Annotated in this window: 102 protein-coding genes and 1 tRNA gene (1 of these 103 only partly in view); 49 read left to right on the forward strand and 54 right to left on the reverse strand. The window is 47.3% G+C overall.

Going from position 1 to position 115343, the window contains the following annotated elements; all coding sequences use genetic code 11:
• Positions 1-34 precede the first annotated feature (34 nt).
• Both AAAA73_RS05450 and AAAA73_RS05455 read right to left on the reverse strand, forming a co-directional pair.
• Positions 35-472 carry a response regulator gene (locus tag AAAA73_RS05450; protein ID WP_340597173.1) on the reverse strand — a complete coding sequence of 146 codons (438 nt, stop codon included), beginning with the start codon at positions 470-472 and terminating at the stop codon, positions 35-37.
• Positions 473-643: 171 nt separating this feature from the next.
• Positions 644-2227 carry an Rnase Y domain-containing protein gene (locus AAAA73_RS05455; protein ID WP_340597174.1) on the reverse strand — a complete coding sequence of 528 codons (1584 nt, stop codon included), beginning with the start codon at positions 2225-2227 and terminating at the stop codon, positions 644-646.
• A 109-nt stretch (positions 2228-2336) separates the two neighbouring features.
• On the opposite strand from AAAA73_RS05455, the gene AAAA73_RS05460 reads away from it, so the two are divergent.
• From AAAA73_RS05460 to AAAA73_RS05485, 6 genes are all read left to right on the forward strand, one after another.
• On the forward strand, positions 2337-2810 hold the full coding sequence (locus AAAA73_RS05460) for an OsmC family protein (RefSeq protein WP_340597175.1): 474 nt from the start codon (positions 2337-2339) through the stop codon (positions 2808-2810).
• Positions 2810-3217 carry an alternative ribosome rescue aminoacyl-tRNA hydrolase ArfB gene (arfB, locus tag AAAA73_RS05465; RefSeq protein WP_340597176.1) on the forward strand — a complete coding sequence of 136 codons (408 nt, stop codon included), beginning with the start codon at positions 2810-2812 and terminating at the stop codon, positions 3215-3217. The genes AAAA73_RS05460 and arfB overlap by 1 nt, the downstream gene beginning before the upstream one ends.
• A gap of 67 nt (positions 3218-3284) precedes the next feature.
• Positions 3285-3674 (forward strand): hypothetical protein, encoded by a 390-nt coding sequence (locus AAAA73_RS05470; RefSeq protein ID WP_340597177.1) that lies wholly within the window; start codon positions 3285-3287, stop codon positions 3672-3674.
• A 15-nt stretch (positions 3675-3689) separates the two neighbouring features.
• Complete coding sequence (locus AAAA73_RS05475; protein WP_340597178.1) at positions 3690-4502, forward strand: sulfite exporter TauE/SafE family protein; 813 nt, start codon at positions 3690-3692, stop codon at positions 4500-4502.
• Positions 4502-4888 carry a DUF1634 domain-containing protein gene (locus tag AAAA73_RS05480; protein WP_340597532.1) on the forward strand — a complete coding sequence of 129 codons (387 nt, stop codon included), beginning with the start codon at positions 4502-4504 and terminating at the stop codon, positions 4886-4888. The genes AAAA73_RS05475 and AAAA73_RS05480 overlap by 1 nt, the downstream gene beginning before the upstream one ends.
• 237 nt (positions 4889-5125) lie before the next feature.
• The gene (locus tag AAAA73_RS05485) at positions 5126-5608 is read left to right on the forward strand and encodes a DUF4442 domain-containing protein (RefSeq protein ID WP_340597179.1); all 483 of its coding nucleotides are present in this window, start codon (positions 5126-5128) and stop codon (positions 5606-5608) included.
• 72 nt (positions 5609-5680) lie between these two features.
• Here AAAA73_RS05485 and AAAA73_RS05490 read toward each other — a convergent pair whose 3' ends face one another.
• The 4 genes from AAAA73_RS05490 to AAAA73_RS05505 form a co-directional block, all read right to left on the reverse strand.
• On the reverse strand, positions 5681-6655 hold the full coding sequence (locus AAAA73_RS05490) for an HNH endonuclease (RefSeq protein WP_340597180.1): 975 nt from the start codon (positions 6653-6655) through the stop codon (positions 5681-5683).
• Between the two features lie 298 nt (positions 6656-6953).
• Positions 6954-7952: an NAD(P)H-dependent flavin oxidoreductase gene (locus AAAA73_RS05495; RefSeq protein WP_340597181.1), complete on the reverse strand. Its 999-nt coding sequence runs from the start codon at positions 7950-7952 to the stop codon at positions 6954-6956.
• A complete protein-coding gene (locus AAAA73_RS05500) occupies positions 7945-9138 on the reverse strand; it encodes a voltage-gated chloride channel family protein (protein ID WP_340597182.1) in 1194 nt (397 codons plus the stop codon). Before AAAA73_RS05500 ends, AAAA73_RS05495 begins: the two co-directional genes overlap by 8 nt.
• Positions 9139-9207: 69 nt before the next feature.
• The gene (locus AAAA73_RS05505) at positions 9208-9834 is read right to left on the reverse strand and encodes a TetR/AcrR family transcriptional regulator (RefSeq protein WP_340597183.1); all 627 of its coding nucleotides are present in this window, start codon (positions 9832-9834) and stop codon (positions 9208-9210) included.
• Positions 9835-10328: 494 nt separating this feature from the next.
• On the opposite strand from AAAA73_RS05505, the gene AAAA73_RS05510 reads away from it, so the two are divergent.
• Positions 10329-10820 (forward strand): helix-turn-helix domain-containing protein, encoded by a 492-nt coding sequence (locus tag AAAA73_RS05510; protein WP_340597184.1) that lies wholly within the window; start codon positions 10329-10331, stop codon positions 10818-10820.
• Here the strand turns inward: AAAA73_RS05510 and AAAA73_RS05515 are convergent.
• From AAAA73_RS05515 to AAAA73_RS05525, 3 genes are all read right to left on the reverse strand, one after another.
• Positions 10817-11788, reverse strand: coding sequence for a universal stress protein (locus AAAA73_RS05515; RefSeq protein ID WP_340597185.1), 972 nt, complete (start codon positions 11786-11788; stop codon positions 10817-10819). The genes AAAA73_RS05510 and AAAA73_RS05515 overlap by 4 nt on opposite strands.
• 134 nt (positions 11789-11922) lie before the next feature.
• Positions 11923-13449, reverse strand: coding sequence for an MFS transporter (locus AAAA73_RS05520; RefSeq protein WP_340597186.1), 1527 nt, complete (start codon positions 13447-13449; stop codon positions 11923-11925).
• Positions 13450-13579: 130 nt separating this feature from the next.
• Positions 13580-13708 (reverse strand): hypothetical protein, encoded by a 129-nt coding sequence (locus tag AAAA73_RS05525; protein WP_340597187.1) that lies wholly within the window; start codon positions 13706-13708, stop codon positions 13580-13582.
• Between the two features lie 281 nt (positions 13709-13989).
• On the opposite strand from AAAA73_RS05525, the gene AAAA73_RS05530 reads away from it, so the two are divergent.
• Entirely contained in the window at positions 13990-15606 is a 1617-nt protein-coding gene (locus AAAA73_RS05530) for a fumarate hydratase (protein WP_340597188.1), read from the forward strand.
• A 71-nt stretch (positions 15607-15677) separates the two neighbouring features.
• On the opposite strand, the gene AAAA73_RS05535 is transcribed toward AAAA73_RS05530, so the two are convergent.
• The 3 genes from AAAA73_RS05535 to AAAA73_RS05545 form a co-directional block, all read right to left on the reverse strand.
• Positions 15678-16757: an AI-2E family transporter gene (locus AAAA73_RS05535; RefSeq protein WP_340597189.1), complete on the reverse strand. Its 1080-nt coding sequence runs from the start codon at positions 16755-16757 to the stop codon at positions 15678-15680.
• Positions 16758-16863: 106 nt separating this feature from the next.
• Positions 16864-17538: a PilZ domain-containing protein gene (locus tag AAAA73_RS05540; RefSeq protein WP_340597190.1), complete on the reverse strand. Its 675-nt coding sequence runs from the start codon at positions 17536-17538 to the stop codon at positions 16864-16866.
• A 177-nt stretch (positions 17539-17715) separates the two neighbouring features.
• On the reverse strand, positions 17716-19002 hold the full coding sequence (locus tag AAAA73_RS05545) for an Hsp70 family protein (protein ID WP_340597191.1): 1287 nt from the start codon (positions 19000-19002) through the stop codon (positions 17716-17718).
• A 60-nt stretch (positions 19003-19062) separates the two neighbouring features.
• On the opposite strand from AAAA73_RS05545, the gene AAAA73_RS05550 reads away from it, so the two are divergent.
• On the forward strand, positions 19063-19542 hold the full coding sequence (locus AAAA73_RS05550; RefSeq protein WP_340597192.1) for a hypothetical protein: 480 nt from the start codon (positions 19063-19065) through the stop codon (positions 19540-19542).
• Here the strand turns inward: AAAA73_RS05550 and AAAA73_RS05555 are convergent, their stop codons facing one another.
• Together AAAA73_RS05555 and mdtD are read right to left on the reverse strand one after the other, a co-directional pair.
• On the reverse strand, positions 19543-20427 hold the full coding sequence (locus AAAA73_RS05555) for a 3'-5' exonuclease (protein WP_340597193.1): 885 nt from the start codon (positions 20425-20427) through the stop codon (positions 19543-19545).
• A gap of 63 nt (positions 20428-20490) precedes the next feature.
• Positions 20491-21930: a multidrug transporter subunit MdtD gene (gene mdtD, locus AAAA73_RS05560; protein ID WP_340597194.1), complete on the reverse strand. Its 1440-nt coding sequence runs from the start codon at positions 21928-21930 to the stop codon at positions 20491-20493.
• A 95-nt stretch (positions 21931-22025) separates the two neighbouring features.
• Here mdtD and AAAA73_RS05565 point away from each other — a divergent pair, with 95 nt between their 5' ends.
• The 4 genes from AAAA73_RS05565 to AAAA73_RS05580 all read left to right on the forward strand — a co-directional run bounded on the left by AAAA73_RS05565 (position 22026) and on the right by AAAA73_RS05580 (position 24304).
• Positions 22026-22775 (forward strand): phosphatase PAP2 family protein, encoded by a 750-nt coding sequence (locus tag AAAA73_RS05565; RefSeq protein ID WP_340597195.1) that lies wholly within the window; start codon positions 22026-22028, stop codon positions 22773-22775.
• Positions 22750-23445: a DUF3943 domain-containing protein gene (locus AAAA73_RS05570; protein WP_340597196.1), complete on the forward strand. Its 696-nt coding sequence runs from the start codon at positions 22750-22752 to the stop codon at positions 23443-23445. Before AAAA73_RS05565 ends, AAAA73_RS05570 begins: the two co-directional genes overlap by 26 nt.
• Entirely contained in the window at positions 23442-24149 is a 708-nt protein-coding gene (locus AAAA73_RS05575) for a hypothetical protein (protein ID WP_340597197.1), read from the forward strand. The genes AAAA73_RS05570 and AAAA73_RS05575 overlap by 4 nt, the downstream gene beginning before the upstream one ends.
• 63 nt (positions 24150-24212) lie before the next feature.
• Positions 24213-24304: transfer RNA gene (locus tag AAAA73_RS05580), tRNA-Leu, on the forward strand.
• Positions 24305-24516: 212 nt separating this feature from the next.
• Here AAAA73_RS05580 and AAAA73_RS05585 read toward each other — a convergent pair.
• The 5 genes from AAAA73_RS05585 to AAAA73_RS05605 form a co-directional block, all read right to left on the reverse strand.
• On the reverse strand, positions 24517-26340 hold the full coding sequence (locus tag AAAA73_RS05585) for a hypothetical protein (protein WP_340597198.1): 1824 nt from the start codon (positions 26338-26340) through the stop codon (positions 24517-24519).
• A gap of 347 nt (positions 26341-26687) precedes the next feature.
• Positions 26688-27356, reverse strand: a complete 669-nt coding sequence (locus AAAA73_RS05590; RefSeq protein ID WP_340597199.1) for a MerR family transcriptional regulator — start codon at positions 27354-27356, stop codon at positions 26688-26690.
• Between the two features lie 248 nt (positions 27357-27604).
• A complete protein-coding gene (locus AAAA73_RS05595; protein ID WP_340597200.1) occupies positions 27605-31321 on the reverse strand; it encodes an RCC1 domain-containing protein in 3717 nt (1238 codons plus the stop codon).
• A 193-nt stretch (positions 31322-31514) separates the two neighbouring features.
• Complete coding sequence (locus tag AAAA73_RS05600) at positions 31515-32291, reverse strand: transglutaminase-like domain-containing protein (protein WP_340597201.1); 777 nt, start codon at positions 32289-32291, stop codon at positions 31515-31517.
• A complete protein-coding gene (locus AAAA73_RS05605; protein WP_340597202.1) occupies positions 32288-33205 on the reverse strand; it encodes a hypothetical protein in 918 nt (305 codons plus the stop codon). The genes AAAA73_RS05600 and AAAA73_RS05605 overlap by 4 nt, the downstream gene beginning before the upstream one ends.
• A 198-nt stretch (positions 33206-33403) precedes the next feature.
• On the opposite strand from AAAA73_RS05605, the gene AAAA73_RS05610 reads away from it, so the two are divergent.
• On the forward strand, positions 33404-33844 hold the full coding sequence (locus AAAA73_RS05610) for a hypothetical protein (RefSeq protein WP_340597203.1): 441 nt from the start codon (positions 33404-33406) through the stop codon (positions 33842-33844).
• Between the two features lie 41 nt (positions 33845-33885).
• Here AAAA73_RS05610 and AAAA73_RS05615 read toward each other — a convergent pair whose 3' ends face one another.
• The 3 genes from AAAA73_RS05615 to AAAA73_RS05625 are packed head-to-tail and all read right to left on the reverse strand — an operon-like array spanning position 33886 to position 36719.
• Positions 33886-35085 carry a serine hydrolase domain-containing protein gene (locus AAAA73_RS05615; RefSeq protein WP_340597204.1) on the reverse strand — a complete coding sequence of 400 codons (1200 nt, stop codon included), beginning with the start codon at positions 35083-35085 and terminating at the stop codon, positions 33886-33888.
• A 15-nt stretch (positions 35086-35100) separates the two neighbouring features.
• Complete coding sequence (locus AAAA73_RS05620) at positions 35101-35781, reverse strand: RluA family pseudouridine synthase (RefSeq protein ID WP_340597205.1); 681 nt, start codon at positions 35779-35781, stop codon at positions 35101-35103.
• On the reverse strand, positions 35781-36719 hold the full coding sequence (locus AAAA73_RS05625; RefSeq protein WP_340597206.1) for a DUF1524 domain-containing protein: 939 nt from the start codon (positions 36717-36719) through the stop codon (positions 35781-35783). The genes AAAA73_RS05620 and AAAA73_RS05625 overlap by 1 nt, the downstream gene beginning before the upstream one ends.
• Positions 36720-36981: 262 nt before the next feature.
• Here AAAA73_RS05625 and AAAA73_RS05630 point away from each other — a divergent pair, with 262 nt between their 5' ends.
• The 3 genes from AAAA73_RS05630 to AAAA73_RS05640 all read left to right on the forward strand — a co-directional run bounded on the left by AAAA73_RS05630 (position 36982) and on the right by AAAA73_RS05640 (position 41840).
• Positions 36982-37158 (forward strand): hypothetical protein, encoded by a 177-nt coding sequence (locus AAAA73_RS05630; RefSeq protein WP_340597207.1) that lies wholly within the window; start codon positions 36982-36984, stop codon positions 37156-37158.
• Positions 37159-37300: 142 nt separating this feature from the next.
• Complete coding sequence (locus tag AAAA73_RS05635; protein WP_340597208.1) at positions 37301-38731, forward strand: TolC family protein; 1431 nt, start codon at positions 37301-37303, stop codon at positions 38729-38731.
• A gap of 4 nt (positions 38732-38735) precedes the next feature.
• A complete protein-coding gene (locus tag AAAA73_RS05640) occupies positions 38736-41840 on the forward strand; it encodes an efflux RND transporter permease subunit (RefSeq protein ID WP_340597210.1) in 3105 nt (1034 codons plus the stop codon).
• On the opposite strand, the gene AAAA73_RS05645 is transcribed toward AAAA73_RS05640, so the two are convergent.
• Positions 41837-43246: a protein adenylyltransferase SelO family protein gene (locus AAAA73_RS05645; protein WP_340597211.1), complete on the reverse strand. Its 1410-nt coding sequence runs from the start codon at positions 43244-43246 to the stop codon at positions 41837-41839. The genes AAAA73_RS05640 and AAAA73_RS05645 overlap by 4 nt on opposite strands.
• 115 nt (positions 43247-43361) lie before the next feature.
• On the opposite strand from AAAA73_RS05645, the gene AAAA73_RS05650 reads away from it, so the two are divergent.
• Together AAAA73_RS05650 and AAAA73_RS05655 are read left to right on the forward strand one after the other, a co-directional pair.
• A complete protein-coding gene (locus tag AAAA73_RS05650; RefSeq protein ID WP_340597212.1) occupies positions 43362-43898 on the forward strand; it encodes a MerC domain-containing protein in 537 nt (178 codons plus the stop codon).
• 169 nt (positions 43899-44067) lie between these two features.
• Entirely contained in the window at positions 44068-44442 is a 375-nt protein-coding gene (locus AAAA73_RS05655) for a high-potential iron-sulfur protein (protein WP_340597213.1), read from the forward strand.
• A gap of 75 nt (positions 44443-44517) precedes the next feature.
• Here the strand turns inward: AAAA73_RS05655 and AAAA73_RS05660 are convergent, their stop codons facing one another.
• Positions 44518-46182: an AMP-binding protein gene (locus tag AAAA73_RS05660; protein ID WP_340597214.1), complete on the reverse strand. Its 1665-nt coding sequence runs from the start codon at positions 46180-46182 to the stop codon at positions 44518-44520.
• Positions 46183-46293: 111 nt separating this feature from the next.
• On the opposite strand from AAAA73_RS05660, the gene AAAA73_RS05665 reads away from it, so the two are divergent.
• The 3 genes from AAAA73_RS05665 to AAAA73_RS05675 are packed head-to-tail and all read left to right on the forward strand — an operon-like array spanning position 46294 to position 48344.
• Positions 46294-47448, forward strand: coding sequence for a hypothetical protein (locus AAAA73_RS05665; RefSeq protein ID WP_340597215.1), 1155 nt, complete (start codon positions 46294-46296; stop codon positions 47446-47448).
• The gene (locus AAAA73_RS05670; RefSeq protein ID WP_340597216.1) at positions 47438-47908 is read left to right on the forward strand and encodes a peroxiredoxin; all 471 of its coding nucleotides are present in this window, start codon (positions 47438-47440) and stop codon (positions 47906-47908) included. Before AAAA73_RS05665 ends, AAAA73_RS05670 begins: the two co-directional genes overlap by 11 nt.
• Positions 47909-47927: 19 nt before the next feature.
• Positions 47928-48344, forward strand: a complete 417-nt coding sequence (locus AAAA73_RS05675) for a DUF4288 domain-containing protein (protein ID WP_340597217.1) — start codon at positions 47928-47930, stop codon at positions 48342-48344.
• A 110-nt stretch (positions 48345-48454) separates the two neighbouring features.
• On the opposite strand, the gene htpG is transcribed toward AAAA73_RS05675, so the two are convergent.
• From htpG to AAAA73_RS05700, 5 genes are read right to left on the reverse strand one after another with little or no spacing between them, the layout of a single operon-like run.
• Complete coding sequence (gene htpG, locus AAAA73_RS05680) at positions 48455-50320, reverse strand: molecular chaperone HtpG (RefSeq protein WP_340597218.1); 1866 nt, start codon at positions 50318-50320, stop codon at positions 48455-48457.
• A 15-nt stretch (positions 50321-50335) separates the two neighbouring features.
• Positions 50336-51418 carry a tryptophan 2,3-dioxygenase family protein gene (locus tag AAAA73_RS05685; protein ID WP_340597219.1) on the reverse strand — a complete coding sequence of 361 codons (1083 nt, stop codon included), beginning with the start codon at positions 51416-51418 and terminating at the stop codon, positions 50336-50338.
• A complete protein-coding gene (locus tag AAAA73_RS05690) occupies positions 51415-52440 on the reverse strand; it encodes a threonine aldolase family protein (RefSeq protein WP_340597220.1) in 1026 nt (341 codons plus the stop codon). The genes AAAA73_RS05685 and AAAA73_RS05690 overlap by 4 nt, the downstream gene beginning before the upstream one ends.
• A gap of 4 nt (positions 52441-52444) precedes the next feature.
• The gene (locus AAAA73_RS05695) at positions 52445-53401 is read right to left on the reverse strand and encodes a formimidoylglutamase (RefSeq protein WP_340597221.1); all 957 of its coding nucleotides are present in this window, start codon (positions 53399-53401) and stop codon (positions 52445-52447) included.
• Positions 53401-53970 (reverse strand): hypothetical protein, encoded by a 570-nt coding sequence (locus AAAA73_RS05700; protein ID WP_340597223.1) that lies wholly within the window; start codon positions 53968-53970, stop codon positions 53401-53403. The genes AAAA73_RS05695 and AAAA73_RS05700 overlap by 1 nt, the downstream gene beginning before the upstream one ends.
• Before the next feature lie 129 nt (positions 53971-54099).
• Here AAAA73_RS05700 and AAAA73_RS05705 point away from each other — a divergent pair, with 129 nt between their 5' ends.
• Together AAAA73_RS05705 and AAAA73_RS05710 are read left to right on the forward strand one after the other, a co-directional pair.
• Entirely contained in the window at positions 54100-54939 is an 840-nt protein-coding gene (locus AAAA73_RS05705; protein WP_340597224.1) for a hypothetical protein, read from the forward strand.
• Positions 54940-55033: 94 nt separating this feature from the next.
• Entirely contained in the window at positions 55034-55315 is a 282-nt protein-coding gene (locus AAAA73_RS05710; protein ID WP_340597225.1) for a helix-turn-helix domain-containing protein, read from the forward strand.
• A gap of 74 nt (positions 55316-55389) precedes the next feature.
• On the opposite strand, the gene AAAA73_RS05715 is transcribed toward AAAA73_RS05710, so the two are convergent.
• The 3 genes from AAAA73_RS05715 to AAAA73_RS05725 form a co-directional block, all read right to left on the reverse strand.
• Positions 55390-55596 (reverse strand): SlyX family protein, encoded by a 207-nt coding sequence (locus tag AAAA73_RS05715; RefSeq protein ID WP_340597226.1) that lies wholly within the window; start codon positions 55594-55596, stop codon positions 55390-55392.
• A 15-nt stretch (positions 55597-55611) separates the two neighbouring features.
• On the reverse strand, positions 55612-56943 hold the full coding sequence (locus tag AAAA73_RS05720) for a chloride channel protein (protein ID WP_340597227.1): 1332 nt from the start codon (positions 56941-56943) through the stop codon (positions 55612-55614).
• Between the two features lie 75 nt (positions 56944-57018).
• On the reverse strand, positions 57019-57945 hold the full coding sequence (locus AAAA73_RS05725; RefSeq protein ID WP_340597228.1) for an HD-GYP domain-containing protein: 927 nt from the start codon (positions 57943-57945) through the stop codon (positions 57019-57021).
• A 35-nt stretch (positions 57946-57980) separates the two neighbouring features.
• Between AAAA73_RS05725 and AAAA73_RS05730 the strand changes: the two genes are divergently transcribed.
• A complete protein-coding gene (locus tag AAAA73_RS05730; RefSeq protein WP_340597229.1) occupies positions 57981-58511 on the forward strand; it encodes a hypothetical protein in 531 nt (176 codons plus the stop codon).
• On the opposite strand, the gene queG is transcribed toward AAAA73_RS05730, so the two are convergent.
• On the reverse strand, positions 58500-59549 hold the full coding sequence (gene queG, locus AAAA73_RS05735) for a tRNA epoxyqueuosine(34) reductase QueG (protein ID WP_340597230.1): 1050 nt from the start codon (positions 59547-59549) through the stop codon (positions 58500-58502). The genes AAAA73_RS05730 and queG overlap by 12 nt on opposite strands.
• Before the next feature lie 48 nt (positions 59550-59597).
• Here queG and AAAA73_RS05740 point away from each other — a divergent pair, with 48 nt between their 5' ends.
• Genes AAAA73_RS05740 through AAAA73_RS05750 form a run of 3 tightly spaced genes read left to right on the forward strand, consistent with a single transcriptional unit; the run spans position 59598 to position 61886 of the window.
• The gene (locus AAAA73_RS05740) at positions 59598-60791 is read left to right on the forward strand and encodes a CCA tRNA nucleotidyltransferase (protein WP_340597231.1); all 1194 of its coding nucleotides are present in this window, start codon (positions 59598-59600) and stop codon (positions 60789-60791) included.
• 11 nt (positions 60792-60802) lie between these two features.
• Positions 60803-61429, forward strand: coding sequence for an RDD family protein (locus AAAA73_RS05745; RefSeq protein ID WP_340597232.1), 627 nt, complete (start codon positions 60803-60805; stop codon positions 61427-61429).
• 1 nt (position 61430) lies between these two features.
• Positions 61431-61886 carry a hypothetical protein gene (locus tag AAAA73_RS05750; protein ID WP_340597233.1) on the forward strand — a complete coding sequence of 152 codons (456 nt, stop codon included), beginning with the start codon at positions 61431-61433 and terminating at the stop codon, positions 61884-61886.
• Positions 61887-61893: 7 nt separating this feature from the next.
• On the opposite strand, the gene AAAA73_RS05755 is transcribed toward AAAA73_RS05750, so the two are convergent.
• The 3 genes from AAAA73_RS05755 to AAAA73_RS05765 are packed head-to-tail and all read right to left on the reverse strand — an operon-like array spanning position 61894 to position 64216.
• Entirely contained in the window at positions 61894-63273 is a 1380-nt protein-coding gene (locus AAAA73_RS05755) for an HD-GYP domain-containing protein (RefSeq protein WP_340597234.1), read from the reverse strand.
• The gene (locus AAAA73_RS05760; protein WP_340597235.1) at positions 63273-63773 is read right to left on the reverse strand and encodes a chemotaxis protein CheX; all 501 of its coding nucleotides are present in this window, start codon (positions 63771-63773) and stop codon (positions 63273-63275) included. Before AAAA73_RS05760 ends, AAAA73_RS05755 begins: the two co-directional genes overlap by 1 nt.
• Before the next feature lie 26 nt (positions 63774-63799).
• A complete protein-coding gene (locus AAAA73_RS05765) occupies positions 63800-64216 on the reverse strand; it encodes a response regulator (RefSeq protein WP_340597236.1) in 417 nt (138 codons plus the stop codon).
• 203 nt (positions 64217-64419) lie between these two features.
• On the opposite strand from AAAA73_RS05765, the gene AAAA73_RS05770 reads away from it, so the two are divergent.
• Together AAAA73_RS05770 and AAAA73_RS05775 are read left to right on the forward strand one after the other, a co-directional pair.
• The gene (locus tag AAAA73_RS05770; RefSeq protein ID WP_340597237.1) at positions 64420-64812 is read left to right on the forward strand and encodes a helix-turn-helix domain-containing protein; all 393 of its coding nucleotides are present in this window, start codon (positions 64420-64422) and stop codon (positions 64810-64812) included.
• A 123-nt stretch (positions 64813-64935) separates the two neighbouring features.
• The gene (locus tag AAAA73_RS05775; protein WP_340597238.1) at positions 64936-65412 is read left to right on the forward strand and encodes an acyl-CoA thioesterase; all 477 of its coding nucleotides are present in this window, start codon (positions 64936-64938) and stop codon (positions 65410-65412) included.
• Here the strand turns inward: AAAA73_RS05775 and AAAA73_RS05780 are convergent.
• A complete protein-coding gene (locus AAAA73_RS05780) occupies positions 65409-65840 on the reverse strand; it encodes a hypothetical protein (protein ID WP_340597239.1) in 432 nt (143 codons plus the stop codon). The genes AAAA73_RS05775 and AAAA73_RS05780 overlap by 4 nt on opposite strands.
• A gap of 257 nt (positions 65841-66097) precedes the next feature.
• A complete protein-coding gene (hflX, locus tag AAAA73_RS05785; RefSeq protein WP_340597240.1) occupies positions 66098-67363 on the reverse strand; it encodes a GTPase HflX in 1266 nt (421 codons plus the stop codon).
• A gap of 198 nt (positions 67364-67561) precedes the next feature.
• Here hflX and AAAA73_RS05790 point away from each other — a divergent pair, with 198 nt between their 5' ends.
• Positions 67562-76246, forward strand: coding sequence for a GH36-type glycosyl hydrolase domain-containing protein (locus tag AAAA73_RS05790; protein WP_340597241.1), 8685 nt, complete (start codon positions 67562-67564; stop codon positions 76244-76246).
• Here the strand turns inward: AAAA73_RS05790 and AAAA73_RS05795 are convergent.
• Positions 76227-76412: a hypothetical protein gene (locus AAAA73_RS05795; protein WP_340597242.1), complete on the reverse strand. Its 186-nt coding sequence runs from the start codon at positions 76410-76412 to the stop codon at positions 76227-76229. The genes AAAA73_RS05790 and AAAA73_RS05795 overlap by 20 nt on opposite strands.
• A gap of 107 nt (positions 76413-76519) precedes the next feature.
• The gene (locus AAAA73_RS05800; protein WP_445292025.1) at positions 76520-78787 is read right to left on the reverse strand and encodes an NADP-dependent malic enzyme; all 2268 of its coding nucleotides are present in this window, start codon (positions 78785-78787) and stop codon (positions 76520-76522) included.
• 757 nt (positions 78788-79544) lie between these two features.
• Here AAAA73_RS05800 and AAAA73_RS05805 point away from each other — a divergent pair.
• From AAAA73_RS05805 to AAAA73_RS05825, 5 genes are all read left to right on the forward strand, one after another.
• Positions 79545-80462 carry an HNH endonuclease gene (locus AAAA73_RS05805; RefSeq protein ID WP_340597244.1) on the forward strand — a complete coding sequence of 306 codons (918 nt, stop codon included), beginning with the start codon at positions 79545-79547 and terminating at the stop codon, positions 80460-80462.
• A 293-nt stretch (positions 80463-80755) separates the two neighbouring features.
• Positions 80756-82099, forward strand: coding sequence for a thiolase family protein (locus AAAA73_RS05810; RefSeq protein ID WP_340597245.1), 1344 nt, complete (start codon positions 80756-80758; stop codon positions 82097-82099).
• Positions 82100-82130: 31 nt separating this feature from the next.
• Entirely contained in the window at positions 82131-84281 is a 2151-nt protein-coding gene (locus AAAA73_RS05815; protein WP_340597246.1) for a 3-hydroxyacyl-CoA dehydrogenase NAD-binding domain-containing protein, read from the forward strand.
• A gap of 169 nt (positions 84282-84450) precedes the next feature.
• The gene (locus tag AAAA73_RS05820; RefSeq protein ID WP_340597247.1) at positions 84451-84861 is read left to right on the forward strand and encodes a hypothetical protein; all 411 of its coding nucleotides are present in this window, start codon (positions 84451-84453) and stop codon (positions 84859-84861) included.
• 49 nt (positions 84862-84910) lie between these two features.
• Positions 84911-85567 carry an isochorismatase family protein gene (locus AAAA73_RS05825; protein WP_340597248.1) on the forward strand — a complete coding sequence of 219 codons (657 nt, stop codon included), beginning with the start codon at positions 84911-84913 and terminating at the stop codon, positions 85565-85567.
• Positions 85568-85579: 12 nt separating this feature from the next.
• On the opposite strand, the gene AAAA73_RS05830 is transcribed toward AAAA73_RS05825, so the two are convergent.
• Complete coding sequence (locus tag AAAA73_RS05830) at positions 85580-86347, reverse strand: 4-hydroxy-tetrahydrodipicolinate reductase (protein ID WP_340597249.1); 768 nt, start codon at positions 86345-86347, stop codon at positions 85580-85582.
• A 159-nt stretch (positions 86348-86506) separates the two neighbouring features.
• A complete protein-coding gene (locus AAAA73_RS05835; protein WP_340597250.1) occupies positions 86507-87925 on the reverse strand; it encodes a peptide MFS transporter in 1419 nt (472 codons plus the stop codon).
• 107 nt (positions 87926-88032) lie between these two features.
• Between AAAA73_RS05835 and AAAA73_RS05840 the strand changes: the two genes are divergently transcribed.
• The 4 genes from AAAA73_RS05840 to AAAA73_RS05855 all read left to right on the forward strand — a co-directional run bounded on the left by AAAA73_RS05840 (position 88033) and on the right by AAAA73_RS05855 (position 93457).
• The gene (locus AAAA73_RS05840; RefSeq protein ID WP_340597251.1) at positions 88033-90768 is read left to right on the forward strand and encodes a zinc-dependent metalloprotease; all 2736 of its coding nucleotides are present in this window, start codon (positions 88033-88035) and stop codon (positions 90766-90768) included.
• A 160-nt stretch (positions 90769-90928) separates the two neighbouring features.
• Complete coding sequence (locus AAAA73_RS05845; RefSeq protein WP_340597252.1) at positions 90929-91576, forward strand: hypothetical protein; 648 nt, start codon at positions 90929-90931, stop codon at positions 91574-91576.
• Between the two features lie 48 nt (positions 91577-91624).
• Positions 91625-92719, forward strand: coding sequence for a TIGR04552 family protein (locus AAAA73_RS05850; protein ID WP_340597253.1), 1095 nt, complete (start codon positions 91625-91627; stop codon positions 92717-92719).
• 3 nt (positions 92720-92722) lie between these two features.
• Positions 92723-93457: a lysophospholipid acyltransferase family protein gene (locus AAAA73_RS05855; RefSeq protein ID WP_340597254.1), complete on the forward strand. Its 735-nt coding sequence runs from the start codon at positions 92723-92725 to the stop codon at positions 93455-93457.
• A gap of 8 nt (positions 93458-93465) precedes the next feature.
• Here AAAA73_RS05855 and AAAA73_RS05860 read toward each other — a convergent pair whose 3' ends face one another.
• Both AAAA73_RS05860 and AAAA73_RS05865 read right to left on the reverse strand, forming a co-directional pair.
• On the reverse strand, positions 93466-93591 hold the full coding sequence (locus tag AAAA73_RS05860) for a hypothetical protein (RefSeq protein WP_340597255.1): 126 nt from the start codon (positions 93589-93591) through the stop codon (positions 93466-93468).
• Positions 93592-93614: 23 nt separating this feature from the next.
• Positions 93615-94013, reverse strand: a complete 399-nt coding sequence (locus AAAA73_RS05865) for a hypothetical protein (protein WP_340597256.1) — start codon at positions 94011-94013, stop codon at positions 93615-93617.
• Between the two features lie 98 nt (positions 94014-94111).
• Here AAAA73_RS05865 and AAAA73_RS05870 point away from each other — a divergent pair, with 98 nt between their 5' ends.
• The 3 genes from AAAA73_RS05870 (at position 94112) to AAAA73_RS05880 (ending at position 97396) form a co-directional block, all read left to right on the forward strand.
• Positions 94112-94567: a hypothetical protein gene (locus AAAA73_RS05870; protein ID WP_340597257.1), complete on the forward strand. Its 456-nt coding sequence runs from the start codon at positions 94112-94114 to the stop codon at positions 94565-94567.
• A gap of 10 nt (positions 94568-94577) precedes the next feature.
• Positions 94578-96746 (forward strand): TonB-dependent receptor plug domain-containing protein, encoded by a 2169-nt coding sequence (locus AAAA73_RS05875; RefSeq protein WP_340597258.1) that lies wholly within the window; start codon positions 94578-94580, stop codon positions 96744-96746.
• Between the two features lie 131 nt (positions 96747-96877).
• The gene (locus AAAA73_RS05880) at positions 96878-97396 is read left to right on the forward strand and encodes a LysR family substrate-binding domain-containing protein (RefSeq protein ID WP_340597533.1); all 519 of its coding nucleotides are present in this window, start codon (positions 96878-96880) and stop codon (positions 97394-97396) included.
• 57 nt (positions 97397-97453) lie between these two features.
• Here AAAA73_RS05880 and AAAA73_RS05885 read toward each other — a convergent pair whose 3' ends face one another.
• From AAAA73_RS05885 to AAAA73_RS05895, 3 genes are all read right to left on the reverse strand, one after another.
• Positions 97454-97834: a hypothetical protein gene (locus tag AAAA73_RS05885; protein ID WP_340597259.1), complete on the reverse strand. Its 381-nt coding sequence runs from the start codon at positions 97832-97834 to the stop codon at positions 97454-97456.
• Positions 97835-97913: 79 nt separating this feature from the next.
• On the reverse strand, positions 97914-98681 hold the full coding sequence (locus AAAA73_RS05890; protein ID WP_340597260.1) for a TfoX/Sxy family DNA transformation protein: 768 nt from the start codon (positions 98679-98681) through the stop codon (positions 97914-97916).
• Between the two features lie 69 nt (positions 98682-98750).
• Entirely contained in the window at positions 98751-99017 is a 267-nt protein-coding gene (locus AAAA73_RS05895; RefSeq protein WP_340597261.1) for a hypothetical protein, read from the reverse strand.
• 240 nt (positions 99018-99257) lie between these two features.
• On the opposite strand from AAAA73_RS05895, the gene AAAA73_RS05900 reads away from it, so the two are divergent.
• Together AAAA73_RS05900 and AAAA73_RS05905 are read left to right on the forward strand one after the other, a co-directional pair.
• Positions 99258-101282 (forward strand): response regulator, encoded by a 2025-nt coding sequence (locus AAAA73_RS05900; protein ID WP_340597263.1) that lies wholly within the window; start codon positions 99258-99260, stop codon positions 101280-101282.
• A 131-nt stretch (positions 101283-101413) separates the two neighbouring features.
• Positions 101414-101635 (forward strand): hypothetical protein, encoded by a 222-nt coding sequence (locus AAAA73_RS05905; protein WP_340597264.1) that lies wholly within the window; start codon positions 101414-101416, stop codon positions 101633-101635.
• Positions 101636-101695: 60 nt separating this feature from the next.
• Here the strand turns inward: AAAA73_RS05905 and AAAA73_RS05910 are convergent, their stop codons facing one another.
• The 4 genes from AAAA73_RS05910 to AAAA73_RS05925 form a co-directional block, all read right to left on the reverse strand.
• On the reverse strand, positions 101696-104845 hold the full coding sequence (locus AAAA73_RS05910; protein WP_340597265.1) for a S8 family serine peptidase: 3150 nt from the start codon (positions 104843-104845) through the stop codon (positions 101696-101698).
• A gap of 140 nt (positions 104846-104985) precedes the next feature.
• Positions 104986-105462, reverse strand: a complete 477-nt coding sequence (locus AAAA73_RS05915) for a hypothetical protein (RefSeq protein ID WP_340597266.1) — start codon at positions 105460-105462, stop codon at positions 104986-104988.
• A 98-nt stretch (positions 105463-105560) separates the two neighbouring features.
• Positions 105561-106316, reverse strand: coding sequence for a substrate-binding periplasmic protein (locus AAAA73_RS05920; RefSeq protein WP_340597267.1), 756 nt, complete (start codon positions 106314-106316; stop codon positions 105561-105563).
• 66 nt (positions 106317-106382) lie between these two features.
• Complete coding sequence (locus tag AAAA73_RS05925; RefSeq protein ID WP_340597268.1) at positions 106383-107750, reverse strand: hypothetical protein; 1368 nt, start codon at positions 107748-107750, stop codon at positions 106383-106385.
• A gap of 118 nt (positions 107751-107868) precedes the next feature.
• Between AAAA73_RS05925 and AAAA73_RS05930 the strand changes: the two genes are divergently transcribed.
• Genes AAAA73_RS05930 through AAAA73_RS05945 form a run of 4 tightly spaced genes read left to right on the forward strand, consistent with a single transcriptional unit; the run spans position 107869 to position 113064 of the window.
• Entirely contained in the window at positions 107869-108729 is an 861-nt protein-coding gene (locus AAAA73_RS05930) for a 3-hydroxybutyryl-CoA dehydrogenase (RefSeq protein WP_340597269.1), read from the forward strand.
• Between the two features lie 12 nt (positions 108730-108741).
• Positions 108742-109542, forward strand: a complete 801-nt coding sequence (locus AAAA73_RS05935) for an enoyl-CoA hydratase/isomerase family protein (RefSeq protein WP_340597270.1) — start codon at positions 108742-108744, stop codon at positions 109540-109542.
• A complete protein-coding gene (icmF, locus tag AAAA73_RS05940) occupies positions 109542-112811 on the forward strand; it encodes a fused isobutyryl-CoA mutase/GTPase IcmF (RefSeq protein WP_340597271.1) in 3270 nt (1089 codons plus the stop codon). Before AAAA73_RS05935 ends, icmF begins: the two co-directional genes overlap by 1 nt.
• A gap of 37 nt (positions 112812-112848) precedes the next feature.
• Positions 112849-113064: a hypothetical protein gene (locus AAAA73_RS05945; protein WP_340597272.1), complete on the forward strand. Its 216-nt coding sequence runs from the start codon at positions 112849-112851 to the stop codon at positions 113062-113064.
• Position 113065: 1 nt separating this feature from the next.
• Here AAAA73_RS05945 and AAAA73_RS05950 read toward each other — a convergent pair whose 3' ends face one another.
• From AAAA73_RS05950 to AAAA73_RS05960, 3 genes are all read right to left on the reverse strand, one after another.
• The gene (locus AAAA73_RS05950; protein ID WP_340597273.1) at positions 113066-113308 is read right to left on the reverse strand and encodes a GlsB/YeaQ/YmgE family stress response membrane protein; all 243 of its coding nucleotides are present in this window, start codon (positions 113306-113308) and stop codon (positions 113066-113068) included.
• Between the two features lie 82 nt (positions 113309-113390).
• Positions 113391-113906, reverse strand: a complete 516-nt coding sequence (locus AAAA73_RS05955; RefSeq protein ID WP_340597274.1) for a hypothetical protein — start codon at positions 113904-113906, stop codon at positions 113391-113393.
• A gap of 149 nt (positions 113907-114055) precedes the next feature.
• On the reverse strand, positions 114056-115343 hold the 3' portion of the coding sequence (locus AAAA73_RS05960) for an NAD(P)/FAD-dependent oxidoreductase (protein WP_340597275.1). It continues 257 nt past the right edge of the window; the window shows 1288 of its 1545 coding nt (coding positions 258-1545); its start codon lies beyond the right edge, outside the window — the gene reads right to left on this strand; it ends in the stop codon at positions 114056-114058.

The following is a 115343-nucleotide window of genomic DNA, read 5'->3' on the forward strand; positions in this document are numbered from 1 at the left end:
TTAAACCGGGTTTAGATTGTTGGATTTCTGTTAGTTAAATAGATCGGAGTATGAAGTTGAACGAGCGCATCATGGAACTGAACGCCTGACGCTTATTTATGAAGCCCAGATAAGAAAAGTTTCTAACTAATGGTAAGTCCAACTCTTCCTCGCTGTGCCCAGTGTAAATAACTACCGGGATCGTCTTTTTGATTTTGTTAACTTTCTTTTCAGTTAACAAGCGGTCCATCAATAAAAGAGTGTCGCGTCCACCCATTTGCGGCATTTGCCAATCCAAAACCACAAGGTCATAGGGTTTGCTTGCAAGCAGAGGGATGGCATCCTGTCCGTCAAACGCCATTGTGACGTCGCATTTGTAGTGATCCAAAATATGGGACATCAGCTTTACGGAATCCAGGCTGTCATCGATCACAAGCACGCGGGGAATGCGTTGTTTTTCTAAAGCTGTTGAAGAAGTGGTATCTAACACCATAAAAGATCTCCTGTATAAGTCTTACTTTCTCCATTTGAACCGAAGTAAAACTGAGAATCTTCTAAAAGAAGGTGTCTGACGGGATCTTAATAAAACGGCTGTCGAAATACAGAGAGAGCTCTGGTTTCGACAGCCTTAAGGCTTAAGAAGCGAGTTTGAAATGCTGAGTTATTACGCAAGTTCTTTGCGAGTTTGCTCGGAAACCACAGTTTCGCGAACCACCACCACTTTGATTTGTCCTGGGTAATTACACTCTTCCTCGATGCGAGCTGCAATTTTTTTAGACAAATCCAGTGCGTGCAAATCGTCAATTTTTTTACCGTTCACAAGGACGCGACATTCGCGTCCGCCACTGAGTACAAAACAATCTGTCACACCAGGGAAGCTGCGAGCAATATCCTGAAGCTCAGAAACTTTTTGGTTGTAAGACTCAATGGTTGAGCGACGTGCCCCTGGGCGTGCGCCAGAAACAGCATCGGCGGCGATAACCAGAAAGGCATGATCGGTGGATGGTTGTTCGTCAAAGTGATGGGCCTTAACCGCATGAACAATGTCCGGGGCTTCGCCACGGGCCGCGATAAAGTCAGCGCCGATCACGGCATGTCCACCTTCTTGAACGTGGTCCATGGATTTACCGATATCGTGAAGCATGCCCACGCGGCGCGCTTTTTTGATGTCAATACCAAGTTCCGCAGCCATAAGGCCGGCAAGCCAACCCACTTCTCCGCAGTGGAAGTATTGGTTTTGCGTGAAGGAATAGCGATAGCGCAAAGATCCCATCATCTGGCGGATTTCCGCATTCAGACCTTCAAGCTTAAGCTCTTTAGCCAAAGAGTCGCCATCATGTTTGATGTTTTTGAAAAGTTCTTTCTTCTGGTTCTCAGCAATTTTTTTGATGAAATCCGGAGTGATGCTTTTCTTTTCTTTAAAGATTCTTTCAAGCGTTCTACGAGTCAGTTCACGGCGAACAGGATCGAAGCCGGCAACGCCGACCATTTCCATGCCTTCTTCCACGATAATGTCGCAACCGCAGCTGTCCTGGACGGCTTTGATGTTGGCGCCCGCAGGATCCACAAAAAGTTTGCGAACGTGGGCGTCAGGGAAGTTCACAGCGCCAATGCCGCGCTCTGCGCAGTAGGGACGGGCAAAGCGATCAATGACCAGTGCCAGAACTTTCTTGGCGCGGGTTTCAGCGTGTTCTTTCGCGTCTTCCTCGTGCTCTTGAGCCATGCGAGCGGCGCGACGAACAGCCTCCTCTTCCATGGAGGTCTTCAGTTGATTTTTGAAGTCCTCTGCAGAGGTTCCAAGTTTCGCAGTCAGTTTCTGAACAAATTCCTGGTTCAGCACTTTTTGCGAGTCTTTGATTTTTCCAAGTTCAGCTTCCTGACCGCGCAGGACTTGCTCCTGTGCCTTTACGTCAGTTTCGCGCTCTTGCAATTTCTTTTTTTCTTCCTGAACGATGGAATCCGCTTTGGCTTTCTTTTCGTTTGCGACCTCTTGCAAATCTTCAATGCGACCTTCGGACTTGAGCATGTCAGGTTCCACTTTGGTCCACATTTCCATTTCGATTTCCTGAATGCGCTCTTTTTGCTCAAGCTCTTTCAGCTCGATCGTTTCCTTCGCTTCATCGACGATTTCCTGGGCTTCTTCACGAGCCAGACGAAGCGTGCGTGCAACATTCAGTTTGTGCAAGGCCCAACCCAAAACACCACCGGCGATAATTCCAACGAGGGCTGTAGCAATCAATGCAGTCATAAATACTCCTAACCCTCTAAGTTTACTGTTCAATGTAAAATAACGCAAATTTTCATAGGGTTTACTTCGTGTGTTATTCGATCTAGACTGACGCGCAGGGAGGCAAATTATGGGGCAAATGGAGACGAAAACACGTTGGACGGGTGGTCTGGGATTTGAGGCCGAGTCACGTGGATTGAAATTCATGATGGATTCACGGGCTGAGGCTGGTGGACAAAATCTGGGTCCGACTCCCAAAGAGGCTCTGTTGGCGTCAATTTGTGCATGCTCGGGCATGGATGTGGTTTCAATTCTGAAAAAAATGCGTCTGGATCTGCAATCCTGTGATGTCGACGCGCAAACCGAGACCACAGACTCTCATCCGGCGATTTTTACACTGGTTCGTGCGCAATATATGATCAAAGGCTCCAACATCAAACCAGAGCAGGTCATCAAGGCCGTTAATTTGTCCATGACCAAGTATTGTGGTGTGACGGCCATGGTTTGTCCGACCTCGCCGGTGCAATATGAAATCTTTTTGAATGGCGAAAAGATCCACGATGGCAAAGCTGACTTCACTGAGGCGCTAAAGGAAAATAAATAATGCTTATTGATGTCGCGCAATTTTACCATGAATTTGACTTCACCTATGCGCGCTCGCGCGGGCCGGGTGGTCAGAATGTCAATCGCACCAATTCGGCGGCGATTTTGCGGTGGAATTTGCGCGATACCCAAGTGTTACCCGATAACATCAAGGAAAGATTGTTGGCAAAGCTTGCGACTCAGCTGACCGATGACGGTGATATTCTGATTCGCAGTGAGGAATTTCGCGATCAGGATCAGAATCGCTCCGCTTGTCTTAAAAAGTTGCAGGCTTTGTTGCAAAAGGCGTTGTTCGTTCCTAAAAAACGCATTGCCACCAAGCCCTCGCGCAGTTCTGTTCGCAAAAGGCTGGATTCAAAGAAGCGAAATTCAGAAGTCAAAGCGGGACGCAAAAAGGTATCGACCTAGAAACTGTGCAGCTCAGCACGGTCCTTTTTGTTGACCTATTTTAAAAACCGCCGATAATTTGTCTTATATGGCAGCAGTAAGCAGAATTCTTAAAAGTCTTATTTTTATTATAGTTATCGTTGGTGTCCTTTGGATTCTGATGGCGAACTACAGTGTTATTTTCTCCAAGACCGTCAATGGCGAAGTTTTGAACGTTGAACGCGTTGAGCTTCCAGTGGCATTGATCGCCCGTTCCGGTGGTGAATTGAATGAAAAAGTTTTTTCGTTCGCTATCAGTATTAAGGACACCAAAACCGGGGAGATCTTTGCAGCGACGTCTGAAGATCGCCAATGGGCGATTGTTCAAACGGGTCAATGCGCAGAGGCGGTTTATCTTCCGTATCCACCTTGGGAGCTAAAGAAGCGCGGCACTTATTTTGGTGCTCGCCTGGTTCGTTTGTCGGAATGTCCAAAATAGATATTTAGGATCTTTATGCATGAAATACTTCTTCTCGTAACTGCCATCGGAGCCGGGTTCTTAGGGGCTCTGCTGGGTTTGGGGGGAGGTATTATCATCGTGCCTGTTCTCACCCTTGTTTATCACATCGATATTCGCTACGCGATTGCCGCGAGTCTGATTTCCATCGTGGCAACCTCCTCGGGGGCCGCTGCCAGCTATTTGAAAGATTCACTGACCAATTTACGTTTGGCAGTTTTTTTGGAAATCGGCACGGTCAGCGGTGCGATTGTCGGCTTTTTGATTTCGTCTTATATCAAAGCACAGTTTTTGTTTTTGTTGTTTGGTACTTTCCTGTTGTTCTCGGCACTCATGATGCTTAGAAAGCGCCATGAGCATTACTCGGCAAAAAATCATCCTTGGGCTGACAGTCTGAAACTGGATGGTGGATTTCCGGAAGGGAATGAATGGAGAACCTACAAAGTTGAGATGGTGCCCTTGGGCTTATTTGCCATGTTTGGTGCAGGTGTCTTGTCAGCATTGCTGGGAATCGGCAGTGGAATCTTTAAGGTATTGGCCATGGATGGAGCGATGAAGCTTCCGATTAAGGTTTCCTCTGCGACTTCCAATTTTATGATCGGTGTTACAGCGGCGGCCAGTGCGGGGGCGTTTTTATTAAAAGGGGATGTGCGCCCCGAGATCGCAGCACCCGTAGCTGTGGGGATTATCATAGGCTCCATGGCCGGTGCTAAAGCCATGGTTCGAATGCCTGCGGCGATCATTCGTAAAATCTTCGTGGTCGTCTTGTCGATCGTTTCTGTGCAAATGATTATGAAAGGGTTGAAGTGATGCAAGCTCAGTCACAACAAGATCAAATCCTTCATGATCTGGAATTAAGAATCAGCAAAATGCTTCGCAGTGGTGTCTATGTTTCCGGTATGCTTATGACCGTTGGTTGGTTGTGGGGCTGGTTTAAAAACGGCGACACCTTGGGGAGTTTTACAAAGTATGAATCGCGCTCGCTGTATGAAACTCTGAACTGGGCGGTGATCACTCATGATCAGCCGCTGATTATTGGTTTCGCAGGCCTGGCGGTTTTGGTGTCGTTGCCGATTATTCGCGTTTTTCTGACGGGTGTTCTTTTCATCAAACAAAAGGATTACATACTGGCGGTGATGGCATTTGCTGTGTTCGTCTGTTTGATTGCTTCGTTCTTTCTGGGGATTGAGCTTTAAAAACAGGAAACCCCCGGTTGCGAAAGTTCTTCCTTTGGTGAACTTGAATCGGGGGTCTATGGGATCAGCCGGTCGAATAAGCTGTTCAGAGGGAATGAGAACTTGGGATCAGTGGCTTATTCAAAAGGGCTGTCCGTCTAAGGATATTGCACACCCATTCTGCCAAAATGTCAAAATAGTCGGGAGTCAGTTAAAAGTGCTGGCCCTTCTCTGGGCTCGGGTCTTAAGATGAAAGGCATGAATACTAAAATCTTCAAATTCAATGCCTTCCTTGCAGCTTACGGTCTTTTCAAAATTCCTTTGTTGGTTTTCATCGGCCCCAAAGTTGTCGAGATGACTGATAAAAAATTCGTGATCAAAATTCCCTTGGGCTATCGCACGAAAAATCATCTGAACTCAATGTACTTTGGTGCGTTGGGTGTGGGTGCGGAGCTTTCTATCGCGGCTCCGGCAGTTCAGGTGATTGCCGAGAGTAAGCAAAAGATTGATTTTATTTTCAAAGACTTCACCGCTCAATACGGCAAACGTGCTGATGGTGATGTGCATTTTATCTGTGACGAAGTGGAAGCGGTTACTTCCTTGATTGAAGAGGCAAAAACCAATCCAGATCGCATCGAAAGAAAAATGAAAGGCTACGCGATTGTTCCAAGCAAAAGCCAAGAGCCGGTTATGACTTATGAACTGACGTTGTCCGTACGCAATCGTTCATTAAAATCATAGTTTTAGCCTTCAACAACTCCGACCAGTTAGCGGTTTAGGCAGCTGGTCAGGATTCAGATTTACTTATTCCTTCTATGTAGTGGCTTTGTAGGCATTGTGCACTCTGCAGAGAGTTTGAATGTTGCCGAAATCACTTCCTCCACCTTTGCTGAAGGCGTGAACATGGTCAAACTGCAGTTGAAATCTTGAATGGCATCTTTTTCCATCGGGATGAATATGTTCACATTGACCCTGTGACCGATGTAAAATCGCGCGCTTTACGTAGCGAGAGATGTAGCGAGAATTCTTGATGGCGAAGCTCTGCGTCGAAGATTTGCAGTGACGATCGTTGCGTGCAAAGGAGATCTTTGAAGATCGGTCTTTGCTGGTTAGATTGTTCTTGATTAGATCTTTCTTAATTGGGGTGTGAATTCCCTTTCTCTTCTCAATTTTTTCAGTGGCTGCATCTAAAGCCAGGTGCAGAAGATCATTGTAATTGGGCGAGATGTTTTCGTGAGAAATCAAAGCTTTTAGTTTTTCAAATTTAGCCAACACAGATTTTTCAACCGTAACCTGTAGCTGCGCATGGTCTTTATCCAGATATTGAATCTTATCAGTCGGTAACTCCTGAATAGGATTTATTTCAGCCAGGATCTGCTTTGCCTCTTGAGTGGTTTTACTTTTTATGGAATTTAAATACTGAGTTTTCTGCTCAATGGAAACGCTTTCTCCAGTAGCTTTTTCCTGTTTGCGAATTGAACTTTGCACCAGAGTTAAATTTGTCACGTTCACTTCGCCAGAGCATAAGGCTTCAGCTGCCTCGGGGATTGTTGAAATAATCTTCAAAGCGGAAATACGAGAGTATGCAGTTGCCTCACTATATTTAAAGCGTTTAACCAAACACTCAAATAAACTAACAAAGCCCATTTGAATATAAAGCTTCCGCTCCTGGATCTCCTGTAAATGCCAAATAAGACATTCAGCCAATTCGCGCTCCCGGCGCACCAAAAAATCAACACGTTCGATAAGTTGATGGTCGGTCATTGATTTTACATTGGTAGAGTTCATGAGCGGTCTCCTTTTTTGGGAGACAATAACATGGGTTTTTGTGTGTTGATTTTTCGCTCGAGAATTCCAATTAAGAGCAAGTAAATTGAAAGGAAGGGGCGGCCTCACGAGAGTGATTTAAGAGTTTCTGGTGAGGCTTTTGTGTGTCTGTAGGTGGGATGGTAAACAGTTGCAAAGGCCGATCACAATCGAAAGAAGTCGCTCGAAATACCCGTCAAATTATTTCTCATTACATTTGAAACAGCAACGCAAAGCTTCGCGATCAAGAGTGATCAATCAGGCAATCAGCCACCCACCCTTACTCAACGCCCAAGTGATTCAATTTCTTAACGCTAGTTTCGTATTCTGAAATCAGTTTCGCATAGATCTCTCGCACAGTCAGAATTTCATCGACCAAGCCCACGGATTGACCTGCAGTCCACACGGTTTTCCAGGTAGGCTTCACCGCAGCTTCTTCCAGAGATTTCATGCCCATCAGATGAATCAATGGCACCATGTACTTCTTGGTAAGTTTGTGGTCTTTCAAAACTTTCATCGCCCAAGGTAAGTCCGTACCCAATTTTTGCACATAGGGAGTGTTGATCACGGCGGCAGGTGTGCCCGACACGCGCGTGGTCATCACGATGTCTTCCGGTGTTGATTGGACGATGGCGTCTTTGTAGGTTTGATCGACATTGGCTTCTTTGGAAGCGATAAAGCGAGTTCCCACGCTGACACCGTCTGCGCCCAAGGCCAGGCAAGCTGCGATCATGGAGCCATGGGAAATACCACCAGCTGCAACAATCGGAATCTGCAGGCGGGTTTTCAGCCAAGGAATCAAAACCAACGGAGAGATGGGGCCCGCATGTCCACCGGCACCAGCGCCGACACCAATCACGCCATCGGCTCCCAGGTCTTCGCACTTCAGCGCGTGTTCAAGGTTTGTGACGTCACAGAAAACCTTAGCACCGTTTTTGTGCGCCTCTTCGATGACCTTTTTTGGGCTTCCCAAAGAGGTGATGAACAGATTTACGCCGTGATCAAGAGCGATCTTCAAATCATCATTTTGGCGGGTGTTGGATTTGTTCACGATGATATTGATGCCGATCGGCCTCTTGGTTTTTTCGCGCATTTCCTTCAGTGCCGCCGCGTAGTTTTCCAAAGGGCGGTAGTTCAGGGCCGGAAATGTACCGATGCCGCCGGCTTCGCTGGCTTGCGAGACGATGTCAGCGTTGCTGACCAAAAACATGGGGGCTGCGATAATCGGGTAGTCGATGCCCATCATTTCAGTGAATGGTGTTTTGATCTGTTTAAGCATGTGGTGTGACCTCGGTGTGATGAGAGTGATATATCCCTTTAGATCCTGAAGAAAGAAAGCTGACAACGCAAGCAATGGCGCAAAAAACTGCGCCTTGGGTGCCAAAGAGTTCCATAGCCATGATCGTGCACGCCAGCGGAGTCAGGGCGGCGCCGGCAAAAACCGCCACGAATCCCATTCCGCTAAGCAGTGACAGAGGCAGAGGAAGTATCCAGGCAAGAGCATTTCCCAGTGTGGCGCCTATAAAAAACAAAGGCGTGACTTCTCCGCCCTTAAAGCCCGATCCGAGTGTGACGACGGTAAAAAGTATTTTTAAAGCGAAATCATAGGGGGCCACGTGTTTTTGAAAGGCTTCAACAATCACGGGAATTCCAAGTCCCAGGTAGCGGTCTGTTTGCATGAGTGTCGCCAGAACGATTATCAGGATGCCGCCGACAAAAGTGCGAACCAGCGGATTGGATATTCCATTTTTAAAAAGTCGAACCATGTGATGCAGGCTTTTTGTGAAAAAGCGTGCGCACAAGCCAAAAGCAATTCCGGCTAAAATGGCATAACCGATATTCATCATTGTCAGGGGCGCCACTTCAGAAACTTTGTAAACAGTGTGGTGGATGCCCCACAGAGAGCAGATTCGGTCCGCGATGATTGCGGAAGCGAAGCAGGGCAGAATCCCGCGGTAACGTACTTTTCGCAAAGACAGCACTTCAAGTCCGAAGACGGCACCGGCCAGGGGTGTTCCAAAAACCGAGGCAAAGCCCGCGGAGATCCCGGCCATGAGCAGTAGCTTTCTTTCAGAGTTATCAAACTTTAGAAAGTGATTCAGTTGGTCCGAGATCGAAGCACCCATCTGTACCGCTGTACCCTCGCGACCGGCAGAGCCTCCAAAGAGGTGAGTGACCAGGGTTCCGAACAAGACCAGCGGCGCCATTCTAAGGGGTACGACCTGCTTGGGATTGTGAATTTCATCAAGTATCAGATTGTTGCCAGCTTCGGTGCCTTTGCCATGGCGATGGTAAAGCCAGGCAATAAGCATCCCTGCGACGGGCAGCAGAAACAAAAGCCAAGGGTGATCAATTCGAGTTTGAGTTACAAGATCCAGGGCGGCCAAGAAGGCTGCGGTAGCTGATCCTGCCAGCAGACCGACAATGAGGGAGATGGCGGACCATCGCAGTGTGAATCTGAGCAAAAAAAATCCTCCTCGATACCAATCAGCATACGAGGAGGATTGTGAAGGGCAAGAACTTTTTCTTCCCTATTATGGTTTCAAATAACGACTGATCAAAGTGTAAACTTCTTTTTTGATCTCGGTTTCTCTTTCAGGTGCTTGTGAGCCCAAAAGACTTAGCTGTAGGATATTGTTGAAACTGCTCACGATGAACAGGGCGATCATTTCGCGATCACGGCCTGGAATTTGAGGCAGATGTTTCAATACCGCTTTTTGATAGTGTTCAAAGAACACACGGCGAGTTTCCCAGTAATCCAGCATGCCCTGAACGCCTTGCAAAGCTGTTCTCAGCGGACGATTGTCGTGAAAGCGCGTGAATCCAATATCAATAAAAGCGTGGATTTTTGAATCCAGATCCGTCGACGTCAGTTTGGCAAGATCCTCTTCAATAATAACCAGGTCTTTTTGCAGAAGATCATCGATCACTGCCGCGACAATGGCTTCCTTGTTCGCAAAAAACTGATAAAGAGAACCAATACTCACACCGGCCATCTCTGCAATCTTATCGGTTGTGATTGCATGATAGGGTTCTTGCACCAACAGTCTGGCGCAGGATTCAACAATACTTGCCACAGTTTCTTTCGAGCGTTTTTGCACCGGAATTTTCAGCATATATTTTTTGTCCGGATTGTTGTGGCTGATAGGACTTGCACCCATGTTTTCCTCCTTGTTGAGGTTTATTAATTAATCTCAGGTTCATATTCGGTCATGACCCTCGGATATTCAATACCAGTTGGTTAAGTATTAATAAGCGATACCTAGGATTTACTCCGGGGTACATGTGAGAAATTTTTCCGAACCATTGTCTTACTCTGATACTAGACCTAAAAGCTTCTTGTTTATTACTTGGTCGCAATAAAACCATCCAAAAACGATCTTTTTACGAGTTTTTCACGGAAAATTTGGCCAATTTATTCACGAATTCCATGAGTTTCCATGGGATTAATTTAGGAGCCTTCTTACATTTCTGTAATCAAGAGTGTTTGATGCATTCACGAGCATCGTGAGAACACGCGTGTTCACCATGCTGAGTCATTAGGCAAATGGCCTAGCGGCTCACATTTACAAAATTCAAGAAAATATGATCGGCGTCATCCTAGGTATTAGAGAGTTGGTAGGATAATATAAGCAGTTCAGGAGGAGGTCTTTCCATGAACGGGAAATTAAAACTCAGCGTCTGTGTTCGTGATCACCAAAATCAGGTTTTGGAGCAAAACGAAAATTCCAAAGAAACTTGTGGCGATAGAGTTGGCAGTGTTTGCCACAACTCCACGTGTTCGGATTTGTGCAAGCAAGTTACGGAAATGGCGCCGCTTCAGGACGGTATGAGTGTTTTTAAAAACCAGAATATCGACGATCATTATGTTGATGTGATGATGGTTAAAAACGGACAGAACGTAACTACAGTCCTGCATCAACTGACTGATGATAATACGAAAGCAGTCAAACATGCTGAATATCTGGTGGGACGCGGACTGACTCCCAGTGAAGTGCGCATCATTCAAATGGTGGCGAGCGGTCAGACCAATCAGGAGATTGCAAAGCAGCTGTTTATCTCCAAAGCGACTCTTAAGACTCATCTCAACAATGCCTACAAGAAATTACCTGCAGGCATGCGTCCTCAATCAGGTCGTGTCAGCTAAGGTGCTGGCGTGTCGGTAAAACGATCCTCAGGGTGATCGTAGAAGTGTCTGGTGATGACATACACCGGGCACTCGGCCTTGCGGATCACGTTTCTGGTAAAGCTTCCCAATAGGGCAGAACTCATCGGCCCACTCTGCGCTTCCATCACAATCATTCCGGAATTTAACTGGGAGACGGCTTCAAGGATCGCCTCGTCAACAGACTTATAAGAGCTGTCGATTTGATATTGGGCTGTGACGCCCTCTTTCTGTGCCCAGGTGATCCAGTGGTGAGCTCTTTGCGATTGATACTCCACCTGTTGCTCGACGATTTGTTCCAGCGTCAGCATCTTGCCCTTGAAATTATAAATCTTAGGGCGAGTGTCCATCTCGAAAAGACTCTCGATGGGGCGGGCAATACAGTGAAACAAAGTCACTTCGGCGTTCAGCATTTTTGCCAGATTAAGGACGTGGCGGAAATTCTCTTTTGAGTGATCTCCAAATTCAGTTGGAAACAAAATACTTGAAACTGGTTTGCCAGTCGCGTGGGTTCCGACCACCATCACCGGGACGGCGGATTCCAGGAGCAGGCTTTCGGCAAAACTTCCCAGTAAGAATCTTTGAAAGCCCTGGCGGCCGTGATTGCCGACAACAATCATCTCGGCGTGGATTCGTTCTGCAAAATGAGTCAGGGTTTCGGCGGCTCCGGCATGGGACTGGGAGGCGTGTGGGATCACTTTGGGTTCCAAGAGGAACGGCAGATCATAGTCCTCAAGAACCTCTTTAAACAAAGCCTCGGCGGTTCTGGAGTGATCAGTCACCCAAGTGGGCACTTCATAGCTGGGCAGGACGATTTCGTTTTCACGAAGCAAATAAACCGGAAGAATGTCAGCTCCGGTGTTTTCATGCAAACGAGTGAGGTAGGTCGCCATTTTCTGATTGAGTTCTTTGTTGTCTTCAAAGGCATCCATGGCCCAGATAATCGTCATTGCGTCCCTCCTGGAAGCTTAAAACTCGTGCTTTCTTATTATTGCGCACGATAAGCACCGGGGACGGCAAGACCTGCCAAGGTGGTTGTGTGAGGATACAAAAAAGGCCCACCAGAGGTGAGCCTTTAAAGCTTTTAGTTTGTCGCCGGGTCGCCCGTGTTGATTGACGTGCCCTGTTCTTTGGCAGCTTCCTGCTCTTTTTTCAGGATGTACTTCTTGGTTGCTTCAGGAAGTTCGTTCCACATACGCAGGGACAGGAACAAGCCCATGAACGCGAATGGCAGAAGGAACAATGGCCAGTAGTGCCAGCTTTTCACCGACAAGTAACCGATTGCCAAGGACTGGATACCTGAACCCAGGTAAACGCAACCATCGACGATACCAGACGCCGTGGCAGTCATTTTTTTACCGCCGAAGTCAGCAGCAGCTGTTCCAGACATCAAGGAGTGAACCCCGATAACGGCAAGTGTGATTAGAACTGCCACACCACCCACGATGTTTGGTTCTTTGGTCAGGAACACAGACATAAGAATCAAAAGTACGATCATCAAGGCATTGTTGATTGCAGCCGGAGGGCCACGACGGGAGTTGAAGACACGGTCCGACAGCATGCCGGCCATGAAGCCACCCAGGATACCAGTCAAACACAGTAGCAAGCCCCAGTTTTTGATAAAGAATTGGGAGCCGTTGTAGAAAGACTCATCGATGCCTTTCATTTCGTGCGCGAAGACCAGATACCACTGCATGATACCGTTACGCAGAACGCCGGAAGTGAAATCCACCAATGCGATCGTGTACATGATCGGGCTGGAGAATACTTTTTTAAGAACCACAGACATTGTGATCTTAAGGTTTTCATCGTCACCGGAAGAAGCATCTGCTGTATCGAAATCACCGAAGTTTGCTTCTTTAGGAGAGTCCTTCAAAAGAACCATGTCAATCAAGGCCCAGCAGATCAAAAGGAACGCTGGAATCGTAAATACCAACCAAGTCGCATTCGTCACACCTGTGTCGATGGCGAAGATGTGCTGGATGAATCTTTGGAAAGCGGTCATCTGACCTTCGATATGAAGTTTGGAAGCTTCAACGATGGCTTGACCCCAGTCGAATGCAAAGTAAACACCGAAAGAAATCAAAGTACCAAAGATCGCACCGAAAACGCCGCGTTCACGAACGTGGAACCAGTACGCTTTGACTTTGATGATGGAAACCGCACCGTAGGATTGGAAGAACATGTTCAGGGCAAACAGGATGGAGAAAGCCACCACCATATTTGTTTTCAAACGACCCATTAGGTAAAGATAAGTCGCTCCACCCATTAGTAAGTTCATCAACGAAGAACCCAGGGTTGCGATGATGATCCCTTTTTTACCGCCGATTTTATCGACGATCGGACCGTTGATCAGGAAAGAAAGACCGTAAGTGATGGTGCCGGCAGCGAAGATGATACCGAATTGTTCCTTGGTCATCATGTCGCCCAAGGCGTTTTTGGAAACGTTCAGATTGTAACGTCCCATGTAAAGGAATGCGTAGGACATGCCCAGCGGAAACCAGTTAATAAAACGACGGATCATAAACTTACGAGAGTGACCCAACGGATTGTTGCTGAAGTAAAGGATGATTACCGCAGCAAGACACAGTCCCACTAGAAACAAAGCCATGGAAGCCTCCAAAATTTTATTTGCGGTGAGAACGTAAGCGATAAAAAAGGAATTTGCAATCGGGGGAGTGCGCTTATTCCCTTCACAATCTTTAGGATTTGGTCAATTTCACTCTCAGATGGCTATAAATTCAGCGCATCACGATATTCATAGAGAGCCTAGAGTTCACATTTGGAATTTTACCTGCAGATTTTACAGTCACCGCAGACGAGAATTCATCAAAAAGGCTCAAATCGCACTGAATGGCTGCTGCCTTCATGTATAAGCAAATCTTATGGAAGAGACAAATATTATCGTTTTGTGCTTATAGGTCTAGGTTGATAAGTTGTGTATCAGAAGGAGACAACAAGTTTGATTCTCCTCCCTCGGAAGGTCCTTGGACCCCTCTCGAACGCAGAGAGCCCTGGTCCCACATATTTTTGCCGCTTTCGCGGCGTTCGAAGTCCCACCTTACAATCCCACCTAAAACAGCCTACCGAGGGCTTGCGCGCGTCCGCATCAAGCCTTGCCGCAGCCGGTGGTTCTGCTATTCTCAGTTGCATGTCATTTAAGTATTTCCCACTCTACGAAAAGCAAAAAGATACAACTCAATATCGCAAGATTTCCTCAGATCACGTGAGCACCCAAAAAATCGGTGACCGTGAGGTTCTGGTTGTCGCACCAGAAGCATTGGAACTGATTGCGCAGGAGGCCTTGAGCGACGTGTCGCATTTGCTGCGCTCCGCCCATCTGCAAAAGCTGGAAAATATTCTTCAGGATCCGGAAGCCTCTGCCAACGACCGCTTCGTGGCAGTGGATCTTTTGAAAAATGCGATTATCGCAGCACAAATGGAGTTTCCATCCTGTCAGGACACGGGGACAGCCATTGTTGTGGGTAAAAAAGGTGAGGGTGTTTTCACTGGATTTGATGACAAAGAGTATTTGTCCAAAGGTGTTTACAATACGTACCAAAAACGCAATCTGCGCTATTCGCAAATGGCTCCAATCACTTTCTTTGATGAGAAAAACACCGGCACCAATCTGCCTGCGCAAATTGATATCTACTCTGAAAAAGGTGATGAATATCATTTCTTATTTTTGGCAAAGGGCGGTGGCTCAGCCAATAAGTCATACTTGCATCAAAAAACCAAAGCGGTTTTGAATCCGGAAGGATTTGAAAAGTTCGTGAAGGAAGTTTTGGTGTCATTGGGGACGGCGGCGTGCCCTCCGTACCATTTGGCTTTCTGCGTGGGTGGTACTTCCGCTGAGGAAACTTTGAAAATCGTCAAGTACGCTTCTGCTGGCTATTTGGATGGATTGCCAACATCAGGTTCAGAAGGTGGACGTGCCTTCCGCGATATCGAAATGGAGAAGCAGGTTGAAAAATGGGCCCGCGAATCCGGCATCGGTGCGCAGTTTGGTGGAAAATATTTTGTGCATGATGTGCGTGTGATTCGCTTGCCTCGCCATGGTGCCAGCTGCCCGATCGGGGTGGGGGTGAGTTGTTCGGCGGATCGCAATATTCGCGGCAAAATCACCAAGGAAGGTATCTTCCTTGAGCAATTGGAACTTCATCCAGAGCAATACCTGCCAAATCATCTGCAAGACACAGCAGCGGAAGCGATCAGCATTGATTTGAATCAGCCGATTGAGGAAACATTGAAAATTCTTTCTTCATTGAAAGTGGCGACTCGTGTGATGCTGAATGGTCCGATGATCGTGGCGCGCGATATTGCGCATTCCAAGCTTAAAGAAAAAGTGGATCGCGGTGAAGGTGTGCCGGATTACTTTAAGCAGTACGCGGTTTATTACGCTGGTCCTGCGAAGACTCCAAAGGGTTATGCTTCCGGTTCATTTGGTCCAACAACGTCCGAACGCATGGATCCTTACGTGGATACATTCCAAAGTCTGCGTGGTTCAATGATCATGCTGGGTAAGGGCAATCGCTCGCAGCAGGTCACAGATGCTTGTAAAAAGCACGGTGGCTTCTATCTGGGATCTATTGGTGGGCCTGCAGCACGCTTGGGCAAGGAGTGCATCACGAAAGTGGAAGTGCTGGATTTCCCAGAGTTGGGGATGGAGTCTGTCTGGAAGATCGAAGTCAAAGATTTCCCGGCCTTCATTATCGTCGATGACAAGGGGAATGACTTCTTTAAATCCTTCCTAAGAAAAGTCTAAAGGTCGAAGGTATAGACACACATTTTCCATAAAAATAAAAAAAGGCAGGATTTGATGTCCTGCCTTTTTTATTACGTGTCGTTGCTGAAGAACGTTGAACCGTTGTGTTTTAGTTGTTTCAGCAGTAACGGGATTGCACCATAGGCGAGATTCATGATGACGGGGCCGAATAGTAAGCCTGGAATTCCGAACATTATGACGGCACCGATCACGCAAGTGAAGCCTACCAGGGGATTGATTTTTTGTTCGCCCATATTGCCGGCTAAAATTGGTTTTAGGATGTTGTCGATTGTCCCAGCCAGGGTTGCGACTATCGCCATACCGATAGCAGGGCCGATACGGTCGCCAAAAAACGCCAGGATGGCCAATAGGAATCCGACAGGGGCTGCGCCGATGATTGGAATGAAAGAGACCACAAAGGTCACCGTGACGACCAACCAGAAATCACCCTCACCAAAAATCAGTCCACCAATACCAATTAAGAATGCCTGAATCACACCGATCACAAATGTTGAAAACAACGTCACCGCGCAGGCTTCCTTGGCTACTTTAATCAGATCTTCTGTGAGCTTATCATCAACCAGGCTGTAGCGAATGACGAATTCCTTGATCGGTGCGGCTTTTAGTAAAAGTGCATACAGGAATAATACGAAAACAAAAAAGTTAAATAAAATACCGGGAAGTTGCGTAACCAGTGCTGAAGAAAATTCCAAAGCCCAGCTGCCGACTTTTCCGAATACGGAAGTCAGCATGCCCTGTGCAGGAGTGACCAGATCATAGCCGGTCCACTCCGTGGCTTGTTTTAGAATATTTAATCCCGATGTCTGCAGATTCTTGAGCTGAGTCATGACGGGAGTCGCAGCAAAGTCCTGCGGCGAAGAAAGATGGACGCCGATACGGTAAGTTGCCAGGGTCAAAGGCAGCCATACCAAGGCAAGTCCCACAATTGTAAGTCCCGCCACTGTTAACCAGCGTGGTGCGCGGGACTTATTACAGATGCGATTTACGAAGTTGATTAAACCCATCGCAAAAATGCCAGCCAATAACAACGGCAACAAAAATGGCAGGTTGATGTAGGTGAAAAGACCTGCCATCAAAAGAAGGATTATCCACGTAATTAATTCGGATCGTTCTTTAAGTGCGTCAATCATGAAATAGATTAGACTTTGTTTTCGGGGGCGTTGCAAGAAAAGACACACGGGAAGTGGAGCCAACGATCTGGAGCCTTCCCGTGTAAGAAACGAACATTAAATTTAATTAAACTACGATAGAGGAAAGAAATTGAACTCCCAATTCCTGGGTGTTGGTTTCTTTATTCCATTTTGACCAGCGCACCTGACCTTCTAGGGAAACAAAATCACCTTCTTTGTTCTGATATGTCAAATTCACGAAGTCTTTGTGTTCATAAAATGGGGCCTGAATTTTCATGCAGGAGCCATGGATGGACAGGTTTTCAAAGCTGCCGCCCAGAATAGGCTGAAAGCCTTTGTTTTGGTCTCCCAAAGGAAGTTTTGAGGGACTTAGAAGACCCTTTGAGGTTGCGTGTTCGCGGCGATCCTGGCGGGATTCGACATTTTTGCCATCAAGATATTTGTGAATATTGCGAACAAGGTTGGTTTCCTCGGTCTTCCACATCACGATGAAGTCATTGTCGGCTTTTAAGCGAATGCGCATAGTGCTGGAAAGTTCGCTGACAATAAAAAAGATTTTAAGATTCTGCGTGTTTTTTTGCAAGTGACGGTAGAGTTCATAATGGCGAACTTCCAAAAAGGGCAGGAAGGCGACGATGATTTTCTCGGTTTCCGGATCCTGCTTCATCAGGTCGCGCAGTTCATACGGATTTTCGACGATTTCTGCTTTGAGTGTTTTGTCTTTCTTTAGTGCTGTTGGAATTGCGTGAATACCATTGATATAGATGTGTGCTTTCATCATCGAGCCCTCCCCAGAGCAGATTGTTGAAGTGAAGTAACGTTCTGTACAATGAGACAAAGCAATTTAAAGACCAGAGCCAATTGTAAAATAAGGGGAGGAGACGCGAAAAAGTTAGACAGCTGTCATGGTATTATATGACAGCCGGTGAATGCTAACAGGTTGAATATGAGCTGTAAATTAAGTGACCTTTTGCCCGTTTGCCCAAAAGCTTGCCGATTCCACCAGGCCTGAAAGCACCGAGTGGAAGTGAGCCTGGGTTTGCAGCTTCTGTTTTCCGAAGCGGTTTTCAAGTTCGCTCTGGATAAAGGGCACTTTGGCTGTTCCACCAGTAAGACAGACCAAGTCCACTTGCTCCGGAGTGAGCCCTGCGGAATCCAGGCAGCGATCCAGGCCTTCAAAGATTTTTTGGCGAGTTGTCATTGCCCAGTCGATGAATTGCAGCGCAGTGAATTGCTCCTTCAGCTCAAGTCCTGGGTAGTCGAATTCAAACTCGGTGCTATCAGAGGCGGAAAGGCCTCTTTTGGTTTTTTCAATCGCCTCAAAGAACGGAAAGATCTGCTGGTCTTCAAGCAGAATGAAGAGTCTTTCGATAGCGTCCTTGTCTTTGACTGTGAGGGAGCACTTTTTAACTTCTTTGATGAACTCATAAGTGTCACGTTCTTTAAGATGAACAATGTGCGCCGGGTGATTCAGTTTTTGCGAAACCGCCGGAGGCATGGTCAGAACATTGCTGCTCATGGGCAGACGATAGCGGGATTTTGCACCGAAATGCTCGCTTAGGCGGTGACTCATGAAAACAGAATCCAAAGCGTCGCCGGCCATGGGGCAGCCATCTATCGCCAGCACATCTTTGTTGTCAAAACCTTCGGCGCGCAGACGAATCAAAGTGAAATCCGAAGTTCCTCCGCCAAAGTCACCGATAAGCACGATTTTTTCAGAGGTGACTTGTTTGCGGTAATCGAACGCGGCGGCCAGTGGTTCCGGTACAAATTGAACTTCCTCGAAGCCGGCCATTTTTGCGGCTTTTTCCATGCGATGCAAAGCAAAGCCATCAGCCACCGCATCCATAGAGTAGCGCGCAGGTCGGCCAATCACAGCTTTGTTGATGTGGTGATTCAGATGTTTTTCAGCGCGTTTTTTCAGCTCCAACAAAAAGATACCGACCATGTTTTCCAAAGTGACAATGCGATTGTCGATTACGGTCCCCAGGTAGCTTTGGTTGGGGAGGTGGGATTTGAAGGAGCGAAACAAGCGGCCTTCCATGTCCTGATCGATGTATTGTTCAATTGCTTCTGAACCGTAGTAGCACAGATCAGGATTGGGGAAGTAAAGCAGTGTGCGCATTAATGTAGGGTCTGCGGACTTTGGATCCAACGGGAGTGCACCGTGGACTTTGCCCTGATGGTAGGCACCCACCAGAGAGTTGCTGGTTCCGAAATCTATAGCAAGAAACGAGTCAGACATATTGCAATCCTTCACTAAATCAGTCACCCTAAAGAAACAATAGTATCACTGGAGTTGTTGGTGGATAAGAAAAAACTGATTGAGCATATTCGAGGTGAACTTGAAAAAGATCTGGCGAATCTGACGGCAGTTGCAAAAGCCACCATAGAGGCTGTGACTCATGAAGAAAGCAAGCCTGAAAACGAATACGACACCCGTGGGCTTGAGGCCTCTTATTTGGCGCGGGGCCAAGCCAAGCGCATCTCTGAAATCAAAGAATTGTTGGTGATTTTGAAGCACGTGGTGGTCAAGGACTTCGGTCCGGATGATAAGATTGCCGGCACGGCTTTGATCGAAGTCGAACACAATGGTAAAACCAGTACGCTATTCATGATGACTCACGGTGGTGGGGTGAATGTTGATTTTGAAGGCAAGCGCATTCAAATCGTCACACCCAGCAGTCCTTTGGGAGAAGCTTTGCTGGATCTGTATGAAGGTGACGTCGCCATTGTAGAGCAAGGCGATCAGGTTCGCGAATACGAAATCGTTTCGGTAAAATAGTTATTTGAAATTATCCATCAAGGGAATATCACGCTGGATGCCATTGAAGGGACCGCAGTAAACGGTGTCTTCAAGCCAGGTGATTTCGTTTTTCACATCATCCTTAAAGATGACCTTCGACCAAAAACGATTCGTATTGTCCCAGGAGTAGCCGCGGGATTTTAAGTGTTCCTTGGATTCAAAAGGTGCGGAGCTTGCAATCATATGAGTCATCATACGCTTCGCATTTGATGTTAGCTCCATCAAATACGGTTTTTCACTCTGCGTTTCGGGAATGCTTAATAGATAAAGAAGTGCATCCACATCATTCAGGGCGCGATGAGAATCAGTGAAGAAGCCATGGTAGATATTTAAAAGCTCAAGTTTGGGGCTGGTAAAACCTTTGGAACTCCAGTCCACTTGTTTGAAAGAGCAACCCCAGATTCTTTCCTTGGAGGTTTTTGATTTGCGATCAATAAAGGGGCGGTCAAACTTGGCGTTGTGAGCAATCACCAGGCAGGATTCCGAGATCAGCTGATCAACATGGTTCCAGTCGATTTTCTGTCCTTCTAAGTCTTGATCGGTGATGCCGGTCAGGGAAATGATCTCTGGAGACAGGGGGCGTCCTGGATCCTGAAAAGCTGAATAAGATTTTCCCAGACGCAGAATCTCTCCGGTGTTTTTGTTGAAATCAAACTGGCGCAGACCAATTTCGATAACCTGATCTTCATTTTGATTCAGTCCGGTGGTTTCCACATCCAATACCATGGCAGTACGGATCAGATCCTGATTGGTGTGCAGCCAATTTTCGGTGACATACTCTGGCGCGACAACGGGGCAGTCGATTAGTTTCTTCAAAGTGACGGTGTTGCCATCCTGTGATTTGCCGATCCAACGAAATGCCATGTTCTATCCCCCGGTGCAGTTTAATGGCTGCGATTATTGTAGATCCTTGGGGGAGTTTCAACTCTATTCAACCATAACTTTCTCGGTATCTTTGGGGCGGCCCACCATTTCTGCGGGCAGCTGCCAAAATATCCAGGCAGAGCTGCAGGTGATCAGTCCCATGCATATGAATGCGGCACGGAAAGCGCCCAGGGCAAAGCCGCCGTCTGCTGTGCCGGGATAGTGGGCTGCGAAAGTTGAAAGCAGGGCGCCCGCTGCCGCAACACCGAAACTCATTGCCAGCATTTGCACCATGGAAAACAGACTGTTTCCACTAGAGGCCAGGCGTGGCTGCAGGTCTTTTAGCGTCAGAGTGTTCATCGCTGTGAACTGCAGGGAGTTCACGGTTCCAAATATTAAAAGCTGAATGATGCGCAGCCACTGGGGTTGGTTTTCGGTGATCACAGCAAAGCTCGCCATCATGATCCCCAACATCAGTGTGTTGTAAACCAGAGTGTTGCGATAGCCCCAGCGAGTTATCAATGGTGTTGCCAGTTTTTTCGCGTAGATCCCGGCCAGGGCAACGGGGATCATCGTCATGCCGGCCTCAAAGGGAGAGTAGTGCAAGCTGATTTGTAAAAACAAGGGAATCAGGAAGGGCATGCTGCTGCTGCCGATACGGGCAAACAGATTTCCCAGGAGTCCGATGGTGTATGTTGAGGATTGAAACAACGAAAGAGAAAACAGCGGGCGGTGTGCGCGGCGTGCATGCAGCCAATAGGCACTCAGTGATGCCAATCCGAAAATCACCAAAATCAAAACGGTTGCTTGGGGGAAGCCCAGTTCAGACATTCCATCCAAGGCCAATGAGATCATCACCATGCTTAGTGAAAGAAGAATAAAACCGGTGATATCAAACTTCGTCGTTTCCACGCCGCGAATGTCGGGCATGTCGATGTAGGTGGCGATGCAACCAATAATTCCCACAGGTAAATTGATTAGAAATATCCAGTGCCACGAAGCGTACTCGACCAGGTAGCCCCCTAAAGTGGGGCCAATCAGTGGGCCGATCAAGGCAGGGATTGTGACAAAGCTGATGGCGCGTAAAAACTGATGTGCTGGGAATGCGCGCAGGACGGCCAAGCGTCCAACCGGCATCATCATTGCTCCTCCCATCCCTTGCAGTACCCGGGAAGCTACCAGCTGGGTCAATGTCTGAGAGACCGCACAACAAAGTGATCCTAATGTAAATATGAGGATCGCCGAGAAGAAGACTTTTCTTGTGCCGAAGCGATCCGCGATCCAACCCGATGCGGGAATGAGGACAGCGATTGTTAAGGCGTAGGCAATGACTACTGCCTGCATCATGAAAGGGCTGGTGTTCAGGCTTTTGGCCATCGAAGGGAGCGCTGTATTAACAATCGTCGCGTCCAGCGTTTCCATGAAAAAGCCGATGGCGACCAACCATAGCAGGCGGTTGGATGACGGTGATGCTGTGTAAGTGGAAGTCGGAGACGTGGACATAGAATTGCCTCGGATTCAGTTATACTCCTCTTTCTAAAGGACAGCAAAATAAGATCGCTTTGACGTCGTTGTTGAAAAGCAGTTAGACTTTCTAAATGAAATTTCTGCGCCTGTTAATTACCAGTCTCGTATTCACATTTTCTTGTTTGGATTTTGGATTTTCTTCTGATGGTTTACATTGGAATGATCCTACTGATTCCAAACCATTTTTTCCATGGTTGTGGGAGGATCAATTCAAACCCACAATCGTGAAAGGTTTTGATGAAACCGGTGCGCGAATTATCATCGGCGGTTTGATGGCTTCCGCGATTGCCGGAACACAGGATGATAAGGTCCATGAATACACCATGAATCATGAGACAATGTCGGATGATTGGAGACAATTGGGTGCGATGTTGGGGAGTGGCGGTCCGGGTGTTATTCTGGCGGCGTCCCAACTTTGGTGGGATCAGCCTGCGGGGCTTCAAGCAATTCGCGCAATGGCTTTGACGACTTTGACTCACGTGACGTTGGCAGCCAGTATCAATCGCACGCGCCCGACAGGGGATCGTGGTTGGTCTTGGCCCTCAGGGCACACCTCCAATGCCTTTGCGATTGCGACTTCATTTGCGTACTCCTACGGTCCGTGGGTTGGTACGGCGGCTTTTACGACGGCGACTTTTATCGGGGCCTCAAGAATTGCCTCGCAGGTTCATTGGTTGAGCGACACGGTAGCAGCAGCAGCTTTGGGTTTTTACTGGGGGCGTGCGAGTGCTTTGGTTACCAAAGGCGACAAGGATCCGATTTCATTTTATCCGGTGCCAGTGCCGGGAGGTTTGATTGTTAACTATTCAAAAAGTTTCTAGCACTCTGCTTGCTTTGCTTCTGCTGTTCACGGCAGGGCACAGCTTTGCCCAAGTCTCGGCGGAGGCAGGCAGTGGTTCGGTCATCGTTGAGAAAAAGCCTTCAAATCTTTTTGAAGACTATCGGCACCTTCCCAGAACGGATATCGAACCAGGTGAAAAATGGAAGTACTTTGGGGTCATGTATGGACTGCAGTGGGCTGTGTATCTAGTAACTCAATGGGAGACCATCGAGGATCACGGTTCATTTGATAACTTTTTCGATCATGCTCTTCATCCGGATTATGACAAAGACACTTACGACTACAACATTTTCAAACATGCGTATTCGGGGCAGCTTTACTATCAATTCTATCGTTCGCGGGGCTATGACGAAGTAACCGCATTCTATTGGACTATTGGTTCTTCGTTGGCATTTGAGTTTGCCATTGAACCTTTGACTGAAGTTCCAAGTTTACAGGATATCTATCTGACGCCGGTCTTGGGAACGATTGTGGGTGTGGGATTTGAAAATCTCAGTTTTTATTTTCACTCCAAAAAGACCTGGCCGAATCGACTCTTGGGTTACATCTTCAATCCCTTCACCTTGTTGCCTGATTCACATTACGGATATGTGGCTCCGATTGTTTCGGATAAGTTTAAGGGCGTAAATGTTGGTTGGAGTTTTGAATGAAACTAAAAGTGTTGCTGTCAGTACTTCTTACGCTGGTTTCTCTTTCGAGCTTCGCGCAAGATCAGAAGGACTATTTACTTAAAGGCACGGCCGTTGAGGAGTACATCGTTCAACCGACTGCCATTGATGAGATTTGGAAAGAAGGAACTCATATTGCGGCGGGCTTGGGAATTACCGGTGGTGCCTACATTGTTGAAGGTGTTTCTCGGGATTTTGGCGGGGGCTTGGCTGGTAAAACCGATGTCGGCTATTACCTCAATGACAAATGGGCACTGGAAGCGAGTTCTTATATTAAGTTTGCCCGGGTGAATGACTATCGTGTCTGGGGAACAATTTTGTCGGTGGGATTTCGCTATCGTTTGCCGGAAGGTTGGTTTGATGAGCAGGTTCCGTACTTCAGGGCCTTCACTGGTGCAAATATCAACGTCGTCTATCTGGATGGCCGCAAGATTCCCGAGTTTGATGAAGTCTATAACCGCATTCAATTCGAGGGCCCGATGGTGGGTATTGCCTTGGGCGGGATGAGACTATCCAAAACCAAGAAAGTTTTATTCTGGGAAGTGGCTGCAACAGGGGAGTGGATGGTGCGGGAAAGTGGCATCCAAATGGATAAAGATGTGCCTGTTGTTGTGGCAAGGGCCTCGTTGGATGGGCGCTCCCAGCTTTATTCCGTCTATGTGACCTTGGGTGGCTTCATATTTTAATCGTAACGCCGCGCCCAAAGTTGACCTTTGGGTAAAGACGGGTATCATCTGTGCTTCACGATTGCCTCGGTGGCGAAATTGGTAGACGCACAGGACTTAAAATCCTGGGATTCCTTTACCGGGTCGTGCCGGTTCGATTCCGGCCCGAGGCACCATTCTCTCTCCAAATTTCTTCGGACAGTCCTCGTTCTTTTTTTCATACGGTTAGTTTTGCTGATTTATTGGTTCAATGATTTTTTTGTGGCTTCGTTGTGGCTACAGAGTACTGCGGAACTTGAAATTTGGAGAGAGAATGGTGCTCGTGGTTTAACCGACCCACTCGCCAAAAAAAAGAAGGCACTGATTTTTAGTCAGTGCCCTGATGGATTTATTTCAGAGCAAAGTATGGCATTGCGAATTGTTCACCATTAATCACCACAGATATATAACCCTTTACTTGTTTTGTGTCGACCGCAGAAGGGTTTATAAGACGCGTGGCTAGTAATAAATCGCCCTCTTCATTGCCACCTATTCCGGCTTTTCCATTGTGCACACTAAAGCGGGCAGGAGCTACTTCAGTGCTACTCGCGGGATCCCGCTGTACCATGGCGGCATCGAAGCGTAAGCACATCCCAGCCAGAAAGCGATCCTTCCCGTTACTTTTCAATAACACGATAACCGATGGAGTCCAGTTGGCAATTTTAACGAATACTCTGGTGTCTGTGGCGGATCGTGGCTCAATTCGCACTTCCTGCACGGGAGAACTTCCCTCTGCCGACCAACTGGCTTCCGCGTTGTCCGTTTTGCGTTGCATATGAATTATGGCGCGACCACCAGTGGTTTTTCCACCAATCACATTCTTAAATGGCTGATTGCCACTGCCGGCGTTATATTGTGTTTGTCCAAATAATTCAATTTCCCAACTATCGCCCATGGTAGGCGTAAAGAAATTGCCTAACTCAAACCATGCCGCCGTACCGGTATTGTTGCTCAGTCTGAATTTCGAATTAATGTGACCGTATTTCAAACTGCCGTCGAAGGCAGCACCAAAGGACTCAACTCTCGATGAACCCATCTCCCATGCGCTCAGCCAGCGGCCTTCACTCGGCATGGAATTGTCTATCGTGCTTCCAGATTGCAAATTAATCTGACGCGAATTCAAGCGCGAGTTGCGAGCGTTCAGCGGATTCGTGCAGCCTTCAAGGCTTAAGGCATCAATAATCCATTGTCCGTTGGAGATATCTCCTGGATCTTTACAGTGCTCAATCCACCCGTTATAAATTAACGCCTGACTACAACGTGGTATGTTTAAAACCTTTCCATTTGTGCATCTTTGAACGTTGAAGTTGGAAAGCTCAACCGCAGTGCTGTGGTCCCAAGCTCCGGCTTCTCGGTCTGACCATTTAACTCTAACAATATCATTTATACAGGCATTGGCGTAGAATTGGTCAATTTTGCAATCTAGCGTATCCATCAAAGATAAAGAAGCCCCTCCCACATTCTGGAAGCGCAACTGGGACCCACGGAAAAACTGTCCCCCTTCACAAATATTATCGAAGAACCCTTGGTAATTTTGAAATTTATCAATCTGTCCCTTAAAGACCAGATTTGAAATCTCGGCTCTGCGCGCATTTACCTTAAACACTTGAGAAGTCTTGCCATCGGAAATTATCGTTGTAGACGGAAAATAACCAAAATTGACAGTCCCGCCCGCTAAACGAAAAAGGGGCAGCTCTGCCGTTCCCATATCCACACGAGATACAAAGAACGTACCCGCAGGAAACTGAACGCCAATTCCTGGATGGTTGGCTTTTGACCAAGCATACATCGCTTTGATCGCCGCGGCTGTATCAGATGTACCGTCAGCCTTTGCACCAAAATCAAATACAGTCAGATTGTTGGGATCTTTGATCACGCGACGCCAATAAAAACCACTGCCAGCAAAGACAGTCCCGCCATCATCTACTCCAGTTGACAAGTAACCAATAAAGTCGCCACCACCAACGTTAAGCCCCGAATGGTAGCTTCTTACTGTCATCTTGGCGCCATTAACTGAAGGGCGTGTAGAACGCAGCTCAATTACAGACCCGATGTCTCCCTGAGCATAACTTGGTGGCAAAGCAGCGGCTTCGGCGCGGGTGGAAATAGCAGCGACCGAGAGAGCAGTGACAAAAGAGGAGGCCGCGGATTGCAAAACTTGTCTTCTTTTCATTGATCTTCCTTTTGTTAGCATCATGTTAATATGTTTCGGTCGTCCCACCTAACAATCAAGAGTTCGTGAGACACTCGAGTTCGATTACACAAACAAAACTGATCCATCAGTTTATGACTCCGCGATTTCAGATTGGATAAATAGAGAGAATTTGACCTCACGGTTAGCAGACGGGTAACTAGCAGACGGGTAACAGTTCCCTTTTCGTACTGCGATGCGGAACCGATGTCGGTTCTGCGTGAGGTCATGCCTGGTGCGTCTGTCTCGAATCAGAAATAAAAAAAAGCACTGATTTTATGCCAGTGCTTTTTGATGCTGAGTTTGTTCAACTCGCAAGTGTTAAATAGTTACTTCAAAGGTGGCGTCCAATTCGGATCTCGTGCCATATTAAAATATGCTTGAGAGAGCTTTAGGTGCCGCTTGCCTAAACGATCTTCTTTAATCTTCTGGAGACACTTTGCTATGAGGCTATGAGATGTGCCAAGATCTTTGAGATCTCCCTGATTCGCAGCTTTCAAAACCAAGTCAGCATACGCGCAAGCTACCATTTGTAGCTCTTCATCTACTCCCAGCTTTTTCTTTTTAAGGCACTCTTCCGCATATTGTAACGTCCAGTCATTAAGATCTGTGAATGCGGCATTTTTAAATGCCTTCTTTTGTCGAGAAGTGAGTGGACTATTTTTTTGGGAAGCTGTAATCAGCGCCTCAGTATCTCGAATCTGTTTCTGTATTGCGTTCATCTCGCCTTGAAGTTTTTCCAGATTGGCTTCAATATTTTTTGAAATACTAGCAACACTTAAATCACGTGAAGACTTTAACATCATACCAATTTCATCAATCGAAAAGCCCATTTTTCTAAATTGAGAAATTTTTTTAGCAATCGAGACCTCTTCTTTGCCATATATGCGATATTTATTCTCTGGATCTCGAATGCTACGAAGAATTCCTTTTTCCTCATAGAAACGAATCGCTCTTGGTGTCAGGCCTGTAACTTCAGCAAACTTTTTAATTTTCATATCGATCTCCTTAAAATGGAGTCTCAGGGTTCACGCAACGTGAAGGTCAATAGCTAAAATAGTGCCACGATAAATTATTCATTCAACGATATTAGTTGGAAAGCGTATCGAAACGGAATGATTCAAAGCTATCTAGTGCTCGATAACTGGTGCGCTGCCGCACCCGTAGCGGGTGTGGAAATGTTGTTCATTTTTTATTGCGATGCGGATCCGTAGCGGTTCTGCAAGATGTCAGGGGGCGAGTGCGGTTAAGGAACAAATCGAGGTAATAGATTGTTGGTCAAACCCAGTTGGTAGTTTTTATTGAAGCCCCAACATTTCAATTGGTTCGAGGAGGTCGTTGCGCAAGTGTGATAGGCGCCTGCGCTGACTGTAGAGTATGTCGTGCCGTTGTCGATGATGGTTGGGACCTTTTTGCCCACAAGGGTGCCGTCGCCCAATTGACCGAATTCGTTGTTACCCCAGCATTTTAAAACACCAGCAGTGGTGATGCCGCAACTGTGGGAACTGCCCACTGTGACTTCCTTGTAGGAGGTGCCTGAGTCGATCAGGGTCGGTGTGCTGCGATTTGTGGTGGTGTTGTCACCAAGCTTGCCGGCTGTGTTGGTGCCCCAGCACTTCATGGCTCCTGCCGAGGTGATGGCGCAGCTGTGAGACTCGTCTGTCGCGATATTTGAATAGCTTACGCCGGAATCAATCAGTGTCGGAGTTGTACGGGTCGTGGTGGTGCCGTCGCCAAGTAAGCTACCGACATTGTAACCCCAGCATTTCAGGGCACCGGATGTGGTGATGCCGCAGGTGTGTTTCATGCCGGCGGCAATCGCCGAGTAGGTGGAACCGACATCAATAAACATCGGTGTTAAGGATTCTGTCGTTGTGCCATTGCCCAGTTGGTTGGTGTTGTTATAGCCCCAGCACTTAAGGTCGCCGGAAGTTGTGATGGCGCAAGTGTGCAAATCACCATTTGCGACGGCAGAGTAGGAAGTGTTCGAGTCCACAAGAACCGGATACGTTCTTTTGGTTTTTGTGCCGTCGCCAATCTCCCCATAGACATTGGATCCCCAACATTTTAGAAGTCCGGTCTCAGTGATGCCGCAAGTGTGGTGGTTTCCTGCGCTATTGCCGTTAACGGCGATAGCTTTATAAGGGGTGCCTGGATCCACGACTGTGGGTATTGGTTTGATGGCCGTGGTTCTGTCACCAATCTGACCGCCATAGTTTTCACCCCAGCATTTGATTCCGCGAGCCGTAATTCCACATGTGTTGACCTGGCCTGCAGAGGCCTTGCTGTGGGCTGTCGCTGAATCAACAGGTTTAGGGGTTGTGACGATGGAGCCGTAGCCCATACCAAGCTGGCCATACTGATTGTCACCCCAGCATTTTAGATACCCGGCGCTCAGTATTCCGCAAGTATGATAGCCGCCCACCGAAACAGAGGTGTAGGCGGTGTTGTCAGTAATGCCCGGAGTTTTGCGGTCGATGGTTGTGCCATCGCCGAGCTGACCATTCTGGTTGCTTCCCCAACATTTCAAATATCCCATCGTCGTGATTCCGCAGGTCTGGTCGTAGCCTGTGTTCACTGTGATATAAGAGGTGCCACTGTCGATCATTGTCGGAGTCATCAGAGTGGTTGTGGTGTTGTTGCCCAGCTGGCCCGCGCCGTTGTAACCCCAACATTTAAGCGAGCCTGTCGTCGTCACTCCGCAAGTGTAGTCCGAAAATGCGGAAACCATTGAATAGGTGGTTGATCCATCAACTAGATTAGGTGATGAAATCGAACTGGTCCCACCGGTACCCAGTTGACCTGAATCATTTTTACCCCAGCATTTTAGCTGGCCTGAATTCTGGATGGCGCATGTATGAGATCCACCCGCTGTGACAGAGGAGTAGATGAAACCGATGTCAATAAGAGCCGGTAAAGAAAGGCTGGTCATAGAACCGTTTCCAAGTTGTCCACTGTCGTTAAGACCCCAGCACTTCAGTGATCCGGAAGTGGTGATGGCGCAGGTATGTTCATAACCGGCTGCAACTGAACTGAAGGTTACGCCGCTATCAATAACGACTGGCGCATTTGTGGCAACATTCGTTCCATTACCCAGTTGGCCACTGGTGTTGTCCCCCCAACATTTCAAAATACCACTGGAGGTGATGGCGCAAGTATGGTCAATACTCGCAACCACCATCTGATACGAAATTCCATTATCGACGATGGCAGGGGAAGACTGATTGATCGTGCTTCCGATTCCCAATTGTCCGCTATAATTGGCTCCCCAGCATTTTAAAATTCCCGACTGGGTGATACCACAGGTGTGGGCTTCGCCGCTGGACACTTTCACGAATTTATCAGAAGTACCATCGTCATCAAAAACGGTTTGGTTATAGGAATTAAAGACGCTGGCAACAACGTTCGCTGTGTTGCTATAAGGAGTCAGGTCCAATTGGAACACCAAAGATGAAGAAGCGAATGTGTCGCCGTAAAGCTGGAAATTGGTGCTGGCACTTGAAACGCCCGCTGGCAGGGTCATGCTGTTGTTGGCAAGACTGAAATGCGTGGGATTGATAGCTGTGGTGATCGCTTTGTTCACCACAAATTCAATTGTGATGTCTGACGTGGTTGCAGGGGCGACCTGCAAATTGATCGAGTGCGAAGCTGTCGAATTGCCTTCAGAAAGTGGATTAGTTGGTGCCGGCATACCGACGATGTAAATAGTCTGATCTACGATAACAGACGTTCCTGTTTGGTTGAGTGCCAGGTTGCCAACCGCATCGGAAGCGGTTCCTGCTGCGATAGAGGGCGCAAGAGTTCCTGCACCTGTGCAGTTTTCCACAATCAGAAGGCGGGAATCAGGGCGATCCAGGCCACCGATTTTCTTTGTGCATCCGGTATTTGCACCCTGCAAAGTGATGTCGTTATTGGTTAATGTGATGCTACTCGCGTCCAGATAGGAAATGACCCACACAAAGCTGGTTGATGACAGTCCCACCGCAGGAGCTGGTGTTGACATCACAACCACCGGTGGTGTGCTGTCTATAAGAATATTTGCAGGCGATGTCAAACTCACATTGTCGGCTAAATCTGCAGTAGTCGCACGCACTTTGACATTTGCGGAAATCAAAGGGGAGACCCAATTGTAAGTGCCTGATGGAGGTTGTGCCAATACGATTGAAGACCATGTTATTCCACTATCCAGTGAATATTCCAAGGCAACCATATTGGGTGCAATGTTGAGATCCGAACTGATCCAGGAAAGACTTACCACATCGCCACCGCGAATCATCGAAGGCAGAGTCGAGGTCAATTGGATCAGAGGGGGAGTTGAGTCCAAGTTATACAACAGCCCTGTTGAGCAGGCAGAAACACTTCCGCCTTGTGAGCGGGTTGCATAAAAGTTGTAAGTGCCATCAGCGCCCAGGATCGGGACATTCAATTTAGCCGTCGTTGTGACGGCCGTTGTTGAAGTAAGAAAGATTGAACAAGCTGAATCGCTGTAAATGGAAACGATGTCTCCTGAGTTTAAACCACTTGCCAGGATTTCTGGGGTTTGAATTCTTGAGGGAATAGTCACAGGATTGCTGAGTTCTAAGTTTGGTGTCGTGACCACTCCTGGAGTCGGTGACGGAGTTGGCGACGGTGAGGGAGTCGGAGTTGGTGAAGGCGAAGCGGCTACCAAGTGTACGGAAACGGTCTGACAGGCGAAGTCTTTGCCGTTAATACGATACCGATAGCTGATTTTCTTTTCTCCGATTTCCGGTGACAGAACAAGATCGTAAGAGGACTTCTTACTTTGCCATTCCAAACCATCACAGGATTCGCCTTCTCCGATAGCAATCTCTGACACCTGAGGCGGCAGCAGTGAAACAGAAATGGAGGGTGTTGAGGTTGTGATGTACTTTTTTGAATCGACAGCGTATTCACCTTCGAAGTTGACGGAGGCACGACTTTCACTTTTTAAAAGTGAAACCATCGGATCCACATTGGTGCAGCCTCCGAGAATGAAAGTCAGAATGAAAAGTATTGGAAAAAATGAACCCACCCGCTAACGTACCTCTGCATAATATATCGGCCAAAGGCGAGGTCTTGTTTACGAATCATTCATCGATTTAATACTTTTATTGGAAATATCTGACTCAAATTGAGACAAAAAGTAACACAAGGACTTACAAGAAGACATTTTTGCATTGGGCGTTGTTCGGTGTCCAATAGCTTGGATATTTTAATACCTTTAAAATGCGACCCACGTAATTGCTTCCATTTGAAAAAGGTGCCAATGAAGGTGGTATGCGGCTCCAGGCTGATTTTTCCATAGACTCGTAAAAATCCCGGCCGTGAAAAGTTGCATTGTAAGGATCGATCATCCAGGTTTTGTTCCCGTCCTTGATAACAACAAGTGCGTGATCTTCGACACTTTTGCCCGCGTGGACTTTTACATAAACAAAGTGACTTTCGATCCCCAAAGCACGCAGAGCTTGATGAGTTAGCAAAGCGTTTTCACGGCAGACGCCGGATTTACATTGTAAATAGGCACCCAAGGAAATGTCCTTATTCAATAGACGGTGTTCTTTAAGCGTCTCCCGGTAGGGCCTTGCATCGTAAGCCTTGCCTGGCAATGCACTGCGGATGGCTTCAGTTGTAAGTTGAATCTTAAGATATTTGGCCTTTAGAAAGTTGCCACGTTTTTCTGCATTCTGAATTTCTGAATTTTCCTGAGCTTGCTTCATCAGTTCAGTCAAAAACTTTTTCAATTCCTGGTCGTCATCAAGGATTTGGTAATCGGGTTGAATGCCACCATGTCTGGCGGATCCTTCAATATAGGATCCAAAAGGCAGCTGAATAAATCCGCCTCTTTGTTCTGTGTAACCATCCAGGTTGCCCGGGATGGCCAAACAAGCTGTTGCGAAAAGTGTAGTTAGGCCGAAGCAAAGAATTTTAATCATGGCTCCAGCTTCCTTACCATGTACATGCAGTCTGGGCATGTTTTGTGAATTTGCAGCCACGAACGCAGAGCAGGTTTTCCCTCTAGAAAAGGCACAACCAGAGTGGTTCGTTTGGCCGGATCTGTGAAGTTAGATTTTTCGGGAGCACGGATCGCGATCATCTCGCCTTGTTTGTTTTGGATCTGCGTGTAGCCATGGGACTGCAGTTTTGCGAACTGCTTTCCGTCGATGCCACGTTGATAATTGCTTTCCATGATGCGAGTGATGTCGTCCAGGGTGTGTGCTTGTTCGCCCCAGATTTCTTTTCTCATGCGCATCAGGGTCATTACGTAGTTGTTCATTTTGCGACCATTTTCAGTCACTGGCTCCGCACCAATCATGCGATTGTACAGGAAGTAAGTGGAGATGTTCTGTGAAGTCAGAACCTCGATCTCCTTAAAGCCACCGGCTTTAAGAAAATCAAAAAGGCGATCACGCAGATGATTAAAGACCGGAGCCGGCATACCTTTCTTTTCCTGAGCATGGCCCAGCGTTTTCGAGTCGGAGTTTGCCAGTGGATTTTCAAGGCGAAGGCTTTCGATGACAGCACTTTGGCGGGAGCTTCCCGGCCAGATGGATAAGTGACCGATCAAAAGACCATCTGAGGTGCTGAAGTTCAGGGTGACGCCGTCGTTGTTTCCCATGACAGGAAGAACACGTGCCGAGACAGTTTTTCCGCCCTGGGAAAGTTCGGCAATGTAGGAAGCTGGAAGGAAGTCAGAGGCTGCAATCTGAACGGAATCTTTAAGTCCTGGATCCCAGGTTTTAAAGGCGCCAGGGGGAGCAAATATATACTCGCAAAGGGGCGCGGCACTTGCCCCCAAAGGCAAGAGCAGGATCAGGTAAATGAAAACAAAAAAGTCCCTCTTGTTCATAAGGGGCTTTGAGTGCATCGAAGGTGCCAGCATTAAAGCTAACTTATTGGATTTAAGGGTGAAATACCTGTAAAGGTGCCCCTGTAGGGCATTCGATGGTCACTTTGAGTAATCATTTTAGGGTGTTAACTGACTGCTTTTGTTTTGGGCAGGTTTCTGTTAGAAGAAGTTCCAGCCAAAAACTTAAAAGAGGGTCTTATGAAAGTTCTGTCTATCGCGGTTTTATTGTCTGGTCTTTGCTTGTCCGGTCTTGCACAAGCATCCCAAGTTCCTAACGAAGTTCTAAATACATTCCAACTTGTTCGCTCTTATACAAGTCGTTTTCAAACGACGGGTGTTTCTGCGAATGGTGGCAAATGCGTATTGAACGTCGACTACCAACCAGCAGCTGTGGTTGTGACTTTGACTGGCGATGAAGATGCATTCAAAGAGGCGGCAAGCTATCTGACAGTTTTCACAAAAGTCGAAACTTACACAGGTAAGACGATGACATTTGGTGACTACGGATGGGATGGCGAGGAAACTCAATTCACCCTTGAAAGCTCAGGCAATGAGCTGACGGTTTCCGCTGAATATCACTTCAGCGAACACTTCGGTGGCGGTTTTGTTTCCGATGTTTGTGTGTTCAAAAAGAAATAGTTAAAAATAAAAACCCCACTTCAAAAGAGTGGGGTTTTTTCTTATTTAAGTTTCGTGAATTCCTGATCCATTCGATCCGACAGTCCTTTTAGCAGAGTACCAATCTCGTCCACTTTCTCTATCGGCAGGCGGTTGAAGACCACAGCCCATGCGACGCCGTTGGGTTTCATTACAAAGTAAGACAGCGTTCCGGTTTCCAGGGCTCCGGCGTGGCCGAACTGTTTGCCGTCTTCAAGACTGACCCACCCCAGGGAGGCACTTGGACTTCCAATCTTGGGGTTCGGAGCGGTCATGACTTTGATGGTCTCCGGTTTTAACAATTCAGTTTTACCAATACCCGGTGAAACTGCGTGCAGGATCAAAACCAAATCCGAAGGTGTGCCAATCCAGCCCCCATGGCCATCCATGGTTTTTAAGTAAAACTCGTTATAAGCCATCGGTCCCTTGGTAGTTCCGTCAAATTGCGATGTCACCATAGGACTGCGAGGGTCATCATAGTAACGGGATTCTTCGGGCAAAAGTTCTTCCAGGCGGCTTCCGCCAATGCGCATGTCGGTAATCCCCAATGGCGCCATGACGTTCACTTTCAGATAGTCTTCGTAGGATTGGTTGCTGAGTTTTTCAATCACTCGCGCGAGCACATTGTAGCCGAAGTTTGAGTAGTGATACTGTTTACCCGGGTCGCGGTCCAATTTCGTATTTTGCAAAACATAGCGAATCACGGTTTTGGCATCAGCAGGCGGTGCCACTTTCATTTTCTGGGCGATTTTGAATAAATCGTACTGCGGATCGTAGTCGTCCTTGTCAGATCCCCAGCCGCCAGTGTGCTGCAAAAGATCACGTAAAGTAATCTTCAAAACACGTTTGTCCTTGATGGCTTTGTACTCGGGCAAATAGCCTTTGCTGCCAAAGACCGTGCGATTCAATGCGACTTGCAGGTCGGTGCCGGATTTTTCCAGAAGTTGAAAAACGGCGATGGCGGTCAGGGGTTTGGTGGCACTGGCAATACGAAATGGAGTAGAGGCAGAGGCCGGAGTTTGCTTGTCTTTGTCGGCAAACCCAGCGGCGCCGTTATAGGCAAACACACCATTTTTCGCGACGGTCATTGCTCCACCGGGAATGTTATTGTGTTTGATGAAGTCCTGAAGGATTCCTTCAAAATTGGCATTTTGGGTGGGTGTCGGTTGGGATGCACAACCCCAAATCAAAGAGCATAAAGCCAGCAAGAACAAGCGCAACATTCTGAAATCTCCTTTTTAAGTCGACTGCAGTAGAAGCATAAAAGCTTTCATGTCCTCGGGTAAAGCAGATTCTATTTTAACAGGGTTTTGGGTGAAGGGGTGTGTGAACTCCAGGCTCAATGCATGAAGCATCAGGCGCGGTGCCACGGGTGTTTTATTGCAAGGGTAGATATCGTCGCCGAAAATTCCCATGTGCTCTTCCGCCAGGTGCACGCGAATCTGATGCATTCGACCGGTGAGTGGCTGAGCTTCAACCAGCATGCCCAGTTTGAATTTTTCTATAATGCGAAATTTTGTGTGAGCCTTGTCGCCCCCGGAAAGGGTCGACTTCATTTTCATTTTTTTCAGTTTATTGTCGCGCACTTCTGACAGGTGATTTTTGATTTCCCAGGTTTCAGGCATTTTACGGTTGCGAGTCAGTGCCTGATAGGTTTTTTGCACCAAGTGGTTCTTAAACATTCCGGCAAGAGGGTCGTTGGCCTCTTTGTTTTTGGCAAAGATCATCACTCCCGAGGTATCGCGATCCAGACGATGATGAAGAGCCAGGTAGAAATCCTTGCCGCGTTCGTCCTGCAATTGCTTTTTAAGCAGATTGAAAAAATCGGGACGGCTTTTATCCACCGTCGCCTGGGATGGCAGTCCCGCGGGTTTTTCAGCCGCGAGAAACCAGTCATCTTCGAACAGAATTTTAAACATTATCTTTTATTGATCATGCAGAAATTCAGATTCTGCGTGATTGTGTCGCGTTGATTCTCCAGCTCCGCTTTTGTGAACACGAAATCAGACGGACGGCAGTTGTACTTTGAAATGTTCTCAGCAACAGCCTGGGCTTCATCCGGATTCAAAGTCAATCGCCACAGCATCTTGATTGCCAGCCAGTTGCGGATGTATTGACAACGACCTGGCTCGTAAGGAGGCAGATAGCCTTCAGGACCGCGGTCGCCCTTGGACATGTTTTCGTGGGCTTCAGCTGATACCAGGTGTTCGCGCAAACCCATGTAATTGGCATAAAGACAGCGCAATTTATAATCCCAGTTAAAGGCGCCCGACATATAGGCGTTCTTAAGTGGAACCATGTGGTCGATCTGAATGTCTCTTGAAGAAGTCAGCACTGTGCCCGTGTAAGGATCATCCCATTTGCCATCTTCAACCACGCAGAACTTGCCATTGCGGTAAGTGACTTCGCCTTTGCTGTCGCGGACCAACACTTTTGCACGAGTGTTCATGCAGGTTTCATCCGTAGGATCGTTGATCCAGCGGCCGAAGTGCAGTTTGCGCATGTATTTTTCTGTTGGAACCGGCATGTCGTAGCCGTATTGATTCCAGCGCAACAAATTAACAACAGCGACCTTGATCTTTGTGGCAAAGGTTTCAAGCAGAGCGCCCGGAGTTAATAGTTCTGGTAATACAGACTTAGGCGCGCGGACGGTGACCTGTTCATAGTTAACGTCGTCAACCATATAGAACTGATGCCATTGCGGCTTGTCTGTGTAAGGAGCGGGAACCTGCTGCTGGGAATTACCAGCTTGCGATGCGTTCACTGGAACCTGTGGTTCCAGTTGCTCCTGTGCCTGGGTTGCTTTTGCACTCAGCAATGCTGCTGCAAAGACCCCCATAAACGTAGCGAATTTCATGCCCCTCACGAAATCCATTATTCCCCCCGCGAATGAATAGAAACGTACCTTGGGTGTTTGAGGAGTTTCAACCATTCATTCTGTCAGGATTCTGTTTAAAAATATCCGAATGCGTTAAGTAATTGGACGGCCGTGGGTTTGCCATGTATTTGCGCATTGGTGCAGAGGGTAACTTTCGTGGTGCGTCTCGAAGTGTTTTCTTGCTCTGCACGAGAATTAATCACAAAATTATTCATGTTACTGATAACAACAGGGAGTTTTCATGAAGAAAATTGTTTTCGCATCCGTTTTGGCGTTGATGCTGGGTGCTTGTGCTTCTAAATCGACTAAAGAATCTAGCGGCTGCGGTATGGAAAAAGCCAAATGTGCTGGCGAGTGTTCTGTAAAAGGCGACTGTGCTGGTTGCAAGTCCGAGAAAAAAGCAGAACAGAAACCATAGTTTCCTGTTTTTGTTTAAATTCATCTTTTTAAGCCCACGCATGTCGTGGGTTTTTTTATTTCAAGTGAACCTTGTTTAGCGCCATTAATTAATTTACGCTTTTGGTTGTACGTCAGTTTGAATCTTCAACAAGGGCTTTTTAATGACGGTTAAGTTCACGATTCTTCTTTCTCTTGCTTTGGCCTCTTCCGTTTCTGCTTCTGCCATGAATTTGCAAACTTATTTGCAGAATGTGGAAGCCAATCATCGCACCATCAAGTCCTATGATCTTTCCAAGCAGGCCGCCGACGATCGAAATACGGCGGGGGATATTGAACTTGTTCCGGTGATGAATGCCGGGGTGAGTTTTCTGAGCGATAAAAATCCTCTGAGTCAGTTCGCACTTCTGGGAGTTCCGGAAAGCAAGCAGACCACTTACAATCTGGGCTTTGGCAAAAAGTTTTCATCAGGCACCAATGTCACTCTGTGGGGGCAGACTTCTGAATTTGATAATGCGGGGATTACAGATCCCGCTTTTCAGCCTTATTCCAAGTTTGGATACGGACAATTGGGTGTGACCCTGGAGCAGTCTTTGTGGAAAGACTTCTTTGGTGCGGCAACCCGGTTGCGCTGGGAACGTCAGGACGCTGCGACCGCTGCAGTCAAGGGTAGCTATGATTTGCAAATCCGTGGCGTTCTGGTGCAGGCCGAAGTGGCGTTCTGGGAGTATCTGTATGCTGTGAACAACTTGAAAACAGCACAGGGCTCACTGGATCGTGCAAGAAAAATTGAAAGTTGGACCCGTCGACGAGTTAACGACGGTATCAGTGACCGCGCGGATTTATTGCAAGGTCAGGCACTGGTCGCCGGACGCCAGTTGTTGTTGGTGACGGCTGAAGATGATCTTGAGTCTTCGAAGCAAGCCATCCGTGATTTTATGGAATTAAAGGCTGCAGATCCATTTCCTTTGATTGAGGGAAATCTGGGTGAAGCGCGTCCCATCAATTCACTTGTCAGCGGTGGCAAGGGGCGGGTCGTGCAGATCGAGGCGTACCTGAAGTCGCTAGAGGCCAAGGCCCGTGCCGTGACCGCTGAGGAAGTCGATGAAGCCTACAAGCCGGATTTGGTTTTAAGTGGTGCCTATACGACCAACAATGTCAGCGCTGATATGGCGGAGGCCACACAGAATCTGACTTACACCGAAAAACCCACGACCAAGATCGCTCTTAATTTCCGGTATATGTTCGACACCAGCGTAAAATCAGCGGCGAAAGATGCCGCACGCAAGGAAGCATTGGCTTCGCGTCTGCAAGCGGAGCGACAGCTCGTGGACAGTGACAGTGCATGGAGTGAATTGAAACGACGTTACGAGGAAATGAACAAGCGAGTGCAAAGTGCCGCGCAGGTTTACAAGCTGCAAACGGACCGGTCGCGGGCAACGTCTGATTTGTTTAACAAAGGACGTACCATCACCATGAACGTGGTGGATTCTGAAAACGATGCGGCGACGGCTGAATTGAATTTAAGCCGTTTGATGACCGAGCAAAGAAAAATGGAAGCACAGGGCCGTCTTTATATGACGGTTGAGGAGTAGTCGGATGAATTTACCAAGTCTTTCCATACGTCGTCCCATTACCATCCTGTGTGTGGTGATCCTGACTTTAATTCTGGGGATTTTTTCCTTGTTCAAAATGCCGGTGGATCTGTTTCCGGATGTCACGTTCCCGATTCTGTCGGTGCAAATCGTTTATCCGGGGGCTTCGCCACTGGATCTGGAAAAACAGATTTCACGTCCTATCGAGGATGAACTGGGAAGTTTGTCAGGATTAAAAACTTTGACCTCGCAAAATCTGGATGGCGTGGCGGTGATCATTCTGGAATTCAATCTGGGCACTGACATCAAGGAGATGGAGCAGGATGTGCGAAATCGCATCGGCAACATTCGCCGTGATCTGCCTGACGAAATGTACGAACCGGTCATTCAAAGATTTGATCCGGCGGATCAGCCCATTGTCACTTTGGCTTTGGTCACAGATCTTCCAGACGGAGAAGCCTACGATCTGGCCAATGAAACCGTGAAACCCATTTTTGAACGCCTGGATGATGTGGGGCAGGTGCAGATTTACGGGGGACGTAAGCAGGAAATTCACGTCGTCATAGACAAGAATAAGCTGCAGGATCGCAAGATCTCGATGCTACAGGTGTCACAAAGAATTCTTGAAACCTCCAAAGACACACCGATCGGGAAAATTGAAACTCCCAAAACCGAAACGACCTTACGCACCAGTGGTGAGTTCGAATCGCTAAAGCAAATCGAAGATGTGAACGTAAGCTTTATTGGCTCGGACCGCCCGGTTTTGGTCAAGAACATCGGTCAGGTTGTGCGCAGTCTGGAAGATCAAAAAACCATGGGGCGTATTCAAGGGCAAAAAGCCCTGTTGTTGAACGTTTACAAGCAGCGCGGGTCCAATACAGTGGCGGTTGCGGATAATATTCAAAACAATATCCAGCGTGCCAATGAATTCCTGAAATCAAAAAACATCAAAGCAGAAATCAAAATGGTCCGTGACACCTCCAGACCAATTCGTCTGAATGTTGCGGACGTTAATGAATCCATCACCATCGGGATTATTCTGTGCGTGATTGTGGTGTTTTTCTTTCTGGGGTCAGCGCGCTCAACTTTAATCACCGGTATGGCCTTGCCCAACTCATTGCTGGGTGGCTTTGTCATTATGTTTGCCATGGGATTCACCATCAATCTGATGACCTTGCTGGCGCTGTCGCTGGCGGTGGGACTTTTGATCGACGATGCGATCGTGGTTCGGGAAAATATCTTCCGCCATCTGGAAATGGGAAAACGACCCAAGGATGCTGCTTTGGATGGCACCAAAGAAGTGGCCATGGCGGTGGTTGCCACCACGCTGGTGGTGATCGCGGTGTTTGGTCCGATCTCTTTCCTGCAGGGGATTGTGGGGCAGTTCTTTAAGCAGTTCGGTTTGACAGTGGTCTTCACCATGTTGATTTCGTTGTTTGATGCCTTCACAGTGGCGCCGATGATGTCAGCCTACCTGGCTCATCCGGATGAACACACCAAGGGAAAAGGTCCGATTGGCAGAATGCTTTCTGCTTTTGATCGCTTCCAGGATTGGTTGGAACGTGTTTACGAACGCATATTAAAGTTCACTGTGGTTCATCCCAAAACCATCTTGTCGGCAGCGGCGTTGGTTTTCGTTTTATCCATGGCAACGATAATCTGGATTCCGAAAACCTTCCTTCCGAATGCGGATGCCGGTGAGTTTTCGGTGAGCGTTGAACTTCCCGTGGGATCTTCGCTGGAGGCGACTGGAAATCTGGTGGCTGAAATTGAAAAACAATTTGAGGGCGACAAAGCCGTGGCGATTGTAGTGACCACGATCGGAACCGTGAACAATGAATCCAATAAGGCCAGTCTCTATGTGCGCCTGGTCGATCCGAAAGAACGCACGATGATGACCTCGGATTATATAGAGTCCCTCCGTAAAAAGCTGGAGCCGTTTAAATCGCGTGCCTTCGTCAGTATCGGGGATTTCGATCCGGTGAACTCAGGCGAGAAGCCATTGAATATCAATTTGACAGGGCAGGATCTGGAGGAGCTTAACAAGTATGCGGTCAAAGTTGTTGAGCGCATCAGAAAAATTCCGGGACTGGCGGATGTGGATACTAATTTCCGCACTGGGAAGCCAGAGTTCCATGTGATTTTTGATCGCAATCGTTCGGAAGCACTGGGTGTGTCCACTGTGATTGCCGGTGCCGAGCTTCGTAATCGCACCGAAGGTAATGAGAACACCATCTTCCGCGAAAACGGAATTGATTATAAAATTCGCGTGCGCTTTGATGAAAAGAACCGTGATCTGCGCAGCAACTTTGCAACGACCCAGGTTCCGAATTCCAACTACAATATGATTCCTTTGGCGCGTATCGCCCGTGGCGAGGAAACCAAAGGCTATTCGCAAATCAATCGTCAGAATAAAAGTCGTTATATCAGAGTCTCTGCCAACCTTGCCAAAGACGGCGCCCTGGGGACGATTTCCCAGGAGATTGAGAAAGTTATTAAAACTGAACTTCCGCCACCTCCGGGTGTGGATTTCAAATTTCAGGGACAGGCGGATGACTTTAAGGATTTGATCAACAACATGTTGATTGCGATTTTCCTGGGCGTGACTTTTATCTATCTGGTACTGGCAAGCTTGTATGAAAGCTTCATCACACCGTTTACGATTTTGTTGGCCTTGCCCCTGGCAATGACCGGTGCATTCATCGCCTTGTTAGTGACGGGAAAAACCATTGATATTTTCTCACTGATAGGAATCGTTCTGCTCTTGGGTGTCGTGGCCAAGAACTCGATTCTTCTGGTGGATTATACGAATCATCTGTTGCAAGAGGGGATGGACAGAAAAGATGCGTTGCTGAAGGCATGTCGCACGCGACTTCGTCCGATCCTGATGACCTCTTTGGCTTTGATTGCCGGTATGATTCCGATTGCCATCGGGCTTAATGAGGCCTCGGCCATGAGAAAGTCCATGGGGATTGCGATCATCGGTGGTTTGATCAGCTCGACACTTTTGACTTTGATTGTGGTACCGGCGGCATTTGGATTTATTGATGATTTCAGATCTTGGTTGCGCCAAAAGCTTGCCAAAATTTCAGGATATCAAGGGGGCTAGTAAAGCCCCCGGATCGACCGGATCTGTTGCAGCTTTTGCTCAAACAGGGTCCAGTCGTCTTGGTCAGCAATCGGCGCCCAGATGGATTCCAATTCGTCGATTAATAGGGAGCAGCACTGACGTTCTTCAAAGTAAGGATGCTCGGCTTTGTCTTCATCCAAGACCTCATAGAATTCCAGATTCTTTTTGAGGTTGGCGAAGCTGGGGTGTTTATAAGTCTCGGCCTGTACGGAACGAAGCAAGCGTTCGTCATTGATGCCTGAGTGCAAATCAAAAAAAGTCTGTTCAAACAGTGGTTGCGCCTCATCCAGAAACTTAAAGAAGTTCATCATCATTTCCTGATCCATCTCCAGGGCCGCGTGTTCGTCCTGAAGAGGGTTGCGGATATTCAAGCGTTTCATGAAGAGTTGGCGGCTGGCGAGATTAAAGCTATCCGCAAACTCTTCAAGGAGTTCTTCAACTGGCAGGTTTTCAAATGCGAATTTCAAAGCGAATCCCAGTTGATGCAAATTCCATAGCACTGACGTCGGTTGGCGGCCGTAGCTGTAAAGGCCACTTTGATCAAAGTAGGCTGCGGTAAACGCAGGATCATACTTTGGCATGAACCGGTAGGGGCCGTAATCAAAACTCTCACCAGTGATATTCATGTTGTCGGTGTTCAGAACTCCATGAACAAATCCCGCCATCATCCATTGAGCCGTGGTCATGGCCAAGCTGCGTGCGACGGATTGCAAAAAGGCCGCGGCTTTTTCTTCGCCCTCTAAATGCAGAAGCTCCGGATAGTAATGGCGCACGCAGTAGTCCAGAAGCTTTTTAAGATTGTCGGTTTCTTTCAAGGCCGCCAATCTTTGGAATGTGCCAAAGCGAATGTGGCTGTGATTCAGGCGGACCAAAACACCAGCGCGAGTGGGCGAAGGTTCGTCGTGTCTTTCCAGGCTTTCACCAGTTTCAAAAACAGAAAATGTTTTGCTGGTGTTGACGCCGTAAGATTCCAGGAGCTCCGTTGCTAAAATTTCGCGGAAGGCGCCCTTTAAAGTCAGTCGACCATCGCCGCTTCGTGAGTAAGGCGTGCGACCACTGCCTTTTGTTCCTAAATCATAAAGTTTTTCTTTAACCAGAAATTGAGCATAAAGGAACCCGCGTCCATCACCAATTTGAGGGTTGTAGGAGCGAAATTGATGTCCGTGATAGCGCAGGGCCAGGGTCGTGGGCATATTCCCTGAGATGGGTTTAAAGTCGGCGAAATGCTTTTTAAACTCGGTGTCACTAATGCGATCTAAACCCACAATGGCTGCCGCGGACTGGTTTCGATAACGCAGTTTTGCCTCTGGGAATGCGGCCGGCTGGACCTCGTCATAAAACGCAGGTCCTAATTCGTAGATAGGGGACGCCATGTGTTCGCTCATACCTCATGTATGTGCTTTGAAGGACCGAAAGGCAAGCTGTAGAGTTTACGATCTGCTTAGGGCTAGTTGACAGTGACTTGCATTAAGAGCATAACCGGAAGATCAGGTGGTGAGTGTGGAAAAGCAGCCGTTCGGTCAAAAGCCAGTATTTAAATCTGTTGAACCCATTGCAAGCGGGGAGCTTTCTTTTTCTATGAATCCCTCCACGGCAGGCGAAGCATGTTGTGATGTGGATCACACTCAGCACGAGCAGTTTGCTGAACAAACAGACATCTGGGATCGTCTGGGTATTTATCTTTCCTCTTTGTGTGCCATTCACTGTTTGCTGACTCCGGTATTTCTTTTGGCTTTGCCAGCACTGGGAGAGGTTTTTGAATCCACGTGGGTGCACATGTCCATGGCGGCGTTTATTCTGCCGATTGGTCTTTTTGCTTTCTGGTCAGGGTATAAACATCACCGTCAGATGAAAGTAGTCAGTATGGGTGTGGGTGGCTTGCTTTTGGTTTGTGTCGGTACGCTGATGCACCACGAGTTGGAGGAGATTCTGCCTCAGTTGCCGCACAATACGGTCACTATCCTGGGGAGCGTATTGCTTGTGACGGCGCATTTTTTAAACCGCAAAGCCTGCCAGTGCGATTCTCACTCTAAATAGACGTAATTATTAAATTATATCATTTATTTAAGCCGCGAAATTCGCGGCTTTTTTATTTTGCCGCGCAACCAAATGTGGCCTTGCCATCTCCGACCAAAAATGGTTCTAATTGAAAACATAGTGAAAATGAAATCTATTTGAGAATAGACATGTTACTCAGGAGGCAACAATGAACGGCAAAATGGATCGTCGCGGTTTTTTCGCTACTTTCGTAAAAATGGCAGGGGTGGCAGTGATCGCTCCGACAGTATTAAACACAGTTTTTGGTTCTGAAGCTCATGCTCAGAAAAAAAGAGGCGCGGCTCCTGAAGCAGCACCTGCAGCGAAATCCGGTGGTATGCCGTTCGTGGATCCTAATGATTCTGTGGCAAAAGCTGTTAAGTACGTTGAAGACCATAAGAAAGCTCCAGAAGCCAAAGGCAATCACTGTGTGACTTGCGGTTTCTATGGCAAAAAAGATGCGACTTCTGGCACGTGCACAATCTTCGCTGGCAAATTGGTTAAAGCTGACGGCTGGTGTGCTTCTTGGAATAAGAAAGCTTAATTGTCCCGCGTAAAAAAAAGCGCAAAAAAAAGGTCCCTCACGGGACCTTTTTTCGTTTCATAGTTTGTTGTAAAGCTATTTTGAATCGCGAAGGGCGCGACGAAGAATTTTTCCAACGTTGGTTTTTGGAAGTTCAGTTCTGAACTCCACCAGCTTCGGAGCTTTGTAACCAGTCAGGCTCTTTCTTGCGTGAGCGATCACTTCTTCCGGCGTCAAGTTTGGATCTTTTTTAACGATCACCACTTTTACAATTTCACCAGAGTGTTCATCAGGAACACCGATGGCCGCCACTTCCAGAACACCTGGGTGAGAAGCAATCACTTCCTCAACTTCATTCGGATAAACGTTGAATCCGGAAACCAGGATCATGTCTTTTTTGCGATCCACGATTTTAAAGAAACCGTCGTTATCAACCGTCGCGATATCGCCGGTTTTCAACCAGCCATCAGCACTAAGTACCGCCGCTGTTTCATCGTCGCGATTCCAATAACCTTTCATCACCTGAGGACCGCGGCAGACAAGTTCGCCCGCTTCGCCCATAGCGACTTCTTTGCCGTCTTCATCAACAAGTTTTACATCTGTGCTTGGCATCGGCAGACCAATGGTGCCTACGCGGTCTGTGCCATCAATCGGGTTGCACGAAACAACAGGGGAAGCTTCGGTTAAACCGTAACCTTCAACGATCGAGGACTTGGTGATGCCCATCCATTTTTCAGTGACAGTTTTTTGCAGAGTCATCGCACCGGCCACGCTGATTTTCACAGACTTAAAGTCGATGGTTGAAAACTCCGGATTGTTCATCAGAGCGTTGAAAAGAGTGTTCACGCCTGTCAGAGCTGTGAATGGACGTTTTTTCAATTCCTTCACGAAGCCCGGAATGTCCTTAGGGTTTGTGATCAGGATGTTTTCCGCACCCATTTTCAGGAATGCCAGGCAGTTCACGGTCAAAGCGAAGATGTGATACAGCGGAAGGGCGGCGATAACGATCTCTTTGCCTTCCTCAAGTTTAGGGCTCATCCAGGCACGAATTTGCATCATGTTGGAGATGACATTTTTATGTGTCAGCATGGCGCCTTTGGCAACGCCGGTTGTGCCGCCTGTGTATTGCAGGAATGCCAGGTCGTCGTGAGAGGAAGCCACGTTTTGGTGCGGGCGCATCGCTCCCAGTTCCAAAGCCTGACGGAAGGTGTAGGCCTGCGGAATGTTGTAAGCCGGAACCATCTTTTTGATGTATTTAACAACCGAATTCACCAGAATTCTTTTCGGAGTTGGGAACAAATCCGCAAGCTCTGTGATCACAACGCTTTCAATTTGTGTGTCTTTGATGATTTCCTGAAGATGATTTGCAAAGTTCGCCAGAATCACGATCGCTTTGGCACCGGAATCCTTGAACTGATGTTGCATCTCTTTGGCAGTGTAAAGGGGGTTGGTGTTGACGATTGTCAAACCGACTCGCAAAGCTGCAAAAGCGGCCACTGGGAATTGTAGAACGTTGGGCATCTGGATGGCGATGCGGTCGCCTTTTTTTAGTTTCAATTCATTTTGCAGGAAAGAGGCGAACTTGTTCACCTGTTGGTCCAGTTCAGTGAAAGTGAGGCTGACACCCATGTTGGTGAAGGCTTTATTTGAAGGAAACTTGCGAATGGCCTCGTCGTAGATCTCGATGAGTGATTGATATTCGTTTGGATTGATCTCAGGTCCAATACCGGCAGGGTAATTCTTGATCCAAATCTTTTCCATGATAGGCCTCCTGATGACGTTCTAAATGCTGAGTCCTTATTCTAGAGTAAAGGTTCGAATAGGGTAAAGGAAATTCTTGTGTTCAGCTGGGCCCTTTGCAAGACTTAGAGAATGAAAATGCACCATCTCTTCACACTTGTTATTTCGCTGGTCCTGATTGCATCCTGCACTCGTAAGAAGGAAGCTGTTGTTGAGGAGTCCACTAGTCCTGTTGCCGCGAATATGGTCAATCAGCCACCGCGCAAGGTCCTGAGTCCGCAGGAAAAGACCGCGAATTTGTTCGTTCATCTGATGGAACAGGCAGATAGTGTGCACCGTGAAGCTTGGTGGGTGTTAACCAGTGAACGTCGTTCATTGTTAAAGTCTCCCTTTGGAAAAGTTCAGCGGGCGATTCTTTCCCAAGGCAACGGTAAACTTGGCAATAAATCTTTGTTTCGCTGTGATCGCTATGAAGTTAAACGGGATGTGATGTCGCAATCCGGTTATCCACAGAAAATAGAAATGTATGAGCGTTGCTCCGCCAAAGCCCCGGCCAAGCGCATGGCCTTGCTTTATGCACAAAAAGAAGGGGAGTTTGATCTGACTTTCTATCCTGAAGGATTGGAAGAAGTCTTGGGGATCAGCGCTGCCATTCTAAATAAAACAATCGCGTGTCACATTCGTACCAATGCCAGTGAGCAGTTGTTGGCGCTGACTTGTAAAGATTGGGCGCAGGAAAAAAATAGAGAACAAATGATTCGTCTGGATGTCTATGACTATCAAAAAGAAGGTCAGGACATGATTAAACTTCGTGGCAAGCTTTATGAAAATCTGACGGACATTCGAAAAATCGAAGCCAATGTGCCGATGTCTGGGAAAATCACGGTCACTGAAACTGAACTGTACGCGCCGACACCATCGCCCACTCCAAAACCAAGTCCGACTCCGCAAAAACCAGCAGTGGTGGAGGGGCAGCCAGCACCAGAGGGTCAGCAGCAACCTGCAGTTGCAAAACCCCAGGAGCCCGTGGCCGTGCCTATGGATCAACAAACCTACGATTTGCCGGGTGGCGTGATCGGGGGCGTGGGGCAGCCGGCATCTGATGCGGCACCGCCACCAAGTCCGGCAGACCAAGGTTGGCCGACAGATGAAAATGGAAATCCCATTGAAAACCCACAACCACTTGATAATAACGGTGATCCAATGCAAGATGGGAACCCTTCGGGCGAAGCACAGCCAGAACAACCACAACTCTTGCACGATCAAGGAGCACCCAGTGGCCGCTAAAGTTGAAATCGGAAAAAAGGTCCCTGCATTTAAAATTCCATCCTCCAGCGGGGAGACGTTTGCGTTGTCATCGATGAAGGGTAAAAAAATTGTTCTTTATTTTTACCCAAAGGACAGCACTCCAGGTTGCACGACAGAATCCATCGAGTTCAATGAACTGTTGCCAAAGTTTAAAAAGGAAAACACCGAAGTCATCGGCGTTTCCCGTGACAGTTTGAAATCCCACGACAAGTTCATCTGCAAGTACGACTTTAAGTTTCAGCTTTTGGCTGACGAAGAGGAAGAGCTGTGCAAAATCTTTGATGTGATCAAAGAAAAGAACATGTACGGCAAAAAAGTCATGGGTATCGAACGCTCCACCTTCGTGATCGACGAAGAGGGGAAGCTAGCAGGGGAGTTCCGCAAAATCAAAGCGGAAGGTCACGCTGCTGAAATGTTGAAATTTGTTAAATCTCTTTAAGAGCTAAAAAGGAAGAAAAATGAAAAACAAAAGATGGTTCGCTGTTAAGACTCTTTACGTAACTCGCGCTATTGGCAAAACCAAAGCCAAAGCGACATTTGCAGAGTTGCTTGAAGAGCGTGTAGTTCTTTTCCAGGCAGCCAATGCCAATGCAGCTGTTAAAGCCGCTGAAAAAGACGCTAAAGAATACTCTCAATACACTTACCAAAATTTCGAAGGTCAGGCTGTTCGCACTGAATACCTAAATGCCTGTGACGTTTTCGAATTGTACGAAACTTTGGAGAGTGGTGTTGAGCTGTTCGCTTCCACTGAAGTTCTGACTAAAAAGACTGGCAAAAACGATTTGATCGCGCGCCGTCTGGGTAAACTTGAAACCAACGCATCCATCAAAATGCGCAAACGTTTCATGTCCAAAGAACTAAGCGCCTACCTTTAAAAGGTGCCAGGTCCTAGTTCTTATCGCACAGCAGAACCATTCGGTTTTGCGATGTGAAAAAAAAAGCCCCGGGAGACCGGGGCTTTTTTCGTTTATAAGTAAGTCCGTACCTAGTGAACCGCAGAGATCATCAGTTCAGCTACTTGTTGGCTGAACTTCACTGGATCTGGGATTGAAGATCCTTCGTTCAGAAGTGCCTGCGCATACAGGATCTCGGACCATTTTGCCTGTTGGTCCGGGGAAGCCTTTAGCATCTTCGTGAACAACGGATGTTTCGCATTGATTTCCATCACGCGTTTCACCGGCTGATTGTACTCTTGACCCATTTGCGCCATTAATTTTTGCATGTGGGCAGAAGGATCGTGGGCTGAAGAAACCAGGCACACTGGTGTGTTGGTCAAACGCTCGGAAAGAACAACGTCTTTAACGTGGTTTTCCAAAGTTTTCTTCATTGTTTCCATCACTGGCTTCAAGGTTTCAGCCGCTGATTTCAGCTCTTCTTCTTTTTGCTTTTTCTCTTCTTCAGTATCCAGATTCAAGCCTTCAGCCGTGATGGACTGAAGTTTCTTGTCTTTGAATGTGCTGATCGCGTTTACAACCCACTCGTCCACTGGATCCACCATCAAAAGCACTTCCATGCCTTTTTCTTTTAGTTTCTCAAGGTAAGGAGAGTTTGAAACCTGACCCAAAGAATCACCGGTGATGAAGTAGATGTCCTTTTGTTCAGGCTTCATGCGCGCCACGTACTCATCCAAAGTCGTCATCTTGTCAGAAGCTGTCGAGTGGAATAGGCATAGTTCCTGGATTTTGTCTTTGTTCGTAGGATCTACTGGCAAGCCTTCTTTGAAAGTTGAACCGAACTCTGTCCAGAAGTTTTCGTACTCTGTGCGCTCTTTGTTCAATAGATCCTTCAAGCCGCCCAAAATCTTCGTTGTGACGTTTTTACGGATCGCCGTTACCTGGCGGTCCTGTTGCAGGATTTCGCGTGATACGTTCAGTGACAAATCAGAGCTGTCCACCAGACCTTTAATGAAACGCAGGTACTGCGGAAGCAATTCTTTGCAATCCGCCATGATGAACACGCGTTTGATGTAAAGGCTAAGACCGTATTCCATTTCGCGGTTGTTGAAGTTCCAAGGGCGTTTGCCCGGGATGTACATCAGCGCATTGAATTCCATGGTGCCTTCAGCACGATAGTGGATGGTTTTCAATGGCTCATTAAAGTCATGGCTTAAGTGCTGATAGAATTCCTTGTGCTCTTCTTTGGTCACTTCCGAAGGGGACTTCAACCAGATCGCTTTTTGTGAGTTCAAAGTTTCATCTTCGCCCTTGTCGTTTTTCATCTTGATTGGATGGGCGACAAAGTCAGAGTATTTTTTAACCAAAGATTTCAAAACCCAGGCATCCGTGAAATCCTGAACTTCCTCTTCCTCTGCAAACTTCTTCAAGTGCAAAGTGATCGTCGTGCCCGTGCCACCTGGGCGCGGAACCGAATCGATGGAGTAAGTGCCATCACCAGTGGATTCCCAAACCACACCTTCGTTGGTGCCGGCTTTTTGGGTGTGCAAAGTGACTTTGTCAGCCACCATGAAAGCGGAATAGAAACCCACACCGAACTGACCGATCAACTCTGGCTTGTTGCGCATTTCCTCATTCATTTGCATGAAGGCTTTGGCACCCGAGCGGGCAATAGTTCCGATAAACTGAACCACTTCCTCCTGGTCCATACCGATACCGTTGTCGATGATTTTCAAAGTGGCTTGCTCTTTGTTGCCTTCCAGACGGATTTCTGGAGACCAGTTTGCTGGCAGCAAGCTTTGATGAGTCAGGGATTGGAATTTCAATTTATCAATTGCATCCGAAGCATTTGAAACCAGCTCACGAATGAAGATTTCTTTGTGGGAATAAAGTGAGTGAATCACGATATCCAAAAGTTGCTTAATTTCTGCATTAAAGGCTTGAACTTGTTTTGCCATCTAAAAACTCCCTAATTATTCGTAATGAAATGACATTCGGTCCGAAATCGATTTTGGCAAGGCCGGGATCTGACTTCTTGGGATAAAAAATGTCGTAAGGTTAAAGAAATCGCTGAAAATCTTGTGTTTGGCCGTGGCTGCAGCCAGGTATTGGTGCCCGGACGAGCCACCAGTGCCGATCTTATTGCCCAGCATGCGCATCGCCATCATCGCGTGGCGGTAGCGCCAGTTTGTCATGTTTTCATCGATATCCAACAGGGCGCGGATGATTCGGAATGGAGTCTGAAGAATCGGTTGATCACGGTAAAGTTGAATCAATAGGGCTGCGTGCATGGCCTTGTAAGAAAGGCGGAATTGTCCTTCCGCGCGTAGTTTGTTGAAGGCTTCCTCGTTAAAGAGAGCATCGAAGCTTTGCAGAGACTTTTCCAGGCCTTCGATGGTTTTTGCTTTTTCTTCAGCGGGGATGCTGGCATTGGCCTTCACTGTGGCGATATCCTCAGAGAACATTTTGTTCACGGCCTGTTTGTAAGAATCCCAGAAGTTGAAGTTTTCACCTTGCAGGAAGGGCGTGCGCTCCAGCCATTTTTCCAAGGAATCAAATAGTGAAGGTTGATCCAGAACCCCCAGCATTTTATTTTGCTGTTCTTCGGTCAGGGATTTCCAGAATGGAGCCTGATTGTAAGCCAAACGGTCGCCGATACGCAGACCCAACTTGGTTTCGATCAAACGCCATTGGAAGCTTTGAAAACCGGAAGCCGGGTAAAGCATGTCGCGGAAATCCAGGAAATCCAGAGGCGTCATGGTTTCCAGAACATCGATTTGGCCCATGATCAATTTTTGAATCGCCACGATTCTTTCCAGACGTGATGTTGCCTGACCCATTTCTTCTTCAGCGACTTTTGGTTTTTGGAAAGTCGCAAGAACGGAATCCAATTCAAAAAGAATTTGTTTGAACCAAAGTTCATAAGCCTGATGAACGACGATGAATAGTAATTCATCGTGGGCAGGTTTGCCGTACTTCACGCTGACAGGATGTTGTGCATCCAGGATTTTTTCGATTCCAAGATAGTCATGATAATGAACGGCAGGGTATTTCATCGTGAAAGCTCCTTGATAGCGTTGGCAAAATTTTGGATGTCTGTACTTTGAGTGTCCCAGGAAGTCATCCAGCGACACTCGAAAGTGTTTTCATCCCAGACGTAAAAGAAAAATTTCTCGCGCAGGGGTTTTACCCAGGCTTGCGGAATGGTTGCGAACACAGCATTGCTGGTGGGCTTGGTGCGAATTCCCACGCCCGGAATATCCTGAATGGCCTGATATAATTCCTGAGCGCGCTCCAGGGAATTACCGGCAATCTCTTTCCAGAGGTCATTCTTAAAGTATTCGCTAAACTGGCAGGCGATAAAACGTGACTTGGATGGAAGCTGGGAGCTTTGCTTGCGCACATATTTAAAGTCATGCGCCAGGGCTTTGTTCAGAAATATAACAGCTTCGCCCATCATTAAACCGTTTTTGGTGCCACCAAAGCTCACGACATCAACGCCCAGATCGGTGGTGATTTCCTTGAAGGATTTTTTTAAGGATACAGCGGCGTTGGAGAGGCGTGCTCCATCGATATGAACATAAAGTTTGCGCTCGCGGGCCCACAGGATCAGGGTGCGCAACTCTTCCAAAGAATAAACAGTACCAAGCTCGGTCGGTTGAGTGATGCTTAATACCGCAGCCTGGGAGAAGTGTTGATCTCCACGACGGATGAATTGCTGTTCAAGGGCGGCGACAGAGATTTTACCATCCACCGAGGGCACGGTTTGCAGTTTGAATCCACCCATCTGTTCGGGGGCACCGCACTCATCCAGATTGATGTGGGCCACATCAGAACAAAGCACACTTTGCCAAGGACGGGTGATTGCCCGCAACGCTGTTACGTTGGCGGCAGTGCCATTAAATACAAAGAAAACCTGGGAGTTGTCACCGAAGTGGGACTTAAAAGCATGAGCGGCTTTTTCAGTCCACTCATCCGTGCCGTAAGAGGGCGCGTGTTCGACATTGGCTTCCTTTAAGGAATCCAAAATCCGGGGATGAACTCCCGCATGATTGTCGCTGCCAAAACCGCGATTCATAGGTCTAACCTTTGTTTAAAATTCCAAAGATAAAATTATGGGAAATCAACGCTGCAAGTTTGCTAGTGCGTTTGTCCGAATCCAGTGGCGGGGAGACTTCGTAAATTCCCATGCCACGCACGTCGTGGTGTTTAAGCATCCAGTGCAGACTTTCCAGGAAATCCTTGGTGAAAAGTCCCGTCGTCCAGGACTGTGAACAGCCCGGGGCTTCGTTGGAAGTAAAAGCATCAATATCGACGCTTAAGAAAATCTTTTTCTTTTCTTTGCCCTTTAGGTAAGTCTGCAAAGATTTAAGCAGTCCATTTTCATTGATTTGATCCAAGGTGATGATCTCAGCACCTTTGGATTTTGCCCAGGCGATATGAGCCTGGCTGTTGCATTGGTTTTGAATTCCAACTTCTGCAAAATCCACGTGACCGGAAAACTCCTGAAGCAGGCGGTGAAAAGGCGTGCCTGAGTTGAAACCCTTGTCGGTTGGGCGCACATCCATATGAGCATCAAAGTTGATCACGACCGCATTGTCTTTGTGGTTTTCCGCAAAAGCCGTGCTGTCGCAGTAACCGTAGTCATGACCACCACCGTAGGAAATCCAGTGTTTGCCCATTTTAACCAAAGAGCTGATCAGTTCGCGCCCTTTGGCGTGACGATCTTCCAGTGGTTTTTCACGGTTCACCAGATCCCCCAGGTCCAGAATTTTCGGCAGACGAGTCGCTGCCAGATGGGGAGTCATTTTATAAAGATAAGTGCGGATTTCTTTCGGTGCGGCTTGCGCGCCAACGCGGCCGCCGTTCAAGCCAATGCCTTCATCGTCGGGATAGCCCAAAAGAGCAAAATCAAAATCAAAGGATGTCAGTGATGGCTCGCCCTTTGGAAGAAGCTGTACGCATTCCCCAAGGCGAGGATCTTCTTTGTCATTTTTTGTGAAAAGAAGATGCTTGTCAGTGGGATGTAGCCAACTCATTAATTTAGTCCGGTAGTCATTCTGTAGAGGATCAGAGTTTTGTTCAGGGCGCCGGTATCTGAGCTGTACATTTTCAGGACAGCAGATCCGCGGCTGAATTGAATTGTTCCAAATTGTGTGCTTTTGGAATCAGACAGGAACATGACCCACTCTTTACCGGAGGCAGGAACCAGGCTGTAGTTATACTCGATCGGAGTTTGTGACCATTTATGATCTTTCTCAGCAGCATAAAACTTCATGCTGTTGAAGTCCTCAACTGTAATCACAGCTTCAGTTGAGTACCAGCTGCCCAACATGCGGCGCAGACCCACGTACTCAACGCTGTCGATAGAAACTGTGCAGTGAGCAGGATTCTTTTTGCCGGTAGCAGTGATCACATCGCCCGGTGCAAGTTTAACCAAAGCACTCAAAGCGATTTCATTGTTAGAGGCAACGAGATAGTTATTGCACGGGTCATCCGTCTTAAGGAACATCTGCTGACCCTTAAGTGCAACGGTACCACCAACGGTATTTGCCGCAATGGCAACCGCAGAGGTAACTAGCGTGAGGACGAAAAATAATAATCTCATGGCACCCTTGTTCCATGGGTCAAAACGCCGGTCAATATTAAAAGTACAAAGCAAATTGACCTATATAGTCATGCTTAGATGGTGAGCAAATCTTGCTCCTAATGGCATCTGAATCTACACTGATTCGTAATGTTTAAATCGAATGATCTCAATATTTTGTCGTTTCCATTCAATGGTGTGTTGCCGCAATCAAATCAAGTCGTTGTCCGCGATATTGATGTTGTCGGTGTGGGGGCTGTTCGCAAGCAGCAGTTGCTTAAAATTCAAGCAGAGCGTGAGTTCGTTTTGCAGTCACACTCGTCATTTATTCCGCCGTCTGTAAAAAACATTTATGATGAAGAACTGAAGCGAACTTTGCAGTGGTTGAAGCCTGTTCGCGTGACCAGTGTGAGTGATTTTGATTTTCACGCTGAAGTTTTAAACACATTTGAAAAATCTTTTCCGAAGACGAATCTTTTTCTGGGAATCATGGGGAAATCCTCGCGTGATAAATATCTGCAGGAGATGGAGTGGAGCAGTTGGTTGTTGCAGGATCACTGGCGCTATTTCGTCGGCTTTATTCGTCAAAAGTTTCCCGAGAATATGGCATTGCGGGAGCTTGCTCAATGGGAGTGGATTCATGCGTGGCTGGAAATTCAACCGTTCGAAGAAGAAAAAACCGGTGGTAAACAAATTAAAGTTAATACCAGTTTGCAGACCTTAGCGCTTACCGCGGACAATAAAGAGATCGAACGAATGAAGGGTCTCTATGCTTTTGTGTACGATCAAGATCTCGTCAAAATTACAGAAAGACAATTGGACATTTACGAGGCGGCGTTGTTGGATCTGCTTGCTGAAGACCGCGTTTATAACGAGGAACAACTGCTGGAAATGGCACTCCTTGAGGAGATTGAGCCTCGTATAAACAAAGATGAGTGGAGAAAAAGAATAGAAGTTCTGCTCGCTTCTGCGATTCTGGTTCAGCATTGAGTTTTTAAAAAAAATAAAAGCGAACACTTGTTTTTATTGTGCGTCGCTGGTAGCGTTCGAAGTGGACACGGTACGTTTTCGGAGGAATTGTTAAATGGCTACGCAAGAAAATAAATTGGCAGCGTTTCTTAAAGAATGTCGCTTGAAATCAGGACTTTCTCAAAAGGAAGTTTCCACTGTTCTAGGTTATGAAACTGCACAATTTGTATCTAACTGGGAACGTGGGGTTTCTTCTCCACCTATTTCAAGTTTGTGGAAGTTGGCGGGATTGTACAAAATTTCAGCTCAAAAATTGTTCGATGTGGTCCTTGAAGAGGAACTTCGTTTGACTGCGATCAATTTGAAAACTCGCTTTAAACAAGCTAAGTCTTCTTAAATCTTATTAAGACAGATCCAGAAAATAAAAAAGAGCGGCTCTAGGGCTGCTCTTTTTTTTGTTTAATACGTCTGTTAGTAGTGAGGCGGTTTTTCGTGGCCGCGAATCTCAGCGTCTTGATCGCCCAATGTTTCCTGCAGGCGTTTCGTTAGTCCCGTTAGCAGCGACTCGAGTTTATCGATGGTCTTTTGCTGCTCATACATAACCTGATGCAATTCTTCGATCACCTGATCCTGGTGAGAAATTTTGATTTCTAAATTTACGATGCGCGATTCGTCCACGTGAAAAAATCCTGGTTAAGGGGTTTTCTGTGAGTCTTTGGTGTGAAAGAAGTCCTCTTTCACAAGCTCATAGAAGGAATGTTGACTCACGATATGGGATATACCAGCTGCCACTGCCGCACTCAACATCATGGGGAATAGTGAGGAGTGGCGATCGGTCATCTCGAATATAAGGATGAATGCCGTAAACGGGGTCTTCATAAAGCCTGTAAGAAATCCAATCATTCCGCACAAAATCAAAAGGTGGTGATTGTGTGGCCATAGGATTTCAGAAAACAGGGAGCCGAAAGTGGCGCCAATAGCCAGGGTCGGGGCGAACAGACCGCCGGCCACTCCAGCAAGGGACATGACGATCGGGCCGACCAATCGGATCAGGACATCTGAAGACGTGGCCCAGGCATCCTTAAACAATAAATCCGTGATGATGGCTTTTCCGCCGCCAATGCCGTGATCATTCCAGAAGTAAATGCACAACCAGAAAATCAAACCACAGGCGATATTGATGGCCACAAGTTTGCGCACGTTTTTAATGACCTTCCTGAATTGGGAGATCTTGAAAAAGATTTTTCCAACGACAGCGCCAAGGATTCCCGTTAAGGCGGCCAAAGTCACAATATAGACGTAACTTTGAAAGTTGATGGACTCGATGGAGGGGAAGCCAAAGTACAAATAACCACCCATGGCTGTTTGCACCAATAACCCCGTAGCCATGACTGACCAGAGGACGTAGGTTTTAAAGTTATTGAAATAATCTTTGCTGAGTTCCTCAAGGGCGTAAACGATGCCACCCAAAGGCGTGTTAAAAGCAGCGGCCAAGCCAGAGGCACCACCGGCCAGGATGAAGGATCTGGTTGAGGCCTGTTGAATCCACTGCGTGGATTTTTCACCGATGCGATAGAAGATGCCGGATGCAATTTGCAGTGTGGGACCCTCTTGCCCTACGGCGCCTCCGCCCAGCACACAAACGATGGACGAAATTATTTTCACCAGAATCACCCGGATACCAATAAAGGAGCGAATGATTTTGGAGTCGGTGGACGGATCCAGCTCATTGGCAATCAGCATCTGAGGAATGCCGCTGCCTCCGGCCTGAGGGGCCATGCGGTAGGGAATGTACCAGCTTAAAAAGATCGTGGTCAGTGTGGCAAAAAGAGACAGGCTCCAGTGCGTTTCATGTAGGATCTTAAGAGAAACTTCCTCGGCAGCAAAAAATATTTTGGTGTAAAGGACCGAAACCAGAGCGGCGACAAAGCTTGCAACTAAAAACGGCACAACACGAAGGGATTCCTTGTATTGCAGTAATTCGATCAGTTTGTGCAGCTGAAAGCGTTTCGCCGATTTATCCATGTATCAGCAATACTCCCATCAAGGAGTGATGGGAAATATTTTTTCCAATTGTGACAGGATGTCACTTCAGGATAATCAAATGCCTTTCATAATATCACTCAGATGCTGAATGTGTTGCAGTGGATGTTGGCCCACTCGTTCCAGCATGAGTTTTTTGGCAGCTTCATTCTTAGGCACGCCTTCAAAGGTGATCAGGCGATCAATGGCATTGGCGGAGCAGACGATGACAGCCAGAGGGTCAATGTCCTTCTCGCGCATACCCAGAGGGCCTGAGCCATCGATCAGCTCTTCGTGTTGGGCAATGATGTTGATCACCGTCTGATCAAAGTGCTTTTTGTCGCGAACTTGTGTGGCTCCTTCAGAAGGATGCTTCCACCAAAGGAGTTTATCCGCAGGGTTCATCGCAGAGACTTTTTGATTCACGTTTAATCCAGTCAGGTAATGACCGTAATCGTGTAGCAGGGCTCCCAAAGTCAGGAGTTGAGTCTTTTTAAGGTCCGTCACACCCAGTTTTTGCGCCAGAGCGATCGCCAGAGTGGAGACCGTCACGCCGTGATGTGCGAGATTCTTGTCCGTATTCTCAAGACTCATGATTGAGGCCAGAGATTGTTGGTTGGACATCACAAAGCTGACGTATTTGCCAGCGGCATCCTTGGCATAGTTGTAAGTGACTTCGTTCTCTGGATTTTCAAACACTTCTTCGGCGTTGGATTGTTGCGCGCCTTGGATGACTTCCACGCGGGTTTGTAGATCTTTACCGGAACTGTTGTCGTATGCCATATCAAGATTGCGATCCACATAACCACGGTAAAGCTGTTCCTCTGTGGTCAGGATGTACATTTTGCGGAGCTGTTTTTCTTTCAAACGCTTCAGTCGGTCGCCTTCAAAGCTGTCGCCACGACGTAGGTAGAGGATCATTTTGTCATTGATTTTGATGTAGGCATTGAAATCAATCTTTTGGTCCCCTCTCAGGGTGCTCACGCGAATTGAGACATAATCCATTGCTTCCAAACCTCTCGATTGCTATCGTTAAACCAATGTCTATTGATAAAGAAATTGTAAAAGATTTTGTAAGCGAGTCAAAGATCTTGATAGAGGATTTGATAGATCTTCTCGAAGGTATTGAAGGTGACTTTTCTCAAGTTGAAAAGTTGGCAGAGTATGGGAACGGTGTGGACCGCATTATGGGGGGAGCCAAGAGCCTTGCTATGTCTGCGCCCACGGATCATGCAGTTCATTTGATTTCTGACTATACGGCACTTTGTAAGGCTGTCGGTTACAAAGCTTCACAAATTCAGGGTAATCAGAGTCTCTTTGATGTGTGCGTCGCCACTTTGCTGGACGGGTCTGAAACATTAAGCACATTGCTGGATCGTATTGATGAGCCGATGGCAGCATTGAAAACCACAATACCGCAGGCATTTATCGATCGATTGCGCTGGGTTTCGGGTAAATTCTCTGACGATGTGGCAATGAGTGTGAGTGCCAAAGGTGCCGCCTCAGATCAAGGGAAGCAAAAGTTGAAGCAGAACGAAATCGACGATCTTCTAAAAAAGCTAGGACTGTAGCTGTCCCAGGGTCCACTGGGCCAGTTCTCCCAATTTTTCGTGTTCTGAAAGAGCTTCGACCTCAGGTTGAAGCTCTTTAAGTTTGCGGTTGGCCGTGACAATCAAAGCATTGCGCTTCAACCCAAAGGAACCAGCCCGCGCTAGCGGGGTGCCAAAGAAATCCTTGCTTAGTTTCTTACCGGAACTTGTCAGAATATAGCGAAGCTCCGTGGTCAGATCCTTTTCGTGTTCCGAGGTTAGGGACAGGCTTTTTTCAATGGACAGCTGACCTTTGAAGACCTTCTGATTCCAAGGGCACACTGTCTGGCATAAATCACAGCCGAAAAACCAATCACCAATTTGATTGCGCAGACTCTCTTCAGGAATCTGGCGCGACTCAATGGTCAGATAAGAGATGCATTTACGGGCATCCATCTTGCGCGGCTCAATCAAGGCGCCAGTCGGGCAAATATCAAGGCAACGAGTGCAGGTGCCGCAAAAATCCGGCAGCGGTTCGATTTCGGTGGTGATTTTCAGGGAGGTGACAATTTCGCCGATAAAAAACAGACTGCCTTTTTTAGGGTGGATCACGCAGGTGTTTTTACCGACCCAGCCCAGGGCGGCTTTTTTTGCGAGGTCTCTTTCCAGAAGTGGGGAGCTGTCAGTAAAAGCCAGGAATTCCTCTTCCGGGAAGGCCTTGCCCAATTCCACACAGAGTTTTTGCATCCGTTCCTTGAACCAAAAATGGTAATCGATCCCTTGGGCGTACATGCTGACCCGGGCGGACTTGAGTGGGAAGTTTTCCATTTTTTCGGGGTGTGGAAAGTAAGGCATCGCAAATACCAAGGCACTTTCCGCGCGGGACCATTTGCTTTGGGGATTTTCTTTGATCGGGGCGTGGTCCGCCAGATACTTCATCTCGCCGTGCAGGCCCTCATCGATCCAGCTGCGATAAAAATCAAAACTCAAAGGATTCTGCAAAGGCGCCCAGCCGAAGTGGGAGACTCCCAGTTCGGCTAAAAATGGATCTAAAAGTGGTTTTATCTCCTGAGGCGTCACGCGAACAATTTCTTTCTTTCACCCGGTTTTTTTGTACACTGAATTGGTATGGATCAAGTTCGCACTATTTTGCAATCTCATCCCCATTGGCCCGCTGTGGAGGCAATCTATCACAGTTTGAGCGATAAAGGCTATAAAGCGTTTTTAGCCGGGGGCTGTGTACGTGACGCTTTATTGGGTTTTAAAGCCAATGATTTGGATATCGCGACCGATGCGACTCCGGATCAGATCGAAAAATTATTCGAAAAAACTGTCGGGGTGGGTAAAGTCTTCGGGGTCATGCGTGTTCTCGTGGGTGGGGCTGATATCGAAGTGGCCACCTTTCGCAACGACGGCACCTACGCGGATGGCAGACGTCCTGATCATGTGGAGTTCTCCTCGCCCGAGGAGGATGCTGAACGCCGCGATTTTACCGTGAATGCCCTGTTTTATGATTTGAAAACGCATCAAGTGCTGGATTTTGTAAATGGCCAGGCCGATTTACAAAAACAGATTCTGCGCACTGTGGGTGATGCTAAAAAACGCTTCACTGAAGATCACCTGCGCCTGCTGCGCGGGGCTCGCTTTGCAGCACAGTTGGATTTTGCGATAGAGCCAGTCACCATGAAAGCCATGACGGAGATGTCTTCGTTGGTCAAGACTGTCAGTGGTGAACGACTGCGCGATGAGATGGGCAAATTGCTGAAATCAAAGAATGTGCCTCTGGGACTGCGTGTGATGCAGGATACGGGACTGCAGGCCGAGCTGTTTCCCTGGAAGGCCATGGATGTCAGTTGGACCGGTTATCCCGGTTGTGAAATTTGGCAGAATTTAAGTTTGTATTTGCGATCTGCGGGTTCTGCGGAGTTGTCAAAGAGCATTGAATTATTGCGTCTTTCAACAAAGGAACGCCGGGGTATCGAAGACGCCTGGAATTTGTGGCATAAGCCAGAGGAATTCCTGATGCAGCGTCTGGGGATTCAGCTGCAGCAAATGCAGAAACCGGGTGTGTACTGGGCCCTGGAAGTTTTGATGAAAGAAGGCCATTTTGAGGAACGTATCCTGGCTTTGTTTGCCGAGTCTCAGGATTTCGGTGAAGAGTTGCCAAAACCATTCCTGACCGGCGAGGATCTGAAAGGCAAACTTCAGGGGCCGGCGATTGGCACGTGTTTGCAGGAAGCTTATTGCCTGCAACTGGAAAAAAATCACGGGGATCGCAAGCAAGCGCTCGCGTGGTTGGATCAATACTTAAAGAAAGTCTAAGGTAATTACAAATGAACGACGTCTTTGTTGCGAGTACTTGGAAAAGACTTTTTGCCATCATGTTGGATCAGATTTTTCTGGTGGTTTGTTACCTGCCTTTCGGGACACTTTTCTATCGTGCTTGGTTTACTCAAGGTGATGTCGAGATTTCCCTGTTTCAACTGGGGATGCTGTTCCTGGTGCCGGCCCTTTATGAAGCCGTGTCTTTGATGCTGTTGTCGGCCACTCCGGGGAAATGGTTGTTGGGTTTAAAAGTTGTACCTGCAGATGATCCGACGAAGGAGTTGCAATACACGCAGTGTGTTCTGCGTCCGCTGACCAGTCGTCTGACTTTCTTTTTCTCCTGGGCTATTTATGCCCTGGCTTTTTTTAGATATGACCGAACTCATCTTTCTGATTGGGTTGCCGAAACCCGCGTGGTGCAATTTACACCGCGCCCTCAGCGTCCCACGATCCGTTGGGTGGTGGGGAGTTTGCTGATTTTGTCTTATGCCTACGAAGGACTGTTGTTTTCATCGAATATCATCAATGAAATTAACTGGAAAAACGGCAAGGCAGATCTGCGGGCCTTGGTTGCGATCAGTTCCATGGAAGATGTTTCCGTGGATGTGGGTGAAGACATGATGGAGGACGAATAAGATGAGACTGATAGTGTTTCTAATCTCCTTGGTGTTCGTGTTCTCGGCCCAGGCCCAGCCTCCAGCGGGTGTGGATTTTTCCAAGATCAACTTTGTCGGCGTTCAGGTTCTCGGACCCGGTGGGGATAATGCATTTCCATGGAAGGTCAAACCCATGGTGAATGGTTGGGAAGATCTGTACAAGAAGTTGGAGCAGGTTTCCGGTACCCAGATCTCGTCGCAGATTTTCTATCTGGCGGAAAAGACCTCGTTCAAAAACATCTTTGCCTTTGTGGGTCGCGATAGTGCTGGGGATTATCAGTTCGTGAATGTGTTTTATACCATGTCGGGGCAGATGTACGGCTCTAACATGAAGGTGATGAACGTTGAAAAAGATCAGCTGGATGTGGCGCAGGGAATTCCCAATGAGCAGCCCAAGGACTATTACAAGGTCAAGGCCACTCAGTTGTTTCCGTAGTGAGATATTAAGGCTTAAATTTTTTAGCGATAGTACTGATCATCACCAGATCGTAATTGCCATTGCCGCTGATCGCGTCGTCTTTCATGGTACTCATGGCGATTTGTGGTGCCAGTGCTGAAGCCTGATCGCGCAGTGCTGTCAATTGATGGAATGAATAAGCGATACTCAACAACTTTCCGATAGCTGTGATGTCTTCAGTTGGTAAAGCTTTAGGGAAGCCGCGACCACCTGGAAGTTCCCGGTGTTGCATGATTCCGTCTTGAATGTCCTGATTGATCGGAACTTTTTTGGCTTTTACCAGATTCACGGATCTTTCCGGATAGAACTTATAGTCATGGGCCTGTTCGCCACTTAGTTTGGTGACGTCGATTTCTGTCGCTGAAAAGTTGGCTTGGGACAAGCCGATATTGTGTAGCAAGCCTGCAATCGCCGCAGATTCACGTTTTTCCTCGGGCCAATCCAAAAGCTGTGCGAAATAGGCCGCGAAGGCGGATACGCAAAGGGCGTCGTGATAGTAAGAACGGGTGTTGCCGGTGTAGCGGCAGACCTCATCATAGATTTCCGGGCCAGGCAGAGTCTTGTTCAGCTCCAGTTCATTGATGATCGTTTTACATTTATCCAAAATTCCTTTTCCCATGGAGTAGTCGCCAGAGGCGGCATTCAGGAAAATTTGCATGAATTCGTAGATATTCTTTTTGGAACGATGAAACTTCTCGGTCATGGAGATCGGGAAGGGGATATTACGCATGCTCATGATGGTGCGCGCGAACTCAAAGAACTGCTTCATTTGAGTTTTCTTGACATACATCTGTTGGCGCATGTTTTTGAACTTTTCCACGTGGCGGTCTTCGATCACGTCACCACTGTGGCGCAGAATGACGGAACGATGATTTGCTGGAAGATGAACGTAGACATCAAAGTTCAGAGTGATGTTGGGTTCCATGTCGCGCAAATCCACAGGCATCAGGGCTGTGATCGGGATGTTCTCGCCATCAAGGTCAATCGGAGCCAGCTGCAGAACCATGTCCGAGATAAATTCCCGGTCAAAGTTGATATGCATCACCTCGTCGGCACCGTTCTTTTTAACGATGTTAAAATCCAGGGGAGCGGATGAATGCAATACGATCAGGTGGCAGTCGGGGTAGTTCATTTTGGTGGTTTGAACCCACTCATTGGTGGTGTTCGTACCGTCTTGACCGTCGATTAATGCCAGAATGGGTTTGAATTCGGCGTTTGAAGAAGCGTCGATGATTTCGTCGACGCTTTTGAATTGTTGCAAGATGTACGGATAGTAGCCCTTTAAAACTGCCTGAATAGTCTCCAAAAATCCCGGATGAGGGCTTCCTATGATGACATCAACAGTCTTTCCAGGGCTGGTCGTCATTATTGCACCGTGATCTCCACGTAGAAGGTGGAGCTGTTGGACAGATTGAAAGGAATGACCAGAGTCGCGCCTTTGTCTGCCTGAGTAATATTAAAATTACCGGAAATTACCGTAGGAATTGCCATTTCGAAGTTGTAGCCCATTTGATTCAGGGTTGTCTTTGCAGAGCCGTAAATCATGTTGGTCATTTCACCAACCGCGTCTTGAACTTCATTGTTAATTTCGGTGTGTTTTTCACCCAGCATATTCTCCAGAATATGGAAGATGGAATCTTTGCCGTAAGAAATCAAAAGTGTGCCTTTAAGTGGGGGAGCCACCATACCAACCATTCCTGCGATTTCACCCTTAAGAACAAAGGAAGGTTCAATAAATGGCTTTCCCGGGGTTGCGTCGGTGTTTGCAATAGTCTTTAAGGTTTTAATAACCCCATCGACGAATGCATTTATAAGACGTTTGTCAAATAGTGGATTCATAGCATCCACTTTAGGTGCTGCTGACATTTTAAATACTCCTTAAATGCATTCAGTTAGGCGGCTTTTGCGCCAGCGTGTTTAGCCCAAACGCGTTCCATTTTCCCCTTCAAAGTCTGGGAATTGAATGGTTTCACCACGTAGTCGGAAACTCCGGCTTTTGCTGCTTCAAGGATGTGTTTTTGCTCGGACTCTGCAGTCACCAGCATGAAAGGCGTCGCTTTAAATCGAGGGTCTGCCTTGCAGGCTTTTAAAAGGTCGATACCCTGCATTCCCGGCATATTCCAGTCAGAGATAATGAACTCGTATGGCTTACCCGCGTCGTGAGCCGCCGCGATCATCGGAAGGGCGGTTTTACCATCGTCCGCCTCCTCGACGTTAGTGTAGCCAAGTTCGTTTAAAACCTTTTTGATGATTTTTCGCATTGTGGAAAAGTCGTCAACGATCAAAAATTTGGTCGTATTGGGAAACATAATATCTCCTAAGGGGCTATTTTGTGTAAAATCTACTCCATTATCGGTCTAGTTTTTTAAAACTAGAGTCCAAAGCTATTGCGAATCTCAGAATTTATGTCAGACTTTATTACAGGTGGTCGTGCTGCTTTTGGACATGAGTCCTGGGCGGTACAAACGGTTTAGATAGAAAAATAAAAAACAATTAGCGGGAGGGAGCAAGGATGCTCAGAGATGTCCTGATTCAAAAAGGTCTTTCAAATAGAGAGGCAGAAGTTGCTGAACTTGTGTCTAAAGGCTTGTCCAACAAGGAAGTTGCGAACCAGCTTTTTGTAACTGAAAAAACAGTTAAATTTCACCTTACTAACATCTATAAAAAGATGAATGTGAAATCTCGTGCACAATTGATCGTATGGTGCTTGCCTCACCTTGGTTTCGTGGAAAGCGAAATCCGCGCAGAGAGCAACAACCAAAATGCGACTACTGCTCAGACTTACAACAATAACCAAACGCAAACGATCCCAGCAGGATCTGCGACTGTAGCTGGTGCTACAACTCTTCCAGGTGGCGGCATGAACCGTAATGGTAATTCCGACATCGGTATGGGTGGCATCTAATATAGACGCCCAAAGCGTTGAACTGAATCCGTGAAGGGTTTAGTATAAAAGGCACGGCATTTAATGCTGTGCCTTTTGTTTTTTGGTGATAGCAAAAGGGTCCTTCGTGAAAGGCTCGTTCTTATGGCTAAATCTTCCAAGCCCGTTTCATTTTCTCAAGTCGTTATGACTCAATTGGTTCTTCCGTCGCACACAAATGCCTTGGGCTCTGTGTTCGGGGGGACGATCATGTCATGGATTGATATCGCAGCGGCCATAGCAGCCCAACGTCACTCGAATAAAGATGTTGTGACAGCCTCCATTGATCGCATTAATTTCGTGGCGCCAGTTTATAAAGGATGGGTGGTGAATCTTAAAGCCAGTGTGAACTACACTTCGCGCACCTCTATGGAAGTGGGCGTTCGTGTGGATGCAGAGGATCCTAAAACCGGGGAAACCTTTCATACTGCGACGGCATACACCACATTTGTGGCTTTGGGTGCCAATGGTAAGCCGATTGAGGTTCCAGGGTTGGAGTTGAACACTGAGAACGATAAACGCCGCTACAACGAAGGCAAGGCTCGCCGAGAGCAGCGTCTAAAAGAAAAGCGTCAGGATTAATCTGTAGAGTGGGGCTGGCTACGGTCGTACAACAGCCTCAAGCCATATACTTGAACGAATACGAAGACTATCAACATGAACTTCATAAAAAACTCCAAGAGTTGTTCCAGAATAGGGACAGAGCTTATGGGTTTTGTCATTTGATAGACGATTAAAGTTACGATTGAGATTATCAGATTTCCAAAAACCAATTCCACACGCAACCGATTCAAAAAAATAACTGGGTTCAGAGCGACGATCAATAACATCGCAATTGCATGATTTATGATGGAGGGGATGGTCATCAGAATTGCCAAAGATGCATACATTAGGATCGTTTGCGTAATCACTGCAGTCTGATTTCTTTCGATCGTAAAAAACAGGGTGCAAAGTGCTCCGAAAATGGCGATCACGGCCAGGCCCGCAAGTTTAATCAGGCCAACACCCATTGCCAGATAATAGAAGCAAAAAGTAATGCTGACAGCCCAGACGCTGAGGCAGACATACTTTCCTAAATGGTTTTGATTAATCGAAAAATTACTACTGCCGAACATAAACTAAAAATCCCCACCAACGCGATATGGGATTATTATAACTGACATTCGACAGTGACATCATTTTGATCCGGCAACACTTTAAAATAGAATCCTGTTTTGAGACGGTATTTTCTCAAAGTATTCGCATTCAAGTGAGGGTTTCCTCATGTTTATTTAACGATATAGTCTTTCCAGCGATTGATCAGCGAAGGGGTGAGCTGCGTGTAGCAGACGGTGCCTTCGGTGGCTGTTTCTTTTCTGCTGATTTGTGCTTCTCTTCCCAGGTCGAAAATTTTGTATTCTTCGGAGCGTGGGAAGTAGAGTTGCACATCGGTCTGCATTTCGCTGACCATTTGAGCCATCAGCTTTTTTAACTGTTCCATTCCCTGTCCGGTGAGGGCGCTGACGAAAACCCGCGGGTACTGTTTGACCCGGAATTGTCTTTCAACGGGAGCTGCATCCACCTTGTTAAAGACGTGGATGATTTTTTTATCGGCCCAGTTGAATTCCTTGATGAGATCTTCAACGACTTCAATTTGTCTTTCCATGTTGGGGGAGGATAAATCCACCACATGAAGTAAAACATCAGCTTCTGCCGACTCTTCAAGTGTTGCTTTAAATGCCTCAATCAACTGTGTGGGAAGTTTACGAATGAAGCCCACGGTGTCTGTGACGACTGCCGGTGGTCCATCGTTCAAAAAGATTTTGCGAGTTGTCGGATCCAGGGTTGCGAACACCTGATTTTTTGTCATCACTTGCGCACCAGTCAGGCGGTTCAGTAAAGAACTTTTACCTGAGTTGGTGTAACCAATTAAAGCAAAGGATGGGATTTCATGGCGTTTACGGGATTGTCTGTGTTGCGCACGGTTTTGGCGAACACCATCAAGTTTTTTCTTAATTAAAGCGACGCGCTCACGGATACGGCGGCGATCGTTTTCAAGGGCAGTTTCCCCAGGGCCTCTGGTGCCGATACCGCCACCTTGGCGAGACAGAGATTCCAACCATGCTCCGACCATGCGGGGCATTTGATCCAGCAACTGTGCAAGTTCCACTTGAAGTTTTCCTTCAAACGTCTGAGCACGTTGGGCAAAAATATCCAAAATCAATTGATTGCGGTCAACCACGCGAACTTTAACAATTTGCTCTAAGTTTCTTTGTTGAACGCCAGATAGTTGGTGATCCATGACCACAATCGTGGCCTGGCTGTCGCGGACCATCTCGGCCACTTCTTCGACTTTGCCGGATCCAATCAGGGTTGCGGGATTCCAAGAAGGCAGAACTTGGATAATGGAGCCTACAACTTCACCACCAGCGGCGGTGACCAGCTCCTCCAGCTCCAGCAGATTTTCTTTGATTTCGGTGAGTGGTTCGGTTTTTAAACCGACCCCGATGACAATCGCTCTATCGTGAACTTTGACATGGGCTTGTTGACTCAAATCGAAGAACCCTCCCTTGGTCTGCCTTAATTCTATCACCCTCGCGCATTCGGTCAAAGACAAATTTTAGACATTTTTGCCTGCCAACAAAGGCCCTTAGGCCCATGCATTTCCACACAATCTGACACGTGAACTTGGCCCTACGGGTTAAACAAATCAAAATTTTCTTTTAATGTGGTTGGTTTTTTGGGAGTGGGAATGGCTAAAAAGTTTAACATCTCTTTGCAGGATATATTGGAGCTACCGATCAAGGCTGAGATTTTCAGCGCAGAGAGACTTGAGGAATACGCGGTTTACCTGGGCGAGAATTTGCAAACCGGTAAAACCTCGGTAAAGCGTAGAACCTTAATTAAACGCAGTTCTGAAAATGGTAAAAAGCTTCTGGTCGCGTACCGTTTGCTGGCCACTGTAGGCAGAAAAAAAGAATCCGTTTCTCCCGCAGCCGAATGGCTGATTGATAATTTTCATATCGTTGAGGAGCAGTTGCGTGAAATCGAGGAGGATCTTCCTCCATCGTACTATTCGGAACTTCCCAAAGCTATCGAAGGGGAGTTGGCGGGGTACCCACGTATCTATGCATTGGCATTGGCGATGATTGCACATTCGGACAGTAGGCTGTCGGTGGATTTAATCCGTAGATTCGTTCTGGGTTTTCAAACACGCAACTATTTGAAAATGGGCGAGTTGTGGGCTGTGGCCATCACCCTGCGAATTGCGTTGGTTGAAAACCTTCGTCGGGTGGCCTTGCGGATAGCATGGGATTTCAATCAATCCGCCATGGCGGATGATCTGGTTGAGCAGTTGCTGGAAAATGTGCGCCAGCCAAAAAAATTTCAGAAATATTTGAAGCAAATCGTCAGTCATTGTGAAGGACCGGTGGAAACTGAGCTGACCTTCATCGCGCAGGTCGCAAAGCGTCTGCGTGATGCCGAGGCGGATGTCTGGCCCGTGATAGAAGCGATGAATGCGGAGCTGGGTAAAGCGAATCTGAGTATTGAGCAGATTGTCACCCGGGAACATCAGCATCAGGCCACCACTCAGGTAACAATTGCGAATATTATTTCCAGTATGCGTTTGATCAGTAATATCGACTGGAAGCTATTCTTTGAAAGTGTCAGTCATATTGATCGACTCCTGGAGGCGGATCCAACGGGCGATTACGCAAAGATGGAATTCGTCACCCGGGATGATTATCGCCACAACATCGAAAGAATTGGAAAGCGCACGAAAACCCCCGAGCGCGATATCGCCAAGAAAGCCATTGAAAGAAGTCAGCAGGACAATTCCCATGTGGGCTACTATTTGTACGGCAAGGGCTTGCGAAAGCTGGAAAAGGACTTTAATTACCGGCCGCGCTTCAGTGAATCCTGGTTGCGCCTGACCTTAAGACATCCCACGTTGGTTTACTTTTCCAGTATTGCGATTTTAATTTGTTTAACGATGATTGGTCCCATCGACTACGCCGTCAGGAATTCCAAATTTTGGTATGGCATGGTGGTGGCCGTCTTTGTCATGTTTATTCCTTTCAGTGATTTGGCAGTGACACTTTTCAACTATCTTTTAACCCATGTAGTTCAGCCCCGGAGGCTGGCGAAAATGGATTACCGTCAGGGAGTGCCTGCAGAATACCGAACCTTGGTAATTGTGCCGTGCCTGCTGGTGGATGAAGAAACCATCGAAAATCTGCTCGAGAAAATCGAAGTTCATTATTTGGGCAATTTGGATGCGCAGGTCTATTTTGCGCTGGCAACGGATTTTCTGGATGCCGCCAGTGAGCAGGTGGAAGGTGATCAAGGACTGGTTGCCCAGGTGCAAGAGGGCATTGCGCGTCTGAATGAAAAGCACGGTGCGGACCGGTTTTTTCTGTTGCATCGTAAGCGTCTGTGGAATCCGTCCGAGAAAAAATGGATGGGCTGGGAGCGTAAGCGTGGAAAAATTGAAGAGCTGAATCGCATCCTTTTGGGCAACGGAGAGACCAGTTATACCATCATGACTATTCCAGAGGAGCTGGTTCATACTTTCAAGTATGTGATCACTCTGGATGCGGATACGCAGTTAGGATTGGATGGGGCTCGGCACCTTATTGGTGTGGCTTCGCATCCGCTGAACCGGGCTAAATTCAGTGAACTGCGCCGACGCGTGACTGACGGTTATGGAATTATTCAACCCCGGGTGAGTATTTCACTCGAAAGCTCCTCGCGCACGATCTTTGCCTCTGTTTTTTCCGGCCATACCGGTATTGATCCCTATACCATGGCAGTGTCCGATGTTTATCAGGACTTATTTAACGAAGGCAGTTTTACCGGAAAAGGCTTGTACGATATCGAAGCGTTTGATCGGTCGCTGGAAGGCAGGGTTCCGGATAATACGATTCTTAGCCATGATCTGTTTGAGGGTCTTTATGCCCGCACGGCGCTGGTGACTGATATTGAAGTCATGGATGACTATCCCAGCTCATATAAAAGTTTTTCGGCCCGGGCGCATCGTTGGGTGCGGGGAGACTGGCAGGTAGGTCCATGGACTTTGCCGATTGTAAAAAACCATGATGGAAAACTGGTGGTGAATGATCTGCCCCTGATTTCCCGCTGGAAGATTTGGGATAATCTTCGCCGCAGCCTGGTGGCTCCGTGTTTGATGTTTCTGTTTGTGGCCTCGTGGTTGATTTTGCCGGGGGATGCCTGGTTCTGGACCGGGGTTGCAACGGTGACGATAGCGATTCCTATCATCCTGCAACTTGTGAATGCCTTGATGGTTTCACCGCGCGGTGGCAGTTGGACCAAAAGTTTCTGGAGTGAGCTGGGGAAAATACAGACCCACGTCGGTCAGTTTCTTTTGTCTCTGGTATTTCTGCCTCACCGGGCAGTGAATGATGTGGATGCTATCGTGCGGGCGATCTACCGCACTCGAGTCTCAAAAACCAAAAGACTTGAATGGACCACTGCTGCCGCCGCGGAAAAGCTGGAAAATCAAGGTGGAAACTTTTGGCGCAGCACTGCCGGAGTTGAAACCATTCTGGCACTGATTCTGGTTTCAGTTATTGTTCGCTGGAATGCGGATGTGGCGTTGGTGGCTATTCCATTTTTGACCATGTGGGCTCTTTATCCGTGGATCGCGAATCTGACCCAAAGAAAAATTGAAAAGAAAAGAGAGGATCTCTCCGCGGACGACAACGAGTATCTGTTCTCGGTGGCGCGGCGAATCTGGTTTTTCTTTGAAACATTCGTGACGGCCAAAGACAACTGGCTTCCTCCTGATAACGTGCAGGAGGATCCCGAGCAAGTCGTTGCACATCGGACCTCGCCCACAAATATGGGGCTCTATGCACTTTCCATTCTTTCGGCAAAGGACTTTGGATTTATCACATTGCGCGCGGGTTCAGATCGCTTGCGGGATCACTTTGCCACCTTGGCTAAATTGGAGCGCTATCGAGGCCACTTTCTAAACTGGTACGACACGATGTCCTTGGCACCCCTTTATCCGCAGTATGTTTCCACGGTGGATAGTGGAAATATGGCGGGATATTTATTGGTCATTAAAGAGGGCGCGCGGGAGTTGTTGGAAGCTCCCATTTTCAACCCAAGCTGTCTTCATGCCTTGAAAAACAACCTGGAACTGATGGAGGAGGAAGTTAAAAAACTTCAACTGCAGCGACAGGAAACAGGATCTTTAAGCGGGACTCATTTGGTTGAACAAATTAAAAGCACCTTGCAGATTATCGAAGAGGGTGCACCGGCAACGCTGTCCCAATGGGCCGGATTGATCCGGGCGATTCAGTTTTCTGTCGAAGACTTCAGGGACAGTCTGGATGCACTGGAAGTCGAACATGGAGTTCGTTTCTATCTAAAACTTCGCGGCTGGACGAATGCTTTAAACACCCTGGTAGGTGATCTAAAAAAAGATTCCGACCTGTTTGTTCTGACTCAGTTACTCAGTTCAGAAAATAAAACCTGGCTTGCTGGCATCTCTGGATATCAGGAGCTGGATCAGGTGAACTCGTTAAGTGTCACTGTAGTTAACTATCGCAGTTTCTTTGCGCGGCTCGCCGATTTTCCAGATAGCGACTTGCCGGCCGAGATTATCAAGTACCGCGAGTTGGGGACCAAGGTCGTCAACAACACGGTGGCATTGTGTGATGATTTACGGAACGTGTCTGATTTGTGTGAAACCTATTTCACAGAAATGGATTTTGGCTTTCTGATTGAAAAGGACCGCGAGGTTTTCTCTATCGGATTCAATGTCAGTGAGAATCGCCATGATAATTCATATTACGATTTGCTGGCTTCGGAATGCCGGTTGGCGAGCTTCGTGGCGATTGCGAAACGTGATGTTCCTGCCAAACACTGGTTTCGCCTGGGGCGGCAGCTGGTTCCGGTGGAGGGAAAACGGGCCCTGGTATCCTGGTCAGCCTCCATGTTTGAGTATTTGATGCCCCATCTTGTGATGAAAAGTTATGACAACACTCTTATCGGTGAAACCCTTTATGCCGTGGTCGAGCGGCAGATCAGTTATGGTAAAAAATTAAATGTGCCGTGGGGGATATCTGAAGCTGGTTATAATGCCCGGGATTTAAATTACAACTATCAGTATGGTCCTTTTGGTATTCCCGGCTTGGGACTAAAGCGCGGTTTGGGACATGATCTGGTTGTTTCGCCGTACTCCAGTTTTCTGGCGGCCTTGGTGGAGCCGGTCATTGCCACCCGGAATCTGCGCAACATGCAGACGCCTGATATTCTGACGGAGTATGGATTTATTGAGGCTATCGACTACACACCTGAAAGAATAGCCCCAGAGCAGCCTTATGCTTTGGTTAAATCCTATATGGCTCATCATCAGGGGATGAGTCTTATCGCGATCGATAATATTTTAAATGCGGAAATCATGCAAAATCGCTTTCATGCCGAACCACGGGTGCGGGCTGCGCAAATGCTCTTGCAGGAACGAGTGCCGGAGTACATGGCATTGACGGAACCGAAAGCCGCCGAGATCGAATGGGAAAGTGCCGGCGATTCTTTGATGAAATCCTTTGTTCGGGTCTATGACGAATCTCCGCATCACAGTCCTCGGGTGCAGATTCTTTCCAACGGAGAGTATTCGTTGATGCTTTCCACCGGTGGGTCGGGCTTCTCCAAATTCGGAAAACTTGCCGTCACTCGTTGGCGTGAGGATGCGACTCGCGATAATTGGGGACAGTATATTTATGTCCGGGATGTCGAAATGAACCAGGCCTGGTCAACGACATTCCTGCCGCAGTTGCGCAAACCTGAATCTTATAAAGCGGTCTTCTCCGAGGATCAGGTGGAGTTCTTCCGAAAAGACCTGGATATCAAAACGGTCACGCGAGTGATCGTTGCTCCGGAAGACAATCTGGAACTCCGTGAAGTGACTTTGACCAATATGTCAGGCGAGGAAAAAGTTCTGGAACTGACCAGTTATCTCGAACCGGTTCTGGCTACTTTGGCGGCGGATCATGCGCATCCGGGATTTAGTAATTTGTTTTTGCAAACAAACTATTTGGAACAAAAGCGCTGTCTCATCGTCAAAAGACGACCGCGTTCCAGTGCGCAAAGTGAAATCTATGGATTTCACGGCGTGGTGACGGATGCTGAATTCGTCGGGGAGATCGAATACGAAACCGATCGCTCGCGATTTATCGGTCGAGGCCGTGATGCCAGCAATCCAATTGCTCTGCGGGCTGGAAGTACATTATCCAACAGTATTGGTTCAGTGCTGGATCCGATTTTAAGCTTACGGGTTAAGTTGCGGGTGCCGCCGGGTGGAATTCGTAAGGTGACCTTTAAAACTGGTTTTGCCGCCATGTATGACGAACTTTTGCAACTGGTGGATCGCTATCAGGATGTGCATTCCTTTGATCGCGAATCCAAACTTGCCTGGACGAAATCAAGAATCGATCTGCGCCATCTGGGGATGGATGCCGAATCCGCATATTCATTTCAACGATTGGCAGAGCGTCTGTATTTCTCGGATCCATCGATGCGCCAACCGGCCCACTTTCTGGCACAATACACCCGCGAACAGGCCAGTTTATGGCCTTTCGGGATCAGTGGTGACGTGCCCATAGTGGCGGTGATGATCGGTGATAAGAAAGACATGGGCTTGGTGCGCAAGCTTCTGCGTGGTCACGAGTACCTGCGCTTAAAAGGTCTGGCGTTTGATCTTGTGATTATGAATGAATCCAAATCCACTTACCTGCAGGATCTGCAGGACGAGGTGCAGTGGCAAATACGCTACGCCGGACTTCAAGATTGGATGAACAAGCAAGGCGGTATCTTTAGTTTGAAACTGGACACTTTGCAGGAAGGTGATCGGTCTTTGATTCAGGCCATGGCGCGCGTGGTGATTTCCAGTGACGCCGGCACTTTCAAAGAGCAGGTGTCGCGCAAGGTGCTGCCAATAAAGTATGCGGAAGCCTTTGCGCCGAAAGCGCAGCCTCATTCTTATGATCATAAGAAATTCACTCCCACGAATCTGCAGTACTTTAACGGACTGGGTGGCTTTTCCGAAGACGGTCGCGAGTATATTATCAGCTTGCAAGAGGACCAATGGCCACCGGCACCTTGGATCAACGTCGTTGCCAATAGCAATGACTTTGGATTTCAAGTGAGCGAGTCCGGTTCTGGATTCACCTGGGCGGTCAATTCCCGTGAAAACAGAATCACTCCGTGGTCAAACGATTCTGTCTCAGATCCAAATACGGAAATCATCTATATACGCGATGATGATTCCGGCGAGATTTGGACTCCGACACCACTGCCGATTCGAAATCGGGAACAGTACCTTGTTCGTCATGGACAGGGGTATTCTGTATTCGAGCACAGCGCCTTTGGTTTAAGCCATGAGCTGACCATGTTTGTGCCGCCCTCCGATACTGTTAAGATCACTCGGTTGAAAATTAAAAATGTCAGTGGTCGCAATCGACGTTTGTCTTTTTGGGCCTACGTGGAATGGGTGTTGGGAAATCTGCGCGAAAAGTCCGCTCCCTACATCCTGTGCGAAGCAGATGACGATAAAACTCTTTATGCCACCAATGCCTACAATCACGAGTTTGCAGAACGCGTTTCGTTCTTCCGTACCAGTGCCGAGGTCCAAACGTTCTCCTGCGATCGAAAAGAATTCTTGGGACGAAACAAATCTTATTCCTCTCCAGAGGCCCTGAAACGAAGAGGCCTCAGCGGATACACGGGTATCGGTCATGATCCTTGCGCTGCTTTGCAAGCCAGCTACTTTGTCCGGGATCAGGAGGAAATTGAGATTGTATTCCTGTTGGGACAGGCGCCCACCAAGGTCGCGGCCCAAAGTTTATCTGAAAAATATTTGCAGATGGATGCCGTGGAAGATGCTTTTCAGGAAGTTCACAAAATGTGGGATCACCATTTGGGGTCGATTCAGGTCTCGACACCAGAGCCTGCTTTGAATTTGATGGTGAATCGCTGGTCGCTTTATCAATCTTTGGTCTGTCGGTTGTGGGCCCGTTCGGCTTTCTATCAATCGGGCGGAGCCTATGGCTTCCGCGATCAGCTGCAGGATTGTATGGCCTTTGTTTATTCCACCCCCGAGATCGCAAGAGAGCACATTCTAAGAGCCGCTTCCCGGCAGTTTCCGGAAGGGGATGTTCAGCACTGGTGGCATCCACCGACAGGGCGAGGTGTGCGCACTCATTTTTCGGATGATCTGTTGTGGCTGCCTTTTGTGGTGACTCACTATATTCGGGTCACCGGAGATCGCAGCATTCTGGATCAGGAAGTTTCATTCATTGAGGCTCCTTTGCTTACACCAGAACAAGAGGACTCCTATACTCAACCCAAAATTAGTGAGGAGAAGGCGACGTTACATAATCATTGTCTGCGAACGTTGGAGCATTCCATAAAAGTGGGTGCCCATGGCTTACCTTTGATCGGTTGCGGGGATTGGAATGATGGAATGAACCGCATCGGAGAAAAAGGAAAAGGCGAAAGTGTGTGGATGGGGTGGTTCCTTCATAAAGTCATGCATGACTATCTGCCGTACTGTGATGCTGAAACAACCCAGCGCTATGAGGAGCACATGCAGCGATTGCGTGAAGCCATCGAAGCCAATGCGTGGGATGGGGAGTGGTATCGTCGCGCGTACTTTGATGACGGGACTCCACTGGGAACTTCTCAAGGTCAGGAGTGTCGCATTGATTCACTGTCGCAAACCTGGTCCATTCTTTCAGGGGTGGGGCAGCCAGAGCGACAACGGCTTGCCATGAGCAAGGTTGAAGAAAATCTGATTGTTAGGGATAAAGGCTTGATCAAACTTTTGATTCCGGCATTTGATAAAACGAATTTGGATCCGGGATATATCAAGGGATACGTTCCGGGAGTTCGTGAAAATGGTGGACAGTACACTCATGCGGCAATCTGGGTCGTGATGGCCTATGCAAAGCTGCAGGAGCGGGAGAAAGTACTGGAGCTGTACAACATCATCAATCCGATACATCACGCTCGCACGCGGGCTGGAATGCAAAAATATAAAATTGAACCTTATGTGATTGCAGCTGACGTCTATGCGGTGGAGCCGCACGTGGGGCGTGGTGGTTGGAGTTGGTATACGGGTTCCGCAAGCTGGTTTTACCGTGCGGGGTTGGAATCTGTACTGGGCTTTAATATCGTGGATGGTGAAATAGTGATTGCTCCCTGTGTTCCGGAATCCTGGAGCAGCTTTGATATCACCTACAAATTTAAAAGCACAACCTATGTCATCAAGGTGCAAATCTCAAAGAAAGGGCCGCTCCCAGAAAAAAGAATTCCGTTGGAGGACAGCGGGGGACGCAAGGAGATTATTCTGGAGTATCGGGATGACCAGGCATCCCCGGTGAAACGACTTAGCGATTCTCACCCTTAATCCGGGTGGGGGTCTTGGTAGTAATGACTTCGCGCTTGTAGTGATTGATCAGCAGTGTGAAGTTTTGCGTGAAAGACAGGGAGTTCAGGGATTCGTAAAGGTTGTCCTTGGGAGTGGTTTCAACATTTGGTTGGCTTTTACTTTCAGGTTTCGGGGACTCCTTCATTCGTACCTCCTTGGTGGTTAGTATGAAAATTGTAAATGAAGAATGAAAAAAAAGGCCTGTGTTTTACCACAGGCCTTTGTGTTCGGAATGTTAAAATCTGAACGAACTTATTGCTTATTGGCTTCGCGGGATTTCAAAACATCTTTGATGAATTGAGCTTCCAGCGCAGTGAATACCACGGAGTTCACGATGCCATCCACCGTTGTTGTTCTTTGCAGAACGTTGCAAGATCTGCGAACGCCGGTAAGGAAAGGTCCAATCACTTCCACTTTGCCGACCTGCTGGATAAGTTTGTAAGCGATGTTGGAAGCTTCCAAGTTAGGGAAGATCAGAACATTCGCGCCACCCTTAAGATCAGAGAATGGGAATAGTCTTTCCATGATTTCCGGATTTACAGCTGTGTCAGCTTGCATATCGCCATCCACCATCAGGCCTGGGCGCAGCTTTTTAACGATTTCTGCTGCATTCTTCATTTTGCAAGGAGTGCCTTCAGCTCCGCTGAAGTTCGAATACGAAAGCATTGCGATCTTAGGCTCAATACCAAAATACTCGACAACTTTCGCGGCTTGCAGGGCAATTTGCGCGCACTGCTCAGCTGTTGGATTCAAATTCACGGTGGTGTCTGCCAAAACCAGGAATTTGTCTTCAAGAAGGATGAAGTTCAAGCCCGCAGGAACGCCACCTTGGTAGACGCCCACAGTTTGCAGAATAGGCTTCACCGCATCGGCATAGTTCACGGAAGCACCGTTCACCACACCATCAGCTTCACCCATCATCACCATCATCGCGGCAAAGTAATTCGGATCAGCCATCAAGCGCTCGGCTTCGCGCATGTTGATGCCTTTACGCTGTCTTAAATTGTAAAGCTTCTCAACGTACTTAAAGAACTTCGGATAAGTTGCCGGATGAATAACCGGGACGTCATGCAATGCCGGAATATCCAAGGCCTGAATTTTTTCTTTTACGCGGTCAGGGTAACCCAACAGGATCGGCTGACAGATTTTTTCTTCAACCAAAGTCGCAAGTGCCTTAAGCACTTTGGAGCTAGTTCCTTCCGGGAAAACGATACGTGGTAATTCGCCACCCATTGCCGTCGCATTCTGATGAACTCTGTTGATGGCAGAGCGAATGAATACTTTGGATGGGCCTTGCAAAGCCTCCAAAGTTTCACGGTAGTGATCCCAGTCTTCAATATTGCGAGTGGCAACGCCGGTTTTGATGGCGGCTTTCGCCACTTCCGGTGCGACCCACAAAAGAACACGAGTGTCGAATGGTTTCGGAATCAGGTACTCACGACCGAATTTGAATGTTTTGCCACCGTAAGTTGCAGAAACACGGTCAGGAACATCTTCACGCGCCAGTTTTGCCAAAGCATGAACTGCCGCAAGTTTCATTTCTTCGTTGATTTGTGTTGAACGAGTATCCAATGCTCCACGGAAGATGGACGGGAAGCCCAATACATTGTTCACTTGATTCGGATAATCAGAACGACCTGTCGCGATGATCGCATCCGGGCGAGCCGTACGTGCTTCGTCAGGTGTGATTTCCGGAACCGGGTTGGCCATTGCGAAAATAATTGGATCCTTGGCCATGTCCTTCAGCATTTCCGGAGTCAGGGCGCCGGCCACAGAAAGACCTACGAATACATCCGCACCACGCAAAGCTTCGCTCAGCGTGCGCACTTCAGTGTCGGCGGCAAAGTATTCTTTGTATTTGTTCATACCGGCTGTACGGCCTTTGTAGATCACACCCTGAGAATCACACATGATGATGTTTTCACGGCGTGCACCCAGGGAGATGAAGATTTTTGCGCAGGAGTTTGCAGAGGCGCCGGCGCCGTTCACCACGATGCGCACGTTTTCCATTTTTCTGTTGGTGATGGAGACAGCATTTAACAACGCCGCTCCGGAAACGATCGCGGTTCCATGTTGGTCGTCATGGAATACCGGAATTTTCATTTCTTTTTTCAGGCGCTCTTCGATTTCAAAACATTCTGGTGCTTTGATGTCTTCCAGGTTGATGCCGCCAAAAGTGGGCTCCAAAGTTTTGATGGCGTTACAGAAAGTGTCGACATCGTTCGCGTCAACTTCGATATCGAAAACATCGATGCCGGCGAATTGTTTGAATAGAATTCCTTTACCTTCCATCACGGGTTTTGAAGCGTGCGGGCCAATGTTGCCCAAACCCAATACAGCTGTGCCGTTGGAGATAACGCCAACCAGATTTCCTTTGGCTGTGTAGTCGTAAACTTTGGAAGGATCTTTTGCGATCACTTTACAAGGAGCCGCGACACCTGGAGAGTAGGCAAGAGAAAGATCTTTTTCAGACACGCAGGGCTTGGATGAGATAACCTCAATTTTTCCTGGCTTACCCATGCTATGATAAATCAAAGCCTCTTGGTCGAAGTTGTTTGTGGTGCCTTTAGTCTCAGGTGCTTTATCAGAGTTCTTATTCAAATTCTTTTCCAAGGATTTGTCCTTTCGTGCTTTTTTCGCGCGCGTGATTTTTCCAAAATTTTCCAAGGCTTTTAAGCCGTTAGCTCTTATGCGAAAGAAGTGCAGTTACTCTACAAATGCATCCTTAGGGGGTCAATAAAAGGGCTGATTGGCGCGGTAGGTAAAAGGGTATGACGCAGGTAGTTTTCGGTCGAAATTCCACTGCGTTCAGGTCTTGCCGGCATTTTTGGGTAACAGAGTGTTATTTAGGTCAGAAGTTGCGCGTAAATGAAGCAGCCCTGCGTCTTAGGTAAATCTTGGTGGCATATTTATTACTTTAGTTTCTCGAAGAAGAAATGTTGAAGTTCCAAAAAACCGCAGGAAAAAACTTTCAAATTCGATGCTCGAATCCAGTTAGTTTTCGCGCAGCCCGGAAGAGCCGTGTCATTCTCCAAGTGTAATACTTAAATTATTGACGGTGTTTTTGTGTTCTTCCTTTGGCTCAAATTAAAGAAATTAATTTCGTACACGCTCGGGAGTTCAGATCTTTTGATATCGGCTCCACGAGGCAATTAAGCCCGATAGAGTTGTCTTTAGGGTGAGTCTTGCAGAGCAGGTTTCGTTTTGAAAATCAGCAAAAATGAGTTTTTAAAACTCATGATACAAAGTTTCTAATTATTTTACTCCGGAGGTGAATATGGATTTGGCATCAATTTCAAATTTTGAGTTACTAAATCGTGTAGAGAAACTTGCGCTCAGTGAACGTAAGATTACGCATCTAATACTTTGGCATTTGGTTGAGATTGAGTCTCGTCGTTTGTATATCGATCTTGGATTCACTTCGCTCTATAAGTATTTGACGGGACATTTAAGATATTCTGAAGATGCTGCTTACCGCAGAATTCAGGCGGCACGTTTGCTGAAGAAGTTACCGAATATTGAGAAGTCAATCGAGGTCGGTGATTTGAGTTTGACACAATTGACTCAAGTCCAAAAGTGTCTTGCTAAATCCGCTGCTGATGGAATCGTAGTTACGAATGAAAAAGCTAAAGACGTGCTGGAATCCATACAAAGAAAATCAAGCTATGAAACTCAGAAGATTCTTGCTATTGAGTTCAATCACCCCATTCAAGATAAAGAGATATTGAAGCCTCAACGCAACGAAACAGTTCGCATGGAGATTACATTTTCGGAAGAGCAAATGAACGAGTTGAATCAGCTCAAAGAAATGCTTTCGCACGTATTGCCAAATCCAACCTGGTCAGAACTCATCTCATACCTGGTAAAGTCGAATATTAAGAAAAAGTTGGGAAAACAAGTTTCCAATGAGTCAGTTACTTCGCAATCTGAGTGTATTTTTACGGGCGCATCTAAAAACAAATCCAATAATAGAAAAGTCGTTTCAATAAAAAATCGAAGAAAGCTACTTGCACATGCGAATCATCAATGTGAATTCGAACATAACGGAGAGAAATGTGTAAGTCGATATCAGCTTCAAGTGGATCATCGGATGCCGCTTGCGCTTGGTGGAACTAATGATCTTGCGAATCTTAGAATACTTTGCCGAACTCACAACTTGTCGGAAGCAAGAAGGATGAATATTTCTAAATTTTAGGAGCTCGAGATGACGCAGCTTTTCTGGGCTGCGCGAAGCGGGGGATGTGAAACATAACTCTTTTAGTTGCGGCCACAACTGGACCACGTCGTGATAAAATTTAGAGTTCAAGCTCTGTTTCTCCTCGAGAAAACTGAAGAAGTGTCTCTTTAAAGCCCCTCGACCTCCTTAGCAACGCGTGAAAGTTTGTTGAAACTGGACCTCGCTTCGCAATTCTGCGTTTGTGTTTGGTCCTCACATGAAAAACCTGTACGATTTTCAGTGGTTATTTGAATTACCAACAGGAGTTTTCTATGAAGTCACCACGCGATGTGGTTCTCGTTGAAGGTGTGCGTACACCATTCGCTAAATCAGGTACAAAACTTAAAAAAGTTCATCCAGCACAGCTGGGGCAAATTGCGCTTCGACAACTGATTGCGCAAACGAACCTGGATGTAAATTCCGTTGATGAAGTGATCGTGGGTAATACGGGGAATCCGGCGGATGCTGTGAATATCTCCCGCGTGGTAGCATTGAATGCGGGTATCCCGATGAAAACTTCCGCTTACACAGTACACAGAAACTGTGCTTCTGCGATGGAATCCATTTCCAACGGTTTTGAAAAAATCAAATCCGGCACAATGGATGTGATTCTGGCAGGTGGTACTGAATCCATGTCGCAAATTCCGACATTGGCTCCGGCAAAATTCCAAGACATCTACGAAAAACTTTTCGCAGCAAAAGGTCCCAAACAAGCGCTTCCACTTTTGTGGCAATTGTTCAAAGCTGACGTGAATCAAATCAAAGCTCTTCTTCAGGGCAACATGAAAGATCCATATTTCCCGCAAATTGGTGTGATGTTGGGTCTGACAGATCCTTTCGTTGGGATCAATATGGGCCAAACAGCAGAAATCCTGGCAAAAGAGTGGGGCTTGAATCGTCAGATGCAAGATGCATTTGCACTGCGCTCTCACCAACTGGCTTCCAAGGCGATGAAAGAAGGTCGCATGAAGGAAGAATCCACTCCTGTTTATCTGGCACCTGAATACAAAGAAGTGGTTGCGGACGATATCGGACCTCGTGACACACAAACGATGGAAGCTTTGGCAAAACTTAAACCATTCTTCGATAAAGCAACTGGGACGATCACGGCGGGTAACTCTTGTCCGATCACAGACGGTGCTGCGATGGTTCTATTGATGTCTCGTGAAAAAGCGGAACAAGCTGGTTACAAACCACTTGCAACAATTCGTTCCTACGGATTTGCAGGTCTTGAGCCTGAGCGCATGGGATTGGGTCCTGCTTACGCAACGCCGTTGGCTCTAAAACGTGCGGGTCTTTCCATGAAGGACATCGGCTTGGTAGAGTTGAACGAAGCATTCGCTGCGCAAGTGATGGCATGTCAGAAGGCAATGGATTCCGATAAGTTTGCTCAAGAGAAACTTGGCTTGTCTGCAAAAGTGGGCGAGATTCGTGATGAAATTCTGAACGTGAATGGTGGCGCGATTGCGTTGGGTCACCCCGTTGGCGCAACAGGCACACGTATCGTTTTGACTCTTGCAAAAGAGATGAAACGCAGAGGCGTGCAACATGGTCTGGCAACACTTTGTATCGGTGGCGGTCAAGGTGGAGCGATGATTCTTGAGAACGAAAACTAATTAAGCGATTTGCATCCAGGAGTATACAAAAATGTCTATGCTTGAAAGTATCAGAATTAAACCTCAAGGTGAGATCGCAGTTGTAGAGTTCGATCTTGTTGGTGAAAAAGTTAATAAATTCTCAACACCGGTGATGATGAGACTGAAAGACGTGGTTGAAGAGCTGCGTAAGTCTTCATATAAAGCGGTGATTTTTAAATCCATGAAACCGAAAATCTTTATCGCGGGTGCTGACATCGAAGAGATCAAAGGCATGACGACGCCGGATCAATTCAATAACGCGGTTAAAGCCGGTCAAGAGATCATGAACATGGTCGAAGATCTTCAAATGCCAACAATCGCGGCTGTGAACGGTGCGTGTATGGGTGGTGGTTGTGAATTCATCATGGCTTGCGACTACCGTATTGCCTCTGATGATTCCTCAACAAAAATTGGTCTTCCGGAAATTCAATTGGGTATCCTGCCGGGCTTCGGTGGTACGCAACGTATGCCGCGTATCATGGGGCTTCAGGCGTCTTTGGATATCATCCTTGCTGGAAAAGCGGTGAACTCCAAAAAAGCGCAGAAATCAGGCTTGGTTGATAAAGTGGTTCATCAAAATCTTTTGGATGAACAGGCGATCAAATGGGCCAAGGAAATCATCGCAGGTGGCGGTCAAAAACGTCGCAAAAAATTCCAGGCAAATGGAATGGTTAATAAAGTTCTAGAAGGACCTGCAAAAGGCGTTGTGTTTAAGAAAGCACGCGAAGGCGTGATGAAAGCAACGAAGGGTCATTATCCTGCGCCATTGAAAGCGTTGGACGTGATTCAAAAAACTTATGGCATGAGTGATCGCGATGCGGGAATGCGCATTGAGCGTGAAGGCTTCTGTGAGTTGGGTATCACTGATATTTCCAAAAACCTTATACACGTGTTCTATTTGACTGAAATGGTTAAAAAACAAACCGGCGTGTCTGGTGTGGATGTAAAACCAAAAGAAGTCAAAGGACTTGGCATCCTGGGTGCTGGTACGATGGGTGGCGGTATCGCTTACGTCGCGGCTGACAAAGGCATTCAAGTGCGCATGAAGGACTTGAGCCCGGAAGCATTGGGTAAAGGTTTGAAGCACGCCAGCGACTTGTGGATGAAGTTGGTAAAACGTAAATCCATCGACAAATATCAGTTCCAGCAAAAAATGGATTCAGTATCTGTGACGACAGACTATTCCGGTTTCAAAAACCTGGATGTTGTTGTTGAGGCCATCGTTGAAGATATGGGCATCAAGCAAAAGGTGATCGGCGAGTGTGCTGGTCAAATGCGCCCGGATGCAATCATCGCAACGAATACTTCCTCATTGTCAGTGACAGAGATGGCAAAAGGTCATCCACGTCCTGAATACTTTGCGGGAATGCATTTCTTCAATCCGGTGAACAAAATGCCATTGGTTGAAGTTATTCGCGGCGCTCAAACGTCTGATGAAACTATCGCGACTATTTTTGAATTGACCAAAAAAATGGGCAAAATGCCTGTCGTGGTAAAAGACGGCCCGGGCTTCCTGGTGAATCGTCTTCTTCTTCCGTACATGGCAGAAGCTGCGTGGTTGATGCAAGAGGGTATGAGCATCGAAGTGGTTGATAAAGCCTACGTGAAAGAGTTCGGCATGCCGATGGGGCCATTCGAGTTGATGGATGAAGTTGGTTTGGATGTATGTATTAAAGTTCTTAAAATCTTCAAGAAAGCCTTCGGCGAGCGCATTGAAATGGCGCCTTGTATGGAAGCTTTGGAGAAGTCAGGTCGCTTGGGTCGTAAGAATGGCAAGGGTTTCTACACCTACCAGGCTGACGGCAAACGTGGTGACGTCGATCAAACGGTTTACGGAGCATTGGGCTTGGGTACTCCAAGCAATCCTCACCAAACCAAAGAATGCATCGAGCGCGGTGTGTTTGCGATGGTGAACGAATGTTCTTTGGCATTGATTGAAGACCACATCGTGGAGCTTCCACATGAAGTAGACTTGGGCATGATCATGGGTACTGGCTTTCCGCCATTCCGTGGTGGATTGTTGAAGTACGCAGACAGCATTGGCTCACAGTATGTTGCTGATCAATTGGCAATGTACGCGTCCAGTCGAAATGCCAAACGTTTGAAGCCAGCGACGCCGTTGTCGAACATGGCTAAATCAAACGCTAAATTTTACAAGTAATCGCCATTCAGAAGTAGGGTCCTATTGAGTTATCAAGGGACCTGGTTGTGAATGTGACTATTTGAAAGACAACCTTACTAAACCGAAGCCGAAGCAGTAACCTGCTTCGGCTTTTGTTTTTTCGGCACCCTTATTGGTTTTTACGGGACGTGATCAGACAATAAAGTTCATGCAAATCTTTAAATGCAAAGCCACTTTGAAGTTGGTAGCGGCGCTTGCCGTCGTTATGACAGATTGTACGGTCTGGGCCCAGGCTTTATCCACGCACATAATCAATGTGGATCGGGTCTTCAGTGCGCGTCCTCGCTCTATTGGATACCGTTATCTGATACAGGTTTCCTGTCATCCCCAGGGTGAAAGCCTCGCTACCATCCCGGTGAAGCGAGTGGCGTTTAAATGGGAAGCGGGTCTTAACTCCGGCAATTCTGAAACGGACAACAATGGACAGGTGGAGTTCACGCAAACAGCCTTTAATGGAAAACTCGAAGAGACTTTAAAAATTATTTACCATCAGCGGTTATTGATATTTTCAGCACCCAAAGGTGTGGTGGAGCTTTCACTGCCAACACCCTGCAAATAATAAACTAATTTGTTCAATGTAAAACATCATTATTCAGCAAGGAGTTTTTATGAGCCGCAATCGTGCCACTTGGGATGCCAGTGAGTGTGCTTTAATCCTGATCGACTACCAGCCGGAGATGTTCCGAGGCATCGGATCTGGTGATCCCCGGATGGTGGAAACAAATATTTGTGAGCTGGCGAAAGCAGCAGTGGCGTTCGATATCCCCGTGGTATTAAGCTCGGTCGGAGTTAAGATGGGCGTGAATCAACCCACTATCAAAGCATTGAAAGGTGTTCTTCCAGGAGTCGTGGAAATCGATCGCTCTTCCATGAATGCCTGGGAGGATGAAAACTTCCTAAAAGCGGTGAAAGCAACCGGCAGAAAGCGTCTGGTGTTTTGTGCCTTGTGGACAGAGATCTGCCTGGCCTTCCCAGTGGTGGATGCATTGGAGGATGATTTTGAAGTGACCTTCGTGGTTGATGCTGTCGGCGGTCAATCCAAGGAAGAACATGAAATGGCTATTCAACGACTGATCCAGGCTGGTGCTATTCCAAATACCAGTGTTGCCATGGTGGCAGAGTGGTTCCGCGATTGGAAGTCTCCGTTGGCGGCAAAAGGCCGTGAGGTCTTTAGATCCCTAGTGACTGAACATCGCGAGATGCATGCGAACTCGCGCTTTCAGGCGCCACCAGACGGGTACAGCAGTCAATCCGAAATGATGTAGTCGGATCTCTGACTACTGCATCTCGCGAAGTTTTTGTTTGAAGGATTGTTGCAAGACTTGCTCCATGGAATAAAAACCATGGGGCTGGTCGCGCAACCATTTCGCCGCAAAGATGGCGCCGGTGCCAAAGGCCGCGCGATTGATGCTCTCGTGGGTCAGTCGGATGGTTTGGTAGGGAAGTCCAAAGATCACTTCGTGTTTGCCAACGATACCGCCCACACGAATGGAATTCACGTGTTCATTGGGATCCAGGTCCAAATGATGAGCCAGCTTCAGAGCTGTTCCTGAAATGTCTTTCTTCTGTCTAAAGTGTTCTTCCACCACTTCAACGTCCGCATGGGGAATCATGCTTTTCAAAATTTTCGAAGCCATTAGCAGCCAGTTAATACCCAGAGTGATATTTGGTGAATACAGAACCGAAGTGTTGTTGCTGATGCTTTTTACGCGATTGAGTTCTGAGTCATTGTAGTTTGAAATTGCGCTGACGATTTTAATTCCGTGCTGAGCCAGCTTTTCATACACCTGAGTTGTGGTGCCCGTGGAAAAATCAATGACCAGATCCACCGGATGGGATTTGAAAAATTCCTCCGTCAGATGATCAGCAGTGATGAAGGGAGCAAAGTCAGAATCGTAACCCAGAACCCGGCTGGCAAAGTGTTGGGTGTTTTCGACGTTTCTGCGGCAGATCCATTGCAGTGACAAGTCCGGATCCTTGGCGATTTCGCCAGCAACGACAGCGCCTGTTCTTCCAAATCCAAATAGTCCGACTTTCAAAGACATAGGTCTCCCTTGTAAAGAAAGTGACCCTACTCTCTTAGAAAATTACTATGGAAGATTCCACACCCTTTGAATGAATTAACTTAATATTTTAGAAGCTTAGAATAGAAATATTAGAAAGGGTGCGCAATGCGCAGTGCGCACCCCTGTATTATCAGTCAGTTAGACTGTTGCTTCGGCGTGCGATCCAAGAGTGGAACCGGCACTGCCTGACTTTTTTTCGTCAGCTGAGTTCAATGATTTTGTAAGAACTTTGTTACTTAAGAAGAACAATACACCTGGAATTAATCCAAGAGCTGCCAGAAGCAGGAAGAATTGTTCCTTCGGCATTTTGTCGTACATGCTGCCGATCCAACCGGAAACAGTATTTCCGAAGAAGGAAGCCAGGAACCAAACACCCATCATCATCGAAACGATTTTCTTAGGGGAAACTTTAGTCACCAAAGACAAACCAATCGGAGAAAGATAAAGTTCACCAATTGTCAGCATGAATGTTGAACCCAGAAGCCACAATGCCGTGCCTTTGCCAGGACCCACGGATTTTGCCGCAAAGAACATCAAGCCCAACGCGGCTGTGCCCATGAAGCAACCAATCGCCATTTTCATGGCTGTGGTGTTTTCCTTGCCACGACGAGCTTGCCACATCCAGACGCGATCCAAAATCGGTGCGAATAGGAAGATGATAAATGGATTGAAGGATTGGTACCAGGTGGAAGGCATTTCCCAACCAAAGAAATTCCAATCAGTGGATTGATCCGCCCACAACTGCAACGTGTTGCCTTGTTGCTCGTAAACGCCCCAGAAGAAAATCGTGATGGCACACATGAAGGTCAATGCCCATGTGCGAGTCCATTCGGATTTAGTCAGTGGTTTGTGTGCTTGGGCTTCCACTTCCTTGATGGAAACTTTGTGCTCAGAAGATGGCAGATGTTTGCCACCGAAGTGGTAAATCAACAGACCTGCAAGCATCCCGATGCCGGCAGCTCCGAAGCCCCAGTGCCAGCCCACTTTTTGTCCCAAGGTGCCACAAACCAATGGTGAGAAGAACGCACCCAGATTGATACCCATGTAGAAAATTGTAAAGGCACCATCGCGACGCTTGTCTTCCGGCGCATACAACTCGCCAACTTGGGTGGAGATGTTCGGTTTGAAAAAACCATTACCAGCGATAATGAACAACAAAGCCAAAAAGAACATGCTTTCAATAGCCATCAGGAAGTGACCGATGGCCATCAAAATACCGCCCACGTAAACCGCGCGACGCTTGCCCCAGTATCTGTCCGCGATCATACCCCCGAAAAAGGGAGTAAAATATACAAGGCCCATATAGTAACCGTAGATATGGGAGGACAAAGCTTGCGGAGATTGCGGACCAAAAAAGTATTCAATCCCGGATTTCAAAGCTCCGTAGCCCCAAACATTTTTGCCCTGATCGGCCTCAAGAAAAAGATATTGGGCCATGTAAAGCACCAGGAGCGCTCTCATGCCGTAAAATGAGAATCGTTCCCACATTTCTGTGAAGAAAAGTGTAAACAGGGGACGTGGGTGTCCAAATAGTGTTTTCTCTGATGTTTGAGCCATAGGCCTCTCTGTACATAAGGTTGACGATTACTTCTTTTTTCTAATGAGACTTTTGATCTTGGCAAGTTTTTGAGATAAAGACACCTGAAAAATGGAGGGGCTCCACAATGTCAGTTTTTAAGAGTGTATTTGCCTTCGGCGCGGTGCTTACAACTGTTCTTGTAACAGGCTGTACAAACGGCTTTGATGTGGGTCCTATCATTGCGAAAAAGCAGGCACCCGAGCTTATCGTCGACTCTTTTGCTCTTCCAAAAACTCAGTCCACGGAAATTGCGGCTCGCTGCGAAAATGCCACGTGCCTGACAATCAATAAATCGTCCTTGGGAAGAATCTTTTTGCTGATCGCTTCCGGTAAAACCGGTGGTTCCACGCCGCAGTGGTATGATTTGAAACCGCAAGTGGTGAGTTTTGAAAAATACGGCAGCCGCATGGCTTTGTTGGGGCAAAACTACAACAGCATCTACGAAGAGCTGCAAACAGAAAACCTAATTCAGACTTTCGCCATCATTGGTGAGGACGAAAGCACGATCACTTTTGACTGGGGTCGTGGTCTTAAATCCCTGATTGCGCAAAATGCCTATGACGTGGATTTCGGCGAGGGAATGAATGACCCGTTGACGGAAAGCTCTGTGTCCGCCATTCCTGTGAAGGATTCCTTCACGCGTAATATCGCAATCACCAACAACGCCATTGAACTTGAGCAGGTTTCCAAAGTTCAAAGTCTGGTGGGCCAAGCGGCTGCTGGCAATAAACTTGCGGTCGAGACCCGCGAAGAGACTCTGGCGGTAAATATCCAGATTCGTGCTTATCGTCTTGAATCCAAGTTTCAATCCAAAGAATTCGATAAATCCCGCTCTGTGGGTTTCTTCGTGACTCGCCTGGCGCGTCCTTCCATGAGTAAGGATGCGATTAAGTACATCGCGAAATGGGATGTCTCTGAGGGGCGTGAGCCGATCACTGTGCGTATTTCTGCAGCGGTGCCCGCTGATTATGTGAACGCCGTTAAGGACGGCGCTCTGTACTGGAATAAAGTTTTCGGTAAAGACGTTATCCAGGTGGAGACAGGTGTGGACCCGCAATCAGCTCCCAAAGATCGTACGATCATGGTTCGCTGGGTAACTTGGTTGGATGCCGGTGCTGCCTATGCGATCAGCCAGACAGATCCATTGACGGGTGAAATTTTGCGCGCGCAAGTGTTCATGCCTTCCGTATTCACGAAAGTGGGTTCCGGGGAGTTGGTTCAGTTGAATGGCGGTTCTCCAGTGGCAGCAGGTGCGGTGGCTTGTGACTTCTCTCAAAAGATTCAATCTTTGCAAAAACTGACTCGTGAGGCTCCGGACTCGCAACGTTTGCGTCTGGCTCAGGACAGTGTTCGCGCCACGGTTGCCCATGAATTGGGCCACGCGCTGGGGCTTCGTCATAATTTCGCAGGCTCATTCTCTGCGAAAGCGACGACTCAGGAAATCTATGACTCCTCCAAATCCTATCTGAAAGATCCAAATCATCCGGGCTTGGAGACTTCCACAAGTATCATGGACTACGTGAGTGGCGTGGATGATGTTTTGAACTCTGCGTTTATCAAGCACTCGGCATTGTCTTACGATAAGATGGCGATGGCTTGGGCTTACTCCTCTGATGACAGTGCTTTGGATCCTAAGATCTCTTTGTACTGCACAGACGAAGACATCAGTCTTGCGAATGTTCAAAAAATGTCGATCTATGGTTGCGAGCGTTTCGATAACGGCAATAATCCATTGCTGAGAAAATATTTGGACGGTCGTGATGAAAAAGAAAACCTGGTTAACGTTCTATTTGCATCGATCATGGGTCGTATGTACCCAGGGGATCAACCGGAAGTCGTGAATGATCTCGACACTGTGATCGGTGATACATTCAAATGGGGCAAAGCTGCGATCGACTTGTCATTCGTAGGCAAGGTTCTGTTTGAAACGTCTGAGATGGCTGGTAACAACTCTCTTCGTGCTCAGAACCTGGTTTCTTTGGATGCAGCAAAAAGCGGTGGAATTCTGAATGCTCGTAAAGGGCAGGATCCAGCGTTTGATGCATTGAGATTGGCGCATCTGGCGGAAACAGCCAAGTTCCTTAAAACGAAAGACAATGTAACTTCAGAGTTTGGTGGGTATGCGGCCATGTTGAATGGTTTGCTACGTAATTCCAAGGGCGAAATGGACCTGGATTGGTTTATCAAAGAAGTTGAGGCTTTGGCCCAAAGTGGTGTCCTTGCCAAGGGCAAAACGCTTTCCGGTCGTGAATATGAATTAACGGCAGAACAGCAAAAGAAAATTGTTAAGTTCTTCGTGATGATTGAAGCGCTTAATAAAAAGGTCATCTTTGAGGCGGCTCATGACATTCTTCCGGTTATCAAAGCTCAAGTGGAGACTGATAAAGGTGTGAAGGTCATCAGCAACATTCTGCCATCGGAAGTGGTTAAGCAAGCCGATACAGATGTCCTGGGTGACTTGGCTTTGGATATGGTCCTGGCTACGCAAAAACCATTGGATGTTAAAGTGGGTGAGCAGGGGGATAAGACGGTCACGGTTGGCGTGCCTTTCCTGACGTCTGCTGAGCGTATTGCGATGATGAATATCCTGTCTTCTCAGGGCATGTCCTTCCCATTGGAAGTGAAGCGCGCGCACGTGCGTGGTTCCCTTGCGGAAACAATCAACAAACTTCTACATGTTGTTGATCCGTTGTTGTTCATTGATTCCCTGAACCGCGAAGAGCAAGTGGCTTTGGCAGATAAACTGCTTAAAGAAGGGAAAATCGATTCCAAGGCCTCTGGTTGGATTGCAGCTCAAGTGAAGGTCCTTCAGGCGCTATAAAAAGGTGCCAGGACCTGGCACCCTTTTCGACAGTCGAATCCCTAAAATGTCAGTTTCTAAAAGGCGTCTCAGTGTGAGACGCCTTTTTCGCTTCAGATCGAATATAAGCCTGGCATGGTTGGAACAAGGCTTGCCTCTATGTAAAAGCATTGGAGGCTTTATGAAAACGTCTGTTCTTTCTAAACTTACGCTGGGTCTGGTGATGGCATTGGCCATGGGTCTTTCGGCTTGTGCAAAGAAAGGCGATTCAGCTGTGCGAGTGGCTAAACGTGGTGGTGAAATCACGACAAGCTCAACATGCTCAACTGGTGCTTCTTCAATCGGTCGAATTTACTATCCAAGCAATCAATCAGCTTTCGAAGCAGCGGTTAAATCCTTTGTTTCCACAAATTTGCCGGGATCTGCTTTCGGATCCATTGATGCTTCTGGCAGCGCTGCCAACGGTGTTTTCCTGACAATGAATCTGCGTTTTGATTCCGCAGGTCAAATTGACAAGGCAAACTCAAAAGTTTTGGTTCAAATCAGAGACTCTTTGGTAGGCACAATCGATTCATCAACACAAAAAGAGATTCCAGCATATGAAGTTCAGTTCACATCTGCCTATAATGGTGTGCTGAATAAATCGACTCGCAAGTTCACAGTGACTTTCGAAGACCAGTACGGCTGGATTGGGTTTGATGGTTACTACGATAACAACAATGCCTACGGTACAGTTTACTTCAAAAACTACTCTTCTGTAGACGGTAGTTCCCTGCAGCAGCAAACAATGGGGTCATTCTGGGTTCCAACTTGTGGCCTCCTTAACTAAGGCACTGCGTCTTGCCTGAGCCTCTATCCTAACTAAGATAGAGGCATAATGCCTCAACGTTTCTTATTCGATTCTTCTATTCTTGGTTCAGTTGTCGGCGGTGGCTCCGCTATCGATATCCCCAAACTTAGCATTCATACCTTGGACGCAGCCTCTGCGTTTCTTTTGAGTTATGGTTTCGACACCAATCAACAGTCTGATGTGGAAAAGCTTTGGTACTATCATCGTCGCGCTTTGGTGTTGATGGTTGAAAAGCTGGGTTTCAACGACGCTGAAATTCCCGAGATCTTTCTGGATCCCAAAAAACTGGGAGACATCCGTCAGCTGCTTTTATATGCAAGTTCCAATGATCCAGAACAGGCCATGATGCAACGCTGGGCCTGTGCCATCCTAAGAGGCATCCACGTCTTTGTGCATGCCGAGAATGACCTGTTCAGTACTTTCTCTGAAGAAATTCAGTCACAGATTCTGACGCCATTTCAGGATGCGATTTTTCATGACGGAACCACTCATCGCACTTTCCTAAAGGGGACGGGTGAGAATCCGGAGTCCTTGGAGCTTCTGGGTTTCGAAGTAAAACCGTTTAAGACCTCTTCCAGCACCGTTATCAAACTATTGGCAAAGCCCGATGCTTTGGCGATGAAGATCTTTGATAAATTGGGTGTGCGTTTTATTACGCGCAATCTGTTTGATACCTTCCAGGTCGTGCGCTTCTTGGTCCGTGAAAATGTGATCAGCTTTCCGCACATCATGCCGGATCAAAGTTCCAACAATCTGTTTCCGGTGGAATCGTTCATGCAGGTTTGCGATGAACTTGCCCAGCGACTGGATGTGATGGATGAGAAAAGCATCCAAGCTGCCTTTGATCAAAAACTGGAAGAGATGGGTGACAGTGCCAAGTTCCTGCGTAAGGAAAATTTCTTTTCTGGTTCCGATTATCGCTTTATTAAATTTATTTCCCGTAAATTGATTCATATCAAACCCCAAGGGAGCAAAGAGGCATTCAGTTTCTTTTATCCATTCGAAGTGCAGATTATGGATCAGGCTGCTCATCAGAAAGTGCTATCGGGCCCTTCTGAACACGAGGCTTACAAAGAGCGCCAACGTGTGGCTGCTCGCAAACGTTTATTCCCTGAGAGTTAAATCATGTTTCTAAAGTTGCTTTCTTATCCACGCACTCTTTTGGCTTCAGTACTGTTGCCAATTCACACAGTTTTTTGTTCTGCACTGATGATTTTGGTGACCTTCATTTATCCGAATCGTTGGCTGGAAGATCAGATTGTTTATTTCTGGACTCGCGGTTGCTGCTGGATGTTCGGTGTGAAAGTGGTCGTTAAAGGCTTTCACAAAGAAGCCAAGGGTGGCTACCTGTACGTATTTAATCACACCAGCTTCTTTGATATCTTTGCGATGTCAGGCTACCTGGGGAGCTTCCGCTTCGGGGCAAAGATTGAACTCTTTAAAATTCCCGTGTTTGGTTGGGGCATGAAGCGCGCAGGAATTCTGCCGATTGCCCGCCATCGTCGTGAGGAAGTTTTTAAAGTTTATAAAGAGGCGGAAAAACGCATCGCCAACGGTGAACGTTTTGCCTTGGCACCAGAAGGCACTCGCCAGCATAAAGAAACTTTGGGGCCGTTCAAGTCTGGCCCGTTTATTTTTGCAATCAACGCGAAAGCACCGATTGTTCCTGTTATCGTAAAAGGGGCGGCTGCCATCATGCCGAAAGGAAGCTTTCTGCCGAATTGGGGAGTATGGACTCACACCATCACTTTGGAAGTTTTGCCACCTGTTGATGCTACGAAATATACAATTGATCAGCGTCCTGAATTGCAGGAGCACGTTCGCAGTTTGATGCTGCCTTATTTTCCAGATGCGAAATAAGGCCCAGGTTAAACAAGAATCCAAACCGCAATTAAAGTGATGATGATCGGAAGAACGAAGGTCAAACCCAGAACTAGCATAGTCTTGGATTGGCCTGGTGAATCTTCTTGTGGAAGGTTTTGGTCAGAGTTCATCTAAATTCCCCGTGTTGCAAAGACTAAAGCAGTTTTTTAAGTTCCTCGCAAGTCAGTCGTCCCACTTTTTGAATATCTTTGATTTTTGTAGTGGGTGTGCTTGTGTATGCCTTTGCTGCGCTCGGATCTTTTAGGATAAACAGCGGCAGTCTTTTAGGGAGCGTGCGGGCCATGGTTTTGGTTTGTGCCGGCGTGCTAAGAGAAACAAGTTGGATGTTCTTTTTGATATCATCCTCACATCTATTAATGTCGAACACATAGATCCGGCAGGGCGCGCAGTCTTTTTCGATATAGATCAGAGTTTTTCCCTGGGCCAATAAGTCTTCGGATTTCAATTGGGTTCCATCTGAAAAATCCACCAAAGTCTCAGCAAAAGCGGGCCAACCCATGAGATTCATAAGTAAAACCAAAAAAATATTCATGCTTCGTAGGCGCAGCTTTTGGGGCATAAGGATTTTTAGGACAAAACCTTTGCAATTGCAAGTAACTTGCAATAAAAGTCAGTTCATTGGGAGGTTTTATGTTTAAAATCGCATTAGGCTCAGCAGTTTTGGTGTTTTCGCTTTTGGCAAATACAGCGATTGCTCACGGTGATGATCACGATCACGGTGGATTCCCAGAAGGAACTCTTCTTGCTCTTGAGGGTGTGGATGCCATCTCCAAATCAGAATGCATGCTCTTCGTTACTGACGTTGGTTATACAGGTCCTGAGCAAACCCCAGATCAGTGGTACGCGGTTATTTCAACTAGCTACAGCCACGGTCACGCAGCTCCAACTCCAATCACTGTTAAGATCCATCCTGAAAAAGCAGGTGTGCTGTACGGTACGGCGGCAAACGGCCAAGATCAAATCGCCGTGTTTTTGAATCCCCAGGAAATTGACCTTAGAAACATCAACTCTTTCAATTTGAAATGGCTTCATGGCGATCATTTTCACACAAATCGCTGTGTAAACATGCAGGTTCACGCACACTAATCAGGATTCCATGAGTTATTCGATTCTTTTAAAGCGCCAAGTGTTTTTTTCGACTCTGGCGCTTTTATTTACGACATCAAGTTTTGCTCAAAGTACGTCAGCGGGCGAGTCAGTCACTCAGCTGCCTGAAGTTATTATCACCGACAAGTCTGAAAATGACCTTAGAATCAAAAAAGACGAAATCAATCGTGTCGAAACTTTAAAAGCCAGTGATATTCGAAAAAAGCAGGCGCAAACCTTTGCGCAAGCAGTGGCAAACGTTCGCGGCATCGATATGCAAACAGCCTGTGCGTTTTGCGGAGCGAAGCGCGTAACCATCAATGGTATGAAGGGTGAGCACACCACGATCCTGATCGATGGTCTGCCTTTGCATTCTACAGTTTCCGGCTTTTATGGCGTCGAAGCTATTCCATTGGGTGGAGTGGATTCCATTGATATTTATCGTGGCACCGGGGCGGCTTTGACCGCGCCAGAGTCCATTGGTGGTGCCATTAATGTTGTGACCAAAGAGATCGTCACAAACAGTGCCGAAGGTGCGGTTTCTTTAGCCAATGACGGGCAAAAGAATATTTCAGTTTTGGGCACAAGAAAGCTCACCGAAAAAACGGGTCTGTTGCTGGGTGTGCAATATGGCGAAATCAAGCCCATTGATATTGATGATAACGGCGTTTCAGAACTGCCAAGTCAGAAAACCTTCACAGCCCTCACGAAACTTTCCCACAAAATAAACGAAACCGATGAAGTGAGCCTCCGTCTTAGTTACGGAAAGCTTAAGACCATCGGAGGTTCGATGAATGATCTGGAACTAAGTGCGCCGCCGACAACACTTGCGAACTCAGACGATTTTGTGGATCGTGATGTTCGTAAAAAATATATCGGTGCGGAAAATAAAATCACAGAGAATGTATTTCTGGATCGTTACGAAATCGCTTCTGTTTATCGCAAACAGATCGATCAGGACTCCAGTCTGAAAGTCAGTCTGGGTGGGGCTCACCAGACCTCCCATGCAATTTACTCCCACGGCTATGACTATGACAACGATGACAAATTATGGGTCGGGATGGTTGAGTATCAAAAGCTTGCATCCGACAGTCATCTGCTGACGTTTGGGGTGGATTCCAAAAATCAGTTCATGGATTCGTTTTCACAGACTTTATATGTGGACCGTGTTCCATCGTTGACTCAAGATGATTTGAACTACCACTCCTTTGGTGGTTTTGCCCAGGACACCTGGTTCATAGATGAAGCCAATGAATTGTCGATGGTTTTGCGTCTGGATAACGTAAAAACCCATTGGGTGGATTTTGATAAGAAAATTGATAAAACAGTCTTCGCACCTCGTGCGATGTATAAGCATGTGCATGACTCTGTTTTGACGTCCCGTTTGTCGGCAGGAGTCGGGTATCGCTCGCCATTGACACTTTTTGAAAGTCAGCACGGAATGTATCACGATGGTTTTGTGATCGACGTTGATGATTTGGAAATTGCCCAAAGCTTTGTCTATTCTCTCTCAGGACAACGGCTTGATGATTTCTTTGAATTCAGCACTCACGTAACCCGCATTGAAAACATGGCCTATGGGTTGGATCGTGCGGATCAGGAGCTTCCGACATTGTTTATCAGCTCCAAGGAGCCGTACACGGTTTCGGTCGTGGATTTCAGTTATGGTCGTCGTATCACGCATGATTGGACTGTCGAAGGTTTGGTTGAGTCTTTCCATTATCCGGCAGGATATAAGGAAAAACTGCAAGTGGCAGCTGTGGAGCAGCGCTTGTCAGTGATGTCCAACGTGACTTGGGGCAAATGGACGGCTTCTCAGCGCGTAACTGTTGTGGGCGAGAGAGATCTTTCGGCTTATGGTTACGGAGATCACTATAACGTTGCTTATACTGACACCGATCCGTTGAGCCCCACATTCGGTCAGACCTTTACTTCCGATCAAAAGTTTCAAAAGTCACCGACCTTCTTTACAGTGGATCTGAATTTCGAGCGGCAACTGAGTGAAAACCTGTATGCAGGTTTCGCGATCTTAAATGCCTTCGATTATACCCAAACGGGCGCCGGCGACAGTCCAACGACATGGCACGTGCACGGAGATCACTATCACCTGGACAACTTTCATATCTGGGGCCCGCTGCGCGGACGCCAGTTCTTGTTGTCTCTTCGCGGAAATCTCTAACATCTTGATTTGATCATTTTGCATTTGTTGGCTCCATGCAGAACCGATATCGGTTCTGCAGAGCAGTACGAAAAGGGAACTGGGTTACCCCGAAAGAAGTTCCGAAATTACTGCAGCTCCAGCTTTGACTCCTGAAGCATCTTCATTCTGGGAAATTTGATATTGGATTTATGGAAGGGGTCGCTTCTCATCCCGAATTAGACAGTCATGATGTTCTGAAGGAAAATCTGGGCGTGTTGCTGCCAGTTGATCATCCGTTGGCAAAACGTAAAGAGGTCTCGTTGCGCGATTTGAAAGATGAAACCATCATTCTGCACAGTCGTAAAGAGGCCGAGGAGTTTCACGACCGCATAGTGCATCTGATGAAGGGTTTGAATAAGAAAGCTAAAATATATATTAAGAACGATGAGGAGAGTTGTCCTATTCTCGTAGCTATGGGGAAAGGTGTTTCCCTGACGATAGCTGGAAGTGGCAACTTCGTACCTGAGCACACTCGCTTTGTTCCTATCAAGGATATGTTTTTGCCGGTCAGGGTCTTTTGGCGTCGAGCTGACGAAGATTCAGCATTGAAGACTTTTATTAGTTTTATTCTTGAAAGTAAGTCGGTTCTCTCGAGGAGTACTCATTGTCTGTACTTGGTAAATGAATAAAAAAAAGGCACGGACTCATCGTCAGTGCCTTTTTTGTTTTCGCTGTAAAACTAAAAACTAGTTTTTAGTGATTACGCAAGTGCCTTCAACAGCTGTCTTGTTGATAACAAGAGTTTGGTTGAATGCGCCTTTTTCGCCACGAACAGATTTGTAAGCTACAGAGTCTTTACCAGAAACACCCCAGAATTCGATCACTTCAAGATCGTCGAATTTGTAGTAAGAACCAGCTGGGTAGAAAATGTAGTTGCCAGTTGCAGTGGCTTTGAAATCTTCGATGCCAGAACCGTTAGCTTCGATGTTGCCAGTGACAGCTTTGCCATCGATGTTAAGCGCAGCAGTTACAACAGCGTCGCCAGAAGTACAGTGAACATCCAAAGTAGAAGCTTGAGCTGCAGTTGCAGACAATGCGATCAAAGAAGCGAAAATTAGAGATTTCATAAACACACCTTTCGATTAAAGACTAGATGACGCAACGACTATGCTCTCTATTGTGAAAATGAGTCAAGAGCAAAACAGATCAGGATTTCAGGCGGTCGCGCAGGGTTTTCATGTAAGCCCGAACTTCAGTTTTTTGGGCTTCAGACATCCCGCCAAAGTCTTTGTTCTCAAGGGCGGTGATGATTGTATAGGCATACATGGAGTGATTGGTCTTCGGATGGACTTTGACCAGCTTCACCATGGTTTTCTGCCAGCCAAGCTTGTGCATTTGCTGCGGTGTCTTGATTCCGGCATCCTGCAGCAAAGCCTCTAGTGTGGGGCCGATATTTTTTAGATCGGATAGTTTTTTGGCCTTTTGCAGCAATTCTACGGGGTCCTCATCCGAGAACATCCGTGGTCGGCGGGTATCCAGATTTTTGGGAATGGGTGGCTCGGTCTTGGCGGACTTTCCTTTGCGGGTTTTGCTGGCGGTTTTTTTCTCTTTGGGAAAGCTGCCCCAGATGCTGTGGGGGCGAAGGGCGACCTTAAGGATATCGGAAACCCACTCTTCAAAGCCTTCGGTTTCAAGCGGCAGATAAAGCCACTTGGGTAAAATCTTGTGAGGTTTAAGAATGGGAAATTGAGCCAAGGCGCGCGCTTGATTCTCGTGTTCCACCGGAAACATGCAGCCGTTCCAGTTTATTTTGTCCTTGGGCTTGTCGGTAGTTTTGTCGGTGGCTTCAAATGTGATCAGGATGATTTTCTCATCCAAATAATAGGCAAATCCGCCAAACATGGCTTTACGGCGATAACCTTCTGCAGGTAGCAGATTTTCAATCCATTTGAGCTCTAATGGTTCCTTCGCCATGACTGGTTTCTAGGGGCCTTCTTTGCTTTAATCAAGCAAAGAAAGCCGCTATTGAAAATCAGTATGTGCCTATGGAGATTCTACTGGAACGCGTTTGCCTGGATCGCGATAACGAGGCTCAATAACACGCTCCTCGATATAAATCCGCTCTGACGGCTCGTGCTGGCGCAGGTATTCAGCGGCGCTGGCTTGTCGCGCCCGGCGAGACTCGTTGGTTGTATCCATTTTGGATGGACTTGAGTTTCTATCCTGCATCACTGTTTCAAGTAGCGTTTTTTCAGCGTGAGCAAAACTGAACGACATTAAGATCACACCGAAGGCGATAAGTTTTTTCATGGACTTCCTCCTTGAACTTATAACGCCATCATCTCGCCGGCGGGAAGTCCGCGTACAGTCCGGTTTTTAGGGAACAGTTAGAAGTCATGAGGCTGCTAAATACCGTAGGTCTTTGGGCGGTAAAAGATTCATTTTTCGTGGGAGGTTATATTGCGTCTTGGTAAGAAATCAAACACTTGGTCATTTATACTTGAGTTGTAGGACGAACATTCGTTACAAGAAGGCACTGGAATTTTGAACGTGTTTAATTTTTGGAAAAACCTCTCAGTAGTTAAAAAGCTGTACGCAGTTGTTGGCGGTATGGCCTTGTTGATCGTCCTCGAATTGGGGACGTTGGTTTTTGCGTTGTCGACGTTGTCGTCAGTGCGTGCCTTCGTGGGCGGTGAGGGTATGTGGTCCAAGGCGCAAAAGAACGCGATTCACAGTCTGACATCTTATATTTTCACCAAAGATCAAAACTACTATGATGATTTTCATCGCAATATGACCGTTCCCTTGGGGGATCGTAAAGCTCGTCTGGAGCTGGAAAAAGCAAATCCGGATATTAAAGTGGTTTATGAGGGATTCCTTCAAGGTGGCGTACATCCTGATGATATCCCAGGGGTGGTTCGCATCCTTCGCAGTTGGGGGTCGGTAAGTTATATTCAGCGTGCAGTGGCTGCATGGACTGCCGCTGACGAGAAATTGAATGTCCTAATTCAAAAAGCAGAAGAACTGCATGGTATTTTCTCCCAGTCCAATGTGGATCAGAATGAAGTAAAACGGATTCTTACTGAAATCGATGTGCTGAATGAACAACTCACAGCCTATGAGATGGAGTTTTCAAGTGTCCTGGCAGAAGGATCGCGCTGGCTGGAAAACCTGTTGATGTTATTATTGGTTCTGGCAGTCGTGACGATAGAAGGAACCGGCCTTTATTTGACCTTCTCATTTGCAAAGGGTCTGAATCGAAGCTTGATGGAATTGAACTATGCCACCAAAGAAATCGGCCGAGGTAATTTGGGAGTGACCGTGCCGGTGCACTCGCAAGACGAGCTGGGGGAGCTGGCGGTATCGATCAATCGAATGAGTGCAGATCTGGAATCAAATATTTCTCAAAGACTGCTGGCGGAAAACGCAAACCAGGTCAAAACTTTGTTCCTGGCTAACATGAGTCACGAGATTCGCACTCCGCTGGGAATCATTCTGGGTATGACTGAAATTTTAAAGGATCCCCAGGTGAGTACTGAGGAAAAACTTAAGTATCTGGAAGTGATGGAGAGCACAGGTCACAACCTGTCACGCTTAATCAATGATATTCTGGATATCACCAAGGTGGAATCCGGGCACATTGATGTGGAGCTGGCTGCGGTTCAGATTGATCCGTTCATCGAGGAAATTGGCAGCATGATGCAGGTCAAGGCTGGTAAATCCAATGTCACTTTAAGTTTTAAAGTGGCGGCGGTTTTGCACGGTATGGAGTTCATGACGGATCGAAATCGTTTAAAGCAAATTCTTGTCAATCTGATCAATAACGCTCTTAAATTCACGGTCGGAGGAACTGTTCGGTTGTCTGTTGAATCTGCAGGTCATGATCTGGTGTTTGATATCAGTGACACGGGGATAGGTATTCCTGAGGATCAGCAGGGACGGCTGTTTCAAAATTTCTTTCAGGTGGATGCTTCCAGCACTCGTCAATATGAAGGAACCGGATTGGGATTGGTGCTATCAAGAAAGCTCGCCCGGTCACTGGGTGGGGACGTGGTGCTGGTGAAAAGTGCGCCAGGTGTGGGCTCGGTTTTTCGTTTATCTGTTCCGAAAATGGGAATGGTTAGAACTGACAGTCTGGACGTCACTGCCACTCAAAAAAAGATTAAGACCGAAGTGGATCTGCGTGGTTTGACTGTTTTGGTGACAGATGATTCAGAGGACAATCAGGTTTTGATAAAACACTATTTAAATAAAAAAGGTGTGATATCAGAGTCAGCACTTGATGGTGTTGAAGCTGTGGAGAAGGCTTCTAAAAATGCTTATGATGTGATTTTGATGGACATGCAAATGCCACGTATGGATGGTTATACCGCGACTCGCGAGCTGCGTGCCCGAGGTTATCAGGGCCCCATCGTCGCTCTCACAGCCCATGCTATGAAAGAGGATCGCGATCGCTGCCTGAGTGTTGGATGTAATGACTATCTAACCAAGCCGCTGTCATCGGATTTACTGTATGCCGTGCTTGCGAAGCATGCTCAGGTACAGATTGCTGAAGTCCTTGGCAAGCCTAAGTAACCCAGTTAACAGCTGCCACTTAAATAGACACTCACTCGTTTTCAGGTCCAATTTAACACCAAAGACTCATGGTAAGGTCCTTGCATTCCGAAAAGATGGTATCATTTAGGAAGACCGTTAGGAGTACAAAGATGAGACAGTCACTTAAAATCCTTACAGCAGCAATCGCGATGAGTTCCCTTGCAGCATGCGCATCAAGCCCGGCTAAAACAGCAGAGGGTGAACATGTGACGGTTTGGGAAGTCACAGAAACTCCATTCTTGCGTGCGGTGAAGAAAAGTATCACGGGCGAAAAGGCTCAGGATATCACGGTGCAAATGCCAGCTAAAGGCAAAGAGACCAAGACAAGATAGTGGTTTGCAGAAAAATTTGAAGCGGAAAAAAGCGGGTCTGAAACCCGCTTTTTTTATTTCTTAGTTACCATATTTTGGAGAGATGATTTGCGATTGAGTGTCCTCGGCAAGAGGATCGCGAACTGATTTATTCTGTGGAGAATAAATCACCAGATTCGCAGCGCTATAACCTTTCTTAAGGTTGATTGTAGTGCTGGATTTTCCTTCCAGTGACACCACCTCCGGAATATCAGTATAAGCCTGTCCCAGATCGTTCAAAGAAATCTTGGACCAGGTTTTATCGTTGGACAGATAATCGTCATACTCCAGGGCATAGTTGTCCTGATGAGTGGTGGAGACTTTAATGTTCAATTCCCCGGTAGCCGAGGTCGCCAATAAGGAGGCATCAGCTGTGATGATTGCCAGGGTTGAACCATCAAATGTCGTCATCGGCAAGGCATCTAGCAGCGCTGATGAATAGTCCTCTTCGTAAGCCGTACCTGCCGTAATTGCCGTATCATAGAATTTGCGAAGCTCGCGTGCGCGATTTCCATCCAGAAGCAGACTTACAAATTTCCCTGTCGCAAGACCGGGAAGACTGCTGCCGACAAGGCCCGCCAATTCCTGATCAGCCAGTCCATCGCCATCGGAGTCGATCTGCACATTCACTTCGCAGCGATGCCATGTGGTCATGCCCTCGTACAGTTTCAATGCCACTTGCAAAGAGCGTTTCCCAGTGGAGTCCGTAATCAGGCGATAGCCAGCGGATTGCAAGTCGCAATTCTTATTGTGAATCAGGTCTGCTTTCTTTTCCGCTTTGCGCGCATCCTGTCCCAACAAAGTAAACAGATAAGCGTCACCTGGATTTGCCGATGTGTTCTCGATCTTCAATGTCGCAACACTGCCGGTGGCGTCGTCTTCAGACGTCGCTTTTACTTCCAGTGCCGTTGCTTTAATTCGGGAAATCTTGCGGGCGACAACCAATGCTGGCATTTGCAGCAATTGTTCGTCGCCTTGAGAGAATTTCAAGAAGCCATCAAGCTCCTCGTTGGTATTCATAATCAGGGAGGCATTGAGTGCCGCCGTGATTTCAACTGTTTTCTCCTGACCTGGTTCCAGAGTCAAAACAGGGGCCGTGATCTGCATCGCTGCAGAGCCCTTCCATTGTGGATTCAAGGTCACGGTCTTGTCAGAAATATTTTTGAATGTGACTTTATTGGAAAGGACTTTGCCCTTTTCAATATCCGTGATCCCAAACGAAAGCGTTGCAGGAGTCGTCACGACCTGGGCCTTTAAGCTTTCAGCTACTTGCACGCGACCAGCACCCTGACGGGCGATAGAGTATGTTTTCTTGTTTTCATCAGAGATCACTTTGCCATGACCCAATAGAACTGATTTCAACTCAAGGGGAGTCAAAGTCGGGAACTTTTGTTTCAACAAACCCATCACACCGGCAATATGAGGACCTGACATGGAGGTTCCTGACATATTCACGCCTTTATCGCCAGAGCCGCGGGCCGCTGAGATAATATTCGTTCCTGGGCCGGTGATTTCTGGCTTGATCAAACCATCGTCTGATCTTGGGCCACGGGAAGAGAACGGGGAGATCGTGTCTGCAAGCCATGACTTTTCAATTTTTGAAGCCGATTTCAAGTTCACGATAACTGTGTCTTTGGCCAACAGCGCTTTCACTTGTTTTCCGGAATCCTGGGAGATCATAACGGCTGGAATCTTTGCGCTATCCAGGCCCGACATTCCCGCAGCTTCGCCAGGGGCATTGTTGGCAATGATAACACCCAATGCACCGGCTGCTTGCGCGCGTTTAACCTTGTCAGCAAAAGACACTCCACCACGATCAATCAAGGCGTATTTTCCCTGGATCTGGGCTGCGGTGACGCTGTCGAAGTCCTTATCAGCCAAACCTGCGAAAACCAGTTCACCTTGCGCCTCCGGCATTTTTGCCAAAGGGGAGGACGTGACGGATTCACTGATTTCAAGAGTCAGCTTTTCCTGGTCATTGATTGAAAAATCAGCGGCCGGGAATGAGGTGTTATGTGTAGAGTCATCAATACTGGAGCCCACTGAAATCGCATCGTCTGCGATGGAAGGTGCACCCACGATGTAGGGAGCATCGCCAGAGTTTCCGGCGGAAGCCACCACCACAGTACCGCCGCGAACCAGGTTTCTAACTGCGTGCCCGTACATCACATGGCGACTGCCATAAGTGGAGCCCAAGGAAAGGTTCACAACGTCCATTTGTTTTGCAAAACTCAAGTCACCCGTAGGGTCAGCAGAATACTCAAGGGCTGCGATCACGACTTCGTCGCTGGTGCCCCCTGAGCGGCCAAATACTTTCACGGCATAAAGATCTGCGTCGGGTGCAACACCGTCATAAGTGTTCACGCCGTCACCAATACCGGCGACACTGCCAGCCACGTGGGTTCCGTGCGTGGCTTCATCCAAAGGATTTACGTCAGGAAGAGGGATGCGCTTTTTTGGGTCGTCTGATCCGGGTTGGTAGTCTGAGCCCACCAAGTCGATCCCGCCCACAACTTTGCGATTCGGGAACGCCGAGGTTTCAGCCGAAGGATTGATGGCTTTATAAGCATCAGGAGTGCCCGGGCCGCCCAACATTTTGTGAGTATAGTCGATACCCGTATCGATCACGGCAATGCGTTTACCCTGACCGCGAATGTTTTGTGCATAAGCCGCCTCGCTGCCAATGAATTTCACAGAGGTCTTTGCACCCACCATGCCGATTTCGTTGAATTCGGATTTCTCATCTTGAGGTCTTGCAAATTGGGCTGACTTTTCCGTCATGACGACGTTTGGAATTTGTTTGATTTTTTCCAAAGCATCAGCCGGGGCCCATACTACCATTCCGTTTAGAACCAGGCGGTAACGAATTAGAACTCTGATGTCGGGGGAAATCTTATGCAGTTCCGCGAATGTTTTTTCCTGCTCGTTTTGGATGGCTTTCACCAAATCCGGATCGATTTGTGGTTTTCCATCTTTCATTTCAGCAGTCTCCAACAGCGCCGGTGACGACAGTTTGATGATGAAAATGGAGGGTTCCGCAATCGTGGATCTGGTGCTGTAAAGGCCGTCTAACAGGTCCGATTTGAAGATCGGGGAATCAGGCTGGGAGGGGCTGCAGCCCGCAAGGACCAACAGCGAAATTAACAGCGTTGAAATATTTCTTTGGCGTGTATTCAATTTAAACATCTTCATAGGGCCCTCTCACGTTCCAGGTGCCATATAGACACCGTTGACCTGGAAATCAAATTACCGTTCTGGAGTAATCCAAAATCCGTGCCTAAGAAGCGGCGCCTTTTTGGCTCTAATTTGAACGCCTAAGGACCCCCGAGATGCTACTCCCAAGGGCAGTCAAAGCTCTCCTGGCCGTTCACCAGCGTGATGTTCTGATCGCGATTCATTGCAACCAGTTGGCCCATTGCAGAAAACACCAGGCTGTAAGGGTTGTCGCCAGGATATGATTTCACTTCATGATAGACAGCGCCGCTTGTTTTCGAAGTCATCGTGATCAGGTATAGGTCGTTATATTGTTGGTCACCCGTCGTGAACAGTGCTTGAACTTCTGCAAGATTTTTCAGAGGTGCCGTTACATATTCCTGCTCCAAGAGATGCTGATTGATCAATTTAAGTTGAACAGCAGAGACAGCCTTTGCCTTGTTGATATAAATTGAAGTTTCAGAAAAAGCCTGGTGGTAGGCTTCCTCGTCTGAACTGCTTTGCAAAGCGCAAAGTTCCATGGTTTTAGAAAAATCGCTGCCCGCAAATGCATTCGCGGAGATCATAAATGACAGAGCAAAAACAAATTGTTTCATGGTTATTCCCTTTGGTTGATGCCAGAGGAAATATACTGAGAGCCGCCCTCAGGATAGTGAATATTAAAAATCTTAATATGCATCCGGGGTATATTTGCCTACATCGCGTCTTTGATGTAGAACGAGCGCAGGATCTCGCTTAGCTTGCCGTTACGAATGATGGTGGCGATGGCTTTATTGACGTCGCTTAGCTTTAATTTTGATTTTTTAGAGATCGCACATTTCGTCATGAGTGACGAACCCTGGAGTTCAAAAAAACGAAGTCGAGGATAGGGGTTGCTGTAGTAGGCGAATTCGATATTGGACATGACGACGTATTTCAGGCGTTTTTTTAAAAGCTTCTGAATATTGGCTTGGTTGTTGGGGCCGTCTTCACGTTTTAGTGTTCCTTGCGTGAAGTATGGATCCAGTGCCGGATAGACAAAGTTCAATACCGAGCCAATCGACTCGCCCTTTAAATCCTCAATGGATGTGACTGGATTTTCGCGGAAGTAAACGATGCCATTGGAGCTGCGATAGATTTCATCCGTCCACCAGACATCTTTGACAATGGCTTTCTGCCAGACTTCGTTCAAGTGACAGAGAATATCGATTTTCCCCTGTACCAGGCTCGGGGCGACCCTTTGTTTGGGGACCAGAAACCATTTTTCAGTCACACCTAGTTCTTCTGCCAATGCCTCGCCCAGCTGCTTCAAAATTCCATCTTCCAATGTCGGAACCGCGGTGATTCGGTTTATTTTTACCAACGGCATGGCATAGTCAGAATTCACGCCAAAAATGAAGGTTGGATTTGCGTCAGCAAATACCTCTGTGTGGGTGAATAAAATTAGCAGGACCAGAAAGATGTTCTTCACACCTCCAGCATATCGAACGGGTTCGTGATGTCATATGATTTTTGTGCTACTTCTTGCGACTTGGCATTAGTTTTTGACAACGGACCAGCTGGATGGAGTGCTCAAAGAGCTGCTCAGCTTGATTTTGGAAGATCCAGTGTCGACGTTAATGATGATTTGTGAGTTTGAAACAGCCTCTATCTGTGTCAGGCGCATCAGCTTTGGATTTTTAAGATGTGCGCCCTGAATGGCGTCGGCAACTTGTTCCCAGCGAATGAAGGGCTCAAAGCTTTGACCTTGATTGACACTTTTAAAGGCCCCCACGAACCACTGACCTTTGGGGTGAATATAAACGGGATAGTTTTGTTTGCCGAATTGGGGGATCTGCTTCCAGTTCAATCCATCTTCAGTGGTGTAAACGCCCTCCGAGGAGACAATTCCACGCACTGACGATTTGCTTTCAAAAGCGATGGAGTAGATTTCGCGCTTCATCAGTTGCTCGGTCGTTAGGGTGTTGCTGGAGGTCGCAGGTGTGGTCTCAAATGATACCGCATTTCTTTTCCACCAGACTTCACCGTGTCCATTGATTTTACTTAATGCCCAGATGTTGGCTTCGGGCTTGGTGATCTCCACTCGGGAAAGCAATTGCGGGCCCCCAGGAGCTGCGCGAGTCACCACGCCGCGGAGTTGATTGGTCACGAAACCTTTGGCTCTTTGTAAGGGGATTTGCGCGCGTTGTGCGGAAACCAGAAACTCGCCGTTGCGATGAGTGACGGGAATCCATTTGCCATCAATGAAAGCCAAATTTGAAAAGTCAGCACGGGAGGCGAAGTGATTGATATCCACATAGCCTATGATTCCGTTGCGATTGATTTTCATAAAGCCTTTTTCAAATCCCAATGGTTCCACGCGACTCAGGCGGGGAAGTGTGGTTAAGACGGCTGCAAGGCTGGAGGGGGTTTTGCGCAAGTATGTATCCAGGATGTTTACGAAGACACCCGCGTCATCATGGCGGTTTTTCAGCATGGATAACGGCACCCAGCCGATCACTTGATCGCGGTAGGTTTTTACCTTGGCCCAATAGTCATCAGTTTCCAAAATTTCCAAAGTGGCATTGGGGCCTAATACTTTGATGGTGCCGGAGTCATTGCGATTCAATGACAAAAGCTGGCAGGCTGATTTTGTATCCACCAGGCGTGCGACCTGAATGTCTTTAAGGATCTGTTTTGCTTCAAGTTCGAATTCTTTACGGTCCCAGCGAACGCGGTAGGTGCTTTCAATCTGCGTGGAAATCAGGCGTTCTTCCAGGGCGCTGCGGTTGGCTTGACCAGACGCAAAAGGACTTTCTTTGGTGCGATAAAATGAGATGGCAGCACTCGCATCGGTCGCTAAAGCGGCGTGGGCGGAGGGGACTGCCAAAAGAATAGGAAAAACGGCCAAAAAAATTGGATACATTCGTCTATTGTGCGTGCCGTTAGTAGGGGGCCTCAAGGCCAGAAGAGGGTTGAACTGGCCTAAAGGGGAGTGGTATCTATACCTGCTTTGTTAAAAGAAACATAACACGGAGTGGTATATGGATATCAAATTGATCGGTATTGTAGGCGCAGGACAAATGGGGAACGGGATTGCTCAAGTGGCAGCAAACTTCGGTTTCAACGTCGTTATGATGGACGTTTCTGGCGCTTCACTTGAAAAAGGTATGGCGACAATAGCTGGCAGCTGCGATCGCTTGATCAAAAAAGCGACGATGACTGAAGCAGACAAAGCTGCTTTGCTTGGTCGTATCAAAACAACTCAAGAAACTGCAGGTCTTAAAGATTGCGACATCGTGATCGAAGCTGCGACAGAAAACATTGATCTTAAACTTAAAATTTTCAAAGACCTGGACGCGACTGTTAAACCAGGTGCTTTGTTGGTTTCTAACACATCTTCGATCTCTATCACTAAAATTGCGGCCGTGACAAAACGTCCGGAAAAAGTTGCTGGTATGCATTTCATGAATCCAGTTCCTTTGATGAAACTTGTTGAAGGTATCCGCGGTCTTCAAACTTCTGATGAAACTTTCAAAGCTGTGAAAGCTTTGGCAGAAAAAATGGATAAAGTTTTCGTTGAATCAGTCAAAGACATGCCCGGCTTCATCGTAAACCGCATCTTGATGCCAATGATCAACGAAGCTGTTTACACTTTGCACGAAGGAATTGCTTCTGTAGAGAGCATCGACTCTGCAATGAAACTGGGAACAAATCAGCCAATGGGCCCTTTGACTTTGGCAGACTTCATCGGTTTGGACACATGCCTTGCCATCATGAACGTGCTTCATGACGGTTTGGGTGATTCTAAATACCGTCCATGCCCACTTCTTGTTAAATACGTGGAAGCAGGTTGGATGGGTCGTAAATCAGGTCGTGGTTTCTACGACTACTCTCAAAAATAGGATTTAAAAACAATGGCAGGCTTTAATTATAAAACACTTCTACTAGAGCAAAAAGCAAACGGCGTATGGGTGCTTACCATCAATCGTCCGGATGCTTTGAATGCATTGAACTCCACAGTTCTTGAGGAGATGGGCGAGGCGCTTCGTCAAATCGGCGAAATGCCTTATGTCGATGCGCGCGCTTTGATCATCACAGGTTCTGGTGAAAAAGCTTTTGTCGCGGGCGCTGATATCAAAGAGATCAATGCATTGGACGAAGATAAAGGCATGATCTTCGCGCAACGTGGTCAGTCTGTATTTCATGAACTGACTCTTTTGAAGATTCCGGTGATCGCAGCAGTTAACGGTTTTGCATTGGGTGGCGGGTGTGAATTGGCACTGGGTTGCGATTTCATTTACGCGTCTGAAAATGCAAAATTCGGTTTGCCAGAAGTAAGCCTTGGATTGATCCCAGGCTTCGGCGGTACAGTACGTATGGCTCGCGCCGTGGGTCAGCGTAAAGCGCGTGAACTGACTTACACAGGCAACATGATCACGGCTCAAGAAGCTCTTGGGTATGGTCTTGTGAACAAAGTGGTTCCACAGGCTGAATTGATGGCGACAGTGATGAAAACTGTTGAGGCAATTCTTTCCAAAGCTCCTATTGCCGTTGGTATGGCGAAACGCTCCATCAATCAGGCATGGGATATGGATGTTGAAGAAGCTCAGAAAAACGAAGCTAGAATCTTCGCTGAACTTTTCAACACAGAAGACGTTAAAGAAGGCACTGGTGCCTTTATCGAAAAACGCAAAGCAGCTTTTAAAGGTCAATAATGGCGTACACTCCAAAGCATCCAGTTAGAATTGTCACGGCCGCGGCATTGTTCGACGGCCACGACGCCAGCATCAACATCATGAGACGTATCCTTCAGGATATGGGCGCGGAAGTGATCCATTTGGGTCACAACCGTTCAGTCAGCGATGTGGTTAAAGCCGTTCTTCAAGAAGGCGCGCAAGGCGTGTGCATTAGCTCTTATCAGGGCGGTCACATGGAATACTTCAAATACATGCGTGATCTTTTGAATGAAGCAGGCGCGGGCTACGTACAAATCTACGGCGGTGGCGGCGGAGTTATCGTTTACGACGAAAAGAAAGAACTTGAAGCCTACGGCATTTCACAAATCTTTCATCCAGACGACGGTCGTCGTTTAGGTTTGGAAGGCATGATCGAAATGATCGTAAAAGGTTGCGACTTCGATCTTTTGGAAAAACAAAAAGAATTTAAAACTAAGAAAGTCACTACTCCGACGAAGTCGGAGGGTAAATCAGCCTTCACGGGTGATCCGGTTCCTTCTGTAGAGCTGGGTGTGGCGTTGACCGCGATTGAAAACGGCAACAAAGATGTTTCCTTGGCTTCTTACGGTCTTGAATCTTTCAAGGCCAAACAAGCTCCCTTGGTTTTGGGTATCACAGGTACTGGTGGTGCTGGTAAGTCATCTTTGATTGACGAATTGGTTCAGCGTTACCTGAACGCTTACCCGGATAAAAAAATCGCAGTTGTCTGCGTGGACCCATCAAAACGTAAAACGGGTGGTTCATTGCTGGGCGACCGTATCCGTATGAATTCTTTGTCTCGTACTAAAGTGTTCATGCGTTCTGTGGCGTCCCGTGGTTCAGGCCGTGAGATCGCTTCCAGTTTGCCAGAAATTTTGAAATTCGTTCGCCAGCTAGATTTTGATTTCATCATCGCTGAAACCTCCGGTATCGGTCAGGGCAACATGGCGATCACTGAAGTTTCCGACATGTCTATGTACGTGATGACTTCAGATTTCGGTGCTCAATCTCAGCTGGAAAAAATCGACATGATCGACTTCGCGGATTTGATTGCCGTGAATAAAGCCGATCGTCGTGGTGCTTTGGATGCTCTTCGTGACGTATCTAAGCAGTACAAACGTTCTCGCAAGATCTTCGACAATGCAGTTGAGGTTCCGGTTTATTTAACTCAAGCTTCTCAGTTCAATGATGGCGGCGTTAATAAATTGTTCTTTAGAATTGCCGACGTTCTGGAGGAAAAACAAAAAGGCCGTTGGGTAGTTGATCCTGCCTTCCGCGCAAACATTTTGTCTGCGGAAGAACACGGGATCATCTCGGCAGATCGCCAAAGCTATTTGGCAGAGATCGTATCTACTATTCATAAGTATAAAAAACGCACGGAAGACCTTGCTGAAGAGGCCTCCAAACTTGGCAGCTTGCAAAAGCTTGCTCCGATGTTGGGAACTCCTGCGGAAACCGTTTCTAAAGTTCAATCTCAACTGGAAGCTGAATTCACAGCTGAAGAGTTGGAGTCCCTTAAAAACTTTGACCAGTTGATTGAGCGCTATTCTGGTGACGAATTGGTGTTCCAGGTTCGTGACAAGGAAATCCGTCAACGCCTGACTCGTGAATCATTAAGCGGTACAAAAATCCGTAAAGTCGTGGTTCCGAAAATGAAGGACTGGGGCGATAGATTCCGTTACTTAAAACTTGAAAACGTTCCTGGTGAATTCCCATTCACTGGCGGCGTATTCCCTCTTAAACGCGCCGATGAAGATCCTAAGCGTATGTTCGCAGGGGAAGGTACTCCTGAAAGAACGAACCGTCGTTTCCATTACCTGACCAAGGGTGAAACGGCTCATCGTCTTTCTACAGCTTTTGACTCTGTGACATTGTACGGACAGGATCCTGATCAGCGTCCGGATATCTTCGGTAAAGTCGGGGAGTCCGGTGTAAGCATCTGTACTTTGAATGATATGAAAAAGCTTTTCGCAGGCTTTGATCTTATCAATCCAAATACGTCTGTATCCATGACGATCAACGGTCCAGCGCCGATGATCCTGGCTTTCTATTTCAACACGGCGATTGATCAGCAGGTTGAAAAGAAAGAAAAAGAGCTAGGTCGTAAGGTCACTCCTGAAGAGTACAATGATCTTGCTATCTGGACGCTTCAACAGGTGCGTGGAACGGTTCAAGCAGATATTTTAAAGGAAGACCAAGGGCAAAACACTTGCATCTTCTCCATTAACTTTGCTTTGAAGATGATGGGCGATATTGCGGAATACTTTGTTAAGCAAAAAATCCGTAACTTCTATTCAGTTTCTATTTCCGGTTACCACATTGCAGAAGCGGGTGCGAATCCGATCTCTCAATTGGCATTCACTCTTTCAAATGGTTTCACGTTTGTAGAGTACTACCTGTCGCGAGGCCTTAAGGTCGATGACTTCGCTCCGAATTTGTCGTTCTTCTTCTCGAATGGTCTTGATCCTGAATACTCAGTGCTAGGCCGTGTGGCTCGTCGTATCTGGGCTGTGGCGATGCGTGACCTGTATAAGGCGAATGATCGTTCTCAGAAATTGAAATACCACATCCAAACTTCCGGTCGTTCATTGCATGCTCAAGAGATTGACTTCAATGACATCCGCACGACTTTGCAGGCATTGCTAGCGATCTATGATAACTGCAACAGCTTGCACACGAATGCCTATGATGAAGCGATCACGACTCCGACAGAGGAATCTGTACGTCGTGCGATGGCCATCCAAATGATCATCAACCGCGAGTTCGGCATGACCATGAATGAAAACCCTATGCAGGGTTCTTACTTTATGGACGAGTTGACGGATTTGGTTGAAGAAGCTGTTTTGGCTGAATTCAAGAAAATCAGCGAACGTGGTGGCGTATTGGGTGCAATGGAAACTCAATACCAACGCTCTAAAATCCAGGAAGAGTCTTTGTACTATGAGCGCCTAAAACATGATGGAACATTGCCAATCATCGGTGTGAATACGTTCATCGACCCAAAAACAATGGCGGCGGACTACGTTCCACCAAAAATCGAACTGGCGCGTGCTTCCTACGAAGAGAAAAACCAACAGCTCGACAATGTGCACGCCTACCAGGCTGATCACAAAGCTCAGGGCGATGCTGCTTTAAGCAAGCTAAAGGAAACCGTCCTCAACGGCGGGAACATCTTCGGTGCATTGATGAATGCGGCAAGATTCTGCAGCTTGTATCAAATGACCACGGCCCTTTATGAAGTAGGCGGCCAATACCGTCGCAATCTGTAAAATTTAAAAGGGAGCTCTCTTCGAGCTCCCTTTTTTTATGTCTCATAGTGAGAATTTTGGTTTTGAGATAGGCCCGGCGATTGCATTGCTATTCTGTATGCAAAACAAAACAGCCAAACTCAAAAAATCAGTGGTTTACGTGACTATCATTTTAACAGGCGTCAATGTTCTTCTGACAGCCGCTCAAGCGGTCTCTGGGGAACAGGAGACGAAAGCCCGTTCCTTCCATAATATCGCATGGGAAAAAAGATAAATTACTTGGCGAAGATCCTCGCTAGAAATAATACGATCATCGCACCAAACACTGAGGCGATAAATCCCGCAGGTTGACCTGCGGCATACCATCCCAGCAGTTGTCCAATATAAGTGCCGACAACGGCACCGATGATTCCAAGGATTGTTGTAAAGATAATACCAAGCTTGTTATTGCCAGGCATGAAGAAGCGCGCCACAAGTCCCACCAGGAAACCAATCAGAATTGTACCTAGAATTTGCATCCAATACCTCCCATAGGGAAGTATTGGGGAGCATCCAAATATAATCAAGTATCACTGTGGTCTAACAACATTTTGAAATTGTTTAGTCGAAAAGGCCCAAAGTAAAAGCCACAGCTCCGCGATTGGCGTGCAGAAGTTCATTGGCGGAGGCGTTGTTCTGTTCTTCGACTGATGCGGCATCTTCAAATGAAGGCATTTCGGCCATGTTTTTTTCTAACTGTTTTTCGATCATGGTTAAGTTGTTCTTAAACTCAACGTCGTAGTCAGGGTGTACGCCGGTATCGGTTATCATCTTAGTCAAACACACGGCTTTTTTGATAAACTCTTGTTGCTCGACTTCAAAAAGACGACCGCTGATTTTCTTGTCGTTTAATAAATCCAGTAGGTTTTTACGAAGTACGATTCCTGAAGCAACGAGGCCTTCTTTGAAATTTTCTTTTCCGCTTTCAGCGACAAAGTTTAACACCACACGGTCCACTTCGTTTTCTTCATTACATTCGATGCGGTTTTCGGTCCCGACGAACCAATCTACTTCCTCTGCAAAAGCGGGAATTGTGGCTGCGATAATTACGGCAAAAGTTATGATTTGTTTTTTCATGAGGAAGGCGAATTGCAAGCCACATACCAAAAGTAAGTGGCTTGAGCAGCAATATAACCATAGCTGGGGCTATGGCTAAGCCCGAGTTACGTAATTTGCTTTACACCCCAAAAAGAATGGCCAAAGCAAGCAACCCGGTCGCGATTTTACTATTGAAGCTTTTCAATGATCTTTTCAGCGATCTTAATGCCGTCACAAGCTGCAGAAGTGATCCCGCCAGCGTAACCCGCACCTTCGCCTGCAGGATAAAGCCCTGCGTGGGAGATGCTCTCTAAGGAGTCATTATCGCGAGTCACCCGGACCGGGCAGCTCGTGCGGGACTCGATCCCGTAAAGCTGAGCGTCTTCGACCACAAATCCCTTCATATTGCGATTGAACTTGTTCAAGCCTTCTTGAATACGTTTGGTCATGTGCGCAGGCAGAATCTCATCCAGGCGAATGTTGATCGCACCTGACGGCGAAGAACCTGCACGTAGATTGCGGGGTCCTTTTTTTGAAGTGCCACCCAAGAAATCCAAAAGATTTTGCGCTGGTAATTCTTTAGTTCCGCCAGACGCGCGAACCTCTTTTAAAGCCTGAGTTTCAAGCTGACGACGAAGTTTCATGCCGCCGAAGATGTCATTGCCAAAAAGTTTGCCGTGATCGATGGAAACCACGATCGCTGCATTCGCAAACGGGGAGTTACGGTTGTAGTTACTCATCCCATTACAAACAATGCCATCAGCCTCTGTACCCGCTGACAATACATAACCGCCCGGGCACATACAGAATGAATAAACGCCGATACCGGTTTTATCGTCATGGTCAGCGAGCTTATAGTTCGCAGCACCCAATTTTGGATGCTCTGAAAACTGACGGTATTGGATTTTGTTGATTTCCGCCTGGGAGTGCTCAATACGCAAGCCCATCGCAAAGGATTTTCCATCCAGGTGCACGCCGATATCGTGAAGATGATTGATCATGTCTTCAGCCGAGTGGCCTGTCGCCAGGATCACATGCGGAGATTTAAACTCAGTCCCATGTTCAGTGCGAACTCCGACGGTCTGTTTTCCTTCCATCAGGATTTCAGTCACTTGAGTATCAAAATGGATTTCGCAACCGTTGGCTTTTAAAAACTCACGCAGTTTCGGGATCACACGACGAATACGATCAGAACCCACGTGTGGATTCGACAACCATTGGATTTCCGCAGGCGCACCGAATTGTACCAGGCGGTTCATCACATAGGGAATGTGCGGAGATTTAATACGCGTGATCAGTTTACCATCGGAATATAAACCTGCTCCACCTTCGCCGTAACAAACGTTATTGCGAGTGTCGAGTTTGCCATGACGCCAGTATTGATTAATGCCCTTCATGCGGTTGCCGGAATCAGAACCACGTTCAAATAAAACGCAGGGAACTCCGCGCTCAACAAATCTTAAAGCGGCAAACAAC

Origin of the sequence: Bdellovibrio sp. GT3 (genome assembly GCF_037996765.1) — a bacterium.
GTDB lineage: Bacteria > Bdellovibrionota > Bdellovibrionia > Bdellovibrionales > Bdellovibrionaceae > Bdellovibrio.

What these genes read in the sequence shown, in the direction of transcription:
- arfB (WP_340597176.1), top strand. Translation starts at nt 2,810, where the DNA reads ATGCTTATTGATGTCGCGCAATTTTACCATGAATTTGACTTCACCTAT.
- AAAA73_RS05780 (WP_340597239.1), bottom strand. Translation starts at nt 65,840, where the DNA reads ATGGGTGTTGGCCTGATTAAACTTGCGGGCCTGGCCGTGATCGCCATT.
- AAAA73_RS05455 (WP_340597174.1), bottom strand. Translation starts at nt 2,227, where the DNA reads ATGACTGCATTGATTGCTACAGCCCTCGTTGGAATTATCGCCGGTGGT.
- mdtD (WP_340597194.1), bottom strand. Translation starts at nt 21,930, where the DNA reads ATGTCCACGTCTCCGACTTCCACTTACACAGCATCACCGTCATCCAAC.
- AAAA73_RS05610 (WP_340597203.1), top strand. Translation starts at nt 33,404, where the DNA reads ATGAAAGTTCTGTCTATCGCGGTTTTATTGTCTGGTCTTTGCTTGTCC.
- AAAA73_RS05640 (WP_340597210.1), top strand. Translation starts at nt 38,736, where the DNA reads ATGAATTTACCAAGTCTTTCCATACGTCGTCCCATTACCATCCTGTGT.
- AAAA73_RS05470 (WP_340597177.1), top strand. Translation starts at nt 3,285, where the DNA reads ATGGCAGCAGTAAGCAGAATTCTTAAAAGTCTTATTTTTATTATAGTT.
- AAAA73_RS05725 (WP_340597228.1), bottom strand. Translation starts at nt 57,945, where the DNA reads ATGGATTATGTCTCAATTCGCGTGAGCACCCTGAGAGGGGACCAAAAG.
- AAAA73_RS05700 (WP_340597223.1), bottom strand. Translation starts at nt 53,970, where the DNA reads ATGAGATTATTATTTTTCGTCCTCACGCTAGTTACCTCTGCGGTTGCC.
- AAAA73_RS05825 (WP_340597248.1), top strand. Translation starts at nt 84,911, where the DNA reads ATGAGCCGCAATCGTGCCACTTGGGATGCCAGTGAGTGTGCTTTAATC.
- AAAA73_RS05915 (WP_340597266.1), bottom strand. Translation starts at nt 105,462, where the DNA reads ATGAAACAATTTGTTTTTGCTCTGTCATTTATGATCTCCGCGAATGCA.
- AAAA73_RS05885 (WP_340597259.1), bottom strand. Translation starts at nt 97,834, where the DNA reads ATGAAATCTCTAATTTTCGCTTCTTTGATCGCATTGTCTGCAACTGCA.
- AAAA73_RS05835 (WP_340597250.1), bottom strand. Translation starts at nt 87,925, where the DNA reads ATGGCTCAAACATCAGAGAAAACACTATTTGGACACCCACGTCCCCTG.
- AAAA73_RS05815 (WP_340597246.1), top strand. Translation starts at nt 82,131, where the DNA reads ATGTCTATGCTTGAAAGTATCAGAATTAAACCTCAAGGTGAGATCGCA.
- AAAA73_RS05510 (WP_340597184.1), top strand. Translation starts at nt 10,329, where the DNA reads ATGAACGGGAAATTAAAACTCAGCGTCTGTGTTCGTGATCACCAAAAT.
- AAAA73_RS05830 (WP_340597249.1), bottom strand. Translation starts at nt 86,347, where the DNA reads ATGTCTTTGAAAGTCGGACTATTTGGATTTGGAAGAACAGGCGCTGTC.
- AAAA73_RS05770 (WP_340597237.1), top strand. Translation starts at nt 64,420, where the DNA reads ATGCTCAGAGATGTCCTGATTCAAAAAGGTCTTTCAAATAGAGAGGCA.
- AAAA73_RS05695 (WP_340597221.1), bottom strand. Translation starts at nt 53,401, where the DNA reads ATGAGTTGGCTACATCCCACTGACAAGCATCTTCTTTTCACAAAAAAT.
- AAAA73_RS05605 (WP_340597202.1), bottom strand. Translation starts at nt 33,205, where the DNA reads ATGAACAAGAGGGACTTTTTTGTTTTCATTTACCTGATCCTGCTCTTG.
- AAAA73_RS05590 (WP_340597199.1), bottom strand. Translation starts at nt 27,356, where the DNA reads ATGAAAATTAAAAAGTTTGCTGAAGTTACAGGCCTGACACCAAGAGCG.
- AAAA73_RS05775 (WP_340597238.1), top strand. Translation starts at nt 64,936, where the DNA reads ATGGCTAAATCTTCCAAGCCCGTTTCATTTTCTCAAGTCGTTATGACT.
- AAAA73_RS05530 (WP_340597188.1), top strand. Translation starts at nt 13,990, where the DNA reads ATGTCATTTAAGTATTTCCCACTCTACGAAAAGCAAAAAGATACAACT.
- AAAA73_RS05645 (WP_340597211.1), bottom strand. Translation starts at nt 43,246, where the DNA reads ATGAGCGAACACATGGCGTCCCCTATCTACGAATTAGGACCTGCGTTT.
- AAAA73_RS05850 (WP_340597253.1), top strand. Translation starts at nt 91,625, where the DNA reads ATGCCTCAACGTTTCTTATTCGATTCTTCTATTCTTGGTTCAGTTGTC.
- AAAA73_RS05595 (WP_340597200.1), bottom strand. Translation starts at nt 31,321, where the DNA reads ATGGTTTCACTTTTAAAAAGTGAAAGTCGTGCCTCCGTCAACTTCGAA.
- AAAA73_RS05535 (WP_340597189.1), bottom strand. Translation starts at nt 16,757, where the DNA reads ATGATTGACGCACTTAAAGAACGATCCGAATTAATTACGTGGATAATC.
- AAAA73_RS05520 (WP_340597186.1), bottom strand. Translation starts at nt 13,449, where the DNA reads ATGGCTTTGTTTCTAGTGGGACTGTGTCTTGCTGCGGTAATCATCCTT.
- AAAA73_RS05525 (WP_340597187.1), bottom strand. Translation starts at nt 13,708, where the DNA reads ATGAAGGCAGCAGCCATTCAGTGCGATTTGAGCCTTTTTGATGAATTC.
- AAAA73_RS05930 (WP_340597269.1), top strand. Translation starts at nt 107,869, where the DNA reads ATGGATATCAAATTGATCGGTATTGTAGGCGCAGGACAAATGGGGAAC.
- AAAA73_RS05870 (WP_340597257.1), top strand. Translation starts at nt 94,112, where the DNA reads ATGTTTAAAATCGCATTAGGCTCAGCAGTTTTGGTGTTTTCGCTTTTG.
- AAAA73_RS05865 (WP_340597256.1), bottom strand. Translation starts at nt 94,013, where the DNA reads ATGAATATTTTTTTGGTTTTACTTATGAATCTCATGGGTTGGCCCGCT.
- AAAA73_RS05475 (WP_340597178.1), top strand. Translation starts at nt 3,690, where the DNA reads ATGCATGAAATACTTCTTCTCGTAACTGCCATCGGAGCCGGGTTCTTA.
- AAAA73_RS05625 (WP_340597206.1), bottom strand. Translation starts at nt 36,719, where the DNA reads ATGAAATTCGCTACGTTTATGGGGGTCTTTGCAGCAGCATTGCTGAGT.
- AAAA73_RS05660 (WP_340597214.1), bottom strand. Translation starts at nt 46,182, where the DNA reads ATGGAAAAGATTTGGATCAAGAATTACCCTGCCGGTATTGGACCTGAG.
- AAAA73_RS05805 (WP_340597244.1), top strand. Translation starts at nt 79,545, where the DNA reads ATGGATTTGGCATCAATTTCAAATTTTGAGTTACTAAATCGTGTAGAG.
- AAAA73_RS05790 (WP_340597241.1), top strand. Translation starts at nt 67,562, where the DNA reads ATGGCTAAAAAGTTTAACATCTCTTTGCAGGATATATTGGAGCTACCG.
- AAAA73_RS05545 (WP_340597191.1), bottom strand. Translation starts at nt 19,002, where the DNA reads ATGTCTGACTCGTTTCTTGCTATAGATTTCGGAACCAGCAACTCTCTG.
- AAAA73_RS05750 (WP_340597233.1), top strand. Translation starts at nt 61,431, where the DNA reads ATGAGACTGATAGTGTTTCTAATCTCCTTGGTGTTCGTGTTCTCGGCC.
- AAAA73_RS05635 (WP_340597208.1), top strand. Translation starts at nt 37,301, where the DNA reads ATGACGGTTAAGTTCACGATTCTTCTTTCTCTTGCTTTGGCCTCTTCC.
- AAAA73_RS05495 (WP_340597181.1), bottom strand. Translation starts at nt 7,952, where the DNA reads ATGCTTAAACAGATCAAAACACCATTCACTGAAATGATGGGCATCGAC.
- AAAA73_RS05555 (WP_340597193.1), bottom strand. Translation starts at nt 20,427, where the DNA reads ATGGCATTTCGTTGGATCGGCAAATCACAGGATGGCAACACCGTCACT.
- AAAA73_RS05730 (WP_340597229.1), top strand. Translation starts at nt 57,981, where the DNA reads ATGTCTATTGATAAAGAAATTGTAAAAGATTTTGTAAGCGAGTCAAAG.
- AAAA73_RS05460 (WP_340597175.1), top strand. Translation starts at nt 2,337, where the DNA reads ATGGGGCAAATGGAGACGAAAACACGTTGGACGGGTGGTCTGGGATTT.
- AAAA73_RS05755 (WP_340597234.1), bottom strand. Translation starts at nt 63,273, where the DNA reads ATGACGACCAGCCCTGGAAAGACTGTTGATGTCATCATAGGAAGCCCT.
- AAAA73_RS05585 (WP_340597198.1), bottom strand. Translation starts at nt 26,340, where the DNA reads ATGAAAAGAAGACAAGTTTTGCAATCCGCGGCCTCCTCTTTTGTCACT.
- AAAA73_RS05600 (WP_340597201.1), bottom strand. Translation starts at nt 32,291, where the DNA reads ATGATTAAAATTCTTTGCTTCGGCCTAACTACACTTTTCGCAACAGCT.
- AAAA73_RS05710 (WP_340597225.1), top strand. Translation starts at nt 55,034, where the DNA reads ATGGCTACGCAAGAAAATAAATTGGCAGCGTTTCTTAAAGAATGTCGC.
- AAAA73_RS05795 (WP_340597242.1), bottom strand. Translation starts at nt 76,412, where the DNA reads ATGAAGGAGTCCCCGAAACCTGAAAGTAAAAGCCAACCAAATGTTGAA.
- AAAA73_RS05620 (WP_340597205.1), bottom strand. Translation starts at nt 35,781, where the DNA reads ATGTTTAAAATTCTGTTCGAAGATGACTGGTTTCTCGCGGCTGAAAAA.
- AAAA73_RS05925 (WP_340597268.1), bottom strand. Translation starts at nt 107,750, where the DNA reads ATGTATCCAATTTTTTTGGCCGTTTTTCCTATTCTTTTGGCAGTCCCC.
- AAAA73_RS05450 (WP_340597173.1), bottom strand. Translation starts at nt 472, where the DNA reads ATGGTGTTAGATACCACTTCTTCAACAGCTTTAGAAAAACAACGCATT.
- AAAA73_RS05540 (WP_340597190.1), bottom strand. Translation starts at nt 17,538, where the DNA reads ATGATGAAAGCACACATCTATATCAATGGTATTCACGCAATTCCAACA.
- AAAA73_RS05910 (WP_340597265.1), bottom strand. Translation starts at nt 104,845, where the DNA reads ATGAAGATGTTTAAATTGAATACACGCCAAAGAAATATTTCAACGCTG.
- AAAA73_RS05690 (WP_340597220.1), bottom strand. Translation starts at nt 52,440, where the DNA reads ATGAATCGCGGTTTTGGCAGCGACAATCATGCGGGAGTTCATCCCCGG.
- AAAA73_RS05515 (WP_340597185.1), bottom strand. Translation starts at nt 11,788, where the DNA reads ATGACGATTATCTGGGCCATGGATGCCTTTGAAGACAACAAAGAACTC.
- AAAA73_RS05840 (WP_340597251.1), top strand. Translation starts at nt 88,033, where the DNA reads ATGTCAGTTTTTAAGAGTGTATTTGCCTTCGGCGCGGTGCTTACAACT.
- AAAA73_RS05810 (WP_340597245.1), top strand. Translation starts at nt 80,756, where the DNA reads ATGAAGTCACCACGCGATGTGGTTCTCGTTGAAGGTGTGCGTACACCA.
- AAAA73_RS05950 (WP_340597273.1), bottom strand. Translation starts at nt 113,308, where the DNA reads ATGCAAATTCTAGGTACAATTCTGATTGGTTTCCTGGTGGGACTTGTG.
- AAAA73_RS05675 (WP_340597217.1), top strand. Translation starts at nt 47,928, where the DNA reads ATGAAAAACAAAAGATGGTTCGCTGTTAAGACTCTTTACGTAACTCGC.
- icmF (WP_340597271.1), top strand. Translation starts at nt 109,542, where the DNA reads ATGGCGTACACTCCAAAGCATCCAGTTAGAATTGTCACGGCCGCGGCA.
- AAAA73_RS05490 (WP_340597180.1), bottom strand. Translation starts at nt 6,655, where the DNA reads ATGAACTCTACCAATGTAAAATCAATGACCGACCATCAACTTATCGAA.
- AAAA73_RS05685 (WP_340597219.1), bottom strand. Translation starts at nt 51,418, where the DNA reads ATGAAATACCCTGCCGTTCATTATCATGACTATCTTGGAATCGAAAAA.
- AAAA73_RS05845 (WP_340597252.1), top strand. Translation starts at nt 90,929, where the DNA reads ATGAAAACGTCTGTTCTTTCTAAACTTACGCTGGGTCTGGTGATGGCA.
- AAAA73_RS05480 (WP_340597532.1), top strand. Translation starts at nt 4,502, where the DNA reads ATGCAAGCTCAGTCACAACAAGATCAAATCCTTCATGATCTGGAATTA.
- AAAA73_RS05890 (WP_340597260.1), bottom strand. Translation starts at nt 98,681, where the DNA reads ATGGCGAAGGAACCATTAGAGCTCAAATGGATTGAAAATCTGCTACCT.
- AAAA73_RS05760 (WP_340597235.1), bottom strand. Translation starts at nt 63,773, where the DNA reads ATGTCAGCAGCACCTAAAGTGGATGCTATGAATCCACTATTTGACAAA.
- AAAA73_RS05895 (WP_340597261.1), bottom strand. Translation starts at nt 99,017, where the DNA reads ATGAAAAAACTTATCGCCTTCGGTGTGATCTTAATGTCGTTCAGTTTT.
- AAAA73_RS05565 (WP_340597195.1), top strand. Translation starts at nt 22,026, where the DNA reads ATGAAATTTCTGCGCCTGTTAATTACCAGTCTCGTATTCACATTTTCT.
- AAAA73_RS05575 (WP_340597197.1), top strand. Translation starts at nt 23,442, where the DNA reads ATGAAACTAAAAGTGTTGCTGTCAGTACTTCTTACGCTGGTTTCTCTT.
- AAAA73_RS05955 (WP_340597274.1), bottom strand. Translation starts at nt 113,906, where the DNA reads ATGAAAAAACAAATCATAACTTTTGCCGTAATTATCGCAGCCACAATT.
- AAAA73_RS05505 (WP_340597183.1), bottom strand. Translation starts at nt 9,834, where the DNA reads ATGGGTGCAAGTCCTATCAGCCACAACAATCCGGACAAAAAATATATG.
- AAAA73_RS05485 (WP_340597179.1), top strand. Translation starts at nt 5,126, where the DNA reads ATGAATACTAAAATCTTCAAATTCAATGCCTTCCTTGCAGCTTACGGT.
- AAAA73_RS05860 (WP_340597255.1), bottom strand. Translation starts at nt 93,591, where the DNA reads ATGAACTCTGACCAAAACCTTCCACAAGAAGATTCACCAGGCCAATCC.
- htpG (WP_340597218.1), bottom strand. Translation starts at nt 50,320, where the DNA reads ATGGCAAAACAAGTTCAAGCCTTTAATGCAGAAATTAAGCAACTTTTG.
- AAAA73_RS05855 (WP_340597254.1), top strand. Translation starts at nt 92,723, where the DNA reads ATGTTTCTAAAGTTGCTTTCTTATCCACGCACTCTTTTGGCTTCAGTA.
- AAAA73_RS05745 (WP_340597232.1), top strand. Translation starts at nt 60,803, where the DNA reads ATGAACGACGTCTTTGTTGCGAGTACTTGGAAAAGACTTTTTGCCATC.
- AAAA73_RS05820 (WP_340597247.1), top strand. Translation starts at nt 84,451, where the DNA reads ATGCAAATCTTTAAATGCAAAGCCACTTTGAAGTTGGTAGCGGCGCTT.
- AAAA73_RS05655 (WP_340597213.1), top strand. Translation starts at nt 44,068, where the DNA reads ATGAACGGCAAAATGGATCGTCGCGGTTTTTTCGCTACTTTCGTAAAA.
- AAAA73_RS05800 (WP_445292025.1), bottom strand. Translation starts at nt 78,787, where the DNA reads ATGGGTAAGCCAGGAAAAATTGAGGTTATCTCATCCAAGCCCTGCGTG.
- AAAA73_RS05935 (WP_340597270.1), top strand. Translation starts at nt 108,742, where the DNA reads ATGGCAGGCTTTAATTATAAAACACTTCTACTAGAGCAAAAAGCAAAC.
- AAAA73_RS05945 (WP_340597272.1), top strand. Translation starts at nt 112,849, where the DNA reads ATGTCTCATAGTGAGAATTTTGGTTTTGAGATAGGCCCGGCGATTGCA.
- AAAA73_RS05615 (WP_340597204.1), bottom strand. Translation starts at nt 35,085, where the DNA reads ATGTTGCGCTTGTTCTTGCTGGCTTTATGCTCTTTGATTTGGGGTTGT.
- AAAA73_RS05905 (WP_340597264.1), top strand. Translation starts at nt 101,414, where the DNA reads ATGAGACAGTCACTTAAAATCCTTACAGCAGCAATCGCGATGAGTTCC.
- AAAA73_RS05705 (WP_340597224.1), top strand. Translation starts at nt 54,100, where the DNA reads ATGTTTAAATCGAATGATCTCAATATTTTGTCGTTTCCATTCAATGGT.
- AAAA73_RS05765 (WP_340597236.1), bottom strand. Translation starts at nt 64,216, where the DNA reads ATGTTTCCCAATACGACCAAATTTTTGATCGTTGACGACTTTTCCACA.
- AAAA73_RS05720 (WP_340597227.1), bottom strand. Translation starts at nt 56,943, where the DNA reads ATGGATAAATCGGCGAAACGCTTTCAGCTGCACAAACTGATCGAATTA.
- AAAA73_RS05875 (WP_340597258.1), top strand. Translation starts at nt 94,578, where the DNA reads ATGAGTTATTCGATTCTTTTAAAGCGCCAAGTGTTTTTTTCGACTCTG.
- AAAA73_RS05740 (WP_340597231.1), top strand. Translation starts at nt 59,598, where the DNA reads ATGGATCAAGTTCGCACTATTTTGCAATCTCATCCCCATTGGCCCGCT.
- AAAA73_RS05630 (WP_340597207.1), top strand. Translation starts at nt 36,982, where the DNA reads ATGAAGAAAATTGTTTTCGCATCCGTTTTGGCGTTGATGCTGGGTGCT.
- AAAA73_RS05665 (WP_340597215.1), top strand. Translation starts at nt 46,294, where the DNA reads ATGAAAATGCACCATCTCTTCACACTTGTTATTTCGCTGGTCCTGATT.